The following is a 115,343-nucleotide window of genomic DNA, read 5'->3' on the forward strand; positions in this document are numbered from 1 at the left end:
CAAAGCTCGCTGCTACCCGTGTGATCGTTACTCAGAAACAGCGTCGGCAGCGCGTTATACACATTCAGCTCTTTCGAGGCGTGGACCAGTGTGCCGACCCGATAGTTGTACCAGGGATCGTTAAGCCCGACTGCCACCTCGATGGCGCAAATCCCGGCCACGGTTCCGCTGGCGCTGTCTTCCAGCACAAATACATATCCCTGCTCACTTTTGGGCAACTCACCGCGCCAGGTTTGTAGCGAACGTTCGATACGCGCCATCAGCGTCGCTTCATTCGCCGGTAGCGAGGTCAACCCACCGCCGGTCTTACCGGCAAGCTGCATCAACGCGGTGATATCAGCACGTTCAATGGGACGAATCACCATCATGATGAACCTCCTGCTTTAATGCGTTCGCAGGCCAGCGCAAAGCGATCAAGTCCGGTGGCGACTTCTTCTTCGCTGACATTGAGCGCTGGCGCAAAACGCACCACGTTAGCGCCAGCAATCAGTACCATCACCCCGGCAACAGCCGCTTCTTGCGAGATGAGTTTCGCTTTCCCGGCAAATTCCGCGTTCAGCACGCAGCCGATCAGCAGCCCGAGTCCACGAATTTCACTAAACAGTCCAAAACGTTCGTTAATGGCGTTAATACGCTCCACAAACCAGTCGTGGCGCTGTTTTACTCCGTTGAGCACTTCCGGCGTGTTAACAATTTCCAGCAGTTTACCCGCCACCGCCGTCGCCAGCGGGTTGCCGCCGTACGTTGTACCGTGCGTACCCACCGTCATCACACTGGCGCAATGCTCTGTCGCCAGCAGCGCGCCGATGGGGAAACCACCGCCCAGCGCTTTAGCTGTCGTCAGCAGGTCCGGCGTAACGCCGTAATGCATATAGGCATACAGCTCGCCAGTACGGCCAACCCCGGTCTGAACCTCATCAAAAATCAGCAGCGCATTATGGCGATCGCATAATTCACGCAACCCCTGCAAAAACGCGTTTGTTGCCGGCACCACGCCGCCTTCGCCCTGGACAGGCTCGACGATGACCGCACAGGTCGTGTCATCAATCAGTTGGCTGGCAGAATCGAGATCGTTATACACGGCATGGCGGATATCCGGCGGCAGCGGCGCGAAATCCTGTGAATAGGCGGGCTGACCGCCGGCGCTGACGGTAAACAGCGTGCGGCCATGGAAGGCATTTTTAAACGCCACAATCCCGCTCTTCTGACTGCCAAAACGATCGTGGGCATATTTACGCGCCAGTTTTAGTGCCGCTTCGTTGGCTTCTGCGCCGGAGTTACAGAAGAAAATGCGCTCGGCGAAGGTGGCGTCAATCAGCTTTTTCGCCAGACGCAATACCGGCTCGTTGGTGTAGCCATTTCCGGTATGCCAGAATTTGCTCGCCTGGTCGTTTAATGCCTCGCGCAATGCCGGATGGGCGTGACCCAGCGCGTTAACCGCAATGCCTCCCGCGAAATCGATATACTCTTTACCCTGCTGATCCCACAGACGTGAACCTTCACCCCGCACCGGAATAAAAGGGGCCGGAGCGTATACAGGCATCATCCATTCATCAAAATTTTCACGCGTAATTGACAGAGACATAGCGACCTCAACGGTAAATAAAAGGTTATTTATATGTTAATAAATATAGTGTTTGCGGTGTAAATGTAGATTGCAGGGTTCGTGCCAGCCAGCGAAAAAAGTGCATAAACGGAGGGCGAGAACGGAATATCAACAGGTTACAACGTGACGATATTCACTATACGTGCATATAAAGTGAATATGTTTGCGCATCAGGTGACTAAACAGAGGAAAAAACGCAGTTTTATTCAGTCGCCAAATATAATTCTGGAATTGTGATCGTATACGAAATTTTTCGGAAATTATTGCTCCATTCCGACGCGCTTCGCGCCAAAACGGTGCAGTTTTTGCTCCATCGTTAACACCATTAGCAATCATTGTTGGAATCAGGTGACAAGAAGCAGTCAGTCTGCAGAAATTCTGCTACCATCCTTGCACTATTCATCTTGCAAAGTGGCAGTGACTATGAAATTTGTCTCTTTTAATATCAACGGCCTGCGTGCCCGTCCCCATCAACTGGCAGCCATTGTCGAAAAACACCAACCGGATGTTATTGGCTTACAGGAGACAAAAGTCCACGACGATATGTTCCCTCTCGAAGAGGTAGCAAAGCTCGGTTACAACGTCTTTTATCACGGCCAGAAAGGCCATTACGGCGTCGCGTTGTTAACGAAAGAAACGCCAATTGCGGTACGTCGTGGCTTCCCGGGCGATGACGAAGAAGCGCAGCGTCGTATCATCATGGCAGAAATTCCGTCCCCTCTGGGCAGCATCACTGTGATCAACGGCTATTTCCCGCAGGGCGAAAGCCGCGACCATGAAACTAAATTCCCGGCCAAAGCCGCGTTTTATCAGAACCTGCAAAACTATCTTGAGACAGAGTTGAAGCGCGACAATCCGGTATTGATCATGGGCGATATGAATATTAGCCCAACCGATCTCGATATCGGCATTGGCGAAGAGAACCGTAAACGCTGGCTGCGTACCGGAAAATGTTCCTTCCTGCCGGAGGAGCGTGAGTGGATGGAACGCCTGCTGGGCTGGGGTCTGGTGGATACCTACCGTCACGCAAATCCTGAAAAGAATGACCAGTTCTCGTGGTTTGATTACCGCTCAAAAGGCTTTGACGATAACCGTGGCCTGCGTATCGATCTGCTGCTGGCGAGCAACCCATTGGCGGAACGCTGCGAAGAAACCGGCATCGACTATGAAATTCGCAGCATGGAAAAACCGTCCGACCATGCGCCGGTATGGGCTAAATTTCGCGTCTGACCTTCTATGTTTTTTTACTCTCCGGGCCCGGCCTGGAGAGTGTGTTTATTTGGTGCAAAATCAATAAAGCAACGGTAATTCATTGTTGTAGTCGGAATTTTACTATATCTTCGCGCGCACTTTTCGCTGATGAAAATGCTCCATTGCACTCGGTTTTACAGGAGAACCCCCATGAAAAAGAAGTTCGCATAAAGCAGAATACCGGCTGCTGATTGTCGCGGTCCTGTTCTGCGTTCTGGCGGGAGTTTTCCATCATTATGGTCTGACCGACCTGATAACCAATTTCCATCATTTGCAAGACGTCATCCGCCAAAGCGGTATGTTCGGCTATACGCTTTATATCCTGCTGTTTATTGTTGCTGCGCTGTGTCTGATCCCCGGCAGCATCCTGGTGATCGTCGGCGGTGTGCTGTTTGGCCCCGTGGCAGGGACGCTTATCTCGTTAGTGGCAGCAACCGTGGCCTCGTCGCTGTCGTTTTTGCTGGCTCGCTGGCTTGGACGGGATCTGCTCCTGAAATACGTTGGGCATACGACAATGTTTCAGGCTATCGAAAAAGGTATTGCCCATAGCGGAGTTGACTTTCTGATCCTCACCCGGCTCGTGCCGCTGTTCCCTTATAACATTCAAAATTACGCCTATGGGCTGACGGCTATTCCGTTCTGGTCATTTACCGTGATATCTGCGGCAACCACTTTACCAGGCATTTTTATTTATACGCTGATGTCGCACGAACTGGCCAGCGAAGGAATTAGTTGGGCATTTATCGGTAAGCTCAGCGTGGCGGGGCTGGCGTTATTCGCCCTCGTTCAGGCAGCCAAAGCCTGGGCCCGGTATAAGTATATCGATCCGTCAGCTCCTCACGAGTGCGCAGATAAATGATAAAACGACGCATCCATTACTACCGCGCAGGAGTGATAATCCTGCTGCTGCTCGCGCTGATAGCGTGGGTGTGGATACCTGGCGTGAGCGATTTTCTCCACGCCAGCCTGGCGGCATTTGCCACGCTCGATCAGCATGCAATTGAGAATTTTATTCGTTCTTACGGAACTCAGGCGGCGGTCGTTTCATTCTTCCTGATGATCTTGCAGGCCATCGTCGCCCCGCTTCCCGCTTTTGTGATCACCTTTGCCAACGCCTCGCTGTTTGGTGCATTTTGGGGCGGCATATTGTCCTGGTGCAGCGCAATGGCCGGCGCGGCGCTGTGCTTTTTTATTGCCCGCGTTTTAGGCCGTGGCGCGGTGGAGAAACTGACCGGAAAAACGGTGTTGAACAACATGGACGCTTTTTTCGAGCGTTATGGCAAGCACACCATTCTGGTCTGTCGACTGTTACCTTTTGTACCGTTCGATCCGGTAAGCTACGCAGCAGGCCTGACCTCGATTCGGTTTCGCCATTTTTTCATCGCCACCGGTATCGGTCAGTTACCCGCCACTATCGTCTATTCATGGGCGGGTAGCCTGTTAACCGGCGGTACATTTTGGTTTGTAACCGGCCTGTTCATCCTGTTCGCTCTGAGCGTAATAATTTCAGTGGCGAGAAGCCTTTATCTTGAACATCAGCGAAAAAAAACCTGAGACTTCCCCCATTTTTAGCCATGGAGATACTATGCGTTACTGCTTATTGTGCCTGAGTTTAATGCTCTGTCCGCTGGCGACGTTTGCCCAGGACGACGGCTGGCAACAAATCAAAAATGATGCCCGCGGTCAGACGGTGTGGTTCAACGCCTGGGGTGGCGACAATGCAGTTAACCAGTATCTCGATTGGGTTAGCGGCGAGATGAAAACGCACTATGCCATTAACCTGAAAATCGTACGTCTCGCAGATGCCGCCGACGCGGTAAAACGTATCCAGACAGAAGCAGCATCCGGGCGAAAAACCGGGGGTTCTGTCGATTTATTGTGGGTTAACGGCGAAAACTTCCGCACTCTGAAAGAAGCCGGGCTTCTGCAAACTCAGTGGGCGCAAACGCTACCTAACTGGCGCTATGTTGATACCCAGAAACCGGTGACCGAAGATTTCTCCGTTCCAACGGAGGGAGCTGAATCACCGTGGGGCGGTGCCCAACTCACCTTTATTGCCCGGCGCGATCTCACCGCGCAGCCGCCGCAATCTCCGCAAGCACTGCTTGAATTTGCGCAGGCGCACCCTGGCACGGTGACCTATCCGCGCCCGCCAGACTTTACCGGCACGGCGTTTCTGGAGCAGTTGTTAATATCGCTCACAACCAAACCACAAGCATTGAAAGTTGCGCCAGATGCAGCGACATTCGCCGACGTTACCGCGCCATTGTGGCATTATCTTGATACCTTGCACCCTGTACTTTGGCGTGAAGGCAAAGATTTTCCGCCCACGCCAGCACGAATGGATGTACTGCTCAATAGCGGCACCCTGCATTTGTCATTGACCTTTAACCCTGCCCACGCGCAGCAAAAAGTAGCCAGCGGCGAATTGCCTAAAAGCAGCTACAGTTTTGGTTTCTCACAGGGCATGCTCGGCAACGTGCACTTTGTTGCCATTCCGGCGAATGCCCGCGCCAGCGCCGGAGCAAAAGTCGTGGCAAACTTCCTGCTTTCGCCCGAAGCACAACTGCGTAAAGCCGACTCAACTGTCTGGGGAGATCCTTCGGTGCTTGATCCACAAAAATTACCTGTCGAACAGCGTGATGCGCTGCTGGCGCGGATCCCACAAGGACTCCCTGCCGTTCTGCCGGAACCGCATGCTGCCTGGGTAAACGCTCTGGAACAAGAATGGCTACGCCGCTACGGTACGCATTAATTTTGCTACTCTGGGCCATCATGGCGGCAGTTTATCTGCCGTTGGTGCCAGCGGCTTTCTCTCTGATAGCGCCAGCCCTTAGCCTACCCCATTGGCTGGCTCTCTTTGCCGACCCTCAACTTCCGCAGGCGTTACTGGCGACACTTGTTTCCACAGGACTGGCTGCCGGCGGCGCGCTAATCATCGCGCTGCTGGCGATCCTCGCTTTATGGCCCGGTGCAGGCTGGGCGCGACTAAGCACCCGTCTTCCGTGGCTGCTGGCGATCCCGCATGTTGCCTTCGCCACCAGCGTGCTGTTGTTTTTTGCCGAAGGCGGTAAAATCTGGCAATGGCTACCGTTCCTCAGCCCACAACCAGACCGTTACGGCATTGGGCTTGGCGTGACGCTGGCGGTGAAAGAGAGCGCTTTTTTGTTATGGATCCTCTCGGCTCTACTGAGTGAAAAACAACTTTCGCAGCAGGTTATCGTGCTGGATTCGCTGGGTTACAGCCGACTGCAATGCCTGAACTGGCTGGTACTGCCCGCTATCGGCCCGGCATTAGGCAAAGCTATGCTGGCGATTGTTGCCTGGTCACTCTCCGTTGTGGATGTGGCAATCGTCCTCGGCCCCGGAAATCCGCCAACACTGGCCGTATTGAGCTGGCAATGGCTCAGTCAGGGCGATGTCGAACAGCAGGCGAAAGGCGCACTCGCCAGCCTGTTGCTGGTGCTGTTACTCCTCATTATCGCGCTGGTGAGTTATCTGTTGTGGCGCGCCTGGCGACGTACTATCCCGGCAGTAAATGGTGAACGCCTGCATTTTTCACCTATAACAATCGCACGCCCGCTGGTACAGATCTTGCCCGTCAGCGGTGTGGTATGCACGCTTGTACTGGCGCTTATCGCCAGCTATTCCTCACTAAACCACGAGGCGCTCAGCAATAGCCTGCAGCTAGGGCTTCTTTCCAGCGTGTTAGCGCTACTGATACTTTTTGTCTGGCTGGAATGGGGCCCACAAACCGGGCACCGCTGGGTCTGGCTACCGCTCATTTTGCCTGCGCTACCATTGGTAACCGGACAATATCTGCTGGCGTTATATGCCGGACAGGATGGACTGATGACGACCATTATCTGGGGCCACCTGCTGTGGGTGATGCCCTGGATGCTATTTGTGCTTAAACCGGCCTGGCAGCGCATTGACCCGCGATTAATTTTGATTGCACAAACGCTGGGCTGGTCGCAGGGGCGGATATTCTGGCTGGTGAAATGCCCGCAGCTGGTGCGCCCGGCATTGATTGCCTTCGCGGTTGGCTTCTCGGTCAGTATCGCCCAGTATATGCCGACGCTGTGGTTAGGTGCCGGACGCTATTCCACTCTGACCACCGAAGCGGTGGCATTAAGCAGCGGCGGTAGCAGCGAGATTCTGGCAACACAAGCGTTGTGGCAGCTTCTTCTACCACTGCTCGTTTTCGCACTCGCAGCCTTTCTCGCCGCGTGGATTGGCCGCTTTCGACAAGGACTCCGCTAATGCTCATTGTGCAAAACGTTTCGTTGTACCAGGGTGCGACTGCGCTGCTGAAGAACGTTACCTTTCAGGTGGACAAAAGTGACATTGTCACGATTATGGGGTCTTCCGGCAGCGGAAAGTCTTCGTTGTTTTCGTGGATGGTCGGGGCGTTGTCGCCTCAGTTTCAGGCATCAGGCGAGCTGTGGCTCAACGAACGACGCGTTGACGCGCTGCCTACGGCGCAGCGCCAGATTGGCATTCTGTTCCAGGATGCGTTGTTGTTTGACCATTTCAGCGTTGGGCAGAATTTACTGCTGGCCCTACCTGCCAGCCTGCAGGGTTCCGCCAGACGACATGCGGTGGAAAGTGCTCTCGCACGCGCTGACCTGGCCGGTTTTTATTCGCGCGATCCGGCGTCGCTCTCCGGCGGACAACGCTCGCGTGTCGCCCTGCTCCGCGCGCTACTGGCGCAGCCCCAGGCACTGTTACTTGATGAACCCTTTAGTCGGCTGGATGCGTCGCTACGCGACACCTTTCGCCAATGGGTCTTCACCGAGGTGCGTAAGCTAGGGATCCCGGTAGTACAGGTGACCCATGACGCGCAGGACATTCCGCCTGCAGGCCGCGTACTTCAGATGGAAAACTGGGCGTGAATGTGGCGATATGCTGCGTTAACGCAAGGTTTTTACGTAACCGGCGGCACAGAATGTCGTCCTCTTTTTTTCAACGTCGGGCTATTCGATGAAACGTGTTTCTCAAATGACCGCGCTGGCACTGGCTTTAGGGCTCGCTTGCGCTTCTTCCTGGGCTACTGAAACAGCACAGACGCTCACCCTCGACCAGTTACAGCAAAAGCAAGGCGCGGCGATCGATACCCGTCAGAGCGCTTTTTACAACGGCTGGCCGCAGTCGCTTAATGGTCCTTCAGGACACGAACCTTCCGCACTGAACCTGTCTGCCGCCTGGCTCGACAAGATGAATGATGAACAACTCAGCGCCTGGGTTCAGTCACATCAGTTGAAAACTGATGCGCCAGTAGCGCTGTATGGTAGCGATAACGACATACAGGCTGTCAAAGCCCGCCTGCAAAAAGTTGGCTTTAACCATATCTCCACCCTCAGCGATGCGCTTACGGACCCAGCCCGCCTGCAACGTCTGCCGCACTTCGAACAGCTGGTGTACCCGCAGTGGCTGAACGACCTGCAGCAGGGTAAAAACGTAACCGCTAAACCGGCGGGTGACTGGAAAGTGATTGAGGCCGCCTGGGGCGCGCCGAAGTTGTATCTGCTCAGCCACATCCCTGGTGCGGGCTACATTGATACCAACGAAGTTGAAAGCGAACCGCTTTGGAATAAAGTTTCCGACGCGCAGCTCAAAGCGATGCTGGCGAAACACGGTATCCGCCACGACACCACGGTGATTTTATACGGTCGCGATGTCTATGCCGCCGCTCGCGTGGCGCAAATTATGCTGTATGCAGGCGTGAAAGATGTTCGTCTTCTCGACGGCGGTTGGCAAACCTGGTCCGACTCAGGTTTACCGGTCGAGCGCGGCACTCCGCCAACGGTGAAACCAGAACCTGATTTCGGCGTGAAAATCCCTGCCCAGCCGCAGTTGATGCTCGATATGGAACAGGCTCGCGGTCTGCTGCATCGCCAGGATGCGTCTTTGGTGAGCATTCGTTCATGGCCAGAATTTGTCGGTACCACCAGCGGCTATAGCTACATTAAGCCAAAAGGTGAGATTGCAGGTGCACGTTGGGGCCACGCAGGCAGCGACTCCACGCATATGGAAGATTTTCATAACCCGGATGGCACCATGCGCAGCGCGGATGACATCGCCGCCATGTGGAAGCAATGGAATATCCTGCCGAATCAACAGGTCTCTTTCTATTGCGGTACCGGCTGGCGCGCTTCAGAAACGTTTATGTATGCCCGCGCGATGGGCTGGAAAAACGTCTCCGTCTACGACGGCGGCTGGTATGAGTGGAGCAGCAATCCAAAAAATCCGGTTGCCAGCGGTGAACGGGGCCCGGACGCCAGTAAGTAAGATTGTCATTATTGCCGGATAAGCATATCCGGCAACGCAATACGCTACGCCTGACGCTGGACCGCTTTCAGTGTCAGGTATCCGCTCCAGATCCGGGTAAACGTCGTCATCCAGCACAGCGCGCCAAAGACCCACGCCATCACGGCAAAATATTCCGGGAACAGACAACCCAACACAAATAGCAAAATCGTCTCAGTACCTTCGGTCAGTCCCCCCAGATAATAAAACGATTTATGCGCGTAGCCCGGGTTATCAATTTGATGTTTCGCCGCCAGCGCGGCAAAGGCCAGAAAGCTGCTGCCGGTTCCCATAAAGGCGAACAGCAGCCAGCCGCCAGCCAGCGAGTTAGCCGCCGGATCGGCGAGCATAAAACCGAATGGCACTAAGGCGTAAAACAGAAAATCGAGCGTGATATCAAGAAATCCGCCTGCGTCGGTTAGCCCTCTGCGCCGCGCCAGAGCCCCATCCAGCCCATCAAAAAGCCGATTGAGCACAATGACCGCCAGCGCTGCCAGATACCAGCCTAACGCCAAAAATGGCAAGGCCAACACGCCAATGGCAAAACCGACCAGCGTAAGCCCGTCCGGGGTAATCGCCGGTTTATCAATAATGCTTACGCAGCGATGCAAAAGCGGTTTTAATCGCGGATGAATATGACGATCAAGCATGCGGGCGTCCTTTAAAGCTGTCGCACAGCCCCTGGGAAGGAATATCGAGAGCAGCATTAAAACGCGCAGAGAGATTTTGAAACGCAATCAGCGCGGTCATTTCCGTAATGGCATCATCGGTAAAATGCTGCTTCATCTGCGCTTTCAGCGCATCATCAACCTGTGGAGGCGTTGCGGTCACCGCATCGGCATAGGCCAGAGCTACTTGCTCTTCTGCGCTAAATAGCGCCGATTCTTGCCAGTTGGCAACCTGTAAGACTTTATCCAGCGCGCCACAGCGTTCAGCCAGCCGTAAACTGTTGGCATCAACGCAGAAAGCGCAGTGGCACACCTGAGAAACGCGGGTCATCAACAGCGCGCGCATCACCGGCGTTAAGCGCGCCTTTTTACGCTCCAGAAACCCGACAAACAGCGCCACCAGCCAGAACAGAAACGGCATTCGCCCCCACCAGCGCGTGGGATGCAGCACATCGCCATAATGTTTTTTCTGCGTAGCAACGAGCGGTTTTAGACTGGAAGGGATACGCGTTAACGGCTTTACCCACGACTGAGGTTCGTTCAACGGTGGCTCCTGAATACTTTAGATAAAACAAAGATAACGATAGTATGTCATTTTCTGCTGTTAGATTTTGATGAATATAATGAAAACCCTCGACGTGGTCGCCGCTATCATTGAACGTGATGGCAAAATTTTACTGGCTCAGCGTCCGCTACATGCGGATCAGTCAGGCATGTGGGAGTTTGCCGGCGGTAAGGTTGAATCGGGCGAAAGTCAGCCCGAGGCGCTGTTTCGTGAACTGCGTGAAGAGTTGGGCATTGAGGCAGTCGTGGGGCGCTACATTGCCAGCCATCAACGCGAGATTTCGGGCCGACTGATTCACTTACATGCCTGGCATGTACCGTCATATCAGGGGGAACTGAAGGCGTATGAACATCAGGATATCGTCTGGTGTTCACCCGAAGAGGCGCTGCGTTATCCGCTGGCGCCTGCCGATATTCCACTACTGGAAGCGTTTATTCTTTTACGCGACGCCAGACAAGTGGATTTGTGCTGATCGTTTTCTCATCGCGTTGGCACTGAAGCAAGACGCCGTCAGCTTTAATCACTGCCCCTTCTGAATAGTTTTGATCCTGATAAATACAGCACTGGCTACAGGGCTGCGCCCGCTGACCGCTGGAACTGAATACTTCCGGCGGTACGTTAACCTGCACATCCGGGCGATAAGGCTGATTTGCCAGCGTCGCGCTAGACACCAGGGCCAACACGCCTGCCACGATTAAACGGCGCATATTCTTTCCTTTTTAACTGACAATTATGCTCAGTATAACGGTATAAATCGGCAGAAACTTTAGCCTCTTCGATCATCGTTTTTGGTTATGACCCACGACGCAATATTAATTTACTTAGCGGGGTTAATTTTTTCTTGCGTCGCGTCACAGTGCTGATGGTATAGTCAAAAACTGCACAACACTTAACACAAAAATCAAAAATATAACCATATCAATACATAAGAGGTTCTTATATCTATGGATCAGACATGTTCTCTGGAGTCATTCCTTAACCATGTGCAAAAGCGCGACCCGAATCAAACCGAGTTCGCGCAAGCCGTTCGTGAGGTAATGACCACGCTGTGGCCTTTCCTTGAGCAAAACCCGCGTTATCGCCAGATGTCATTGCTGGAACGTCTGGTTGAACCGGAGCGCGTGATCCAGTTCCGCGTAGTCTGGCTGGACGACCGCAATCAGGTGCAGGTCAACCGCGCATGGCGCGTGCAGTTTAGCTCTGCCATTGGCCCATACAAAGGCGGTATGCGTTTCCACCCTTCCGTGAACCTGTCGATCCTGAAATTCCTTGGCTTCGAGCAGACGTTTAAGAATGCCCTCACCACGCTACCAATGGGCGGGGGTAAAGGCGGGAGCGATTTCGATCCGAAAGGGAAAAGCGAAGGCGAAATCATGCGTTTCTGCCAGGCGCTGATGACCGAACTGTTCCGCCATTTAGGTCCCGATACCGACGTTCCGGCGGGCGATATCGGTGTGGGTGGCCGTGAAGTCGGCTTTATGGCCGGGATGATGAAAAAACTCTCCAACAACAGCGCCTGCGTCTTTACCGGTAAAGGTCTCTCTTTCGGCGGCAGTCTGATCCGCCCGGAAGCCACCGGCTACGGTCTGGTGTATTTCACCGAAGCGATGCTCAAACGCCATGGTCTGGGCTTTGAAGGCATGCGCGTAGCGGTTTCTGGCTCCGGTAACGTGGCGCAATTCGCCATTGAGAAAGCCATGGAGTTTGGCGCGCGGGTGGTTACCGCCTCCGATTCCAGCGGTACCGTAGTCGACGAAAGCGGATTTACCAAAGAAAAACTGGCGCGCCTGTGCGCAATCAAAGACAGCCGCGACGGTCGTGTAGCAGATTACGCCCGTGAATTTGGCCTGACCTATCTGGAAGGCAAACAGCCGTGGTCGGTTCCGGTCGATATCGCCCTGCCGTGTGCCACGCAGAACGAGCTGGATGTCGATGCAGCACGCGTATTGATCGCCAACGGCGTGAAAGCTGTCGCCGAAGGGGCAAACATGCCGACCACTATCGAGGCCACCGATCTGTTCCTCGAGGCAGGTGTACTGTTCGCACCGGGTAAAGCCGCCAACGCCGGTGGTGTAGCGACATCCGGTCTGGAAATGGCGCAAAACGCCGCTCGTCTGGGCTGGAAAGCGGAGAAAGTGGATGCGCGCCTGCACCACATCATGCTGGATATTCACCATGCCTGCGTTGAATACGGCGGCGAAAGCAAGCAGACCAACTACGTACGTGGCGCCAACATCGCAGGCTTCGTAAAGGTTGCCGACGCGATGTTGGGTCAGGGTGTGATTTAATATTGTCTCTGCAGGCCCGTAGGCCGGATAAGGCACGGGTGCCGTATCCGGCTAAGCCTGATGCGCTATGCTTATCAGGCCTACAAACTTACAGACCCGCCTCTTCAGATGGCGGGCTTTTTTTCGCCGGACGTTTACGCGGCGCACTCTTTTTCTTATCGCCACCACTGCCGCCAGGTGCAGCAATTCCACGAAAGCGTCGTACCGGTGTGCTGCGCGCCTGATCGATAAGCTGATACAGCGTCCCCACCAGCGGCTGCATGAAATCCTGATAGCGACATTGCTTTTCGCTAATTTGGGTCAGTATAGATTCCCAGTGCGCGGTCATGTCCGGGCGCGTCGCCATTTCTGGCAACGAGTGGAACAGCGCTTTTCCCGCGTCGGTCGAATGAATATACCGCCCTTTTTTCACCAGGAACCCGCGCTTAAACAGCAGTTCGATAATACCGGCGCGCGTCGCTTCCGTACCTAAACCATCCGTTGCGCGCAGGATCTTTTTCAGATCTTTATCCTGCACGAATCGCGCAATCCCGGTCATCGCTGACAGCAGCGTGGCATCGGTAAAGTGACGTGGTGGTTGAGTCTGACGTTCAACCACTTCGCCTTTTTCGCACAGCAGTTCGTCATCTTTTGCCACCACCGGCAGCGGCGTCCCGTCATTATCTTCGTCGCGCTCTTTATTGCCGAGCAGCGTGCGCCATCCGGCTTCCGCCAGAAAACGCGCTTTAGCGACAAACTTGCCTTTGGCAATATCCAGCTCAATAACGCACTTCCTGAATACCGCGTCTGCGCAAAATTGCATCAGATACTGACGGGCAATCAGGTTGTAAATTTTCGCTTCGTTGTCATTCAGATTGATGGACGAACTGCGCGCGGTAGGAATGATGGCGTGGTGCGCATCCACTTTTTTGTCGTCCCAACAGCGATTTCGCGTATCGGGATTGACCGCCGGTTGCGGGAGCAGATCCGGTGCATGGACGCTAATCGCGTTCAGTACCGCATGACGTCCGGCAAAATGCTCTTCCGGCAGATAACGGCTATCCGAACGCGGATAGGTAATCAACTTATGGGTTTCATACAACTTCTGGCAGATATCCAGAACGTTTTGCGCACTTAAACCGAAGCGCTTCGCCGCTTCAATCTGCAACGCCGACAGCGAGAACGGTAACGGCGCGGATTCTGATTCCCGTTTATCGTTATAGCTGGTGACTATCGCCGGTTGACCGTTAATTCGGTTCACCACGTGTTCAGCCAGCGTGCGATTCAGCAAGCGCCCTTCTTCATCCTGATACGGCTCACACGCTTCGCTCGGCTGCCAGATAGCGGTAAACCGCTCATCGGCGGGCGTTACGATATGCGCTTTCACTTCGAAGAAGTCTTTGGCGACGAAGTTCTCAATCTCTTCATCACGACGCACAACCAGCCCGAGCACCGGCGTTTGTACGCGCCCGACCGAAAGTACGCCCTGATAGCCCGCGTTACGTCCGAGAATGGTGTAAGCGCGCGTCATATTGATACCGTACAACCAGTCCGCACGCGCTCGCGCCAGTGCCGACACGCACAGCGGAATAAACTCACTGTTGGCGCGCAGCCGCTCAATAGCCCGCTCAACGGCCTGCGGGTTGAGGTCGTTAATCAGGCAACGCTGCACCTTCTGGCGCTTTTCAGGCGCCAGTTGCAGGTAATCCAGCACTTCATCCACCAGCAGTTGCCCTTCACGATCGGGGTCACCGGCGTGAATAACTTCGCTGGCCTCATGCAAAAAGCGCTTAATGACGTTGAGCTGTTTGGTCACCGAGGGGCGCGGTTGCAGTTGCCACTTTTCCGGGACAATCGGCAGATCGACCAGACTCCAGCGAGCATAACGACTGTCGTAGGCATCCGGCTGCGCCTGTTCAAGCAGGTGACCAATACACCAGGTCACCACTTGTCCATTTCCGCATTCGATAAAACCATCGCCTTTGCGATGCGGCTTTGGCAGCACATCGGCGATAGCACGCGCCAGACTTGGTTTTTCGGCAATAAACAACCGCATCGAGTTAACGAATCTCAACCATGGCGCGACCGCCACGAGCTTCCACTAACTCACCAATGGCGGTGAGATCGATACCGAACTGCGCCGCTGCCGCTTTCACTTCGGCTTCAGCTTCCGGCGTTACCGCCAGCAGTAGGCCACCGGAAGTTTGCGGATCGCACAACAGATCGCGTACCGATTGCGGCATTTCACCCATCAGGTGTCCGTAGCTGGCAAAGTTACGTTGGGTACCGCCGGGTACTGCACCCTGCGCGATGTATTCTTCAACGCCAGGCAGCTTAGGAATATCCTGGTAGATAATTTGCGCCTGAACGCCTGCGCCCTGACACATTTCACTCAGATGCCCCAGCAGACCAAAACCGGTAACGTCGGTCATGGCTTTCACGCCGTCGATATCGGCGAATGCCGCACCGGCAATGTTCATCCGACACATCACTTCTGTCGCCAGTCCTTTGTGTTCTTCCTTCAGTAGTGATTTTTTCTCTGCTGTCGTCAGAACGCCAATCCCCAGAGGCTTGGTCAGGAATAACTTACACCCTGCCTCTGCGGTGCTGTTTTTCTTCACGCGTTCGGTCGGCACAACGCCGGTTACCGCAAGGCCAAAGATAGGCTCAGGGGCATCGATAGAGTGGCCGCCCGCCAGCGCAATACCCGCCTGACGGCATGCAAAACGTCCGCCTTCGGTGACTTCGCGGGCAATTTCCGGCGCCAACTTATCCAGCGGCCAGCCCAGAATAGCAATTGCCATAATCGGTTTGCCGCCCATGGCGAAAATATCGCTGATGGCGTTAGTGGCGGCGATGCGGCCAAAATCAAACGGATTATCGACAATCGGCATAAAGAAATCGGTGGTGCTGATAACGCTGGTGCCGTTTCCCAAATCGTATACGGCCGCGTCGTCGCGAGTTTCATTACCCACAAGTAAGTTCGGATCAACAAACTTCGCCTGCTCGCTGTGCAGGATGGTTTCCAGCACTTTTGGGGAAATTTTACAACCGCAACCGGCTCCGTGGCTGTATTGCGTTAAACGAATAGCTTGCTCGCTCATGGACATCTCCTGTCATTGCAATCCGGATATGGTAGCGCTCATTCCATGATGTGGTAAGAGTGACTGTCTGAATTCGAGTGTCTTTGCTCAGAATCCAGACAGTTTTGCCGTTGATATCAGAAATAACGGACGAATGCGCTCGGATCGGCAAGGTTGATCGTCGTGGATGCTTTTAGCTGCGGTGTGCCCAGATAGAGGAAACCGACGATTTTATCTTGCGGGCGACAGTCGAATGCTTCACGAACGACCGCACTTTCGGTTAATGCACCACTGCGCCAGATACCGCCAAAGCCCTGGGCAATTGCGGCCATCTGCATAGCCATCACCGCACAACCGGCAGACATTTCTTGTTCCCACAGAGGAACCTTGTCGTTTTCTTCACATTTCGCCACCACGGTAATAATCAGCGGCGCGCGAAACGGTGCGTTGCGCGCTTTTTCCTGAGCTTTCTCATCGCTACCTGCGGCAATCGCGCCTTTCTCAAGTACGGTGCTAAAGCGTTCACGCCCTTCCCCCTCAATGACATAGAATTGCCATGGTTGCAGCGTTTTGTGGTCCGGTGCGCGCATTCCCGCCCGCAGAATGTTTTGCAGTTGCTCTCCGGCCGGGGCCGGCTCGACAAGACGAGAAGCGCTACGACGGGTGATAAGTAATTCGAGTGCATCCATTTGCTTAACTCCAACAATGAGATTTGTTCACAAAATTAACACGTGAGCGGATTTTGTTACAGCACAGGCGGTGATTCCTGCTGACAAGTGCCTGTCTGGTCATTACGATAGCCTCATCTTATCGCCTTTCTCCGGGATTTCGGGATGGCGTGTTGTTAATCGGTAGGGAGAATACATGCGAACCCTGTGGCGATTTATTGCCGGATTTTTTAAATGGACGTGGCGATTACTTAATTTCGTCCGTGAATTTGTGCTTAACCTGTTCTTCATCTTCTTGGTGCTGGTGGGCGTGGGTATCTGGATGCAGGTCAGCAGCAGCAATACCAGTGAACACGCTGAGCGAGGCGCACTGCTGCTGGATATCTCGGGGGTGATTGTCGATAAGCCGTCGAGCACCAGTCGCTTAAGCGTTATTGGTCGTCAGCTGTTTGGTGCCAGTTCCGATCGCCTGCAGGAAAACTCCCTGTTCGATATCGTGAATACTATTCGCCAGGCAAAAGATGATCGTAACATCACCGGCATTGTGATGGATCTGAAAAATTTTGCCGGGGCCGACCAGCCTTCCATGCAGTATATCGGTAAAGCGCTGCGGGAATTCCGCGACAGCGGCAAACCGGTCTTTGCCGTAGGCGATAACTTCAGCCAGGGGCAGTACTACCTCGCCAGTTTCGCCAATAAAATTTATCTTTCTCCACAGGGTTCCGTTGATCTGCACGGCTTTGCCACCAACGGTTTGTACTACAAGTCCCTGCTCGACAAGCTGAAAGTTTCCACGCACGTGTTCCGTGTCGGGACTTATAAGTCTGCCGTAGAACCGTTTATCCGTGATGATATGTCTCCTGCCGCGCGTGAAGCCGACAGCCGCTGGATCGGCGAGCTGTGGCAGAACTATCTCGATACGGTTGCTGCCAATCGCCAGATCCCTGCTCAGCAGGTGTTCCCTGGCGCACAGGCCATGCTGGACGGTTTGACAAAAGTCGATGGTGATACCGCGAAATATGCGCTCGACAACAAACTGGTGGATGCACTGGCCTCCAGCGCTGAAGTCGAAAAAATGCTGACCAAACAGTTTGGCTGGAACAAAGCGGATAAAAATTATCGCGCTGTCAGCTATTACGATTACTCACTGAAAACGCCAGCGGATACTGGAGACAGCATTGGCGTTATCTTCGCCAATGGCGCGATTATGGACGGTGAAGAAACCCCTGGGAATGTGGGCGGTGACACGACTGCCGCGCAGATCCGCGAAGCGCGTCTTGATCCGAAAGTGAAAGCCATTGTTCTGCGCGTGAACAGCCCTGGCGGCAGCGTCAGTGCCTCCGAAGTCATTCGTGCTGAGCTGGCTGCGGCAAAAGCGGTGGGTAAACCGGTTGTGGTGTCCATGGGCGGCATGGCGGCATCCGGTGGGTACTGGATCTCCACCCCAGCAAGCTACATTGTGGCGAACCCCAGCACGCTGACCGGTTCAATCGGCATCTTTGGCGTGATCAACACCGTGGAGAACAGTCTGGATTCCATTGGCGTACACACCGACGGCGTGGCGACATCCCCACTGGCGGATATCTCCATCACCAAAGCGTTACCACCAGAAGTGCAGCAAATGATGCAACTGAGCATCGAGAACGGCTATAAGCGCTTTATCACACTGGTCGCAGATGCGCGTAAGACAACACCTGAGCAGATTGACAAAATCGCGCAGGGCCACGTCTGGACCGGCCAGGATGCGAAAGCCAACGGTCTGGTAGACAGTCTGGGTGATTTTGATGACGCCGTGGCGAAAGCGGCTGAGCTGGCCAAACTGAAACAATGGCACATTGCGTATTATCAGGACGAATCGACATTCGTTGATATGGTGATGGACAGCATGTCAGGCTCCGTTCGTGCCATGCTGCCTGACGCCATTCAGGCTATGCTCCCACCACCGCTGGCCTCTGCGGCCAGTGCAGTAAAAGCCGAAAGCGATAAGCTGGCCGCATTCAATGATCCGCAAAACCGCTATGCGTTTTGCCTGACCTGCGCCAACGTTCGCTAACTATTGACCCCTCTTCGGGATGAAGAGGGGTTTTCTTTGAGACAGAAGAAAAGTCATGCAGAAAAAATCAATTTACGTTGCCTATACCGGCGGTACCATTGGTATGCAGCGCTCAGAACAGGGTTATATTCCCGTTTCCGGTCATCTGCAGCGCCAGCTGGCATTGATGCCTGAATTCCACCGTCCGGAGATGCCAGACTTCACCATCCACGAATACGCCCCGCTGATGGATTCCTCCGATATGACGCCGGAAGACTGGCAGCATATTGCGGAAGACATTAAAGCGCACTACGACGATTACGATGGTTTTGTCATTCTGCACGGCACTGACACCATGGCGTTTACGGCTTCGGCGCTCTCTTTTATGCTGGAGAATCTGGGCAAGCCGGTCATTGTGACAGGGTCACAAATCCCATTGGCAGAGCTACGTTCTGACGGACAAATCAATTTGCTGAATGCGCTGTACGTTGCAGCAAATTACCCGATCAATGAAGTTACCCTGTTTTTCAACAATCGATTGTTTCGCGGCAATCGAACCACTAAAGCGCATGCTGATGGTTTTGACGCGTTTGCCTCACCCAACCTTGCACCACTGCTGGAAGCCGGGATCCACATTCGTCGGCTGGGAACTCCGCCCGCACCTCACGGTACAGGTGAGTTGATTGTGCATCCTATCACTCCGCAACCGATTGGCGTGGTCACCATTTATCCAGGGATCTCCGCTGATGTAGTACGCAACTTCCTGCGCCAACCTGTAAAAGCATTAATTTTGCGCTCCTACGGCGTGGGGAATGCGCCGCAGAATAAAGAGTTCCTGAAAGAACTTGAAGATGCGAGTTCGCGTGGCATTGTGGTGGTGAACCTTACGCAGTGTATGTCCGGCAAGGTGAACATGGGGGGCTACGCGACAGGCAATGCGCTGGCGCATGCTGGCGTGATTGGCGGCGCGGATATGACCGTCGAAGCCACACTCACCAAACTGCACTATTTGCTGAGTCAGGGACTGGATACGCAGACGATCCGTGAAGCGATGACGCAAAATCTGCGTGGTGAGCTCACGCCTGACGATTAAAGGAGTCTATGCCCATGGCCCGAGCCTTACTGTTGGTCGATTTACAAAATGACTTTTGTGCCGGTGGTGCCCTCGCGGTCCCACAAGGTGACAGCACAATCGATATTGCCAACCGTCTGATTGACTGGTGTGCCTTACGCGGCGACATGGTCGTTGCCAGTCTGGACTGGCACCCGGCTAATCACGGCAGTTTTGCCAGCCAGCATCAGGTCGAGCCCTACAGCCAGGGACAACTCGATGGACTGGCGCAGACGTTCTGGCCCGATCATTGCGTACAAAACAGCGCAGGTGCAGCCCTGCATCCACTGCTGAACCAGCGTGCGATAACTCAAACGTTCACTAAAGGTGAGAACCCGCTGGTCGACAGCTATAGTGCGTTTTTTGATAACGGTCGTCGTCAGGCTACCGCGCTCAATGCTTGGTTACTCGAGCGCCGCATTGCCGAGCTCATCATCATGGGTCTGGCAACCGACTATTGCGTTAAATTCACCGTACTGGATGCGCTCGATCTTGGCTACACCGTCAGCGTTATTACCGACGGCTGCCGTGGGGTTAATATTCAACCCCAGGACAGTGCAAACGCCTTTATAGAAATGTCGGCGGCGGGTGCAACGCTGTATACGTTGGATGACTGGCTGGAAACCCAACCGTAAGCGATGCCGACAGGGTCACTCCTGTCGGCGCGTTATCTCAGGCCAGCGCTGAAATCTCTTCCAGCGATACTTTGCGTGTTTCGATGCCAAAACAAAAAAGAATCAGCGCGCATAGAACCAACATTACTCCTAACACGATAAAGACCGTAATGGATCCATAGCGGGTCAACAAAATAGCGACGCCATAGGGCGTAAACACAGCGACAATCCTTCCCACCGCATTAACAAAACCTGATCCTCTCAATCTTAGGTGCGTGGGCCATAGTTCTGGGACATAAACTGCAGAGGCAAAGCAGACATACATATACAGAAAAAAAATCATCACCAGCCCGTAGCTCAGAATGGCCCACTCTTCAGTTTGAAGTGAATAGAAATACCCGAGCAATGCGATAATAATCAACAAGAATGAGCCAAACAATCGCCGTGGAAAGCGATCGATAATTAACGCGGCAATAAATATCCCAACTGGCGCGCCAATCATAATTATCGCGGTCATAAATATGGATTTCGTTACATCGATTCCCGAATTAACAAATATAGTCGGGATCCATACCGTAATGGTGTAGAGCGAAATATTCATTGCGATAAGCACCGTGATCGCCACCAGTGTACAGCGCAACATTGGCCCCTTAAACAATAGCCAAAATGAACCACTTGCCGTGCTTAAATCCGCCGACGGGCATTCGTTCCGGCAGGATGGTAAAGTGATGTTTTTTTCTAGCTCAATTTGCGATTCAACCTGCATAAGATGTTTTTCAGCTTCGCTTCTCTTCCCTTTACCAGCCAGCCAACGTGGGGATTCAATATAGTATTTTCCTGACAGATACCAGGCCAACAGCATTGCCATGCCACCGAGCAGAAACATCACCCGCCAGCTTAAAAGTGCAATGATCACGACGCCAATTGCCGCAGATAGCATTGGTGCCCAGTTGCCGACAAATGACAGACGGGCAGACCATTTCCCACGTACCGCGGGTGGAATGAATTCTGTAAATGAGGCATAGCCCACCATAATTAGCGCCCCCATTCCAATCCCCATCAGACAGCGGAAGAAGATAAGCCAGTACATGTTGGGCACAAACGTTGCAGCGCAGGCTGAGGCCCCGACGATTAACAAATTAATGCGGAACGCTTTGCGTCGACCGAGATAATCACCAATAAAGCCACCAGCTAGTGAACCGATAAAGTAGCCGAACATCAGCGCTGAGGTAAACGCGGCATTTAGATAATTGTTTGACCAGCCAGTGTTGACTAATTTTGCTAATACCACATTCCCGGAATAGCTGAGAAAACCGGTTATTAACAAACTAAAACTAATAATACCGAAAATACGAAAATGAAATCGAGATAAAGGTAAGCGATCTAATCTTGCGCCGATAGGGTCACATTGTTCCATCTGGATGCCTCAAATTCAGCTAAATAGAAAGTATGGCGATCGCGGCAGAAGCAATTTTGCCGCGCCATCCATCATCATTAGATTCTTATGGCATTTCCCAGGTGCAAACTAAAATAATATCTACACAACCCTCGCTATAGTTAATAAACGAGTTGAATATTATTCTCTTTGCAAAATGCAATCCACTCTGCACCCGGTGCCTTATTGGTTATTAGGTAATTAATATGGCTAAAATCCACGAGCTGAACGAAAGCTTTACGATCAAACTTTGAGTGATCAACTAACAGGGCCACCTCAGTCGCCTGGCGGATCATGGTTTTTTTGATTTCCGCTTCTGCTTCATTAGAATCAAGCGCCCCACTCTGCATATCCAAACCTTTGCAGCTCATCACCATGATATCAACATGATAGCGGCTGATAATCTCCTTGGTGATTCTTCCCTGCAGCGACAGCGTATTCTTATTCAGCTCACCGCCAGTAGAAACCACGTTAATTTCTGACTGCGCCAGCTCATGAAATGCTTCAGCCGAATTGGTAAGCAACGTCAGATCGTTTCTTTCCTTCAACAGCTTTAATAATTCCATCGCGGTACTGCTGGAGTCGGCAGCCATTGTGGTCTTATTTTTAATAAACGGTAATGCATTACGTGCAATGATCTGCTTTTCTTCGAAGAAAGATTTTGCACGCTTATAAAAATGAATATTGTCGGACAACGCGGTGGTATTGAGCACTGCACCACCATATGTTCGGGTCAAAAAACCTTCATCTTCCAGTTTTTCAAGATCGCGGCGAATCGTTTCCTCAGTCACCTGAAAGATTGAACTTAAATTAGATACCACCACTTTCTTATCGTTAGCCACCATTTGCTTAATGGCCTGAATCCTGTCTTTTGCCGCCACGATGATACCTCTGTTTCCTGCAAAGTAATAATAAGACCCTAGTATCTCACAGGCTATATTTATTTTCAAAAGAACATGTCTGAATCACAGATTTTAATACTCTTTTACACAGAAACAGAGGTCAATCCTATCTGAATTAATTTATATCCAACGCTTCCGCCATTCGCCTCATCAATAATGAATCATCATCTGTCAGGGGAATGGTTAACGCCTCGACATTCTCGCGAACCTGTTCAGGTGCGGTTGCGCCACTCAGTAAGGTGATCAAATCGCTTTGCTTTAAAATCCACGCCAGAGCTAGTGCGGGGATTGTGCAGCGGTATTTTTCACACAGCGGCTGCCACTGCCCTAGCATATCAATCACCCGCAGCATATTTTCCCGCTGAAACCAGACCTTGTTAGCCCGCGCGCCGCCAGGAACATAATCTCGGGCGATAGTACCGGTCAACAACCCCTGCTCAAGCGGTGAATAGACCTGCACGATGATGCCATTCTGCTGGCATAGCGGCAGCAGTTCAGCTTCCAGCGCCCGGTCAAGAATGCTGTACTTAGCCTGGATAATATCCAGCTCACCGTGTTTGAGATACTCCCTGATATGCCCGGCATTGACGTTCGCCGCACCAATCGAACGGATTTTCCCCTCTTTTTTCAGTGCGTTCAGCGTGTCTACGGTTTCCGCAATCGGCGTAAAACAGGGTTCGACCGACTGCCAGTGGGTCATATAGATATCAATACTGTCGATGCCCAATCTTTGCAGGCTGGCATCAACCTCTTCGCGAATAGACTCAGGCGTAAGGTTTTTATACAGCTGGCGATCGCCCACTTTGTTAAACAGGCTGCCTGTTCGCTCCCAGACGATGCCGCATTTGGTTTCAACCACTACCTCGCTGCGCGGCAGCTTTTTCAGCGCCTGACCGACAATCACTTCACTGTTGCCAAAGTTGTAGCCTGGCGCGGTATCAATCAGATTGATACCGCAGCGATACGCCTCAACAATGGTATCGATACAAATCTGCAGATCGAGATCGCCATTCCATGCCGGACCACCGCCAATAGCCCATGTGCCTAATCCCATGCGGGAAAGCGTAATATCCGTACTTCCTAAAGGAATCATTTTCATCTGCCGCTATTACCCTTCGTATTCGTCAAGAAGTTGTTCAACCAGCTTTCTGTTCTTCACACCCGTCGTGGCACCCACGCTCAGTACCGATATTGCCGCCGTTGCATTAGCAAACAGCGCGCAGTCACGAAGCGGTTTGCCTTCTAGCAGCGCGGAGATAAATCCTGAAGCAAAGTTATCCCCCGCGCCGATGGTGTCGATGGCGGTAATTCCTGACACCGCCGGGACCTCCATTTTCATGTCAACACGCTTGATAAAACAGCCTCTCTTGCCGGTCTTAATCACGACGGTTTTCACGCCACAGTTCAGAAAACTGTCGGCAATCTCATCCAGCGTCTCTTTCCCAGTGAGCAGTTTTGCCTCTTCAAAATTGGGAAACAGATAATCCACGTAGCTCAGCGCTTCACGGATATCGTCCAGCGTTTCATTCAGTCGCGGTTTAATCATATCCGCGCAGATAATGAGCTTATGCGCTTTCGCCTGCGTGAAAATTGCCGTCAGTGCATCGCCATCCAACAACGGGCTATTAAAAATACTCGCCAGCGACAGCAGCTTTGCTTGAGAGAAACGGTCAAAATCAACATCGTTTATATTCAGTTTCCATAAGCTGCCGTTACGGTTAGTCACAAAGGTGCGTTCACCATCAGCGGTGACTAAACCCACGTTAATGGAAGTATCAATATCAGCATCCTGCTTCAGGCTTATAATATCAATATTCTCCTGACGGCAGTGGTCGACAATAAAATGCCCCGCAGCATCGTCACCTACCCGGCCAATTAACGCCGTGCGATGGCCGAGGCGAGAAATAATCGTCGCCTCATTAATAGCGTCACCTCCCGTGGTCATAGCTATTCGTTCTAATGGATAAGAGTCAACATCAAAGATATTTTTACTCACTGGTTGCAAAGGAATATCAACAATTGCCGCCCCTATACAAATAACCTCGATATTATCCATATTGTCATTCCGCTTTACCGTCTGAACCAAACAATTTGATTTTCTCCAGCGCGCGCTCTTTTACGGCTTTACGTACTTCACGTTCAACGTGCAGGAACGGCTGGCCCTGGTTCTCCTGCACCGCCACCATCGCGGCCTGGCACAGTTCGGTGTGAATATTGATTTTCGAAATGCCTAATGAAATGGCTTTTTTGATATCCGCATCGCTAATGCCGGACGCGCCGTGCAGCACCAGCGGAACGGATACCGCCTGACGCACGCGTTTAACCACGTCAAAGTTCAGTTTCGGTTCGGAGGTGTAGACGCCGTGCTGGTTACCAATCGCTACCGCCAGCGAGTCACAGCCGGTACGCTCGACAAACTCAGCCGCCTGGCTTGGGTCAGTGTAGTGATAACCCGCCAGCGCCTCTTCGTAGACCGTTTCATTACCCACATGGCCCAGCTCTGCTTCGATGGGAATACCCAGCGGGTGGAAGAAATCGACCGCCTCTTTGGTCAGGCGAATATTCTCCTCGAAATCAAAAGCGGAAGCATCACGCATCAGTGAATTCATGCCGTGGGCCCATGCGTTATGGATTATCTCCATGCTGCGTCCGTGATCCCAGTGGGTAATAACCGGCACCGAGGCTTTTTTCGCCATAGAAACCATCATATGCGAAAAATCTTCAAACGAGGTATTACCCACAAAGCCGGTACCGAAGGAGATAATTACCGGCGATTTAGATTCTTCCGCCGCATCAATCACTCCCATTAACATTTCCGCATTCCACACGTTAAAGTGGGCAATTGCATAATGTTTATTTTGAGCATCATTTTCCCAATATTTAATATCTGCCAGCATGGTTATTTCTCCCATTTCAATAGATTAATAATTTACTTTAATAACGCCTTTGATAATTTCACATTTGTTATTAACGGATTCATCAAACGCGCGCTGAACATCTTCATAATCGTAAATATGCGTCACCATCGACTTCACATCAAAACGCCCTGAGGAGATGGCTTCAATCGTGACCGGGTAGCGGTTGGCATAACGGAAAACGGTCTGAATAGACACTTCACGGTTAATTTTGAGGAAATTAATCGCTGAATCACCAGGTACAGTACCCACGATCATGATTTTCCCGCCGCGCATTACCAGATATGGAGCCTGCTTAACAGTGATCGCTGAACCTGCGGTTTCAAAAACAATATCGGCCCCCATATCTCCGGAGAACTGCTGGCAGCGGACAACGGTGTCCTCTTTCGCCCCGTTGATCACGGTCGTCGCGCCAAGTTGCTCGGCCATGGTCAGACGCTTTTCCAGGACATCAACCACCGCAATGTCGGTAGCACCCAAACATTTACAGGCTTGCAGGGTCATTAAACCAATACAGCCCGCCCCCAGAATGACGATTTTCTTGCCCGGTTTAACGTCCGCCAGCATTGCGGCATGCATCCCTACCGCCGCGGGCTCTACCAGCGCGCCTTCCATGGTGTCCATATTATCGGGCAACTTGTAAGTGAAGCTCTCCGGATGGCACAGATAGTGGGTTAGCGCGCCGCGATAATTAGGCTGCGTGGCCATAAAGTCAACATCAGGGCAGATGTTGTATTTCCCTTCCAGGCAGTAGCGGCAGTGACCGCACGGCACGCCCGGTTCGATATTCACCCGGTCGCCGGGTTTAAATTTAGTCACACGGTTCCCTACTGCCACCACCGTACCGGCGCATTCATGCCCCAGACCAATTTCCTGATTGGGATCTTTCGGCGGAATAAAAGGACCCGATTCAAAACCATGAACATCTGACCCACAAATTCCAACGTATTCCACTTTAATCAGCACTTCGTGCTCTTTTGGCACCGGGATATCGGCGGCAATAATTTTCATCGTGCCCGGCGTTTTTAATATCGCTTTTGAATTTTTCATTTTATTTCCCATCAATATTATTTGCTGGTAACTGCATCAATACCGAGACTTTCGACAGAGACGCCTTTGGTTTCAATTCCGATGGTAGCAATGGCGACAGCGACAATAATGGAGACCGCACCCAGCAGTACAAATACACCCGTCACTCCATAACCGTTAAGCAATACCGCGACCGCATAAGGCGCAGCGATACCACTGATACGCCCTACTGCATTCGCCAGACCAGAACCGCGGAGTTTCGCTTCGGTTGGCCATATTTCCGGAACATAGACTGCCGAGGCATAGCAAACGTACATATAGACAAAAGTAATCAGGAAGAAACCAATTAGCGTAATCAGCAGCATGCTGGTTTGCAGTGAATAGATATATCCCAGCACGGCAATTAACACTAATAACCCTACACCCATGGTCTTTCTCGGAATTTTATCCATTACCAGCATGGCGATAAAAATCCCAAACGGTGCGCCGAACATACTCATGGTATTTAAGACAATGGAGTCTTTCAGATTAATGCCCTGCGTCATAAATATTGTCGGTAGCCAATTAATTAAGGTGTACTGGACGACGTTCATGGCAATCAGAACAAAGGAACCCAAAATAACCCGCTTCAGTAACACCCCTGTTAATAATGCGGAGTACGGAACAGAACACGGTTGTTTGCCATCATCATCTATTACGACTGGTGGCAGCGGCCTACCGGTCTGTCGAATGACACCTTCCTCAATTGCCCGCATCACCTTTTCGGCTTCCTGGTAGCGCCCGCGAGACTCCAGCCAGCGAGGCGACTCAGGGAAACTGCGCCAGGCAATAACCGTTGCTATGAGCGACAGCACCGCAGGAATCAACAACTGTACGCGCCAGTTCCATTCCGCGCTGATAAGTGGCGTCAGCCCCATCGCAATCAGCGAACAGAGTGGATAAGACCAGTTGCCGATAAACGAGACCCGACTCGACCATGTACCACGATTTCTGCCAGGCATATATTCGGTAAACCCGGCAAATAAGGTCACTAACAGCGCGCCTAATCCAACTCCCATTACAAAACGGCAGGCGATCAGAAAGGTCATATTGGGTGAAAACGCACCCACGATCATAGAAATAATATGAATCGCTTCATATAGAATAAATGCGTTTTTACGCCCGATTTTATCGCCAATAATTCCCCCACCGAGCGCGCCGAGAAACATTCCAGCCGTCGTAATGGCAGAGAACGTGGCGGTGGTGGAATTATCAGTCCAGCCAAGTTCTTTTAACTGCGCGAGAATTAATCCGCCGACGGCATTACTCCAGCAAACCAGTAATCCGAAGGCAACCATCGCAAACATTGACGTATGCCAGCGACAGTCAGGTAGCCTGTCCAGTCTGGCGCCGCAGTGCGGTTTTGCTATTTGTTCCATGCGATAACGTCCTTTTAATAAACATGTTATTCATCAAAGTCGTAAGTCATGATGACTTTAATCGCGGTTTTATTGACCATGGCGTCAAATCCTTCGCGCCATTGCGACAGGCCGATACGGTGAGTGATCATCGGTTTGACCTTGATCGCTCCGCTGGCCAGCAGGCGTATGGCGTTGCGCCAGGATGTAGAATCGTAGGCCATATGACCAATGATGCTTTTGTTCCACGCGGTGATGTCGTTGATGGAGAAATCGAGAGGTTTAAAGCCCATGCCGACGCGAACGACTTCACCATTCGGGCGCAGCATTTCGATCGATTGTTTCAGAGCGATATTGGCACCAGAGCATTCAATGACTAGCCCCAGATTGTCTTTACCGCAGATTTCCTGGCAGCGTGCAACCACATCTTCGGTCGAACCGTTAACGACAGCTGTCGCCCCCAGCTCTTTGGCGATCGGGAAGCGTACGGCAACGTCCTCTTCCAGCCCGACCATTACGATATTTACGGCCCCCATGATGCGCGCCATTTGCACGGAAAAGAGCCCTAATGGGCCGGTGCCGAAAACCACGACGTCCTGGCCGGGAAGGAATTTGGATTGCTGAGCAATAGATTTGTAGGCGTTACAGATAGGATCCAGCACCGCCGCTTCTTCATAATCAACGCCTTGTGGGATTTCCCACAGCGCATGGCGGTGAATTTTGAGGATTTCCCCCGGCACCAGGCAATATTTAGAGAACCCTCCGCCCCATGTGTTATTGTCGAGACCTAAGTTCACTTTTTCTGTACAACACAGAAAATCGCCTTGTTCGCAGGCCGGGCAAACACCGCAGACATGTCCACTATTGTCAGAAACCACCCGCTGACCGACTTTCCAGTCCTTAACTTTGTCGCCAACGCGGACAATTTTACCGGCGAACTCATGGCCGCGGATGGAGTTAAATTGATCAGAACCGCTATCAACATTGTAGTGTTTCATGTCCGCGCCGCAGATAGCCGCCGCTTTGATTTCAATCACGATGTCATCCGGGCCACAAACCGGTTCCGGTACATCAATCATCTTATAGCCGCCAAAGGCCTTGCCAAATCTTGCCAGTGCTTTCATTGAATTTTCCTTTGTGTTCAGTTTTGCATCAGTGACAATCATACTTATCCATATAATTTTTGAGGTCAACATCAAATCTTTAAAACACAGATTATTATCTGCATTTCACAACCAAGATCACAAATAAATGCAAAGATGAATTGAAAACCAAGTGAACCTGGCAGCCGCTTCGCTAAAATGGCGTGAACCCCTTCGCATTTTTCCTGTTATGAAACTGTTAACCTGCGGATGCTGTTTTTTTCGCCACGCCATTTCCGTGGCGTGTTTACTTGTTTAAATGTCAAAGAGGAACACCGATGAAACTATTGCCTTTGTTGGCAGCATTACCCCTGCTCTGCGCCAGCGTTGTTTCCGCCAATACACTGATGTCAGTTGGCTACTTTAATGGCGGTGGCGACGTCACTGCCGGTCCTGGCGGCGACATCAATAAACTGGATGTTCGCCAGATAACCCATCTCAACTATTCGTTTGGCCTTGTCTACAACAACGAAAAAGACGAGACCAATGACGCCTTAAAAGACGCCAGCAAACTGCATCAAATTTGGCTTTCACAGAAAGTGCAGGATGATTTGCTGAAAATTCCACAGCTGCGTAAACAAAATCCAAACCTGAAAGTGTTACTTTCCGTCGGCGGCTGGGGAGCGCGTGGATTCTCTGGTGCGGCGGCAACGAAGGATACGCGCGCAGTGTTTATTCAGTCTGCGCAAGAGATAATTGCGAAATATGGTCTGGATGGCATCGATCTCGACTGGGAATATCCGGTTAACGGCGCCTGGGGACTGGTCGAAAGCCAACCGGCTGACCGCGCTAACTTTACCGCGCTGCTAACAGAACTGCGGGCCGCATTGGGGCATAAAAAACTGCTGACCATCGCCGTGGGCGCAAATGCAGAAAGTCCGAAAAGCTGGGTAGATGTAAAAGCCATTGCACCATCGCTCGACTACATCAACCTGATGACCTATGACATGGCTTACGGCACCCAGTATTTTAACTCGAACCTGTATGATTCGACGCAATGGCCGACGGTCGCCGCGGCGGATAAGTACAGCGCCGATTTTGTGGTCAGTAACTATCTTGCTGCCGGTCTGAAACCGAGCCAAATGAATCTGGGCATTGGCTTTTATGGACGCGTACCAAAACGCGCCGTTGAACCAGGCATTGACTGGAGCAAACCTGACGCGCAGAAAAATCCTGTTACCCAGCCCTATTTCGAGCCTGCGCAAATTGAGTTGTTCAAATCACTGGGCGTCGACCTGAGCAAAGATACCTACGTGAAGTACAACGATATCGTGGCGAAGTTGATCAACGATCCGCAAAAACGCTTTAGCCAACATTGGGATGATGAAGCGAAAGTGCCGTGGCTGTCGGTGCAGTCTGCAGATGGAAAAGCACTTTTTGCCCTCTCCTATGAAAATCCGCGTTCGGTGGCGATCAAAGCCGACTACATCAAAAGTAAAGGATTGGGAGGCGCCATGTTCTGGGAATACGGTGCAGATGACCAAAACCAGTTGGCGAAGCAGTTAGCCGATTCGTTAGGCATCAAACACTGATCCCAACGCCTGGCACAATAGGTTATGATTAGCCCATTCTGCTGCGTCAACCTTTGGCGCAGCTCTTCATTTTCTACTGGAGGCATGCGCTTTTATGGCTTTTATCCCTAAAAATTACGCCCGTCTGGAAGTCGGATATCGGGAAAAGGCGCTAAAGCTCTTCCCTTGGGTTTGTGGACGTTGTTCCCGTGAGTTCGTGTATTCAAATTTGCGCGAGCTGACAGTACATCACATCGATCACGATCACTCCAATAACCCGGAAGACGGTAGCAACTGGGAGATGTTATGCCTGTACTGTCACGATCATGAGCATTCGAAATACACTGAGGTGGATCAGTATGGTTCTACCGTAGTGGCAGGGGAAGATGCGCAGAAAGACGTCGGCGAGGCGAAATACAATCCGTTTGCCGACCTGAAGGCGATGATGAACAAGAAATAACAGCAACTGCGGGCCCGACACCGATGTTTGTGTTTGCCGGGCCAGGTTAATCAGGATTTAAACGTCGCAATCGGTTCGGGCGTAATACCAAACTCAACCTTCAACTGCTGCTTGCTCTTCATCACCATCTCACCGTTGGTATCAATCGTCATATGCTGCGCGTCAATATTGTTTCGCGCCTGCCATAACATTACCAGCTGTAAGCTGTTCTCTTTTTGTTCTGCCGTTAGCGCTACGCCATCCGGCCATTTTCCGAGCTCAACGGCAGTCGATAAGCGCTGATAAACTTCCGGCGTCATACTGTTGATCATCTCATCAAGATTCATGTTAAATCCACTCTCCGTAGAATAATTTGCTGAATCGTTTCTTCAACCCTTGGTTTGCTCACCGTTTTCACTATCGGTGAAGTTCAAAGACGCTGAGTTAACGCAGTACCGTTCACCGGTAGGTTTCGGACCATCCGGGAAGACGTGTCCCAGGTGCGCATCACAGTTTCCGCAGCGGATTTCTAAGCGCTGCATGCCGTGTGACGTATCTTTTATGTAATGGATAGCCTCATCGCTGACAGGCTCGTAAAAGCTGGGCCAGCCGCAGCCAGAGTCATATTTTGTCTCGGAACGAAATAGCGGTTTATCGCAGATCAGACAGTGGTAGATGCCGTCACGCTTGTTATGCAGCAAACGCCCGGTAAATGGCGGTTCTGTCCCGTGATTCTGCGTCACGTAGAACTGCATTTCGGTTAAATTTTTTTTCAGTTCTTCTGGAGAAGGTTGATTAGCCATTTGCTCACATCTCGCTTTATCTAAACTCACATCGCGAGACAGATTCTAACAAAACATTAACACCGGAGTGCGAACTTTTGTTCTAAACTTGATCCTTGCGAAATGGCAGCCTGCAATTCGTGATCAGAATCACGTTTTTATCTTGATTGCCCTTTAAAATTCGGGCCGCCGACCCCATGTGGTTTCAAGCCCAAAGGAAGAGTGAGGCGAGTCAGTTGCGCAAAGCTTAGGCAGCAGATTGATTTGTCGCAATGATTGACACGATTCCGCTTGACGCTGCGTAAGGTTTTTGTAATTTTACAGGCAACCTTTTATTCACTAACAAATAGCTGGTGGAATATATGACTATCAAAGTAGGTATCAACGGTTTTGGCCGTATCGGTCGCATTGTTTTCCGTGCTGCTCAAGAACGCTCTGACATCGAGATCGTTGCAATCAACGACCTGTTAGACGCTGACTACATGGCTTACATGCTGAAATATGACTCCACTCACGGCCGTTTCAACGGTACCGTTGAAGTGAAAGACGGTCATCTGATCGTAAACGGTAAAAAAATCCGTGTTACCGCTGAACGTGATCCGGCTAACCTGAAATGGGACGAAGTTGGTGTTGACGTAGTAGCTGAAGCGACTGGCCTGTTCCTGACAGATGAAACCGCTCGTAAGCACATCACTGCTGGCGCGAAAAAAGTGGTTCTGACTGGTCCGTCCAAAGATAACACTCCGATGTTTGTTAAAGGCGCTAACTTTGACAAATACGAAGGTCAGGACATCGTTTCTAACGCATCCTGCACCACTAACTGCCTGGCTCCGCTGGCTAAAGTTATCAACGACAACTTCGGCATCATCGAAGGTCTGATGACTACTGTTCACGCGACCACCGCTACTCAGAAAACCGTTGATGGCCCGTCTCACAAAGACTGGCGCGGCGGCCGCGGCGCATCCCAGAACATCATCCCGTCCTCTACCGGTGCTGCTAAAGCTGTAGGTAAAGTACTGCCAGAACTGAACGGCAAACTGACTGGTATGGCGTTCCGCGTTCCTACCCCGAACGTATCCGTTGTTGACCTGACCGTTCGTCTGGAAAAAGCTGCTTCTTACGAAGAAATTAAGAAAGCAATCAAAGCTGCTTCCGAAGGCCCGATGAAAGGCGTTCTGGGTTACACCGAAGACGACGTAGTATCTACCGATTTCAACGGTGAAGTTTGCACTTCCGTGTTCGATGCTAAAGCTGGTATCGCACTGAACGACAACTTCGTGAAACTGGTATCCTGGTACGACAACGAAACCGGCTACTCTAACAAAGTTCTGGACCTGATTGCTCACATCTCCAAATAAGTTGAGATGAGTATCTGATCCAAAAAGGCGACTTCGGTCGCCTTTTTTTATGACCAAAATATTCACATACCAAGGATTGCATCATGATTAACAAAATTTTCGCTCTCCCGGTCATTGAACAGCTTACCCCTGTCCTCTCCCGCCGTCAGCTTGATGAGCTTGAGGTTCTTGTTGTCGATCACCCCCAGGTTAAAGCGTCTTTCGCGCTACAGGGCGCACATCTTCTTTCCTGGAAACCAAACGGCGAAGAGGAAGTCCTGTGGTTAAGCAACAATACCCCGTTTAAAACCGGCGTAGCACTGCGTGGCGGCGTACCAATTTGCTGGCCGTGGTTTGGTCCGGCTGCTAAGCAGGGCCTGCCTTCGCATGGTTTTGCCCGTAACTTGCCATGGACGCTGAAAGCGCACAACGAAGACGACAATGGCGTGGTGTTGACGTTTGAACTGCAGAGCAATGCCGAAACCCGTCAGCTTTGGCCGCACGAGTTTTGCCTGCTGGCCCGTTTCAAAGTGGGAGCCACCTGTGAGATGGAGCTGGAAGCTCACGGTGAGTTTGAAACCACCTCGGCACTGCATACCTATTTCAACGTTGGTGACATTGCGGCAGTGAAAGTTAGTGGTCTCGGCGATCGCCTGATCGATAAAGTGAATGATGCTAAAGAAGATGTGCTGGCTGATGGTATCCAGACCTTCCCGGACCGCACCGATCGTGTCTATCTGAATCCGGAAGCGTGCAGCGTGATTCATGATGATGCGTTGAATCGCAATATCGACGTTGTCCATCACCACCACCTGAATGTCGTGGGCTGGAACCCTGGCCCGGCGCTGTCCGTCAGTATGGGCGACATGCCGGATGATGGCTACAAAACGTTTGTTTGTGTAGAAACGGCTTACGCGACCGCTCCGCAGAAAACCACCGAAGAAAAACCATCTCGCCTCGCGCAGACTATTCGTGTTGCTAAACGCTAAGACAACTCTGCGCATCATGCCGGATGCGGCTAACGCCTTATCCGGCCTACAAACCACACACAGCCGTTGGCCTGATAAGCTGCGTGAGCATCGTCATTTGGCAAATCAGGCCATATCCAGCGCTGTTTTACCTTTTGGCGCCGGACATACCTTATCTAACTGCTTCAGTTCATCCACAGAGAGCGTTATCTCCAGCGCGGCGGCATTTTGTTCGACATGCGCTACGCTTGCGGCTTTCGGAATTGCTATTACACCCGACTGACGAATCACCCACGCCAGCAAAATCTGTGCAGCACTAACATTGTGCACGCGCGCAATGTCATTCACCACTGAATTAGAAAGCAAATCGCCACGCAGTCGTCCCGCCTGGGCCAGCGGACTGTATGCCATGACCGGCATCTGCTGCTGCTGGCACCACGGCAGTAAATCATATTCAATACCGCGCGAGGCTAAATGATAAAGCACCTGGTTAGTTGCACACTCCCGTCCACCGGGTACCTGCCATAACGCCTGCATATCATCATAATCGAGATTTGAGACGCCCCAACGGCGGATTTTCCCCTGCGCAATCAGTGTTTCCATGGCATCGACGGTCTCTGCAAATGAAAAATCGCCCATCCAGTGCAGCAAATAGAGATCCAGATAATCAGTTTTCAGTCGACGCAGGCTGGCTTCGCAGGCGGCAATGGCTTTCTGTCCACCGGCATTCCATGGGTAAACTTTCGAGACTAAAAAAGCGCTATCACGCCGTCCCATTAATGCTTCACCCACCACCTCTTCCGCTGCACCATCAGCGTACATTTCTGCGGTATCAATCAATCGCAGACCGAGATCCAGTCCGGCCTGCAGCGCAGACACTTCATCCCGGCGTCGGCTTGGATCCTCGCCCATGTACCATGTTCCCTGCCCAATAGCAGGAAGCGATACCTGGTCTGTAAACGTCACCTGTTTCGCTGTCATCGCACCCTCCTGTGTTAATGCACCACAGTAAAGCAAAACAACGTGCATGTGTCCTGTTAGGGTGCACAAATTGCACCATCATGATCTGGGGGTTGTCTTAATTTTAATGACGTAAAAAAGCCCGCATATCGCGCGGGCTTGAGTTTGACACCGAGTAGTATCAGAACTTGTAGGTCACACCTACCGAGAAGATGCCAGACCAGGACTTATCGACCATCGGGCTGTCTTTCACTTCATCACTCAAACGCACATAACGGCCAGTGCCGTACACGTTCCAGTTGCCAAGGAAGTTATAGCTCGCGGTCAACTCCAGGTACGGATCCCATCCATCGTCAGCGTTGTAGCTATTCAGACCACTGCGGCGAGACTCGTGATTGGACACACCATAATAGTAGTCGTTGTAGTTTTCGCTGCTGTACTGCACACCGATACCCGGCGTCAGGGTCAGACCACCATTGGTGTAACGGTAGAGCCAGGCCAGATCCCAGATAAAGCCGTTGCTGTTATCCAGGGTATCACCCGCCAGTGCGGTACGCAGGAAACCATACTGGGTGTTATGTACATATGATAGACCAGCCATCAAGCTGCTTTTACGCTTGTCGAGTTGGCGTAAAGCATGGCTATCGCTATCACCCGGCTTGAAATGCGTCGGATCATAGTACGCCATGATGGAAAGCTTATCTGCCGTATCATTCCACAAATAGTAACCGCCACCCAAGCCGCGGAACCACACATTATCGCCTTCATAGGTGACAACCGGAACAGGGTAAACATCGCGGTCATACTGTTTGTACGGGCTGTTAATCACACCAACACCCGCGCCAACAGTCCACTGACTTTCCGCCTGTGCGGTGCTAACTGCGGTTGCGGCAAGGACGCCAAGTGCCAGAAGTTTGAGTTTGGTCACAATCCATAATTCCTTATTCAAATGTGTAGCGGTCAAAGTGTAACCGCCAATACGCTTCAGCCCAACTATTTTACGTATTCACCCCAGAATGTAACCCCCTAATTTCTCAGCGAGTGATGACATTTTGCTTGCAGCACGGTGAACACCGCATGAATCCCGCTCCAATTCTTTACATAAGATGTGCTTTTTTTGCTGATGAGTTATTGATATGCCATTGAAATTCATTTGCGCACACAGGCAAGTTTTGCAAATGCCATCTACGCTTAATTTTAGAAGGTGTATCACCGAATACGTTGATCTCCTGACCACTAAAATGGCATGAGAGTTGCTTATTTCTTCAGCAGCGACGTCGTTCAGTTTACCTCTTCAGGGGCCTCTACTATTCATATGAACGGCTCTTAACATGTGCTAAAAAACGAAAGGACGGCATACCATGAATATATTCGATCACTATCGCCAGCGTTATGAAGCTGCCAAGGACGAAGAGTTCACGCTGCAGGAGTTTCTTACCACTTGTCGGCAAGATCGCAGTGCTTATGCCAACGCGGCAGAGCGGCTATTAATGGCTATTGGTGAGCCTGTCATGGTTGACACTGCCCATGAACCTCGACTTTCTCGACTCTTTTCGAATCGGGTAATTGCACGCTATCCCGCTTTTGAAGAGTTTTACGGCATGGAAGACGCCATTGAGCAGATTGTTTCTTATTTGAAGCATGCGGCTCAAGGTCTGGAAGAGAAGAAGCAGATTCTGTATCTGCTGGGGCCTGTGGGAGGGGGGAAATCATCTCTTGCTGAGCGGCTGAAGTCGCTGATGCAACGAGTACCGATTTATGTCCTGAGCGCCAATGGCGAACGTAGCCCGGTCAACGATCATCCGTTATGCCTGTTTAATCCGCAGGAAGACGCGCAGATCCTGGAAAAAGAGTATGGGATCCCGCGTCGTTATCTCGGTACGATCATGTCGCCGTGGGCTGCTAAACGTCTGCATGATTTTGGCGGGGACATTACAAAATTCCGCGTCGTCAAAGTCTGGCCGTCTATTCTGGAGCAGATCGCTATCGCTAAAACGGAGCCTGGTGATGAAAACAACCAGGATATTTCTGCGCTGGTCGGGAAAGTGGATATTCGTAAACTCGAACACCACGCCCAGAACGATCCTGATGCCTACGGTTATTCGGGCGCACTGTGCCGCTCAAACCAGGGGATTATGGAGTTCGTTGAGATGTTTAAAGCACCGATTAAAGTGCTGCATCCTCTGCTGACCGCCACCCAGGAAGGAAACTACAACGGGACAGAAGGTATCTCCGCCCTGCCGTTTAACGGGATTATTCTTGCCCACTCGAACGAGTCTGAATGGGTAACGTTCCGTAATAACAAAAACAATGAGGCGTTCCTTGACCGTGTTTACATCGTCAAAGTGCCTTATTGCCTGCGGATCTCTGAAGAGATCAAAATTTACGAAAAACTGCTTAACCACAGTGAGCTGACCCATGCGCCTTGCGCACCGGGCACGTTGGAAACGCTCTCTCGCTTTACCATTCTTTCTCGCCTGAAAGAACCTGAGAACTCGAGCATTTACTCGAAGATGCGCGTTTACGATGGCGAAAGCCTGAAAGATACCGATCCAAAAGCGAAATCCTATCAGGAGTATCGTGATTACGCCGGGGTTGATGAGGGAATGAACGGTCTGTCCACGCGTTTCGCGTTTAAGATCCTCTCTCGCGTATTTAACTTTGACCATGCTGAAGTGGCAGCTAACCCGGTTCATCTGTTCTACGTACTGGAGCAGCAAATCGAGCGTGAACAGTTCCCGCAGGAGCAAGCTGAGCGTTATCTTGAGTTCCTGAAAGGCTATCTGATCCCGAAATATGCTGAATTCATCGGCAAGGAGATCCAGACAGCTTATCTCGAATCCTATTCCGAATACGGACAGAACATTTTCGACCGTTATGTCACTTATGCGGATTTCTGGATTCAGGATCAGGAGTATCGCGATCCAGATACCGGGCAGCTGTTTGATCGCGAGTCACTGAACTCAGAACTGGAGAAAATTGAGAAGCCGGCGGGTATCAGTAACCCGAAAGATTTCCGTAACGAGATCGTCAACTTTGTTCTGCGTGCCAGAGCGAATAACAGCGGTCGCAATCCAAACTGGACCAGTTACGAAAAACTACGCACGGTTATTGAGAAGAAAATGTTCTCCAATACCGAGGAGCTGCTGCCGGTCATTTCGTTCAATGCTAAAACCTCGACTGACGAGCAGAAAAAACACGACGATTTTGTCGACCGTATGATGGAAAAAGGCTACACGCGTAAACAAGTGCGTTTACTGTGCGAATGGTATTTGCGCGTACGTAAATCGTCTTAACATAAGTGCCCGGTGGCGCATGCGCTTACCGGGCTTGCAAAACAATGTTCCGTAGGCCGGACAGCGACAGCGCCATCCGGCACTTACAGACATGGCGAACAGTTGGCAGTACGGGGGGCTTATGACCTGGTTTATTGACCGGCGTCTTAACGGCAAAAACAAGAGCACGGTAAACCGCCAGCGCTTCTTACGCCGTTATAAATCGCAAATTAAACAGTCGATCTCCGAGGCCATTAACAAGCGTTCGGTGACTGATGTGGATAGCGGCGAATCTGTCTCTATTCCGACTGATGATATTAGCGAACCAATGTTTCATCAGGGACGTGGTGGCCTGCGCCATCGCGTACATCCGGGTAACGACCATTTTGTGCAGAATGACCGCATTGAACGCCCACAGGGCGGCGGTGGCGGTTCAGGAAGTGGACAAGGCCAGGCCAGCCAGGATGGTGAGGGTCAGGATGAGTTCGTCTTTCAGATCTCTAAAGATGAATATCTTGATCTGTTGTTCGAAGATTTAGCACTTCCTAACCTGAAGCAGAATCAGCAGCGTCAGCTAACGGAGTATAAAACACACCGGGCAGGTTTTACCTCTAACGGTGTGCCTGCCAACATTAGCGTGGTGCGATCCCTGCAAAACTCACTGGCGCGCCGTACGGCGATGACAGCGGGTAAGCGTCGCGAACTGCATGCTCTCGAAGCGGATCTGGAAACCATCGCGAAAAGCGAACCAGCGCAGTTGCTGGAAGAGGAACGGTTACGCAAAGAGATTGCCGAACTGCGGGCAAAAATCGAACGCGTGCCATTTATCGACACCTTTGATTTACGCTACAAAAATTATGAAAAACGCCCCGACCCTTCCAGCCAGGCGGTGATGTTCTGCCTGATGGACGTCTCTGGTTCGATGGATCAGTCGACCAAAGATATGGCTAAACGTTTTTATATCCTGCTGTATCTGTTCTTAAGCCGGACCTATAAGAACGTGGAGGTGGTTTATATTCGCCACCATACCCAGGCGAAAGAAGTGGATGAACATGAGTTCTTCTACTCTCAGGAAACCGGGGGGACCATTGTCTCCAGTGCACTGAAGTTAATGGATGAAGTGGTGAAAGATCGCTACAACCCTGCCCAGTGGAACATCTATGCTGCACAGGCATCGGACGGTGATAACTGGGCAGATGATTCACCGCTGTGTCATGAGATTTTGGCGAAAAAGCTGCTGCCAGTGGTACGCTATTACAGCTATATCGAAATCACTCGTCGCGCCCACCAAACCTTATGGCGTGAATACGAACATCTGCAATCAACCTTTGATAACTTTGCGATGCAGCATATCCGCGACCAGGATGATATTTACCCGGTATTTCGCGAACTGTTTCATAAGCAAAGTACGACCAGTAACAATTAACCTAAACAAATCAGTCAGCGCGTAGATGTGCTGACTGATTTTATAAATAGTGCCCCATCCTGTTTTTATTTTCCCTTAACAGAGCAGCAGGCAATGTAGTTTAGCTGATGACGTTGCGAACGGAAGAAGCGAAACATTTTCAGGAACCGACGACGATTTTCGCTCGTGCGTAAGCCGTTAAACACAATTTTAACTGCCCCTGTAAGCCCTTCATCACGAATTAATCCGCGCGGTGACATCAGCGACATGTTGCCATTCTGCTGCAAAACCTGTTCGAACCCGCAGTTAAGAAACAAATCACGCCAGCCTTGTCTGGTCATTGGGCTAACGTTTGATTTCACCACATCGACAAGCAGGCCCTGATCGCCCGCGCCCAGTTTTTGGGCGGTGAACATAATATCGTGGGTGAGCAGACGCCCACCGGGCTTTAACACGCGATAATATTCGGCAATTAACTTCGCCTTCGCTTTATCGGCATACATTGTCAGCATGGCTTCGTTAATCACAACATCGAAACTGTTATCCGCAAAAGGAAGAGTGTTGGCGTTTGCCGCCATCACATGAATGTGATTTTCCAGACCATTTTCCGCCACGTTATTCCTTGCGTTTGACAGTGCGGTTTTATCCATATCAATGGCGTATACCTTACAGCCATAGCGTTGAACTAACTCTATCGCCGTCGTGGCCATGTTGCACGCCACTTCAAGCACCTGGCTGCCGGGCGTCAGCTGTGACTGGCTAAACAACCATTCTGTTGCTTCAACGCCGCCCGGACGCAGACGGGTTTTGCCCAGGCTGGCTAAAAATGTATGACCCGCTTTTTCAGTCGCGCTCATTGGCCTGTCTCCTTTTTATAAGTTGCATTATAAATACAACATTAAGAGTTAAAGGTGAAGCGCGCGAATGATTTTTATTACAAAATGTCCTTGCCCGTAGCGTTAGAGCGGATGTATGCCGTGTGATAGACTGAATTATCAGACTTACAGGGCTGTAAATCATTATGAAATTGCATCATAAAGCGCTCAGGCTCTTTATCTCCGTCAGCGTAATTGTTTTGACGTCTTCTTTTTTGGTTTATGAGCTCATTGCCAGCGATAAAGCAATGAATGCGTACATGCGCTATATCAATGAGAAAGCCGACTCATCGTTTCTCTATGATAAGTACACAAATCAAAGCATCGCAGCCCATCTGATGCGCACATTTTCGTCCCCCCAGGAGCCAGCCTCTCTCGAACAGCAAAAAGCACTTTGCACCGCTTTCGACAGCGTTAACGGCACTCATGGGCTCAACCTTACTAAGCACAACTATCTGCCATTACACGGTACGTTGCAGACCACCTCAACAAAATGTAGTGAACAGCTTGATGACATTTTTCTGCTGCCTTCTTTTGACCGGGCGGTCAATGTTAATCGTCAGCAGAAAGATTACGGTCAGGGATTAGGGACGTTAGAGTATAAATTTCGATATTACGTCGATCTCAAAAATAACTACGTCTATTTCTATGATTTGATCGACTCGCGGAAATTTGCGATACACAACTGGTCGTTTTTGCAAAAAGGTACGCTGGGAATCGACCAAAATGATATTGATGGTATTTTCACCGGCCGCACGGTGATTTCCAGTATTTATGAAGATAACCTGACCGAGAAAAAAGTGATGAGCTTTTTAACACCGGTCTACTACACCGGTAAGTTAAAAGGTGTGGTGATGGTAGATATTAATAAAGAGAATTTACAGAATATTTTCTATACCAGCGACCGCCCTCTCGTCTGGCGCTATCTTAATGTAACGGTCTCGGATACCAGCTCCGGTAAAGAGATTCTCGTTCATAAAAGTGAAACCGATCTGTTCCGCTATGTTCACTATGAGAAGGACATACCCGGTGGTATACGCATCACACTCTCACTCGATGTTATGTATTTTATTGTCTCGTCCTGGAAGATATTCGCATTCTATTTACTGGCAACGATATTACTGCTGAATATGGTCAGAACGCATTTTCGGCTGTATCACAACGTCACGCGGGAAAATGTTAGTGATGCGATGACCGGGCTCTACAACCGTAAAATTTTAACGCCGGCGCTTGAGCAGCGTTTGCAGCAGTTGGTGAACACGGGAACGCTCGTCACCTTTATCGCCATCGACTGCGATAAACTGAAAGTCATCAATGACACGTTAGGGCATAAAGAAGGCGATCGGATTATCACTCATCTGGCCAAAGCCATTCAAAGCTCTATTCGCAAAAGCGACTACGCCATCCGCCTCGGCGGCGATGAGTTTTGTATTATCCTCATCGACCACCCCAGTGATTTAACTCCCCGCCTGCTGGAGAGAATTCGCTATAACTTACAAATTATTGCGCATGATATATCCATCAGCTTCTCCGCCGGGGTTTATAATATGCAGCCGAACGACACTATTGATGATGCTTACAAAGCATCTGATGCACAGCTCTATCTGAACAAACAGAAAAAACACGCCGGTGCGTGATTATTTTTCTGCAGGATTTTCATTGTTGTACCAGGAGTAAGTCATGACGGAAGTGAACAAAGGTAACGCAACGCATCAGCGTTTAATTTCGCTGTTGTCAGAGCAAGGCGCAACGTACCGCGTGGTAAGCCATGAAGCCGTCGGCAAATGTGAGGCAGTTTCTGAAATTCGTGGTACCGCACTGGGCCAGGGAGCAAAAGCGCTGGTCTGCAAAGTAAAAGGCAACGGCGTCAATCAGCATGTTCTGGCGATCCTCTCTGCCGATCAGCAGGCCGACCTGAGCCGGTTAGCCAGCCATATTGGCGGGTTGAGAGCGTCTCTTGCCAGTCCGGCGGAGGTAGATGAACTGACTGGCTGCGTATTTGGCGCTATCCCACCGTTCAGTTTTCATCCTAATCTCAAGCTGGTCGCTGACCCGCTATTGTTTGAGCGTTTTCATGAAATTGCGTTTAATGCCGGGTTGCTGGAAAAATCCGTGATCATGGATACCGCAGATTACCTGCGTATCGCGCAACCTGAATTAATCCCTTTCCGCCGCGAACAATAATGGTCTGCGTTAGCAGTAAAAAACGTCGCATCGTGCGTTAGCCCAAAAAAAATCATAATCATTAAAAAAAGCCTGTTCCGTCACGCATTTACGCGTACAGTAAGCAGGCTTATTTTTTCTTTTGGCAAGGAAACTACGATGTTTGATGTCACTCTGCTGATCCTCCTCGGACTGGCAGCTCTGGGCTTTGTCAGCCACAACACCACTGTCGCTGTTTCAATTCTGGTGCTGATCATTGTCCGTGTTACCCCTCTGAATACTTTCTTCCCCTGGATTGAAAAACAGGGCCTGACCGTCGGGATTATCATTCTGACCATTGGCGTCATGGCACCGATCGCCAGCGGAACGCTACCGCCCTCCACGCTCATCCACTCCTTTGTAAACTGGAAATCACTGGTCGCTATTGCCGTCGGGGTATTTGTCTCATGGCTCGGCGGACGCGGCGTTACGCTCATGGGCAGTCAGCCCCAGCTTGTTGCCGGATTACTGGTGGGCACGGTACTGGGCGTGGCGCTGTTTCGCGGTGTGCCGGTGGGGCCGCTTATTGCGGCAGGCCTGGTCTCGTTGATTGTTGGGAAGCAGTAGCCAGCCCGTTCAGATAACGGCCTGGCGTCTGCCCCAGGCCTTTTTTGAACATAGTGATAAATGCCGTGGTCGAATCGTACCCGAGCATTTGCGCGACCTGTTGTACATTGCGGCCATCGATCAACGCCTGCAGCGCCAGAATCAGCTGGAGCTGGTGACGCCAGCGGCGAAAACTCAACCCCGTTTCTTTGACGACCAGACGAGCAAGGTTACGTTCACTCATCGCAAATACGCTGGCCCATTGTCCCAGCGTCTGCCATTGTGCAGGCTCTTTCGCCATCGTTGCGACCATTCTGCGAATTTTCGGGTGATCGGAAACCGGTAACTGCATCTGCTCCTGGGGTTGCTGCGGGAGTTCATCAAACAACACTTGCGTCAGCCGCTGAGTTGCCGGCTCCAGTCGCTGAGCATCCGATTTGGACGCCAGCGCCAGAATGAGTTCCCGACATAACGGGGCGATTTTCAGCGTGCAGCAACGTTCAGGCATCACGACAGCCTGCGGCTCAATAAATAGAAAACACAATTGCGCGCCCACGGTAACGTGGTTGCTGTGTGGAATTTCGCCAGGGATCCACACCGCATATTGCGGAGGCACCATCCACATAGCGTTTTCAACTTCACAGGTGATCGCGCCATGCAGCGCCAGGATCAACTGCCCCTTACGGTGCTGATGCAGCGGACTGAAAAGTTCATCTTCCCGAGCCTGAATACAAAATGCGACCGCCGCATCGTGGTGCAAATCGGGCTCATATCCATCCAGTCTCAGCCCCAACATAAGAATGTCCTATTTCAGCGATAATCTGTCATTTTAGCTTGATTCATCCATAGTGTAAAAACGCTAAAGTATCGCCTCGCCTGACGATATGAGAAAAAAATGATTACTACACCTTCCTCCCGTGGCAAAAACGCAGCGTTGCTGATCGCGGGGATCCTGATGATTGCCACCACACTGCGCGTCACCTTTACCGGCGCAGCCCCGTTGCTGGATGCCATTCGCGCCGACTACGGCTTGAGTACCGCCCAGACTGGGCTTCTGACTACCCTGCCGCTGCTGGCCTTCGCGCTGGTATCCCCCCTGGCTGCCGCCGTTGCGCGCCGCTGGGGCATCGAACGTAGCCTGTTTGCCGCGATGCTGTTGATTTGCGTAGGTATTGCGATTCGTTCGCTGCCTTCGTCAGGGTTCCTGTTTAGCGGTACCGCCATCATTGGTTGTGGAATCGCGTTGGGAAATGTGCTGTTACCCGGATTGATTAAGCGTGATTTTTCCCAGCATGTGGCGAAACTCACTGGCGCATACTCGCTGACCATGGGCGCGGCGGCGGCACTGGGCTCGGCAATTGTGGTTCCGTTGGCACTAAATGGTTTTGGCTGGCGCGGTGCGTTGATGGTGCTGATGGCCTTCCCGCTGCTGGCGCTGATTATCTGGTTGCCCCAATGCCGCCAGACCGCTCATGCCAGCCTGAGTAACTCGCGCGCCTTGCATTCCCGCGCGATCTGGCGCTCTGGCCTCGCCTGGCAAGTAACGCTGTTTCTGGGGATCAACTCTCTTGTCTATTACGTCATCATCGGCTGGCTACCCGCCATTTTAATTAGCCATGGCTACAGCGAATCTCAGGCCGGTTCGTTGCATGGTTTACTGCAGCTGGCGACTGCCGCGCCGGGAATATTGATCCCTCTCGTCCTGAACAGATTTAAGGATCAGCGCGCCATCGCCGCTCTGGTTTCGTTAATGTGCGCCGTCGGCGCGGCGGGATTCGCCATAATGCCCGACCAGGCATTGCTATGGACCATCCTGTTTGGCTTTGGCTCAGGCGCGACGATGATCCTTGGCTTAACCTTTATTGGCCTGCGCGCAAGCTCAGCGCATCAGGCTGCTGCTCTCTCCGGCATGGCACAGTCTGTCGGATATTTACTGGCCGCCTGCGGGCCACCGCTGATGGGGAAAATTCACGACCTCAACGGTAGTTGGCTGATTCCATTAACGGGTGTCACCGTGTTAGCGATGCTGATGGCGGTGTTTGGTTTGTGCGCGGGGCGCAATCGGGAGATCGCGAGCGCATAATGCAGAGGGCAGGTTCGCGGACAACCTGCCCAATATTTATCCGCGCGCGGCGCGCAGCATCGCCTGAACCAGAGGTACGGGTTTTCCCGCCAGCGCTCCGCGTTCATGCTGAAAGAGCGTGCCGACATAAAATGGATGTGTCACCAGCTCAATGGCACGAATATCACCAGCCTCATCCCAACCGGTCACACGGAGATCGCCGCGCTCCAGCTCAGCGGCAAAATCTTCCGATACGCCGTAGTTGCAGTGATATCCCTCCGAGATAACATCCCGCCCGTAGGCTTTGGCAATCAGCGTATTGGCCCGAAGCTCAATATCATCCGTTTTTTCTACCAGCGAGCAGGTCAACGGTGCTATCACCATCCGACCCGTGGTGTCCGTCTCCGCGTGGGCAGCGTCGATCCAGCCCAGCACGTTGCGGGCATACTCCAGAATGGCATGTTGAAAGCCGCCACAGGTACCCAGGAATGGGATGCTGTTTTCACGCGCATAGCGTATCGCGATCAGCGCCCCTTCCAGGTGACGATAAGGACTGCCTGGAACGACCCAAATGGCATCATAACCTACAAGGTCCTCACTGCTGCTGATATCAGATGTGGTTAGCCAGTCATAATCAGCCACTAATTCCAGGACGGCAGCGGCATCATCAATGGCAAGAGGAATAGCCTGATGCGCCACAATATCGGGGTTGTAATCGCCCACCAGCGCAATGCGAAGCGTATCTTTAATCGGGGAAATTTCCATTAAACTTTCCTTATGTCCAGACAATGAGGGACACTATAAGGAGCCTCAGCCTACCGATTTTTTGTTGGTATCACAATCCCTTAAATTGGGAGTCAGGGCTGGCGGAATGCTATAATGGTCACGTTTTACGATCTTATTTAACCGTAATAGCGATAGCTTAATGGAGCGGATGAAGAGATGAATATTCAGTGCAAACGTGTGTATGACCCGGCAGAAAAAAGCGATGGTTACCGCGTGTTGGTCGACCGGTTGTGGCCTCGCGGGGTGAAAAAGAGCGATCTTATTTTCAACGAATGGAATAAAGCACTTACCCCGTCATCTGATTTACGTAAGGCATTCCACGCAGAGTTGATTGATTTCTCGCATTTTTCTGAGCAATATCGCGCTGAACTGGCTCAACAGCAGCAAGAAGGAAAGCGCCTCGCAGAGATTGCCCGACAGCAAACCTTAACGCTACTGTATGCGGCGAAAAATACCCAGCAAAACCACGCGCTGGTGCTCGCTGAGTGGCTACGTCAATGCTGACCGCGTATCACTTGCCCGTTATCGGATGATCTCTACGCCAGAGCGCCCATTCATCAATCACTTCCCCACCGGGTAGTTTGCAGTCTGACCTTACGCCTTGCGGAGTCTGCACCGCAACCAGCGTACCGCCCTTTTGTTCGCAATACACCGATGCCGGATTCGCCATGCCGATTTTTGGTGGTTTAGGGGCATCAGGCTGCGTGGTACACCCCGCCAGCACCAGCAAGCCGGGCAAAATAATAGACGCAAGTTTCATCTCTACTCCTGTTTAAAAGCATTATTCCGGCAGGTTACCCCGACTTCCCTTCTATCTCCATGTTTTACGTTCTAATTTCAATTTTATGATTACATTTCAGCCAGAAACACGTGTTTCATCTTGCTCCCTGATGTTCTATCATGCGCCCACGCCAGCCTTGTCATCACTCAGGAGTATTTACACCTCATGTCGGACATGATCCTTGCCAGAGTCTCGCAATCCTTAGCCACGGAGCAGTCAGTTGAGAGTCTGGTACGCCAACTTCTGGAAATGCTGGAAGTAGTGACTGAGATGGAATCTACATACTTGACCAAGGTCGATCTGGATGCCCGTCTGCAGCATATTCTGTATGCGCGTAATAGCTGCCAAATGCAGATCCCCGAAGGGCTGTCCGTACCGTGGGATGAAACGCTGTGCAAACGCGCTATTGAGGAAAACTGTCTGTACAGCGACAACGTGCCCGCACGATGGCCGGAATGTACCGCCGCTCGCGCACTGGACATCACCACTTTTCTGAGTACTCCCGTTCATCTTCCGGACGGAACGTTTTACGGAACGCTCTGCGCCACCAGTCGCCGCCAGCATGCGTTAAGCGAACGTGGTGAACAGGTGTTGCATCTGTTTGCCGGACTAATCGCCCAGTCTATTCAAAAAGAGTCGCTGGTTGCTCAGTTACGTGAAGCGAACGCTGCGCTGATTGCTCACTCCTACACCGATGCCCTGACCGGATTACCGAATCGGCGCGCAATTTTTGAAAATGTAGAGACCCTTTTTTCGCTCGCCCGCCACCTCAGGCAGAAGATAGTTGTCGCCTATATCGATTTGGATGATTTCAAATTGATCAATGACCGCTTTGGTCACGAGGTTGGCGACCAGTTCCTGATACAGATTGGCCACCGCCTGCTGCGTAAATGTAGTGATAATGACATTCTCGGTCGACTGGGCGGTGACGAATTTTTAGTCGCTCGCCTGTCGCCGGAAGATGACAGGGAGCAACGTGTTCGTCTGCAGCAGGTGAAACATCAGTTGCAGCAGCAAATTTGCGGCGACTATCACCTGGGCGATATTCATCTGTTTTATCCTGGTGCCAGTCTGGGCGTGGTGGAAATTGATCCGCTGGAGACTGATGTAAACTGTGCGCTTCATCTCGCAGACAGCGCAATGTACAAGGATAAAAAGCGTCAGGATAAAACCGCTTTTGTCGTACATTAACCCCTGCTATGCTGACTCGTCTTTAAATAACTCTGGTAGATAATCGTATGCGACTCGGTATTATTTTCCCTGTCATTATTTTCATTTCCGCTGTCGTTTTCTTATCCTGGTTTTTTATTGGCGGTTACGCTGCGCCTGGAGCATAACGATGAAAAAAACAACGCTTATTATGATTGGCGTGGCTATCATCGTGGTTCTGGGCACGGAACTGGGGTGGTGGTAACCAAAGAAAAAGGCCACTTATCAGTGGCCTCTATTGTCTTCATGTTTACTTAACTTTTGACTTTTCTATAGATAAACAGCACCACAATCGCACCGATAACCGCTACGACAAAACTGCCAAAGTTGAAACCATCAACTTTACCAAAACCAAAGAAGGTACTGATCCAGCCACCTACTACCGCACCGACAACCCCTAAGATGATGGTCATAAAGAATCCGCCGCCATCTTTACCCGGCATAATCCATTTTGCCAAAATCCCAGCGATAAGACCGAAAATCACCCATGAAATAATGCCCATAATATCCCTCACTTATGTTTTTAAGTTAACGATTCGCTCGTTGTATAAAAGCATAGCATAGCGCTGAAAAATTAAAATTTGTGATCGGTATCACCTGCTATTTTCATCTTTTTCTGATCTTTCATAAGGTTAAACCATTCGATGGCGACATTTTCCCTGACGTAGCTCGTCATTAATGTCGAATCGTCAGTCATTCTGCGTTACTCATTCGCCCTCAGTCCCTGCAATTACTGGGTTTTCACTTCTGGCACGATTTATGCTTAAACAGCCGGTCACTATGACAAATCGTAGTCCGCGATGCGTATCGCGCGGCTCCGTTTACAATTCGCGCTATTTCAGCATTTAACAGGTCTGTTATTGATGAAAAAAATCACCAGTGTATGCCCATACTGTGGGGCCGGGTGCAAGCTCAAGCTTGTTGTTGAGAATAACAAAATCATCCGCGCCGAGGCCGCAGAGGGTGTAACGAACCAAAATCAGTTATGCCTGAAAGGCTACTATGGTTGGGATTTTCTTAACGACACTCGCCTTCTGACTCCCCGTCTGACTCGCCCGATGATCCGTTATGAAAAAGGTGGAAAATTCACTCCCGTTAGCTGGGATGAAGCCATTCGTTACACCGCAAAACGCTTATCTGAAATCAAAAATACCTATGGCCCCCGCGCCATTATGACCACCGGGTCTTCACGTGGAACAGGGAATGAAACCAACTACGTGATGCAAAAATTCGCACGTGGCGTTCTCCATACCAATAATGTCGATTGCTGCGCCCGTGTCTGTCACGGCCCTTCCGTTGCCGGGTTACAGGAAACATTAGGCAATGGCGCCATGAGCAATTCCATCAGCGACATTGAAAACTCAAAATGCCTGCTGATCTTTGGCTATAACTGCGCCGACTCGCACCCGATCGTGGCTCGCCGGGTAATTAAAGCTCGCCAGAACGGCGCAAAAATCATTGTCTGCGACCCACGTCGTATTGAAACTGCTCGTATAGCTGACCAACATTTGCAGTTAAAAAACGGTTGTAATATGGCACTGGTTAACGCCTTTGGCCATGTCCTCATCGAAGAGCAACTCTACGATCGCGAGTATGTACAAAAGCATGCGGAAGGACTGGAAACATACTGGGAAACCGTGAAGGACTATGCGCCTGAAGCCGTTGAACATTTAACGGGTGTTCCCGCGCAGCAGGTTCGTCAGGCGATGCGTACATTTGCCGCAGCGCCATCGGCAACCGTGATGTGGGGAATGGGCGTCACCCAGTTTGGCCAGGCCGTTGACGTGGTTCGTGGTTTGTCGAGCCTGGCGTTGCTGACCGGCAATCTGGGACGTCCTAACGTCGGCGTTGGGCCGGTGCGTGGGCAGAATAACGTGCAAGGCGCGTGCGATATGGGGGTACTGCCTAACCAGTTCCCTGGGTATCAGGACGTGACCGATTTCACCGTCAGGGAGAAATTCGCCAACGCCTGGGGCATTGACGTCAATCAGATGGATGACAAGGTTGGGACGCGCATCACCGAAGTTCCGCATCTGGCTATTGAAGGCAAAATTAAAGCCTACTACATCATGGGGGAGGATCCGTTGCAAACCGAGGCCGATTTAGGTCTGGTCCGCGAAGGGTTTAACGCGCTCGATTTTATTGTCGTGCAGGATATCTTCATGACCAAGACAGCGGAAATGGCCGACGTCCTCCTGCCGGCCACCTCCTGGGGCGAACACGGCGGCGTCTTTACCTGCGCCGATCGTGGATTCCAGCGTTTTGAAAAAGCGATTGAACCCTCAGGTGATGTCAAGCGTGACTGGGAGATCATCAGCCTGCTGGCCAGTGAAATGGGCTATCCCATGCGGTATCAAAGTAACCAGCAAATCTGGGATGAGATGCGCGAGCTGTGCCCGCTGTTCTACGGCGTAACCTATGAGAAAATGGGTGAAATGGGGCATGTTCAGTGGCCATGTCCGGAGCTCGATCACCCCGGCACACCTTACCTTTACGCGAACAGCCAGTTTGATACCGCCAATGGCAAAGGCAAACTGTTTGCCGCACAATGGCGAGCGCCCGCAGAAGTTCCTGATGAAAAGTATCCGCTGGTCCTGTGTACCGTGCGTGAAGTTGGGCACTACTCCTGTCGTTCAATGACCGGTAACTGCGCAGCGCTGCAAGCCCTGGCAGATGAGCCTGGGTATGTGCAAATCAATACTCATGATGCAGAAAAACTGGGTATTCGTCATCGTGACCTGGTATGGGTCAGCTCGCGTCGTGGTAAGGTCATCAGCCGCGCGGATGTATCCGAGCGTATCAATACCGGAACAGTGTATATGACCTATCAATGGTGGATTGGTGCGTGTAACGAGTTAACCCAGGATAACCTCGATCCTATTTCGAAAACGCCGGAAACCAAATATTGCGCCGTAAGTATTGAGCACATTAGCGATCAGGGATGGGCTGAAAAGTATGCCGCACAGACGTATAGCGACATGAAATTACGCTTGTGCGAGGCCATTGCGTAAGTCACCTCGCTAACCGCCTGAGTCTGGTCATCCAGACTCAGGTATTTTCTCGTTACTTCGCCAGCTGTGGTTCACTAAAGCGAATAGCAGCAGATTCTTCCTGCTTATCCCGCTGCATAAAACCGAGGTTCATCAGGAACAATCCTACCATAAACGGGAGTTCATACAGCTCTTCAATGAGATCGCCGTACTGCGCGTTGTGCAAAAAGACAGGGGCCAGCAGACGATGATGCTCTACCGTATCGGAGATCAAAAATGCACAGGTGGTGATCGCTAACAGCCATAGCGGCAGCGGTTCATTGCGTAAGCGACGGGCAATATCCTGGCGTAAGCGTTTTGATATCAGGACAGGCAGAATAATCATTGCAATCAATACCACTGAGATAACTCTGAACAGAAGTTTAGGGTGCTCCGGGAAATAATCACGGCCCCAACTGGTACTGCGACCCAGCAACACCAACCACCACACAGCCGCCCAAAGCCAAAATTGTTTCTCGCCTTCAGGACGTGATAAAGGCCGGATGTAGCTGAGAGTAAAAAGCGCTCCAAACAGCAGCCATAACGCCTGACCATTCTCAATCCATCTGACGACAGTACCGTTGAGCAAAGGTAGATTCCAGTTCGCAGTGAACGGGATCGTTACGATGATCAGTCCAAGAATGAAAGTGGGTAATGTTAGTCGGGTATTCAGTTTCATAAGCGAGGTTCTGTATTGTGACTGTTTCACGATCATAACCCCTGTGAATGATCCAACATTAGCAATCAATGCGGATTTCTTAAGGTATTCTTAAGAAATCTTTTTCCGGATATTTCCAGGTTTAACACGGATAAAAAAACCGCGCGGCGTCGTCAAAACGCAGTGCGGTTATTAGATTAAAATTCAGCGCATTCAATCAGTAGGAGTAATTAACGCCTACCATCCGCACACTTCATGCTCATTCTCGGTATCGTATGAACGTACGGTATTGACCAGATCTTTAACAACTTCTGCTGCCACATCCGGCACCAGTAACGTCATCGGCGCTTCAGTTTCATAATCGACTGACACGCCATTGCTGTTATTGGTCACTGTTACGGTATAGGTTGCTTTGCCCATGATTTACTCCTTGCCGGTACGCACGACTTTTCGTTGATTCGCGCTCTCCATCAGAACTTCCGGGGCAACGAAAAAATCGATATTAAAGTAAGTGTCGTCGGTCATCACTTCGATGTTATGCCATTTTTCCGGTGGAAAAACACCAAACTGACCGGCTTCAATAACCATCACCTCTACGGGCTCCGGGCTATGTTCATCTGCGTATCCGAGATATTTGACCGCCCCCTGCATAACCGAAAGTCGAGGATAAACCCCGGCACGGGTTCCTTTATCAAGGTGGCGTTCGAAAATTCCGGCAGGTGCCGTTTCTTTGTTCCAGAATGGAGTAGAGCGTGTATGGATATGGTTCTGTGGAATTTGAAGCATTTTTCTTCCCTTTTCCAGTCGACAACCAGCGAGTTCTTACTGAACCGCTGCTGTACACAGGGTACGCCTCATAATATTCATTTGAAATACCATTTATTGGTTATAACAATACAATTATAAATGAATTGCAGGGTGTAATATTGAAGGCCCGCCGTAACCAACGGGCCAATGGCGTCACGACTGAAGCGTGGCCAGACGAGCGGCAAAACCAACAAAAATCAGACCAATAAGGGAATTACCCACTTTGGCCAGCTTTTTCTTCGTACGGATATACTGCGTCACGAACGCGCCGGAGAAAATAAGAAAGCTCAGGTAGAAAAAGCTCACTATCTCAAGCGTAATAGCCAAAATAAAGAATGACAGCCCTGAGTGCGGCGCATTGACATCAATAAACTGCACGAAGAACGAAACATAAAACAAAATAGCTTTAGGATTCGTCAGGCTCAGAATTAACGCACGTTTAAAAATAGCGCCAAACGGGACTTCTTCAGGCGCGGCATCGCTTGCTTTCGATTTCAGTGTTGCATACAGGATCTTCGCACCGAGGTACAGCAGATAAAACGCGCCAAGATAGCGAACGATGTTGAACAAAACGGGCGTTGTTTTGATCAATGCGGCAACTCCGGCATAGGCCAAAAACATTAACACGGCATCACCGATAAACACACCGCTTGCGGCGAGATAACCGCCCTTCACTCCCCGACCAACGCTGTTCTTCAACACAAATATCGTATTTGGCCCCGGTACCAGCACGATAAAAATAGCCCCCACCAGATACGTCCAGTAATTCAGAACTCCATACTCTGCGAACACGTTAACCTCTTCCTGAAAAAACACATGCACTTGCTGCGAGACAATATGCTAACGAATGCATCGGGTGATGGAAAGAGAAGGTTATGAATTAAAAAACCCGCCACTGGTGACGGGTGTGTACAGATAAGGTTAGCCCGGATTAATGGTACAGCATCTCATCCACAACCTCTTCTCCCTTCAACTGGTAAGGGTAGTAGGTAGGCCAGTTTTTCATCTCGTCAAGCAAAGCTGCCTGCGAGGTATTTCCCATAAAGATATGGAAGTGGCTCGATTTACGCGGCGCGATAATATGATCGCTGAATTGCACGTATTTAGGTGCTTTGCTGTTAGCGTCTTTACACTCAAACAGATAACGTACACCTTTCTTGCCTGACTTATAGTGCAGAATTTTATAACCGGCGTAGTCGTATTTACATGATGCAACCTGATTACCGGTGTGAAATTCCATTACGTCATTTTCGATGCCGATGGTGTCTACGTTGGTTGCATAACCTTTACGGTAGTAATCTTTAATTTGTTCTGCCGTTTTGCTTTTGTCTTTCTCCGCTTTCTTTTTGAAGACCGGATCAAGCTCTCCGCTGACCAGATACGGATAGACAGATTGCCACATGCCATCCCAGTCGGTCAGCGCCCTATTTTGCACCTGGTTATCATCAAAAACCCCTTCCGACGCCTTTTGTTCTGCTTCGCTCATCGGCGCACCATGGGAATGATGACCGTGCGCCATAACTGAACCACTGACTAAAAGCATCCCCAGAGCAATTGTCAGTTTATTAATACAAATAGCCAAAATTTCACCCTCAAATCATTTGCGAGTGAAATGTTATAATATAACGTATCAATTTAATCAATAGACCAGCTACAAGCCTCTATCTCATTTCACGTTACAATGAGTTTGCTGGAACAAAGCTGATCAAGCAGGGCCTGCTGATGGCTGATAATCAGTATAGCCAACGGTCGACGCTGGCATTCTTCAAGCAGCAGCGCCCAGATATCCCGTTGAATGGAAGGATCGAGCTGGGCGGTAATTTCATCAGCAATAAGAAAACGTGTCCGCGGGTCCAGCGCACGAAGTAAAGCAATTCGCGCCAGTTCACCGCCAGAAAGTTGTCCGGGGCGGCGAGTTAACCACTCTGGGTTGATGTGAAGACGGGTAAGCATTTCAGCATCCGGTCGCCAGGCATCATGAACCGCATCACCGGTGCTGCGTCGGGGGTTAAAAGTTAATTCCGGATGCTGTGGCACCAGTTGCACCGGGCAATACTGGTGCATCGGCAACGGTTGTTCATCAACCAGAATGTCACCCGAAGTTGGTTTCTGCCAGCCCGCCAGGACGCGTCCCAGCGTCGTTTTGCCCGTCCCACTTGGCGCACAAATTCCAATACGTTCTCCAGGGTGTAGAGAGAAGGTTAGATTTTGCCACAGAACCTTTTCTCCCTGACGGATTGTTACATCACGACAGCACAACATCGCGCTCTCCAAAAAGTTGATTTCTTTCAGGCAGCGCCCGCCATTGTCGTTGCAGATGTTCGCTAATCTCTCCGCGTAACAGCTGTTCCCGGCTGACGTTATCCGACACCCTTCCCTGATGCAGCGCGACAATACGATCCGCATGGCGGGCCGCCAGCGTGAGGTCATGCGTTACCCATAAAACGCCAGCCCCTTGCTCACATTGCTCACGCAACTGTTCAAGGAGTTGATTAGCCAGAGGTGCATCAAGCCAGGCGGTAATCTCATCCGCCAGAATATAGCGAGCCTGACTCAGAGACGCATGACAGGCCAGGACACGTTTCGCCATACCGCCTGAAAGCTGGCGCGGAAAAGCATCTAATACGCGACTTTCCAGTCGGCTACGCTGGAGCAATCGTTCAATATTTCCGGCATTCCATTGCTGGCCAGAAAGCTGGCATGCCCTGCGCAGATGCTTTTCAATCGAGAGCAGCGGGTTAAGCGCCTGAACGCCTTGCGGGACATAGCTGAAGGTATTGCCACGACATTGGCGAATATCATCGCTGTTCAGCGTTTTGCCCTCCAGCGTGATAGTGCCCTGGAAGCGCAAATTCTCCGGTAAGAGATCGAGCAGGCATTGCAGCAGCAGGCTCTTACCCTCCCCGCTTCCTCCCACTAACGCCACCATTTGACCCGGTGCCACGTCGAAAGAGATATCCTGCAACAGCGAAGACCAGTTTCTCGCGCCGTACCAGCGATAACGCGCCACCTCCAGCGAGACCTGTCTTAAACTCAACATGCGTCACCTCGTAACCATAAACGATGTACCGCCCTTGCGAGCTGATCGAATAACATCACCAGACTGAACAACATCAGTCCCGGAAACAGCACCAACCACCAATCGCCATGACTGATAAATCTCAGCGCATCCGCCAGCAGCAGTCCCAGTGACGGTTCATGCGGTGCCAGCCCAAAACCGAGGAAGCTTAACGCCGCACTGTGCAACACCGCGTGGGGAAACATCAGTAGTGTTCCCGTTAGCCATTGAGGTAATAAGGCGGGTAGATAGTGATGTCGCCAGCAGTAAAAATGGCCGTGTCCCAGACGCCAGGTCAGCGTCAAGTAGTCACTGTGGGCCACGCGCTGCGCTTCAGCACGCAGGATCAGCGCCAGACGCGGCCAGTGGGTCAGCGCAACCGCCATAATCACGCCGTTTTTCCCACCGCCCAGCGTAAAACAGATCAAAATGAGCAACAGCAGATGCGGCATCGACAGCATGGCATCGGTAATCAGGCGCATAAGCACATCCAGACGCGGATGTATGCGCGAAACCGCCGCCATCACTAACGCAATGAAACCGCTGCACAACGCCGCACCAATACCAATTTGCAGACTGGTTAGTGCACCCTGAAAACAACGGATCCACAGGTCGCGACCAAGGTTGTCGGTGCCAAACCAGTACAGCGCATCAGGCGGTAAATGCCGGGCAAGCAGATTAACGCTCAACGGGTTATCCAGCATTGCGGCACCATACACTGCAATGAATAACAGGCAGCTAAATGAGAGCAAAAGACGAATCAGCGTCGGCGTCGGGTTATAGAGCATCAGGTCGTTCCAGAGCACGGTTCAACATACGGACAAGCCAGGTAGACAGCGAGTTACCAATAAACACCAATACGGTACTGAACAATACAATTCCCATCAGTAACGGCAGATCTCCACGTAATCCAGCATCAATAGTGGCCTGCCCCAGTCCCGGGTAAGCAAAGACTTTTTCGGCCAATAATGCGCCTCCCAACAGCTCCCCCAGCGAGGCAAACTGCAAACACAGCGCAGGCGTAATTGCATGACGCAGAACCTGATGGCGTAACAGTGACCAGCCTTTATCTCCCTGAGAACGCGCAAAACGGACAAAATCGCTTTTCATCACGCTGGCGATGCTTTCCCGTGTATGAAGCGTAATTTGTCCCAATCCCAGCAAACTGAGCGCGCAAACGGGAAGCACCAAATGGCGCAGACGCTCAGTCAGCGTCGCCATATCGCCGCTGTTGCCCGGCTCCCACGCGCAGCAGACCGGAAATACCGGCCAGCGCACGGCAAATAACGCCAGCAACAGCATGCCAATCCAGAAGGTCGGCAGCGAAGAAAGCAGATAACTGAGGCGACAGATTGCTTTATCCGGCCAGCGATTCAGATAGCGACCCGCGACAAACCCCATTGCCGTTCCCAATATGCCAGAGAGCAGCCACGCGCCACCAAGCAGCGCAAACGAGGTAGAAAAGCGTTCCTTGATCACGCTGGCAACCGGTGCGTTAAACAACATTGAATAGCCGAGATCGCCCTGTAATACACGGACAAACCAGTGACTAAAACGCTCCCATAGCGGTTGGTCCAATCCCCAGCGAGCCGCGATACGCGCATATTGCTCCGGCGGCACATGCAGGAGATCGTTGCCGATATAAGCCCGAATCGGATCGACCGGAGAAAAGCTGAGCAGCACAAAAGTGCCAGCCGCAACCAGCACTAATAACACTATCAGCCGTAGAAAATTGCCCACAACAGACTTCATCAACGGCAGGTCCAGGTCCATTCGTCCAGATTATTGAGTAGTGACCAGCTACCGTGAATCTCCGGTGCGCCTTTACCTAAGTCAATACACGGATTTGCCAGGTAGGTATGCTGAATATTCAGCAGCCATGCCCAGGCAGCATCGCCCTGCACGCCAGCCCCTTGCTTGCCATCCCACTCAACTTGTTGCCAGAACGGCAACGCTTTTTGCCAGTCCGGAGCGTCAATAGCCTGTTTAAGATGCTGCTCAACGACAGGATTGCTGTAATAGCCTGGATTGTAGTATTCCACGCCCGCAGCCTGATTACTGTAGTGATGGAAAAGCTCCATCGGATCCAGACTTCCCCAGCCAAACAGCGTCGGGTTGGCATGCATATGCCGCTCAACAGTTTCCCAGCTCCCGGATTGCAGAGAAATCTGAATACCCACTGGCTCCAGCATCGCACGTACGGCTTCGGCTAAATCCCGGCGTGTACTGTCACCGCTGGCGTACCACAACGTTAAGCGAGCCTCTTTACCGTCCTTCACACGTACGCCGTCTTTACCCACCTTCCAGCCGGCTTCTTCCAGAATCGTTCGCGCTTTTTCGCTATCGCCATCTTTGAACGCAACTGATTGTCCCTGCCATGGCAGACCCTGAACCGCGCTATACGCCGGAATCGCATGACCTTCCATGACCTGATCGGCAAGCTGCTTACGGTCGATGGCGTAGTTGATGGCGCGCCTGATGGCAACATCGGCAGTGATATCGTTCCCAATCGGATAGCCATTGGCGTCTTTTTTACCTGCAGGAACCATCGGGAACACAATGCCCCGGTTTTCCACGCTGTCGCGTACCCAAAGTTTCAAATTTTTCTGCTGAGGAGCGACCGCCATCGATGGCGCGATACGTACGAGTCCCAGTTGGCCGCTGCGCGCTGCGGCATAAGCGTTATCTTCATCAAGGAAGACAAACACCAGCTTACTGAAATCATTTTTCTTACCGGCATACCAAGGGTTAGCCTCAACGATCAACTGCTGCCCCGGCTGAAAACTCACCAGTCGATACGGACCCGCGCCAATCGGATTTTTAGCGAATGTTTTTTCGTCATACCGTTTTTGCGGAACAATTCCTAATGAACCCAGCACGTTCACAAAGGTACTTTGCGGGCTACGCAGCGTAATTTCTACCGTGCGGTTATCTTTCAGACTGGCATGGGTGAAGTTCCCCATATCAATTTTGCCGCCGCTTTTTGCTGCTTTGTTATAGGTGAACACCACGTCTTCAGCGGTTAGCGGCGAACCATCAGAGAATTTAAGGTCAGGTTTTAACGTCAACGTCCAGGTTTTGCCGTCTGCGCTGGTCTCTACTTTTTCCGTCAGCAGGTTTCCCCAGCTCATATCTGCATTTTGTTTTAATAATGGTGCATGCAAAAGCAGATAGCTGCCATGACTCCAGCCCAACATCGGGTCAAAACCTTCCGTTGGCTCCGGTCCAATTGCCAGTTTTAACGTCTGCCCTTCGCTCGCATTTTGCGCGGCGAGAAGTGGTGAGGTTAATGCGAGAGTCAATGCGCACGTAAGCAGTGCCAGCTTGCCTTTGATCATTATGTTATCCAGATTTACGTTATTTTTATGCTGCATAACGATTTACAGTCGTTAAGCAGTCTCCTGGGGAAGGGATTATGGCGGACAGAAATGACGAAAAAAATGATGCGGCGCAGAAAAGTATGACGATTTTCTAAAATTATCATACTTTTTTCTGATACTCCGTTATGAGTACGATGTGAATCTCAGAATATAGATTAATCCCTCGCCATTTATTCAAAGAATATTAATCCCTATCTAATAATTACCCATGCGGACTATTTACCCTCCCCGCTATTTCCTTATCTAAAACTCATGACAATTTATGTATATTTATTCAAAAAAAACACCAGAAGTGACAAGTTATGTAAATTTGTAATGATAATTATTTGTATTATCATTACGATCACTTATCTTACTGCCTTTGATTTTTAACAAAGGAAGTTTGACTATGCGTTTAAAACCTGTTGCCTCTGTCGTTCTGTCCTGTTTAGGATTTTCCAGCCCCCTGGTATTTGCTGAAGATGTCATGGTGGTAACCGCTTCCGGTTACGAAAAGAAAATCACCAATGCCGCAGCCAGCGTCTCTGTTATTTCGCAGCAAGAGTTACAAACCAATAAATATAATGACTTAGGTGAAGCCCTGCGTTCTGTTGAAGGGGTAGATGTTGAAAGCAGCACCGGTAAAACTGGCGGTCTGGAGATCAGCATCCGTGGCATGCCCGCCAGCTATACCTTGATCCTGATTGACGGTATTCGTCAAAACGGCAGCAGCGACGTGACGCCAAACGGCTTCTCTGCCATGAATACCAGCTTTATGCCCCCGCTGGCGGCAATCGATCATATTGAGGTTATCCGCGGCCCGATGTCGACGCTTTATGGCTCCGACGCAATCGGTGGCGTGGTGAATATCATCACCAAAAAAAGCACCGATAAATGGAGCACTTCCATCAATACCGGCGTTAACCTGCAAGAGAGTAATAAATGGGGTAACAGTACGGTCGCCAACTTCTGGTCAAGCGGCCCGTTAATCGCGGGCGTACTGGATATGCAGGTTCGGGGGAGCACAACCCAGCGTCAGGGTTCCAGCGTCACTTCGCTGAGCGATACCTCTTCCACCCGCGTACCTTATCCAACCGAGTCGGAAAACTACAATATTGGCACGCGATTCGACTGGAAAGCCAACGAAAGCAATACGCTGTGGCTGGATCTCGACTCCGCCAGACAGCGTTATGACAACGATGACGGTCAGTTGGGTAACCTGACGGGAGGTTATGATAAAACGCTGCGCTATGAGCGTAACAAAGTGACCCTCGGCCACGATACAGCCTTAACGTTTGGCACCTGGAAATCCTCCCTCGGCTGGAATGAGACCGAGAACAAAGGCCGACAACTGGTCTCCTCCGCACTCACACCAGAGAACGCAGGTCGGGCCGGTGACGCGCGTGAACTGAAGAACACCAACGTCATACTAGACTCAGTGCTACTGACACCATTAGGTGATTCGCACCTCTTAACCCTTGGCGGGGAATACTGGGATGCACGAATGAAAGATGGTGTGGTGCTGGCCAATACCGGCGAGACGTTCCACCAAAAAACGTGGGCAGCCTATGCGGAAGATGAATGGCATATTCTCGATTCGCTGGCCTTAACCGCAGGAACACGCTATGAGCATAACGATGTCTTTGGCGGTCATCTCAGCCCACGAGCCTATATGGTCTGGGATGTTTCCGACGAATGGACGCTCAAAGGCGGCGTAACGACAGGTTATAAAGCACCATCACTGAGCCAGTTGCATAACGGGATCAGCGGCGTAACCGCACAAGGAACGGTGAATACGGTCGGGAACCCGGACCTCAAACCTGAGGAAAGCATCAGCTACGAAACCGGGCTGTATTACGAGAACAACGCCGGGCTTAACGCCAACATTACCGGCTTCTATACTGAATACAAAAATAAAATTGTCTCGTATTCTATCGATGATAATACCAACAGTTATACCAACAGCGGCAAGGCGAGGACCGATGGCGTTGAATTTGCCAGCACCTTCCCTCTATGGTCGGATGTGCTGACCTTATCTCTCAACTACACCTACACTCAGAGCAAGCAAAAAGATGGTGACAATAAAGGCGCGCCGTTAAGCTATACACCAAAGCATATGGCTAACGCCCGTCTGAACTGGCAGGCAACGGAAGATATGAACGCCTGGCTGAGCGCACGTTATCGCGGTAAGGCCCCACGCTTCACGGAAAATTACGACAATCTCAGCGCAGTACAAAAAGCCGTCTATGACGATAAAGGCGCTAATTTAAAAGCCTGGACCGTCCTGGACATGGGAATGTCTTACAAACTGACCAAAGATCTGACACTTAATACGGCAGTTAATAACGTGCTGGATAAAGACTTTAGCGAGGTTAAACTTTACCAGGTGGGCCGTAATAGCACCTACGCAGGTGATTATTATCAGACTGCACAATCCACCACCGGATACGTAAACCCGGGTCGTAACTACTGGGTATCGTTAAACTATCAGTTCTAATGTTGTTTTCCCTTCCTGACGGACTGGAATTGATAGCCCGTCAGGAATTATGTTACATCAAATAACAGGCGGATGATGTTATAAAATCGCACTCTTTATAAGGATATGATTAAAACACTCTCAGCCACCTGTAACTAAAAGTAACTAATTTTCATGTTAAATTCTTACCAGGCAAGAACACCAGAATCAGATTTATTCACACAACAAATGCCTGGATTTTAAAAATCGAAAAACAAAAGCCAATATCATCATATTTTTCTGAGTTACCAGACCTTACTCTCAAAAAAAATTTATCAAAATAATAATAAAAATACATTCACATAATCAATTCTTCAAGTTTGAAAAACAAAAAGAAACATCTTCTTTGATTTGGAACGGATACTCAATGTTATTATTTCAAAAATAACATCCACGGTAACCGCCATGCTCATCACACACGAAATACTTAATGGAATAATGGGTGAAAGAGTTTCCGATGATTGTATTATTTACTTGTCTGGACCTTCATCATTAGATACGCCCCTTGAGATAATGCGTAGTAAAAACTGCATTTGCGTAAATGGTAGCGCAGGCTATTTAATTAACAACAATGTCCCTGTATTTATCTATGTTGTTTGTGACGGTTCTTTTTATGAAAACAACAAAGAATTATTTTATAAATATAGCACCTATGCCCAGCATACCTTTATTAGTGAAGATGTTATTAAAAGAGCTGATTCAACAGAGGCAGGGAACTTGCTCAACACATGTTTTCTGTTAAAGGACATTTGCAAATCCAGAGGTGGTATCGGTAGAAAGATTCGCTATAAAATAAAAACAATGACTAACAGGAATCTTCGAATTAAATGCTCTGCATTCAGAAAAGTGAAAACAATTGCATTTTCAACTGATGTAACACATGGTCATTTTGGTAGTGCTACGGTCGCATTTAGCGCGTTACAAATAGCCATTAGTCTAAAATTTGAAAGAATAATTTTTTCAGGTTTAGATTTGAAAGGTGGCTGTAAACGGTTTTACAATGAAGTTAACGCTCAACCCACGACTCTACCCACTGATCTTAGCTTTATATTAAGGTCATTTTCTTATGTAAGTAGCCACTATGACGGTAAGATCTACAATCTTTCTCCACAAACAGCTATTCCCTACGATGTTATTCCATTCATCAATACAGAAGAAGTAGCTTGTTCCACCTCCTACTAGCAATACACCAACGGTAAGAATATTTAAACAATTAATACAGAAACACCCCTTCTTGCGCCATGAGATACAATGCCAAAACAATAACCCCGACGACACCACCTAAAAACAGTACTGCGGCAATCGCAAGCTGGTTGCGGTTTGTGTACTTCGTATTGTTTCGCACATCCAACTCTTTTTTCGCTGCACTGTGACTTGAATCACGCTCCATCGCGAATGTTATATCTGCCATGCCATTATCCAGTTGCTGTATATGAAAACACAAATAACCACCACATCGATAAGGGTATAGATTTTAAATAACAGAATCTGAGATTTGTCTCACGATAAAGATAATCATCGGATTTTTACTCCCGAAGCAGATTTCATCCCCCCTTTTCATCAATAAGGTTATCCTGTACTTATTCGACAAAAACCTTCACTTTAGGCTTTGCCAGCAGAATCATGACGAACTCAGTGAAGGTTACTGGTTTATAGAAATAGTACCCTTGCAGGAAAACAATGTTGTTTTTGTTGAGATAATCGAGCTGAGCCTTCGTTTCAACTCCTTCTGCAACGATGCTTAAAGACAGCTTGCGCGCCAGGTCGAGAACACAATCCAAAATTCGGGTTGAATCGGGAAGCTCATTAACCCTTCCCACCAAGCTCTGATCGATTTTAATGTAATCAATGTGCAGGTCATGCAAATAAGAAAGCCCAGAATAGCCCGTACCAAAATCATCAAGCGCAATCACAAAGCCATTTTCATGCAGGATATTGAGCCTCTGCACAAGTTCTTCATCTACATGTAATGGCTCACGCTCAGTAACTTCAATCACCAGGTTGAGATCATGGCGGCTGAAGCTATCTTTGAATTTCAGACACTCTTCAACAAATGTAGGGGAAGTGATATGGGATGCGCTGAAGTTAATACCAACATGGAATCCAGATGGCAGTTTGCTGGCAATGGCGTTCATATTCGCCGCAACCTGCCTCATCAGACTTTGAGTTAGTGGCACTATCAGGCCTGATTTTTCGGCGACGGGAATGAAGGAGGCAGGAGAGATATATCCGGCTTTTGGATGTTTCCATCGGGCCAGTACTTCAACACCGCGTAACGTCCCTTCACGACCATTTACGATAGGTTGATAAAAAGGCACGATCTCTCCTTTTACTATCGCTCTGCGCAACGTTTCTTCTGGGATATCGTTCTTATTTAGATATTTATCAATGGCATAAGCGGCTGCGAAAGATATTAACAGGATAAAAACCAGAATCCCTGAACCTTGTGTAACCAGCCTTTTTGCACTAAACAATGGCGGTTCATTATAAATAATGCTGAACGGATACTTTGCGGAATTCACCTGACCAGACATCTGTGAGCTTGCTGTAACGGTTTCCACATCGCCCAATAAACCAAGCACTTCGTCACCTACGAGTAGTGAATATGTCACCCCCTTTAACGGAACATTCAATGCTCCACGGATATGCACCCCGCTAATGGTGACAATGATGTGGTTGGTTTGAAAACGAGTTTGATACAGCAGAACGGGTATCTCATTTTCCGTATTTCTTGCGGGAGTAAGCAGCAAATTTGTATCAGCAATCACCGGAATTTGCTTAAGCAAGATCCGATTACCTGGCAGTGACGTACACCATAGCTTCCCCTGTCGGATAATGATCAGCGTTCGCAAATGAGGGCGAAGTGCAGCTTCAGTTCCAAGTTGGTATTGACCCTCCAGATCGCATTTTTTTTCGGCGATGTGCATAGCGGTTCGAGTTGCCTGGAAAGCTTCATCCAGTATGTTATCCATATTTTTGGCGGCATATCTGGCTCCTCCAAGGGTTTCTGTCGAAGAGGAATACCAAAGCTGCATATTAAGAATAAAAACACCTATCAAAAAAAGACACACCGCAGCGGTTACCGGTAAAAGTACTTTGCGCATTCTCATGTCCCGTGGCGAAAACTGATCAGTCGTTGCGATGAGCATTGACGTGTTCTAATTTATCTCTACAGAGCATGGTAGATAGAATCAAAAGTCGCCATGCGCCCAGTCACACTTCCAAAGCCACAACATAAGGAATTGATTTTTATATAAAATTAGCCCAAGAAAGATCATAACAATAATGACATCCCTCCTTCCGATTTTGCTATCATATAAATGTACTAATAAGAGGTAAGCAAATGAAAATCTTTATCACTGACAATGAAGGGAATCTCATTCCTGTTGACGGAAAAAGCGTCGTGATCGAATTGAATAGCGGCGGAACTATTGAGATCGCCGAGGAGTACAGTCGGGACGATGTTCCTGAAGGTATTAATCTGTGGGGAGGACGAGAACCTTCCCCTTCACTCTCATTCGAGGAAATTAAAGCTCGAACAGAAGGCCTTGGTGTTTACCCCATTGCAGCCAATGCCCTGCACGTATTCCCGTACAAATTTTCATCAAAAGAATGATTGCATACAGCAGGCGAAGCGTTTTTCTCAAACCAAATTAAGGCCATTGTTATCATAAATACCTCTGGCCTTGGGGGGAGTCAACTCGCCAATATCTGTTACTTCTGATTGCAGTCCATGCTGGCGCTGCATTATTTCATCACTATATACAGAAAAAAATACGCTTTTGAGAGTGATTCCTGAACATAAGCATTTGAATAATTAATAAATGATTATAATGTTAAGAACATAAACACTCAAGACAGTATGTACGTGGTCTAAAATATTAATCGTCATCATAATGCTTATGTTTCTTGCGATCACTCATAGACTCTTTAAAAGCATCTGCTTGTGTATTAGCAGCCTGCAGTCGACTCATGTTAGCACTGTAATTATTCCAATATTCTTTTTCTTCGTTATAACAAACATCACGGCTAATTCCCTTCGCTTCGCACTTTGCTAAGCGTTGTTCTTCTGATACGCAACCAGACATCAAAGAAACAGTAGAAAACGCAACCAGTATTATCATTAATTTATTCATATAGTAAGTTACATACATAACAAGGAGTCATGCTTTGAATTTTATTTCTCAAACATGTCGCCAAGATAAAAACAGAAAGGTAATAAAAAATCAATCGGGAAAAATGTTCTTTTTTGGACATTATTAGCATTCAGAATAATAATTTATCATAACATGTTGATAAAAACGGATTTAACATTAGAGTAAAATAACATTAAAACGCCACCACCTTTAATATACCCCCAATATTTTCTTGTTTTTAAAACGACTGTTTTACATATAATAATTAATAATATACAAACTCCGCTCAATTATATTTAGTTCTCATACCCGGATCGGTTTAAATAAATATTGAAAGATATGGATATTTTTTATCAATAAATAGAATTGTAATGACAAAGATAAAAATTAAATCTTTAGTGCTATTAAAATGAGTTTAATAGTCTGAGTGCCAGGAAAGCACTTTGCAGGTAAAAAAACGGGAACCAATCGGCTCCCATTCTTATACAACTCAGAATCTGGATTACATGTTTTCGATGATCGCGTCACCAAACTCTGAACATTTCAGCAAATTAGCGCCGTCCATCAGACGTTCGAAATCATAGGTTACGGTCCTGGCGTTGATCGCGCCTTCCATACCTTTAACAATTAAGTCAGCCGCTTCGGTCCAACCCATGTGGCGCAGCATTACATTGCTAAATGTCATAGCAACCATTTGATAAAGTTGAAATTATAATCCTCTCTACTTTCAAATCAGCCAGTAGCTACCATTATAAACTCATTGATTGTCTAAACTTTGGTTTTAGTTTTGGGGAAGAGTTTTCACCAAGAATCCAAGTTTTTCACGCCAGCACATTCATCACACTACCGCTAATGGCAAGCCTCGATGGTAAAGCTGTTACTGCCGCAGAGGTCCGATTTGAGCGAGGAGCGGAAGTTTGCAATCGCTCTCATTGCTGATGGCGGCCGCACCCGTAGCAGTGTAGTCTCGGCCACGTTTTTGTCTGCCATGCATTCTCTCGCGCTTTGCCAGTAGCTAGATTGGCTGAAGATCCGCATTGAGCGAAAACCGGACGCCCGCATAGCGTGAACAGACATCCGATATTTTGAAGTGGGCAGATTACTTAATCTGCTTACCCGTTTCGTCAATGACCTTCTCGCCATCCTCTTTGGTAAACGCTCCTTTCTGACCTTCCGGTAGAATATCCAACACTATTTCTGAAGGACGGCAAAGACGAGTGCCAAGCGGCGTAACGACTACCGGCCGATTAATCAGGATCGGATGTTGAAGCATGAAATCAATTAACTGCTCATCACTAAATTTCTCTTCATCAAGACCCAGGTGTTCATAAGGCTCAACATTCTTACGCAGTAATGCACGCACCGTAATTCCCATATCTGAAATAAGTTGAATCAGCTCATCACGGGTCGGTGGCGTATCGAGATAATAAATTATCGTTGGTTCGTTGCCACTGTTACGGATCATCTCCAGCGTGTTGCGAGAAGTGCCGCAGGCAGGGTTATGATAGATGGTAATGTTGCTCATATCTGTATCTCATTACAAAGTGATGGAGAGCCGCAACGCCAGCGCGGCCAGAGTGACAAACAGCACGGGCAGAATCATGATAATACCCGTGCGGAAGTAATATCCCCAGGTAATCGTTATATTTTTCTGGGCAAGCACATGCAGCCAAAGCAGGGTTGCCAGACTGCCAATCGGGGTGATTTTCGGGCCTAAATCGCAGCCAATCACATTGGCATAAATCATTGCCTCTTTGACGATGCCAGTCGCCGTGCTCCCGTCAATCGCCAGTGCGCCAATCAGCACCGTCGGCATATTGTTCATCACCGACGACAGGAACGCGGTCAGGAAGCCGGTGCCGAACGTTGCTGCCCATAACCCCTTTTCTGCCAGTAGGTTCAGCACGTCAGACAGATACTCCGTAAGCCCTGCATTGCGCAGGCCATAGACCACCAGGTACATACCCAACGAAAAAATAACGATCTGCCATGGTGCACCGCGGAGGACTTTTCCGGTGTTGATGGCATGACCTCTTTTCGCCACTATAAACAGTATTGCTGCGCCACTAGCCGCTATCGCACTGACCGGGATCCCCAGTGGCTCCAGAACAAAGAAACCGACAAGCAGCAATAACAGGACAATCCAGCCCGCCCTGAACGTTGCCGGATCCTTTATCACACTGGCAGGCGTCTTCAGCAGCGAAACGTCATACGTCGCCGGAATGTCCCTGCGGAAGAAGAGATGCAGCATGACCAGAGTGGCCGCAATCGCTGCCACATCTACGGGGATCATAACGGAGGCATACTGCGTAAAGCCCAGACCGAAAAAGTCCGCCGAGACGATATTCACCAGGTTAGAAACAATTAGCGGCAGGCTGGCCGTATCTGCAATAAATCCTGCGGCCATGACAAACGCCAATGTCGTGCCCTGGCTGAATCCCAGTGCGAGCAGCATCGCAATTACAATCGGCGTCAGGATCAGCGCAGCGCCGTCATTGGCAAACAACGCAGCAACAGCGGCACCAAGCAAGACTATCCAGGTAAACAAAAGGCGGCCACGTCCGTTACCCCAGCTGGAGACGTGCAGTGCGGCCCATTCAAAGAAGCCGGACTCATCAAGCAACAGGCTGATGATAATGACCGCAATAAATGCCGCTGTCGCGTTCCAGACGATATTCCAGACAACGGGAATATCAGCGATATGGATGACTCCGGTTCCCAGCGCCAGCGCAGCTCCGATACTCGCGCTCCAGCCAATACTCAGGCCTCTGGGTTGCCAGATAACCAGTACCAGCGTCAGTAAAAATATACTCCCTGCCAAAAACACTTCAGACTCCGTTATATATGATTATGTAAATATGTTTTCCTGCCTCAGCAGGAGGTACAGGCCGACTTTGCCAACCATTCCCGCACATCCTCCCGAAGGCACAGCCAGGATGTCGTGATTGTCTCAGCGGCCCACGCCGGAATATGAGGTGACAGACGATAGTGGATCCATTTCCCTTCCCGACGATCAAGAACAAGCTTTGCCTCGCGCAGGACGGCCATATGGCGTGATATTTTGGGCTGTGATTCGGCGGTAGCTGCACAGATATCGCACACGCACAGTTCTCCGGACTCCCGCAGAAGCATGACAATGGCGAGACGTGTTTCATCTGACAGGATTTTGAAAAGCTGAACAGGTTGTAGCATTTTTCTCTCCGCTCCCTTTAGAATACACATATGGTAAATCATATGTATCAACTTTGAAATCATCTGCTCTCTCTGGAGGAGAAAAATGGAACAATTTCCTGCCCTGAATACTGCATGCTTTGATCAACACATCGCTGAACGCCTGAACGTGCAGGAGCCACCACGGATTCTGATCCTGTATGGTTCAGTGAGAGAGCGCTCCTACAGCCGCTTTGCCGCGGAGGAAGCCGGTCGCCTGCTGACGGCGATGGGCGCGGAGGTGAAACTGTTTAACCCCTCCGGTTTACCCCTGCCGGATGATGCGCCGGACACGCATCCCAAAGTCACCGAGCTGCGCGGTCTGGTCAGATGGTGTGATGGGATGGTGTGGAGTTCTCCAGAACGGCACGGTGCTATGAGCGCAGTCATGAAGGCGCAGATTGACTGGATCCCCTTAAGTGAAGGAGCGATTCGTCCTTCGCAGGGCAAAACACTTGCGGTAATGCAGGTCTGCGGTGGTTCACAGTCCTTCAATGCCGTGAACCAGATGCGTATACTTGGTCGCTGGATGCGGATGTTTACGATCCCCAACCAGTCCTCTGTAGCCAAGGCATGGCAAGAGTTCGACGAAAACGGACGAATGAAACCTTCTTCATGGTATGACCGCATCGTCGATGTAGCCGAGGAGCTGTTTAAAATCACGCTGCTGCTTAAGGGACAAACCAGTTATCTTGCAGATCGTTACAGCGAGCGAAAAGAGAGTCATCAGGAGCTTTCATCCAGTGTCAATCAGGACAAAATATAACGTATGTTCTTCGTGAATCCATACTGCATGAGCTTACCAATGTCCGCTTTGGCAGATTGATTATGCCGGATGATCTCTAAATGTGAACGGCACGATTATGCGGGCTACTTACAATTGCACATATCAGCAATGAGCCATCGCAGGCAGTAAGTGACGCATCCACAACAAACAGCGCCCCCTGAAGTATTCCTTCCCTGAAATGTGAACGCGATGCCCGCATAAAATAAGTCGCTGCGGGCTGGCTGATTAGTTGCTGATCGAGGGAGATTCGTGTTTCAACATAATCTGCCGCAGGTGAAGGAAAGCCCATGTTTATGCCCTCTCTTGAATACCGGATAAAAAATACAGCACAAATACTGTATATCCATCCAGCAATGAAGCGATAAGCAATGTTCGTGGAACTCGTTTATGACAAAAGGAATTTTGATGGTCTGCCCGGTGCAAAAGATATCATTCTGGGCGAATTGACCAAGAGGGTTCACCGGATTTTCCCCGACGCTGATGTTCGGGTTAAACCGATGATGACATTGCCGGCGATCAACACTGACGCCAGCAAGCACGAGAAGGAACAGATAAGCCGTACTGTCCAGGAAATGTTTGAAGAGGCTGATATGTGGCTGGTTTCAGATTAAGTGCGTTCGATTCATCTTCCTTTACCCTATCCCGCCCAACTGTATTCTGCTGCTATACGCAGATAGCTGTCACAGCCGGGATTAAGTGCAGCAGTCAGTAATTCATCTGTGTTGAGGCCTGATTAAGCCGTATCGCGGTTAAATAGCCAAGGAACCTTAAATGGAGAAGCATTGATGGAGTGGGTAAACGCGTTGATGAGCCATTTCGCGCTTCATCCTTTCAGCCTGTGGGGCCTGCTTTTTGGAATAGCATTCGCAAAATCTACGTTCCTCATTTCAGCTGTATTACCGCCAGCATCTGTTATGTTGGTTGCTGTAATTTCCGTCGGCAAGGCGACTATTGCGCCATGGGAAGCGGGAATTGCTGTAATGATTGGCGCATGGTGCGGGACAATTGTTAATTATCACCTTGGAATGATGATGGGACATCTACCCTGGCTGGCACGCATCATGTCGCGTCATGCCGATACAGTAGTACGGGTTCGACGCCGGTTGCAAAACAGTTCTGTACCGATACTTTTTACTTCGCGCTTTATTGCCGTGCTGCGTTACATTGTGCCATTAGTTGCTGGAATGTTGCATCTTCATCCAGTGAAAGTGTATGCAGTCAGTCTGATCTCTGCGGCGACCTGGTCAGCGCTTTATGTCGGAGGCTTTAGTCTCGTTTTGCCTTTTTTTAGCTAAACCAAACATAAATAGACCACAACAAGCCCTGATACCCCCTGGTATTGGGCGGATAAAAAGACAGGGAAAGAATTTATCAGACACAAAAAAACGGGAACCACCTGGCTCCCGTTCACTTACAACCCAGAATCTGGATTACATGTTTTCGATGATCGCGTCACCAAACTCTGAACATTTCAGCAGCTTAGCGCCGTCCATCAGACGTTCGAAGTCATAGGTTACGGTCTTGGCGTTGATCGCGCCTTCCATACCTTTAACGATCAGGTCAGCCGCTTCGACCCAACCCATGTGGCGCAGCATCATTTCTGCAGACAGAATGATAGAACCTGGGTTCACTTTATCCTGACCTGCATACTTCGGTGCAGTACCGTGGGTTGCTTCGAACAGTGCGCATTCGTCACCGATGTTTGCACCCGGCGCGATACCAATACCACCAACCTGTGCGGCCAGCGCATCGGAGATGTAGTCACCGTTCAGGTTCATACAGGCAATCACGTCATACTCAGCCGGGCGCAACAGGATCTGTTGCAGGAATGCATCGGCAATGACGTCCTTAACCACGATCTCTTTACCGGTTTTCGGGTTCTTGATTTTCACCCATGGACCGCCATCGATCAGTTCGCCACCAAATTCTTCACGCGCTAACTGGTAACCCCAGTCTTTGAACGCGCCTTCGGTGAACTTCATGATGTTGCCTTTGTGTACCAGGGTAACTGAATCACGATCGTTGGCGATGGCGTATTCAATCGCTGCACGTACCAGACGTTTAGTCCCTTCTTCAGAACACGGTTTGATACCAATACCGCAATGTTCCGGGAAGCGTATTTTCTTCACACCCATCTCTTCGCGCAGGAATTTAATCACTTTCTCAGCATCGGCAGAGTCAGCTTTCCACTCGATACCCGCGTAGATATCTTCGGAGTTTTCACGGAAGATGACCATATCGGTCAGTTCAGGGTGTTTAACCGGGCTTGGTGTACCCTGATAATAACGCACCGGACGCAGGCAGACATACAGGTCAAGTTCCTGACGCAGAGCTACGTTCAGAGAGCGAATACCGCCGCCAACAGGGGTGGTCAGAGGGCCTTTAATGGCAACACGATATTCACGAATCAGATCTAAGGTTTCAGCAGGCAGCCAGACGTCCTGGCCATAAACCTGAGTGGATTTCTCGCCGGTGTAGATTTCCATCCAGGAGATTTTACGCTCGCCTTTATAGGCTTTCTCGACAGCAGCATCGACAACTTTGATCATCGGTGGGGTTACATCAACGCCGATACCGTCGCCTTCAATGAACGGGATAATCGGATTTTCAGGAACGTTGAGTTTGCCGTTTTGCAGGGTGATCTTCTTACCTTCCGCCGGAACAACTACTTTGCTTTCCATTCACCTCTCCTTCGAGCGCTTCTGGTTCTGCTCGTCTGTCATCGCGCTGCATGTGCGTTTGCGTCCTGCTGCACGAATGCGTTAGAGCAATTTTTTGTTAATGTTTTGTAATGAGCATGTCAATACTACCCTAATGTTCGCCGCCATGAAAGACACTCGTTCTTAGGCTATAATGCGGCAATTGATATAATCTGAAAATACCATGCAAAAAACTTCTTTTAGAAATCACCGGGTTGAGCGATTCAGCTCACGACAAGTCACTAAGCAGCGTAAAGAAAACCAGCCAAAACGCGTGGTTTTGTTCAATAAACCCTACGATGTTTTGCCACAATTTACTGACGAGGCTGGCAGAAGCACGTTAAAAGATTTTATTCCCTTGCCGGGAATTTATGCGGCGGGCCGACTCGACCGGGACAGCGAAGGGCTTTTGGTGCTGACCAATGACGGCGCACTGCAAGCGCGGTTAACGCAACCCGGGAAGCGTACCGGGAAAATTTATTACGTCCAGGTTGAAGGCGAGCCGACGGCAGAAGCGCTGGACGCCCTGCGTACCGGAGTAACGCTCAATGATGGCCCCACGCTACCCGCAGGCATTGAGGTAGTAGAGGAACCCGTATGGCTGTGGCCGAGAAATCCGCCGATTCGGGAGCGGAAAAATATCCCCACCACCTGGCTGAAAGTCACCTTATATGAAGGCCGCAACCGCCAGGTTCGCCGTATGACAGCACATGTTGGATATCCTACGCTGCGTCTCATTCGCTATGCTATGGGGGATTACACGCTGGATAATCTCGCTAACGGCGAGTGGCGGGAACTGAAATCATAACCGTACGGTTTAACGTGAGTGTTAACAGGGAAGAATGAAAAATATGGATAAACAGCTTTTTGCAGCATTCATCCTGCTCGGCGTGTCACCGTTTTGTTCAGCAAAACTGGACTGTGAGGCGATTGCCGGAATTGCAGCAGGAGAGGCAAACTACCTTTATGAGTCTGCCAAAGTAAAAACCGACTCACGTCTGCATTTCTATTCTGCACCAGCAACAGAGTGTCAACTCCCCGCGTTCATGGTCAATGGCGACACTGTTGAGGTGCTCAGGAGTTCACAGCGCTACAAAAGCACGGGCATGCTTTCCAAAGATGAGCCTTATCGTTACGTACGTTATCGGGACGCTAAAGGAACCTTTGCCACCGGGTGGGTCTCGGCTGATGGATTAACACTGTTATCCAGCCCGCTTGCAGCAAGCGCGTCTTGCCAGTCATGGGCAAATAAAGAGATGTCACAGCGTGGGTACTTGCCCTCCTCCTTCGCAAACCACTATCAGGTAATGGGAGACGCCCGCGCATGGTTCTATGCGATGCCAACCGAACAGTGTCGCAGCCCATCCGTATTTTTAGTGCCCGGCGACCTCGTCTCTGTACAAGAACAATCCAACGATGATTTTATGGAAGCGGTCTACTACACCACCGATCGCCATATCGTACGCGGCTGGTTAAAAAAGTCGCAGTTACAGGCTTTAAACAGCGGTGACCGCTATCGCGACGACATCAACCCGCTGTCGACAGACAAGGCAACGAGAGTCGCCACCCTTGGGCTACGTCACGACTATCAATGTATTTTTTATGAAAGCTGGAATGCTAAAAAGGCCATTGAGATTATCGTACGCGAGGATCATCAAACTGCATTGTGTCGCGGAGGGGCCGACCCACAAACGTCGCCTCCTGTGGCTTATATCAGTATCGACAAGACCAGCGGTGAAATTAGCTGGCCAGATGTTGCCGAAGGTTTTGCTGAGGAATAAGGGGGAAACATGTTCAAACCGCACGTCACGGTCGCCTGCATTGTACATGCAGAAGATAAATTCTTAGTCGTTGAAGAAACGATCAATGGCAAGGCCTTGTGGAATCAACCCGCAGGACACCTGGAAGCCGACGAAACGCTGGTGCAAGCCGCAGCACGCGAACTATGGGAAGAAACGGGCATTAAAGCACAGCCACAGCATTTTGTTCGTATGCATCAATGGATTGCACCGGACAGAACGCCCTTTTTGCGTTTTCTTTTCGCTATCGAGCTTGCCAATATGTGCGCTACTGAACCCCATGACAGCGATATTGATTGCTGTCGTTGGGTCAGCGCAGAAGAGATTTTCTCTGCGCCAAACCTGCGTTCGCCGTTGGTTGCAGAGAGTATTCGCTGTTATCAGAGCGGCCAGCACTACCCGCTGTCCATGATCGGTGAATTTAACTGGCCATTTACAGAGGGTGTCAAGTAAAGGGCTGCGTGCTAGAATATGCCGCCTTGAAGTTCAATGTTGTGAGTATTCCTATGTCTGAAAGCCCAAAAAAAGTGATCGTCGGCATGTCCGGCGGTGTCGATTCCTCCGTTTCTGCCTGGCTGTTACAACAACAGGGCTATCAGGTAGAAGGCCTGTTCATGAAGAACTGGGAAGAGGACGATGGCGAGGAATACTGCACAGCGGCCGCCGACCTTGCGGATGCACAGGCTGTTTGTGACAAACTCGGCATTGAACTGCATACCGTCAACTTTGCCGCAGAATACTGGGACAACGTCTTTGAACTGTTCCTTGAAGAGTACAAAGCGGGTCGTACGCCGAACCCGGATATTCTGTGCAATAAAGAAATTAAGTTTAAAGCCTTCCTTGAGTTTGCCGCCGAAGATTTAGGTGCCGATTACATCGCCACCGGTCACTACGTCCGTCGCGCAGATGTCGACGGCAAAAGTCGCCTGCTGCGTGGGCTCGATGGTAATAAAGACCAAAGTTATTTCCTCTATACGCTCGGCCATGAGCAAATCGCGCAAAGCCTGTTTCCGGTCGGTGAACTGGAAAAACCGCAGGTGCGTAAAATTGCCGAAGACCTTGGTCTGATTACGGCCAAGAAAAAAGACTCCACCGGCATCTGCTTCATTGGCGAACGTAAGTTCCGCGAGTTTCTTGGTCGCTACCTGCCGGCTCAGCCAGGCAAAATCATCACCGTTGATGGTGAAGAGATTGGCCAGCATCAGGGGCTGATGTACCACACTCTGGGTCAGCGTAAAGGTCTGGGTATTGGCGGAACGAAAGAAGGGACAGAAGATCCATGGTATGTGGTGGATAAAGACGTTGAGAACAACATTCTGGTTGTCGCTCAGGGTCATGAACATCCACGTCTGATGTCTGTTGGCCTGGTGGCGCAACAGCTGCATTGGGTCGATCGCGAACCGTTCACCGGTACCATGCGCTGTACGGTGAAAACCCGCTATCGTCAGACCGACATTCCGTGCACCGTTAAGGCACTGGATGCTGAGCGTATTGAAGTCATTTTCGACGAGCCAGTCGCGGCGGTTACGCCGGGTCAGTCGGCTGTCTTTTACAATGGCGAAGTGTGCCTCGGCGGCGGCATTATCGAACAACGATTGCCTCTGCCGGTATAATTACTTACACATTTGATACAAGGAAGCAGTGAACGTGGCAAAGAATTATTATGACATCACCCTCGCCCTGGCAGGCATTTGCCAGTCGGCACGCCTGGTGCAGGAACTGGCGCACCAGGGGCATTGTGATGCCGATGCATTACACGTTTCACTGAACAGTGTCATCGACATGAATCCCAGCTCTACGCTGGGCGTGTTTGGCGGCAGCGAGGCCAACCTGCGTTTGGGGCTGGAAACAATGCTCGGCGTACTGAACGCCAGCAGTCGCCAGGGACTGAACGCTGAACTCACTCGTTACACGCTAAGCCTGATGGTGCTGGAGCGTAAGCTGTCAGCGGCCAAGGGCGCTATGGACACGCTGGGAGACCGTATCAGCGGCTTGCAGCGCCAGCTGGACCATTTTGATTTGCAGTCAGAAACGTTGATGAGTGCGATGGCTGGCATTTATGTTGACGTCATCAGCCCACTCGGCCCGCGTATTCAGGTCACGGGTTCCCCGGCCATCCTTCAGAGCCCACAGGTACAGGCTAAAGTACGCGCTTCGCTGCTGGCTGGCATCCGTGCTGCCGTGCTCTGGCATCAGGTTGGTGGAGGCCGTCTGCAACTCATGTTTTCTCGTAATCGCCTGACGACTCAGGCAAAACAAATTCTTGCTCATTTAACCCCGGAGTTGTGATCTATGGAATTATCCTCACTGACCGCCGTTTCCCCTGTCGATGGACGCTACGGCGATAAAGTCAGCGCGCTGCGCGGGATTTTCAGCGAATACGGTTTGCTGAAATTCCGCGTACAGGTTGAAGTACGCTGGCTGCAAAAACTGGCCGCGCACGCAGCGATCAAGGAAGTTCCTGCTTTTGCTGCCGACGCAATCGGTTTCCTTGATGCGATCGTCGCTAACTTCAATGAAGAAGATGCTGCGCGTATCAAAACCATTGAACGTACGACCAACCATGATGTGAAGGCAGTTGAGTATTTCCTGAAAGAGAAAGTAGCGGATATCCCGGAACTGCACGCCGTTTCCGAATTTATCCACTTTGCGTGTACCTCAGAAGACATCAACAACCTGTCTCACGCGCTGATGCTGAAAACCGCACGCGACGAAGTGGTTCTGCCGTACTGGCGCCAGCTTATCGACGCGGTGAAAGATCTGTCTGTACAGTACCGCGATATTCCTCTGCTCTCCCGTACCCATGGTCAGCCAGCCACCCCGTCTACGCTGGGCAAAGAAATGGCTAACGTGGCCTACCGTATGGAGCGTCAGTATCGCCAACTCAATCAGGTTGAAATTCTTGGTAAGATCAACGGTGCAGTCGGTAACTATAACGCCCATATCGCCGCTTACCCGGAAGTTGACTGGCATCAGTTCAGCGAAGAATTTGTCACCTCGCTGGGCATCCAGTGGAACCCGTACACCACGCAGATTGAGCCGCACGACTACATTGCCGAGCTGTTCGACTGCATCGCCCGTTTCAACACCATCCTGATCGACTTTGACCGTGATGTCTGGGGCTACGTGGCACTGAACCATTTCAAACAGAAAACTATCGCGGGTGAAATCGGTTCTTCGACCATGCCACACAAAGTGAACCCTATCGATTTCGAAAACTCTGAGGGTAACCTGGGCCTGTCTAACGCGGTTCTGCAGCACCTGGCGAGTAAACTGCCGGTTTCCCGCTGGCAGCGTGATCTGACTGATTCTACCGTTCTGCGTAACCTGGGTGTGGGTATCGGCTATGCGTTGATCGCCTATCAGTCTACGTTGAAGGGGGTTAGCAAACTGGAAGTGAACCGCGATCATCTGCTGGATGAACTGGATCATAACTGGGAAGTTCTGGCAGAGCCGATTCAGACCGTGATGCGTCGCTACGGTATTGAGAAGCCGTACGAGAAGTTGAAAGAACTGACCCGTGGCAAGCGCGTTGACGCCGAAGGTATGAAGCAGTTTATCGATGGTCTGGCACTGCCGGAAGAAGAGAAAACTCGCCTGAAAGCAATGACGCCTGCCAATTATATTGGTCGCGCCATCGCCATGGTTGATGAACTGAAGTAATCAGCAACTCCCCAGATGCTGAACAGAAGCCGGATAAGCGTAAGCGATTCCGGCTTTTTATCACCCGCTACATTATCCCTTCCCCCGGTTTATTAAATGTTTATCCCCACAGCCACATAATCAGCGTTAAACTATTCATACCATTATTTTAGGGAGAAACGATGATGCGCGTACTGGTTGTCGAGGATAATGCTTTATTACGCCACCACCTCAAGGTTCAGTTACAGGATTTAGGGCATCAGGTGGATGATGCAGAAGATGCGAAGGAAGCGGACTATTATCTGAATGAGCATCTGCCGGATATCGCGATCGTTGATTTAGGGCTCCCCGATGAAGATGGTTTGTCGCTAATCCGCCGCTGGCGCAGTAATGAGGTTTCGCTGCCAATTCTGGTATTAACCGCGCGCGAAGGCTGGCAGGACAAAGTGGAAGTCCTCAGTGCAGGCGCTGACGATTATGTCACCAAACCGTTTCACATCGAAGAAGTGGCTGCGCGCATGCAGGCACTGATGCGTCGAAACAGCGGTCTGGCATCGCAAATTATCTCCCTTCCGCCTTTTCAGGTGGACCTCTCCCGACGCGAGTTATCCGTCAATGATGAAGTTATCAAGCTCACGGCGTTTGAATATACCATTATGGAAACACTCATCCGTAATAATGGCAAAGTGGTCAGTAAAGATTCGCTCATGCTGCAGCTTTATCCGGATGCCGAGCTGCGCGAAAGTCACACCATTGATGTTTTGATGGGGCGTCTACGTAAAAAAATTCAGGCGCAATATCCGCATGAGGTGATCACTACCGTGCGTGGCCAGGGATATCTTTTTGAACTGCGCTAATGAATAAACTATTGCGTCATTTTTTCCCGTTATCGCTGCGGTTACGCTTTTTACTGGCAACTGCAGGCGTGGTGTTGGTTCTGTCGCTGGCCTACGGCATGGTTGCCCTTGTGGGTTACAGTGTCAGCTTTGATAAGACCACGTTCCGCCTACTGCGGGGTGAAAGTAATCTATTCTATACCCTGGCAAAGTGGGAAAACGGCAAGATAAACGTCGAGTTGCCTGAAAATCTCGATATGCAAAGCCCAACAATGTCGCTGATCTATAACGAAAGCGGTGAGTTGTTGTGGGCGCAGCGCAATGTTCCCTGGTTGACGCAAAGTATCCAACCGGACTGGCTAAAAACGAACGGTTTTCATGAAATTGAAGCCAATGTAGACGCCACCAGTACCTTACTGGGCGAAGATCACTCCGCTCAGCAGCAGTTAAAAGAAGTCAGAGAAGATGACGACGACGCCGAAATGACCCACTCCGTGGCGGTAAACGTCTACCCTGCTACTGCCAGAATGCCGCAACTGACCATTGTGGTTGTCGATACCATTCCAATAGAGCTAAAGCGCTCGTATATGGTCTGGAGCTGGTTTATTTATGTGCTGGTCGCCAATCTGTTGCTGGTCATTCCGCTGTTATGGGTGGCCGCGTGGTGGAGCCTGCGGCCGATTGAATCGCTGGCGCGTGAAGTCCGTGAGCTTGAGGAACATCATCGTGAGATGCTAAACCCCGCCACCACACGCGAATTGACCAGCCTGGTTCGTAATCTCAATCGGCTGTTAAAAAGCGAACGTGAGCGTTATGACAAATACCGCACCACGTTAACAGACCTCACCCATAGTCTGAAAACACCACTGGCGGTATTGCAGAGTACTCTGCGCTCAATGCGTAATGAAAAGATGAGCGTCAGCGACGCAGAGCCTATCATGCTGGAACAAATCAGCCGTATTTCCCAACAGATAGGCTATTACCTGCATCGCGCCAGCATGCGTGGCAGCAGTGCCCTGCTCAGCCGCGAACTGCACCCGATCGCGCCGTTGCTGGATAAACTGACCTCGGCACTGAATAAGGTGTATCAGCGTAAAGGCGTCAACATTAATCTCGATATCTCACCTGAAATCAGCTTTGTGGGCGAACAGAATGATTTTGTCGAGGTGTTGGGCAACGTACTGGATAACGCCTGTAAATATTGTCTGGAGTTTGTCGAGATTTCAGCGCAACTGTCTGAGGATCAGCTGCATATTCTGGTTGAAGATGATGGTCCTGGTATTCCGCAAAGCAAACGGGAAGTGGTGTTTGACCGTGGACAGCGCGTAGATACGCTACGTCCAGGACAAGGCGTCGGTCTGGCGGTGGCGCGAGAAATCACCGAACAGTATGACGGGCAGATTATTGCCGGTGATAGCCTGCTGGGTGGCGCGCGCATGGAAGTTATTTTTGGCCGCCAGCAGCCGGGCCAGAAAGACGAGTAATCGTCGCATGTAATAAATATGTACTGACTTCACGCTTGAGGTTAAGTATCCGTTATAATCGGTTGCAGATACCAGCCTGCGGATGCTCATTATGGAATACCAACTCACACTTAACTGGCCCGATTTTCTTGAACGCCACTGGCAGAAACGCCCGGTGGTCTTAAAACGCGGGTTTAACAATTTTATTGATCCTCTCTCTCCTGACGAACTGGCTGGACTGGCAATGGAAAGCGAAGTCGACAGCCGACTCGTCAGCCACCAGGACGGAAAATGGCAGGTTAGCCACGGTCCCTTCGAAAGCTACGACCATCTTGGCGAGAACAACTGGTCTTTGCTGGTGCAGGCGGTCAACCACTGGCACGAGCCAACTGCCGCGCTGATGCGCCCGTTCCGTGAATTACCGGACTGGCGCATCGACGATCTGATGATTTCTTTCTCTGTCCCCGGCGGCGGCGTTGGCCCGCACCTGGATCAGTACGATGTATTTATCATTCAGGGAACCGGTCGTCGTCGCTGGCGCGTAGGTGAAAAACTGCAGCTGAAACAGCACTGCCCTCACCCGGATCTCCTTCAGGTCGACCCGTTTGAAGCTATCATCGATGAAGAGCTGGAGCCCGGCGATATCCTGTACATTCCACCGGGATTCCCGCACGAAGGTTATGCGCTGGAAAACGCGATGAACTATTCGGTCGGTTTCCGTGCGCCAAACACTCGCGAGCTGATCAGCGGGTTCGCCGATTACGTTTTACAACGCGAACTGGGTAGCACCTATTACAGCGATCCGGACCTGCCGCCGCGCGATCATCCGGCCGACGTTCTGCCGCAGGAGATGGATAAGCTGCGCGAAATGATGCTCGGGCTGATTAATCAACCAGAACATTTCCAGCAGTGGTTTGGCGAGTTTATTTCTCAGTCTCGTCATGAACTGGATATTGCCCCGCCGGAGCCACCGTATCAGCCAGACGAAATTTACGATGCCCTGAAGCAAGGTGATGTGTTAGTGCGTCTGGGCGGATTGCGTGTATTGCGTATTGGCGACGACGTCTACGCTAACGGTGAGAAAATTGATTCGCCGCATCGTCCTGCCCTGGAAGCGCTGGCCAGTCATATTGTGCTGACGGCTGAGAACTTTGAGGATGCGCTGGAAGATCCTTCTTTCCTTGCCATGCTTGCCGCGCTGGTCAACAGCGGGTACTGGTTCTTCGAAGGGTAATGCGAAGTGTGCCTGATGCGACGCTACGCGTCTTATCAGGCCGACTGGAGTGTAATAATGTAGGCCGGATAAGCGAAGCGCCATCCGGCAACTACACATACTTTATTTTTGTTTCGCGGCCAGTTCAGCAATACGCACAATCACCTGTACCGCTTTTTCCATTCCTTCCAGGGTTACAAACTCATGTTTACCATGATAGTTGTAGCCACCGGTGAACAGATTCGGACACGGTAATCCCATAAACGACAGCTGCGCGCCGTCAGTGCCGCCACGGATCGGTTTCAGCACCGGCTCAATATCGCAATCGCGCATCGCCTGCTGGGCGATATCCAGTACGTGCGGATGCTCAATCACTTTTTCGCACATATTGTAGTAACTGTCTTCAATCACCAGTTCGATATAGCAGTCGGGGTGTAACCCTTTACCGACCTTCTTGGCGATATCCATGATCTTGCGTTTACGCGCTTCAAACTGCTTACGGTCAAAATCACGAATAATGTAGTGCATATCCGCCCGATCGACCGTCCCTTTCATGCTCGCCAGATGATAAAAGCCTTCGTAACCTTCCGTCTTTTCCGGGCTTTCATCTGCCGGAACCTCTGCATGAATACGCGCCGCCAGCGACAGCGCATTCACCATCACTCCTTTTGCGGTGCCGGGATGTACATTGTTGCCAACAATTTTAATATTAACCGACGCGGCGTTGAAGTTTTCAAACTCCAACTCACCTACGCCACCACCGTCAACGGTATAGGCCCACTGCGCATTGAATGCCGCAACGTCAAAATGCTTCGCCCCTTTACCCACCTCTTCGTCCGGCGTAAAGGCCACGCGGATATCACCGTGCGGAATATCTTTTTGGATAAGCACAGCCAGTGCGGTCATGATTTCCGCCACGCCTGCTTTATCATCCGCGCCCAGCAACGTTTTACCGTCTGTGGTGATCAGCGTCTGACCCAGAAGTTGATGCAGCACCGGGAACATCACTGGCGATAAAACTTCATCACCAATGCCTAACGCAATATCGCCACCGCGATAGTTTTCAACAATTTGCGGATTGACATTTTTACCGCTGAAATCCGGTGAGGTATCCACATGGGAAATAAAGCCGATCGCAGGAATATTGCCAGCAACGTTAGCGGGTAACGTTGCCATCAGCGTGCCTTTTTCGCTCAGTGAAATATTAACCAGTCCCATCTCTTCGAGCTGTTGTTTGAGCAGTTGTAATAATTTCCACTGTCCTTCGGTGCTGGGTACCTGCCGCACGCCCGATTTTGATTGGGTGTCCAGCGACACGTAGTGTAAAAAACGCTCAAGTAGTTTATCCATGCAGTCACCCTCACTTTTTGTGACAACATTATCAATAAGCAACAAAAGACAAATATTGCGTCAGGTCACTTTTATCCCCGCAAGTGAGAATATTTCGCCCTGACATCCCCTCTGACTATAGGGCTAAGTCAGTAATTCGCAACAAGGATTGGCGATTACAATGGTTTGCCGTAGAATAACGGCCCTCATTAAGAGTCATCAAGGTGGTTAACCACAAACCCCGCATCGGTCAGCCATCCGTTGCGTTTACATGGGACAGAGTAAAAAATTGAATAAACAACCGCGTTCGCTTTCTCCACTGGTGCAATTAGCGGGAATTCGCAAAAGTTTCGATGGCAAAGAGGTGATTTCCAGCCTGGATTTGACCATCAATAATGGCGAGTTTCTTACGCTGCTTGGCCCCTCTGGCTGCGGTAAAACAACCGTTCTTCGCCTGATTGCCGGTCTGGAAACGGTTGATTCCGGTCATATTATGTTGGACAACGAGGACATTACTCACGTTCCAGCGGAAAACCGCTATGTGAATACCGTCTTCCAAAGCTATGCGTTATTCCCCCACATGACCGTATTTGAGAATGTGGCCTTTGGTTTACGCATGCAAAAAACGCCCGCAGCCGACATTTCTCCCCGCGTTACCGAAGCCCTGCGCATGGTGCAACTGGAAGAGTTCGCCCAGCGAAAACCGCATCAACTTTCCGGCGGCCAGCAGCAGCGCGTAGCGATTGCCCGAGCTGTGGTCAACAAACCCCGCTTACTCTTGTTAGATGAATCCCTCTCTGCGCTGGACTACAAACTGCGTAAGCAGATGCAGAATGAACTGAAAGCGCTGCAGCGTAAGCTTGGTATCACTTTTGTCTTTGTCACACACGATCAGGAAGAAGCGCTGACAATGTCTGACCGCATCGTGGTGATGCGCGATGGTAAGATTGAGCAGGACGGTACTCCGCGCGAAATCTACGAAGAGCCCAAGAATCTGTTCGTCGCCGGGTTTATCGGCGAAATCAATATGTTTAACGCCACGGTGATTGAACGTCTGGATGAACAGCGAGTTCGTGCTAACGTTGAAGGCCGCGAGTGCAATATTTATGTCAACTTCGCGGTGGTTCCCGGACAAAAGCTGCACGTCCTGTTACGCCCTGAAGATTTGCGCGTAGATGAAATCAACGATGATAATCATATCGAAGGCCTGATCGGCTACGTGCGCGAACGCAACTACAAAGGCATGACGCTGGAGTCGGTTGTGGAACTGGAAAATGGCAAGATGGTGATGGTCAGCGAATTCTTCAATGAAGACGATCCTGACTTTGACCACTCTCTCGACCAGAAAATGGCGATTAACTGGGTAGAAAGCTGGGAGGTCGTACTGGCTGATGAAGAACACAAGTAAATTCCAGAGTGTGGTGATCGTCACCATTGTCGGTTGGCTTGTGTTATTTGTCTTTCTGCCCAACCTGATGATCATCGGTACCAGCTTTTTGACCCGCGACGACGCCAACTTCGTCAAAATGGTCTTTACGCTGGAGAACTATACGCGCCTGCTCGATCCGCTCTATTTTGAGGTGCTGGTTCACTCCCTCAATATGGCGCTGATTGCCACGCTCGCCTGTCTGGTACTCGGCTACCCGTTTGCCTGGTTTTTGGTGAAACTGCCGGAAAAAGTGCGCCCGCTGCTGCTTTTCCTGCTGATTGTTCCGTTCTGGACCAACTCACTTATTCGCATCTACGGACTCAAAATTTTCCTCAGTACCAAAGGCTATCTCAACGAGTTTCTGTTATGGCTCGGGGTTATCGATACACCCATTCGCATCATGTTTACCCCCAGCGCGGTGATTATCGGGCTGGTATACATCCTGCTACCGTTTATGGTGATGCCGCTCTATTCCAGCATTGAAAAGCTCGATAAACCGCTGCTGGAAGCCGCACGCGATTTAGGTGCCAGTAAACTTCAGACCTTCACCCGCATCATTATTCCGTTAACGATGCCGGGGATTATCGCCGGATGCCTGCTGGTCATGCTGCCCGCAATGGGGCTGTTTTACGTTTCCGACTTAATGGGCGGCGCGAAAAACCTGCTGATTGGCAACGTGATTAAAGTTCAGTTCCTGAACATCCGTGACTGGCCGTTTGGTGCAGCCACCAGCATTACGCTGACCATCGTGATGGGTCTGATGCTGCTGATCTACTGGCGTGCCTCGCGCTTGCTGAACAAGAAGGTGGAACTCGAATGATCGGTCGACTGCTCCGCGGCGGTTTTATGACCGCTATCTACGCGTATCTGTATATTCCAATCATCATTCTGATTGTGAACTCCTTTAACAGCTCGCGCTTCGGCATCAACTGGCAGGGTTTTACTACCAAATGGTACGGCCTGCTGATGAATAACGACAGCCTGTTGCAGGCGGCGCAGCACTCGCTGACGATGGCGGTGCTATCCGCCACGTTTGCCACCTTGATCGGCTCACTCACTGCGGTTGCGCTGTACCGCTACCGTTTTCGCGGTAAACCGTTCGTCAGTGGCATGCTGTTCGTGGTGATGATGTCGCCAGATATTGTGATGGCAATATCTCTGCTGGTGCTGTTTATGCTGATCGGCATTCAACTGGGTTTCTGGTCGCTGTTGTTCTCACATATCACTTTTTGTCTGCCTTTTGTGGTGGTGACAGTTTACTCACGCCTGAAAGGTTTTGATGTACGCATGCTTGAGGCTGCTAAAGATTTGGGTGCCAGCGAAGTAACTATTCTGCGCAAGATTATACTGCCACTGGCTATGCCTGCGGTGGCTGCGGGTTGGTTGCTGAGCTTTACGCTGTCGATGGATGATGTCGTCGTTTCGTCCTTCGTTACCGGACCGGGTTATGAAATTTTGCCATTAAAAATCTACTCAATGGTCAAAGTCGGCGTATCACCAGAGGTGAACGCGCTGGCGACCATTTTGTTGGTTCTGTCGCTGGTTATGGTGATCGCCAGCCAGCTTATTGCACGTGATAAAACCAAGGGCCGCTGAGGCCCTTAATTCAGGGGACGTTAAATGATGAAAAAATGGTCACGCCACCTGCTCGCGGCGGGTGCTCTGGCACTGGGCATGAGCGCCGCTCACGCGAATGACAACAACACGCTCTATTTCTATAACTGGACCGAGTATGTCCCGCCTGGACTGCTGGAACAGTTCACCAAAGAGACCGGCATTAAGGTTATCTATTCGACCTACGAGTCGAACGAAACCATGTACGCCAAGCTCAAAACCTATAAAGACGGCGCATATGATCTGGTGGTTCCGTCCACCTATTACGTCGATAAAATGCGTAAAGAAGGCATGATCCAGAAGATCGACAAGTCGACGTTGACCAACTTCCACAACCTCGATCCGGAAATGCTCAACAAGCCGTTTGACCCGAACAATGACTACTCCATCCCGTATATCTGGGGTGCGACGGCCATTGGCGTAAACAGCGATGCTATCGATCCGAAAACCGTCACCAGTTGGGCCGATCTATGGAAACCGGAGTACAAAGGCAGTCTGCTGTTAACGGATGATGCGCGTGAAGTGTTCCAGATGGCGCTGCGCAAGCTGGGATACTCCGGCAATACCACCGACCCGAAAGAGATTGAAGCCGCCTATAACGAGCTGAAGAAACTGATGCCTAACGTCGCGGCGTTTAACTCTGACAACCCGGCCAACCCGTATATGGAAGGTGAAGTCAATCTGGGGATGGTATGGAACGGCTCCGCGTATGTTGCGCGTCAGGCAGGTACACCACTGGAAGTGGTATGGCCTAAAGAAGGTGGCATTTTCTGGATGGATAGCCTGTCTATTCCGGCTAACGCGAAAAACAAAGAAGGTGCGCTGAAGCTGATTAACTTCCTGCTGCGCCCGGACGTGGCGAAAGAAGTTGCGGAAACTATTGGTTATCCGACGCCAAACCTGGCAGCACGTAAGCTGTTAAGCCCTGAAGTCGCAAATGATAAAACCCTGTACCCTGACGCAGAAACCATCAACAAAGGGGAATGGCAGAACGATGTCGGTTCCGCCAGCGCTATCTATGAAGAGTATTATCAGAAGCTAAAAGCAGGACGTTAATTGCCCTCCTCATAGGCCGGATAAGACGCGCCAGCGTCGCATCCGGCGCATCATCACTGCCCGATGGCGCTACGCTTATCGGGCCTACGCCATCCGTTCTCACAGACCTTTCAATAACTTCTCAACAAACTCTGGCACCACCTGGCTTGCCGGACCGTAATACTTCTCTTCAAACTCGCTACCAACCTGGCTCGGTTCGAGATTTAGTTCTACCGTATGTGCCCCATGCAGCCGCGCCTCATGCACAAAACCCGCAGCCGGATAAACATGTCCCGATGTGCCAATCGCAATGAATACATCCGCCATTGCCAGCGCCATGTAAATTTCATCCATGCCCAGCGGCATTTCACCAAACCACACCACGTGTGGTCGCAGCGGTGCCGGAAATTGACAGCAGTGACATTTATCTTCCGGGGTCACATCGTCCTTCCATTCCAGAATCTGCCCGCTTTGCGAGCAGCGAACCTTGAGCAGTTCGCCGTGCATATGGATAACGTTCTGGCTGCCCGCACGCTCATGCAGGTTATCAATGTTCTGCGTCACCAGTAAAAAACGGTCGCCCAGTTCGGCTTCGAGTTTTGCCAGTGCGATATGCGCCGCGTTGGGCTGGATTTCTGGCTGTTGCAATTGATGGCGACGGGCGTTATAAAACGACTGAACCAGTTCCGGGTTTCGACTAAATCCTTCCGGAGTCGCAACGTCCTCAACCCGATGTTCTTCCCAGAGACCATCCGCCGCGCGGAAGGTTCGAATTCCTGACTCAGCGGAGATTCCCGCTCCCGTCAGTACCAGCACTCTTGGTTTTTCCATCAATTCAGGCACCACTCTGTCTCTGAAAAAGATTCGTTGACGCAGGCGATCGCGCAAATGGCGTTTATTTTTACGAAAGCGGCTTAACCGATGACCCCGACGCGACAGCATAACAACCTCTTTGTATTAATCGGTAAGATGTAGGAAAGCAGCCCCGCGCATCCCGCCGGCATCACCGTGCCGTGCCTGCTCAATACGCGGTACCCGGGCAACTGGCAACAGATGACGTGGCAGTCGGTCCGTCAGTTGCGTCGTAATAGCGGTAAAATTCGACAAGCCTCCGCCAATCACCACCAAATCAGGATCGACGATAGTCAGGATATTCCCAAGACACACCGCCAGCAAATCCAGATAGCGTTCAACGTGTGCACGCGCATGTTCATCGCCCTGCTCCCACAACGCGATAATTTCACGGGCATCCAGCGGTTGATGGTAGTAATGCTGATACAACCACGCAAATCCACCGCCGGAAAGATAGCTTTCGATGCATCCCAGTTGGCCGCATCCGCAGCGGCGCAGCGGGAAATCAAAGCCCATCAGCGTCAGCGCATCAACCGGCAAACGAATATGACCAAACTCGCCGGTGATATAGCTGCGTCCGGTGATGGATTTCCCGTTAAGCACCAGGCCGCCGCCAACGCCCGTACCGAGGATCAACCCCATCACCAGCGGATATTGGGTAAACTCGTCATCCCAGGCTTCGGAGAGAGCAAAACAGTTCGCATCGTTATCCAGACGCACATCGCGGTCAAGGCGAGCGCTAAGATCGGCGCGGAGCGGTTTGCCACTGGCGGCAGGAACGTTGGCCGCGTACAACGTGCCGTCTTCCGTTTCCGGCATGCCAGGAATCCCGATACCGACCGAACCTTTGATACCAAAACGCTGGTCAGCTTCCGTCACCAGATTGCAGACCGCATCAAGGAAAGCGTCGTAGCTGTCGCGAGGTGTAGGGACGCGAGTTTCCCATTGCAGACGACGTTGCTTATCAAACACGCCCAGCGCAATTTTGGTCCCGCCGATGTCAAATCCGTAATACATCACCGCTCCTTGATACACGTCATCCTTCAAGATGCCTCTGCGTTGGCTACGCCTTGATGCAGCATGAATGCTGTCGTGTATTATTGTTGTTATTGGCCGCTAAGTACTCTCGCAGGATCAATATTGCTGGCGCGACGCGCCGGATACCAACTTGCCAAAAGACTCAGCACGAGTGCTGTCACCAGCACGTAAATCACATCCAGCCAGTGTAATTCCGATGGCAGGAAGTCAATGAAATAGATATCGCCGGACAGGAACTGATGACCGATAAGCGCCTCGATTCCGTTGATGATCGGCGTCAGTTGCAACGAGACAACCACCCCAATGACGACGCCTATCAGGCTACCGAACAGACCCGCCAGCAGGCCGTACCAGACAAAAATGGCACGGATCAACCCATCTTTTGCCCCAAGGGTTCTTAATACCGCAATATCGCCGCTTTTGTCTTTTACCGCCATCACTAACGTGGAAACGATATTAAAGCAGGCCACACCAATCACCAGCACCATCGCCAGATACATAATGGCGCGAATCATCTGGATATCGCGATACATATAGCCGTAAGTACCGATCCAGCTCTTAATATAAACATAGTTATTGGTGACTTCACCCGCGTCGCGCACCAGCTTATTGGCGTTAAACACGTCGTTAACCTTCAGCGCAATCCCGGAAACGCTGGTTCCCATATCCAGATATTGCTGCGCATCTTCCATTGGGATCATGGCAAAGCTGTGATCGAGCTGACCGCTCAGCTGCAGAATTCCCGTTACGTGCAAACGCACGCGTTTAGGCTGCTGTAATTTATGATCCGCGCTGGCGTTAGGGATCATAATCGACACCCAGTCGCCCTGCTTCACCTTCAGCGCATCGGCAATACCCTTACCAATGATGATTTGTTGTTCACCGGCTTTAAAATTATCCCAGGCATGGTTTTGCACGAAGGATGGCAGTGCGCTTAAACGCTGTTCCTGTTTCGGGTCAACGCCCTTCACCTGCACCGCGCGTAAGTTCGCCCCGCTCTCTACCAGTCCGGTAAAGTTGATATAAGGCGCCGCGGCGACAATACCCGGCACTTTTTGTACTTTGTCGAGCGCTTCCTGCCAGTTATTCCACGGCTGATTTACGGCTTCAATCTCTCCGTGTGGGACTACGGCCAGAATACGGTTGTTCAGCTCACGCTCAAATCCGTTCATGGCACTTAAACCAACGATCAACACCGCCACACCCAACGCGATGCCAACGGTGGAAATCACAGATATCAGCGAAACCATACCGCCGCGCCGCCGACCACGGCTAAAGCGCAGACCAATCAATAACGATAAAGGCGAAGCCATTACTCAGCTCCCATCAGGCTCAGTTCAGCCGTCAGGCGACCATCGCGCATTTCAAGCTGGCGGCTCATCCGCTTCGCCAGTTGCAGATCGTGCGTCACCACCAGAAATGCCGTGCCCTGAGAGCGGTTCAGCTCGCCCAGAAGCTCGAAAATGCTGTCCGCGTTACGCGCATCAAGGTTACCCGTTGGCTCATCCGCCAGGACCAGACGCGGGTTATTCACCAGCGCACGAGCGATGGCCACACGCTGGCGTTCGCCGCCAGACAGTTCAGACGGGCGATGACTGGCACGATGATCCAGTCCTACGGCTTTCAGCATATCCCGTGCGCGCTCGGTTATTTCAGCCGGTTTTTTCTTGCCTATCAGCAGCGGCATCGCTACGTTTTCCAGCGCGGTAAAGTCCGGTAGTAAATGGTGGAACTGGTAAATAAAGCCCAGCTTCTGATTGCGCAGTTCCGCTTTCGCCGCCGACGAGAGCTTGCTCATTGGCTGACCGCTAAAAATGACGTCGCCGGAAGTCGGGGTATCCAATCCGCCCAGCAGATGCAGCAGCGTACTCTTGCCGGAGCCAGAGCTGCCGACAATCGCCATCATCTCACCTTCGCCGACGCTAAAACTGACATCGTGCAGGACATCGGTCTGCACAGTGCCTTCCTGATAGCGTTTGCACAGGTTGTCGCATTGCAACAGGATCTTATTCATAACGTAAAGCCTCAGCGGGTTGAGTGGCGGCAGCGCGCCAGGAAGGATAAAGCGTAGACAGCAGCGCGATGGCCATCGCCACCAGCGCAATGACGATAACCTGCAGCGGCTCGATAGCGACCGGCAGCGCCGCGCCATCCAGCAGCACACCAATAATTGGCATTAAATTGTTCAGTTGACTGGCGAGCAATGCACCCAGCACCGCGCCAAGCAGCGCGCCGATAATCCCGGCACTGGCCCCCTGAACCATAAACACCATCATTATCTGACGCGGCGTTAGCCCCTGCGTTTGTAGAATCGCCACTTCCCCTTGCTTCTCCATTACCATCAGACCCAGCGAGGTAATAATATTAAAAGCCGCCACAGCCACGATCAGGCTAAGCAGTAGCCCCATCATGTTCTTCTCCATGCGCACGGCCTGGAACAGTTCCCCTTTGCGCTCGCGCCAGTCCTGCCATTTGGTGCCCTGCGGCAGCGTTTGCTGGCTCAGCGTATCAACTTTTAACGGTTCGTTCAGCCACAGACGCCAGCCGGTAATATTGCCCACCGGATAGCGCATCAGGCGGGAAGCATCCTGAATGTTGGTTAGCATCTGGTAGCCGTCTACTTCGCTGTTGGCGGCGAAGGTGCCAATCACCGTAAACAGACGCTGGCTCGGCAAACGTCCCATCGGCGTAAACTGGCTGGCCGAAGGCACCATCACGCGAATTTGATCGCCACGGTTCACGCCCAACTGCCCGGCAAGCTGCTCGCCGAGGATGACATTATACTTACCCGGCTGCAGATCTGTTTGCTTCACATTGACCAGATACGGCGTTAACGGATCTTTTTGCGCCGGATCGATACCGAGCATCACGCCGACCGCCACGCTACGCGCGCTTTGCAGCACCACATCTCCCGTAGTTATGGGTGCAACTCGGTTGACGCCGTTCAACACCACCGCTTTTTCCGGCAGTTGTTGCGGGTTGAGGGAACCCTGTTCAGACGAGAGAACGGCCTGAGGCATCAGGCCAAGAATATTGTTTTGCAGCTCGCGCTCAAAACCGTTCATCACCGACAACACCGTGACCAGCGCCATTACCCCGAGGGTAATGCCAATGGTGGAGAGCCAGGAAACGAAGCGACCGAAGCGATCTGCTGCACGCCCACGCATATAACGCAGGCCGATGAATAGAGCGACAGGTTGGTACATGAAATCCGTCTGGTTGCTGTTAGCAAAGTCACGAGTATATAAGCGAAAGCGGAATGGGTAAATGACTGAACCGTAAGTGTTCGTCAGCACTATTCCTAAAAGTATAAATAAATCAATTCGCTAAAGCTGTCCCTCTTCCCTTCCATCCTGGTCCCTGATCTTTATCTTAAAAAATCAAAATGCAGACAGTTACGCATTACAGCGCACAGCGGGTTGCGCAGGATGGCAGGCTATAACCAACAATATGGATACGCCGTCTCGATGAATAAAAAAGAACCATGGATTAATCAAATCAAAGGGTTATGTATCTGCCTGGTGGTGATTTACCACTCGGTAATCACATTTTACCCGCACCTCACTACTTTTCAGCATCCGCTTTCAGAGCTGCTGAGCAAATGCTGGATTTACCTCAATTTGTACCTGGCGCCGTTTCGCATGCCGGTCTTTTTCTTTATTTCGGGATATCTGATCCGTCGCTACATTGATAGCGTCCCGTGGACCACCTGCGTGGAAAAACGGATCTGGAGTATTGCCTGGGTGCTGATTCTCTGGGGTGTAGTGCAATGGCTGGCGTTAGTGACGCTCAATAACTGGCTGGCCCCACAGCGCGATCTGAGCCATGCTGCCAACGCCGCTTATGCTGGTTCGATCGCAGGTTTTACCCACGGGATGCTGACCGCCAGTACCAGCTTGTGGTATCTGTACGCGCTGATTGTCTATTTTGTTCTGTGTAAAATTTTCAGCCGTTGGGCGGTGCCGCTGTTGGCGTTATTTGTGGCGCTGAGCGTGGCGATCAACTTTGTCCCGACGCCGTGGTGGGGAATGAACAGCGTGATTCGCAATCTGCCCTGGTACAGCCTCGGTGCATGGTTTGGCGCAACGCTGATGGTATGGATTAAGGAGGTGCCCCTGCGCCGCCATGCGCTCATTGTTCTGGTTAGCGCAATCGCCGCCATCGTCGCGTGGCTGGCAAATGTCTCACTATTACTTTCTCTTCTTTCCATTGTGCTGATCATGAAGCTGTTTTATCAATTTGAGCTGCGCTTTGGTATGCGTGAGTCCGGCCCGTTAAGCGTGATTGGTGCCAATACCATCGCCATCTACACCACCCACCGAATTCTGGTTGAGCTATTCAGCTTAACGCTAATCCCCAACATTAATCATGCCGCCTGGCCTGCATATGCAGAGCTGGCCCTGCTACTGGTGTATCCATTCGCCTGCCTGCTGCTGTGCACCTCGTTTGGCCTGTTGGTGCGTAAAATTTCACAAAAAACAGTGGCCGACCTGCTATTTTCCCCGCCTTCTTTATCGGTCGTTTCGCGCTAACCCCAACGCGCTTTTTGCCCCCATCAGGGGGCGAATCAATTTGCTTATGAGAAACGATCACGGATAATAAAGAACATTGCTTATCAGATGTATATCTAAACGAGAACCTGACAACCGAATGCCTGAACAACATCGTTACACGCTCCCAGCGAAAGCTGGCGATCAGCGCCAGTTGGGTGAGCTTACCGGTGCCGCCTGCGCAACGCTGGTCGCCGAAATCGCCGAACATCACGCCGGTCCAGTGGTGCTGATCGCGCCGGACATGCAAAATGCTTTGCGCCTGCATGATGAAATTCGTCAGTTTACCGACCAGATGGTGATGAACCTGGCCGACTGGGAAACGCTGCCCTATGACAGCTTTTCTCCCCATCAGGAGATTATCTCTTCGCGTCTCTCTACGCTGTATCAACTGCCTGCCATGCAGCGAGGCGTACTGATCGTTCCGGTAAATACCCTGATGCAGCGTGTCTGTCCGCACAGCTATCTGCACGGGCATGCGCTGGTCATGAAAAAAGGTCAGCGGCTTTCGCGCGACGCCCTGCGCGAACAGCTGGATAGCGCTGGCTATCGCCATGTTGATCAGGTCATGGAACACGGCGAATACGCCACGCGCGGCGCGTTGTTGGATCTGTTCCCGATGGGCAGCGAGCTGCCTTATCGTCTGGATTTCTTTGATGACGAAATCGACAGCCTGCGTCTGTTTGATACCGACACCCAGCGCACGCTGGAAGAAGTCGATGCCATTAATTTGCTTCCCGCGCACGAATTCCCGACTGACAAAACGGCCATCGAGCTATTCCGTAGTCAGTGGCGCGATACCTTTGAGGTTAAACGCGACGCCGAACATATTTATCAGCAGGTCAGCAAAGGCACGTTACCTGCGGGTATTGAATACTGGCAACCGCTGTTTTTCAGCGAGCCGCTGCCGCCGCTGTTCAGCTACTTCCCCGCCAATACGTTATTGGTCAATACCGGTGATATCGAGACCAGCGCAGAACGCTTCCAGGCCGATACCCTGTCACGCTTTGAAAATCGCGGTGTTGATCCGATGCGCCCGCTTCTGCCACCGGAATCGCTGTGGCTGCGGGTTGATGAGCTGTTTTCTGAACTTAAACGCTGGCCGCGCGTTCAACTGAAAACCGAGAGTCTGGCGAACAAAGCTGCGAATACCAACCTCGGGTTCCAGAAGCTGCCGGACATCGCCGTGCAGGCACAGCAAAAATCACCGTTAGATGCGTTACGTAAATTCCTTGAGGGCTTTACCGGACCGGTGATTTTCTCGGTCGAAAGTGAAGGCCGACGTGAAGCGCTTGGCGAGTTGCTCGCTCGTATCAAAGTGGCACCGAAGCGGATATTGCGACTCGATGAAGCCGTAGATAACGGTCGTTATCTGATGATTGGCGCAGCTGAGCACGGCTTCATCGATAGCAAACGCAATCTGGCACTGATTTGTGAAAGCGATCTGCTTGGGGAACGCGTGGCGCGTCGCCGCCAGGATTCGCGTCGCACCATCAACCCGGATACCTTAATTCGTAACCTTGCAGAGCTGCATCCCGGTCAGCCGGTAGTGCATCTGGAACACGGCGTGGGTCGCTATGCCGGGATGACCACGCTGGAAGCGGGCGGTATCACCGGTGAGTATCTGATGCTCACCTATGCCAACGACGCCAAACTGTACGTGCCGGTATCGTCACTGCATCTGATCAGCCGCTATGCGGGCGGTGCAGAAGAGAATGCGCCGCTGCATAAACTGGGCGGCGATGCCTGGTCACGCGCCCGACAGAAAGCCGCTGAGAAGGTGCGCGATGTCGCGGCAGAGCTGCTGGATATTTATGCCCAGCGCGCGGCGAAAGAAGGCTTTGCCTTTAAGCATGACCGTGAACAGTATCAGCTGTTTTGCGACAGCTTCCCGTTTGAAACCACGCCTGACCAGGCGCAGGCGATCAACGCTGTACTCAGCGATATGTGTCAACCGCTGGCCATGGACCGCCTGGTGTGCGGCGACGTCGGTTTTGGTAAAACCGAAGTCGCGATGCGCGCCGCCTTCCTTGCCGTAGAGAACCACAAACAGGTTGCCGTGCTGGTTCCGACTACCCTGCTCGCACAGCAGCACTTCGACAACTTCCGCGATCGTTTTGCCAACTGGCCGGTACGCATTGAGATGTTGTCCCGTTTCCGTAGCGCCAAAGAGCAAGCGCATATTCTGGAGCAGGTTGCCGAGGGGAAAATTGATATTCTCATCGGTACGCACAAACTGCTGCAAGCAGATGTGAAGTTAAAAGATCTGGGTCTGCTGATTGTCGATGAAGAGCACCGTTTCGGCGTTCGCCACAAAGAACGCATCAAGGCGATGCGTGCGGATGTCGATATTCTGACCCTGACGGCAACGCCTATTCCGCGTACGCTCAATATGGCGATGAGCGGCATGCGCGATCTGTCGATCATCGCCACGCCGCCTGCTCGTCGTCTGGCGGTCAAAACCTTCGTGCGCGAATACGACAGCCTGGTAGTACGCGAGGCGATCCTGCGTGAAGTTCTGCGCGGGGGACAAGTTTATTATCTGTTTAACGACGTCGAAAATATCCAGAAAACCGCTGACAGATTAGCAGAACTGGTGCCGGAAGCGCGTATTGGTATCGGCCACGGGCAAATGCGCGAGCGCGAGCTGGAACGCGTGATGAACGATTTCCACCATCAGCGTTTTAACGTGCTGGTGTGTACCACCATTATCGAAACCGGGATCGACATTCCGACCGCCAACACCATTATCATCGAACGTGCCGATCACTTTGGTTTAGCGCAATTGCACCAGCTACGCGGTCGTGTGGGACGCTCACACCATCAGGCGTACGCCTGGCTGCTGACGCCGCATCCAAAAGCAATGACCACCGACGCGCAAAAGCGTCTGGAAGCCATCGCCTCGCTGGAAGATTTGGGTGCAGGATTTGCGCTGGCGACCCACGACCTTGAAATTCGCGGCGCCGGGGAACTGCTGGGTGAAGATCAAAGTGGTTCCATGGAAAGCATCGGCTTCTCGCTGTATATGGAGCTGCTGGAAAACGCGGTCGATGCGCTCAAAGAAGGGCGTGAGCCGTCACTGGAAGATCTCACCAGCCAGCAAACCGAAGTTGAACTGCGTATGCCGTCTCTGCTGCCGGATGACTATATACCGGATGTTAACACCCGACTATCGTTCTACAAGCGCATTGCCAGCGCGAAAGGCGAAAACGAACTGGAAGAGATTAAGGTCGAGCTGATAGATCGTTTTGGCCTGCTGCCCGACCCGGCTCGTACGTTGCTGGATATCGCTCGTTTACGCCAGCAGGCGCAGAAACTGGGGATCAGAAAGCTCGAAGGTCATGACAAAGGCGGTACCATTGAATTTGCCGAGAAAAACCACGTCAACCCGGTCTGGCTGATTGGTTTACTGCAAAAACAACCGCAACACTTCCGTCTGGACGGCCCAACCCGACTGAAATTTATGCAGGATCTGGGCGAGCGTAAAACGCGGATCGACTGGGTCCGCCAGTTTATGCGTCAGCTTGAAGAAAACGCCGTAGCATAGTGAACAGGCCGGGTGAGCACACCACTCACCCGGCCTGATGAATTTACAAACTCTTTGCACTTCCCTGCACTTCCAGACACAGCAAACCGCCATAATTCTCGTTTACTTTTACATAATAAAAACCACGTAAAAACAATGGATTTATGGTGATGTTAAACAATAAACGACTCTCTCGCTGGCTCGCGTTTTTTACGCTGGCAGCGACCTTCGCGTTAGCACTTCCGGCTCAGGCAAACACCTGGCCGCTGCCACCGCCGGGAAGCCGTCTGGTGGGCCAGAATACCGTTCACGTTGTTGAAGACAATGGCGGTTCTCTGGAGGCGATTGCGAAAAAATATAATGTCGGCTTTTTAGCGCTGCTGCAGGCCAACCCCGGCGTTGACCCTTACGTACCACGTCCGGGCAGCGTGCTGACTATACCGTTACAAACTCTGCTACCTGACGCCCCGCGCGAAGGTATTGTTATCAACCTCGCCGAACTGCGTCTTTATTATTACCAGCCGGGGACCAATTCGGTGACCGTTTATCCTATTGGTATTGGCCAGTTAGGTGGTGACACGCTGACGCCTACGATGGTAACCACCATTTCTGATAAACGCGCCAACCCCACCTGGACGCCGACGGCAAATATCCGCGCGCGATACAAAGCAAACGGAATTGACCTGCCTGCCGTTGTACCTGCCGGTCCGGATAACCCGATGGGCCATCATGCAATTCGCTTAGCGGCATACGGCGGCGTTTATCTGCTGCACGGCACCAATGCTGACTTTGGCATCGGCATGCGCGTCAGTTCCGGCTGTATTCGTCTGCGCGACGGTGATATCGAAACCCTGTTCCGTCAGGTAACGCCCGGAACTAAGGTCAATATTATCAATACGCCGATCAAAGCATCCGTTGAGCCTAACGGCGTGCGGCTAGTAGAAGTGCATCAGCCGCTGTCCGAAAAAATCAATGACGACCCGCAACTGCTGCCAATCGTGCTGAATTCGTCCATGCAGACATTTAAAAATGCGGCGCAAACAGATAGCGCCGTCATGGATCATGCGATGGAGATTCGCTCAGGCATGCCGGTCGATGTGACCCGTCATCACGACGTTGCTCAACAACCGCTGTAAACGTAGCGTATTAAAAAACCCCCGCTGGATTTTATTCCGCGGGGGTTTTTTATTTAACTCGCAGTGGCATTGCGATGGGTTAAATCTTATTTGTAGATAACAGCAGTCCCATGAAGGGTGTTAGGACCGGTAACGGAAGTAATACGGAAAGACTTCGCACCCATCTCATCGGCTTTCTGCGCCAGTTGATCTTCCAGTGAACCTAAGTTAGTCCCCGCATTCGCAGAAATAGTACCAACTTTCTCTTGACCCGCAGGTGTGGACTGAACTTCAACAGCGGCAAAGCTTGCAAATGACAGTGAGCTAAGAACAGCAGCAACAAACAGTGTTTTTACGTTTTTCATGATAGTGACCTTTAGCAGATGAATGGGTGTCGAAAAGATTAACTTAACGATCGATAGGTAAATCATAGATGTGATCCAGGTCACACGTCAATGTTTTTTATAATGATCGTTATATAAAATATAAAGGTCTTATTTTTCATACCAATAGCTATAATTTATTTTTATCGTGAATCCGCTGGAGTGTGCAGTCGAATATTTTTATAATGGTTATTCAATAAACCCAACAAAGGTACATCGGCGCCATGACAACTGAAACGACAGGTTGTGCAAAAAAAAGCCGTGGCCGACCAAAAGTGTTCGACAGGGAAGCCGCGCTTGATAAGGCCATGACACTCTTCTGGCAGCACGGATATGAAGCGACCTCGCTCGCCGATCTCGTAGAAGCTACCGGCGCAAAAGCGCCCACGCTGTATGCGGAGTTCACCAATAAAGAAGGGTTGTTCCGTGCCGTACTGGACCGCTACATCACCCGCTTTGCGGCGAAACACGAAGCCCAGCTGTTTTGTGAAGAAAAAAGCCTTGAGTCCGCACTGGAAGACTATTTCACCGCCATAGCGACCTGCTTTACCAGCAAGGACACCCCGGCGGGATGTTTCATGATTAACACTTCTGCGACGCTGGCAGCCTCTTCCCGTGATATTGCGCACACGGTGAAATCCCGCCATGCAATGCAGGAACAGACGCTTACTCAGTTTCTTCATCAGCGTCAGCAACGTGGTGAAATCCCCGCCTACTGTGACGTGCAAAAACTGGCTGAATACCTGAACTGTATTTTACAAGGTATGTCGATCAGCGCCCGTGAAGGTGCAACGTTTGAAAAACTGATGCAGATCGCACGTACCACCCTGCGGCTGTGGCCCGAACTCGTCAAAGCTTAACCCTTTCCCGCAATTCCCCCGCTGTACTAACACCCCCGGGAGCTAATAAAGCCCCCGGTTAGATTCCCGTTCCATTGTCCCTACATTTCTCATTGTTTTCATCGTGTTATCCGATCATTTTTTGTAAAGGGTATTGATAACGACAATTGTTATCAGCAATATTCGCATTTGTTTTAATGCCTGTTTCACAATGTAACCATCGGTTTCTCTACCGCCATAACAAAAACAGATCGACTCTTTTTAAAAGGAATACAAATGAATAAGCGTCTCTGGGTGCTCAATCCTCTCCTGTTGTCTTTAACCCTCCCGGCCATTGCGGCTGAGGAAGAGAACCTCATCGTCAGCGCCAACCGTAGCCAACGCACCGTGGCAGAAATGGCGCAAACGACCTGGGTTATTGAAGGAAGCGAGATTGAACAACAGGTTCAGGGGGGGAAAGAGTTCAAGGATGTTCTTGCTCAGTTAATCCCAGGAATCGATGTCAGTAGCCAGGGGCGTACAAACTACGGCATGAACATGCGTGGTCGCGCCATTGTCGTGCTCATTGACGGTGTCCGTCTGAACTCCTCGCGAACCGACAGCCGTCAGCTTGACTCCATTGACCCGTTTAACATTGCGCACATTGAAGTCATTTCAGGCGCAACCTCACTTTATGGCGGTGGCAGTACCGGCGGATTAATCAACATCGTCACCAAAAAAGGCCAGCCGGAGCGTGAAGTAGAACTCGAACTGGGGAGCAAAAGCGGCTTCAACAACAGTAACGATCATGATGAACGCGTTGCCGCGGCGGTGAGTGGAGGAACAGATCGCGCTTCCGGGCGTATGTCCGTCGCGTATCAACGATTTGGCGGCTGGTATGACGGTAATCACGATGCCCTGCTGCTGGATAACACCCAAACCGGGCTACAGCACTCCGATCGTCTGGACGTGATGGGCACCGGGACGATTGAACTTGACGACAACCGTCAGTTGCAACTGGTTACACAGTATTACAAGAGCCAGGGGGATGATGATTACGGGCTGGATCTCGGCGAGAACATGTCCGCCGTAACCGGAAACGGTAAAGCTTATACCAGCAGCGGACTGAATTCCGATCGTATTCCCGGAACCGAACGTCATCTGATCAGCCTGCAATATTCAGATGCGGATTTTTTCGGCCAGAACCTGGTCAGCCAAATCTATTACCGCGACGAATCGCTGAAATTCTATCCTTTCCCGACGCTCAGCAAAGGTAAGGTCACCAGTTTCTCCGCATCTCAGCAGGACACAGACCAGTTTGGCGCCAAAATTACCCTCAACAGCCAGTTGATGGATAACTGGGAGCTGACGTGGGGTATCGATGCCGATCACGAGACCTTCGATTCCAATCAGAAATTCTTCGATCTGGCCTGGTCCCTGCCCTCCGGCGGCATGGATAACCGCACCGCTTATACCACCGGGCGTTACCCCGGTTACAGCATCACCAACTTTGCGCCTTTCCTGCAAAACAGCTATGACATTAACGACATCTTTACCCTCAGCGGCGGCGTGCGCTATCAATGGACCGAAAACAGGGTTGATGATTTCGTTGGCTATGCTCAACAGCAGGGAATCGCGACCGGGCTTGCGAACTCTGCCGATACCATTCCGGGCGGCAAAACCGATTACGATAATTTCCTGTTCAACGCCGGTATCCTCGCCCATCTGACTGACCGTCAGCAAACGTGGTTTAATTTCTCTCAGGGCGTGGAGCTTCCGGATCCAGGGAAATATTACGGTAACGGCACCTATTCGCTGGTTGGCGATCATTACCAGCTCCAGCGCAGCGTCAACGTGGCGGATTCACGTCTGGAAGGGATTAAAGTTAACTCGTACGAACTGGGATGGCGCTACACCGGCGATAGTCTGCGCACGCAACTGGCCGCTTACTACTCGACTTCGGATAAATCGATCGTTATCAACCGCAGCGATATGACCATTAACGTTCAACCCGACGATCGCCGCATTTATGGCCTTGAAGGCGCGGTGGATTATTTCATTGCGGATACGGACTGGAGCCTGGGCGGCAACTTCAATGTCATTAAATCGGAAGTGAAACAGAACGGTAAATGGCAAAAATGGGATGTGACTCTGGCCTCACCGTCGAAAGCAACCGCGTGGGTCGGCTGGGCACCAGAACCGTGGACCTTACGCGTACAGAGCCAGCAAACATTTGATCTGACCGACGCCAGCGGCAATAAGCTGGATGGCTATAACACCATGGACTTTATCGGCAGCTATCAGCTCCCGTTGGGTAAGCTGACCTTTAGCGTGGAAAACCTGCTGAATGAAGAGTACACCACGCTGTGGGGACAACGTGCGCCACTGCTGTACAGCCCAACCTACGGCAGTCCGTCACTGTATGAGTACAAGGGCCGGGGCCGCACCTTTGGTCTGAACTATGCCTTAACCTTCTGATAAAAAAAGCCCCCCAGCCTGAGCGAATGGGGGGCTAATGTTCAGGATAATGCTATTTTACGCTTTGTTATTCAGTATCAACTGTCCGTTGTTATCCAACGGAATTTGCGCGCCGGGGTCCTTATCCATACGGATTTTCCCCTGCTGATCGCCAATTTTGTACGTCACGTCGTAGCCCAGCATCTTTTCAGATTTGTCATACACCGTTTTACAACGCTGCTGCGTGGTGGTGTAAGTATCGTTTTCCTGCATCGAACCCTGAATCTGATTACCTGCATAGCCGCCGCCTAAAGCCCCGGCCACGGTAGCAATATCTTTACCACGTCCGCCGCCAAACTGATGGCCAATAACGCCACCCGCAACCGCACCCAATACGGAACCCGCAATACGGTTTTCATCTTGTACCGGCTTACGGTGCGTGACAGTTACGTTCCGGCACTCCTGACGCGGTGTTTTTACCGACTCTTTAATCGGTGTTGCAGAGACAACTTGCGCATACTGTGGGCCACGCTCGAAAACGTTCAGACTGGCCACTGCTGCAACACCCAGCGCAGCAGCTACGCCAATCCCTATACCCGCCAACATTGATTTATTCACGGGACTTCCTCCTTTTTTGCTATTAGCAACAACTTTGCAACAGAAGGTAAGGAATGCCAATCAGATTACGGATGAAAATAGCAGGATGAGGCACGAACGCAGGATGATTCGGAGAACTCTGAAGGAAGGCGCCGGATGCGTAAAATCATCCGGCGCCACAAGTCGATATTAATGCAGTTTCAGACGCGGGCGAATCACCCGGTTGATACTGCCGACCAGCATCATCAGGCCGGTTTTGAAGTAGCCGTGTAAAGCAATCTGGTGCATGCGGTACAGTGAGATGTATACAAAGCGCGCAATACGCCCTTCCACCATCATCGAACCACGGGTCAGGTTGCCCATCAGGCTACCCACGGTAGAAAAGTTAGAGAGCGAGACCAGAGAGCCGTGATCTTTGTACTGATACGCTTTCAGTGGCTTGCCGTTCATCTGTGCCAGAATATTGTTCATCGCACAGGTCGCCATCTGGTGTGCTGCCTGAGCGCGCGGAGGCACAAAACCCCCTTCCGGGCGCGCGCAGGAAGCGCAGTCGCCAATCGCGTACACGTCAGGATCGCGCGTGCTCTGCAAAGTTGGCTCAACCACCAGTTGGTTAATACGGTTCGTTTCGAGACCGCCAATGTCTTTCATAAAGTCTGGCGCTTTGATACCCGCCGCCCACACCATCAGGTCGGCTTTAATGTATTCGCCATCTTTGGTGTGCAGTCCGCCTTCGTCAGCGCTGGTAACCATCGTCTGGGTCAGTACGCGTACGCCCAGTTTGGTTAACTCATTATGCGCAGCACCGGAAATACGCGGCGGCAACGCAGGCAGAATGCGCTCGCCAGCTTCCACCAGCGTAACGTTCAGCGCGTCGTTGGTCAGTCCTTTGTAACCATAGCTGTGCAGCTGTTTTACCGCATTGTGCAGCTCAGCGGAGAGCTCAACCCCCGTCGCACCACCGCCCACAATGGCGATATTCACTTTTCCGTTAGCGCCCAGATTCGCGGAATACTTCAGGAACAGATTCAGCATCTCCTGGTGGAAACGACGCGCCTGATGCGGGTTATCGAGGAAAATGCAGTTTTCTTTCACGCCAGGAGTGTTGAAATCGTTGGAGGTACTGCCCAACGCCATCACCAGCGTGTCATACGGCACTTTACGCTCAGGAACCAGCAGATCCCCCTTCTCATCGCGCAGCTCAGCGAGAGTAATGGTCTTCGCTTCACGATCGATATCTATCACCGAACCTAACTGAAACTGGAAGCCATGGTTACGGGCATGTGCCAGATAGCTCAGCGCATCCACGCCTTCATCCAGTGAACCCGTAGCCACTTCATGCAGTAACGGTTTCCACAAATGACTGTGGTTTCTGTCTACCAGTGTGATTTTGGCCTTTTTCTTACGCCCGAGTTTTTTACCCAACTGCGTCGCCATTTCCAGTCCGCCAGCACCGCCGCCGACAATCACGATCCTTTTCAATGGTGTAGTCAACGTGACCCCCTCAAATTTATTAACCAATTGTTAATTAAAAGTTATTAATATAGCTCTTAATTAACAACAAGTTACAGTAATGAAAATGTTCTTCGAGAGTGAGAATAACACGAACGGTGCATTGGTCATACCAAAATTGATGTGTATCAAGTTTTGATGCTGAAAAGATAGACAACCGGAACTTTAAGAACAAAAAAACCAGCCCGATGGCTGGTTTTTTACGCATTCAATAAGGATTAACCTAACGTCTTGAACGCTTTGATGCGCTGCAAATGCGGAGAGATATTCTTAAACTTATGCGTCTGCTCTTCGTCCCAGACTATCTCGTAAAAGTGATGCAGCTCTTCCGACGAACGCTGGCTATTGAGCGCTTCATCATGACGCGACAGGATAACCAGACAGCGATCGCGATTCTTTTCGCGGAAATTAGTCACGCATTTTGTTGCGATGTCTGCATACTCCTCAGGCCGGTCAATTTTGCCTTCCATGTTCTCATACGGGAACAGGTTAGGATTAAACACGACCTGACGAATATCACACAGAAAACCAATCCGTTCAGCCCAATATCCCCCGAGCCCCACACCACAAATCAGCGGACGGTCATCCACATTCAGCTGCAGCATTTTGTCCACTTCTTTCAGCAGATGCTGCATATCATGTTTAGGATGCCGCGTACTGTAGCTAATCAGCCTGACATCCGGGTCGATGAATTGCAGCTGCAACACCTTCTCATGGTTGCCCGGGCTGTTAGAGTCAAAACCGTGTAAATAGATAATCATCGCATCCTCGCCAAACTTGCGTTAATGACCTGCTTTCTCTTCCTGCCAGCGCTCATGAAGCTGGTTTAGCTGAGCGCTTACCGTCTTCCAGCGTGCCGAATCCATCAGTTCCTGACGTGAAAATGAACCTTTATGATACAAACGTGTAACACGTTCTGCATTGATCGGCGACAGATTATCTAACACACTGACCGCTCCCTTACGATTATTGCAGACCAGGATCATATCGCAACCTGCATCCAGCGATGCCTGTCCACGCTGGGCATAGCTTCCCATAATCGCCGCCCCTTCCATCGACAAATCGTCGGAGAAAATGACACCATCGAAGCCAAGCTCCTGGCGCAGCACCGTTTTCAGCCAGTGAGGTGAGCCACTCGCCGGACGCGGATCTACATCACTGTAGATGACATGCGCAGGCATAATGGCATCCAGTTTGTTCTCAGTAATCAACGTCTGGAACACGGACATATCTTTCGCACGAATCTCGGCTTCTGAGCGAGGATCGGTTGGGGTTTCTTTGTGTGAATCCGCCGTCACGGCCCCATGACCAGGGAAATGTTTACCGGTCGTTTTCATGCCTGCGGCATGCATACCGTCAATGAAGCGGGTCGCCATCGCCAATGCTTTTAGCGGATCGGCGTGGTAAGAACGCTCGCCGATTGCGGCGCTGATATGGCCCACATCCAGTACCGGTGCAAAGCTGATATCAATGTCCATCGCGATCATTTCGCTGGCCATCAACCATCCGGCGTCCTGAGCCAGTTTGCCGCCCTCTTCCAGACCGTGCAGCGCGGCAAACGATTGAGCCGCAGGCAGGCGAGTAAAGCCTTCTCGAAAGCGCTGTACGCGTCCGCCTTCCTGATCTACCGCCACCACCAGATGGTTACGTGACGCAGTCCGGATTTGTCGCACTAATTCACGCAGCTGTTCCGGGTCATGATAATTTCGGGTAAAGAGGATCAACCCACCTACCAGCGGATGCGCCAGAATCTCACGCTCTTCTGCGTCCAGCTCATACCCTTCGACATCCAACATTACTGGGCCCACACTGCTCTCCTTATCCTTTCATTGTTAGCTGCCGCCAGGTTTCATCGGCCAGCCTGATAAATTGTCTATCACCGGTTTGCCGCCAGCGATACTCAAACCACCCCGCCTTCAACATCATTATCCAGGGTTGCCATTGTCTGACTTGTCGCCACAAAACGTCTGGCTCAATGTGCGCTCGTTGAGCGTAGGTGCTAACCAGCTGTTGGTGCTGGGATTCATCGCTGACCCATACCGCCGCCAGCTCCAGGGCAATATCACCGTCTCCGGCGTATTCCCAGTCAATCAGCCGCAGCCCTGAGGCTGTGCGTACGATGTTGTCACCGTGAACATCCATATGCAGCGGCCCCAGACGCAAAGGTCGAGGCTCACCTCGTTTCCTCAGCCGCTTCAGCGCGCGCAGCCAGCATGGTGTACGACGCGCCGGATCGCCACACTGCCAGTACTGTTCAAGTAGCGGCAGCAGGCTGATTCGCCAGCCCAATCGGGGTTGCTGGTGCAGATGATACAGTAAGCCTGCGAGTTCGTCGGCGTCCGGTAATCTGGATTCTGCCTTACCGTGAAAAAACTCGACGGCCATCCACCCACGCGTATAAAAATAAGGACGTGGCGCAAGGTTTTCTGGCAGGTGTTTTAACGCATGATATTGGCGTAAGAAATGCGATTCCGGCGCATCAGGGTCGTGATGACAACGCAGTACCAGCCGGTGAGAATGATGCTCAATGATGCAGCTCCCGCCGCTCAGGCCAGTTTGGCTGGCTGCGACGGGATGATACTGCGGGAAATAGCGCGACAACACTTCGCCGCGCGTGAGTCTGTTATTGTTGCTGAACGGCACCTTTACCTGACCAGATTATCTCGCCAGTTTGTACCAGCATTAATTGCATTTGCAGCGCAGGCGAATTGACGTTGCCGGATGCGCTGGAATAAAGCACATACTGCGCGCCAACGTTACGGGCGATACCAATCGCTTTACTGCGCGTTCCCAGGCTATCGTTCGGCGACAGACCTAACTGCTGCTTGGCGACTGCCAGTTGCTGAGCGGAAACCAGAGTAAACTTACCGTTATTCGCCAGAGCATTACGTAAGGTTTCGGTGGCTTCACCCGCGTTCAGCGAGCCGTTGGTGCGGTTATTCACGCTATCAACCAGCAGAACGCCGCCCGCTTTTACGCCGTCAGCCTGCAGCATTTTTCCGACCATCGGCTGCATAGCCCCGTTCCAGTCATAATGACGTTGACGTGGCGTCGGCTGCGCCGTTTGGTCCTCGTGCTCAATCGGACCCGGCTGCTGCGGTATGGTTGGCACCGTTGGCACTACCGGCACCGGCTGTTGCGGCTGCACAGGCTGTTCCGGCACTGGCTTGACTTCCTCTACCGGTGCGGGCTCTCGTTGCACCACACAGCCAGAGAGAAACATCGCCAGCGCGGCAACCAGTGCGTAGCGATTCATTTTGATCATCAAGATTCACCCCTTACAAATAAAGATAAAGTCTAACCTTGTGCGCCCCCAGAAAATTGGCGCTGCCGTACAGCGTCACCGACGAATGCGCCGGAATAGTCACGCTGCGCGGCGCTTCCAGAGGATGCATTTCCAGTCCTCTGGCGTCATACCAGTAAAACCGATAATGAACGGTGACGGATTCTTGTCTTTCGTTATAGAGTCGCGAGGATGCCGAGGCCTGAATATCAGACGTGGTTAACGTGGGCTGTTCTGCTGTTATACCTGCCGCCAGAATCGTTGACTCCATCACCAGCGACTGTTCATCACTTACCGGAATTTCTGGGTGTGTTCGACAACCCGCCAGTAGCAGCAAGCCCAGTGAAAGTGCAATGCATCCTCTGATCATGCCTACAGACCTTTATGCGCGAGCATTGGGCCAAGCGCACGGCCACCCAGCAGATGCATATGAATGTGATACACCTCCTGACCCCCGTGGCGGTTGGTGTTCATGATTAAGCGGTACCCATCTGCAGCAATGCCTTCCTGCTCAGCAATTTTCGCTGCAACGGTGATCATGCGGCCCAATGCCTGTTCATGTTCAGCCGTCACATCGTTGACGGTTGGGATCAGGATGTTAGGAATGATCAGAATATGCGTAGGTGCCTGAGGGGAAATATCACGAAACGCAGTGACCAGTTCATCCTGGTATACGATATCCGACGGAATTTCACGACGGATAATTTTGCTGAATATAGTTTCTTCTGCCACGACGTTTTCCTTTTTCATTAACAGCCCAAGCGTTTTGCCATGCTACGCCGGGTAACTCTGCGAGTATAGAGTATGAGCGAGTTACTCACGCTCTTTCAACTTTAACCCTCGATTTTTTAAGCGAAAACCCCAGTCAATGCTGCTCTTATAACCATTTCCCAGCGCTATTGCTCAAGCATAGTACTGAAACAATATTTCATTTATGTCGTAGCATCCGTTTACACATTAAGTGCTAATGCGTATATTTCGCATTTGTATTTACATGCGCATTTAATAATTTACAACCAAAGGGCTCATCACAACTACCGGTGATTCGAACTTAATATTAATAATTATCAAGGACTTTTCGATGTCTTTCACAACACTCAACGGGAATATTCAACGCCAACCGGGGCTTGCCCCTTCTGCGCTGGCAGCCTGCATTACGCTAGCGCTTTTACCTTCCACCAGCCTCGCAGCCCCTGCTGAAGAGACAGTGATCGTGGAGGGTTCTGCTCCAGCCGCATCCAGCGACGAACAGGATTACAGCGTTAAATCGACGACCGCGGGCACAAAAATGCAGATGACACAGCGCGATATTCCGCAATCGGTCAGCATTGTCAGCCAGCAGCGCATGGAAGATCAGCAGTTGCAAACGCTGGGCGATGTGATGGACAACACGTTGGGGATAAGCAAAAGCCAGGCGGATTCCGATCGCAGCAGCTATTACTCGCGCGGATTTCAGATTGATAACTATATGGTCGATGGGATCCCGACCTATTTTGAATCCCGCTGGAATCTCGGTGACGCCCTTTCCGACACCGCCCTTTTTGAGCGTGTCGAAGTGGTCCGTGGTGCAAACGGACTGATGACCGGGACGGGTAACCCTTCAGCCTCCATTAACATGATCCGTAAGCATGCCACCAGCCGCGAGTTCACCGGTAATGTTTCTGCAGAATATGGCAGTTGGAACAAACAACGCTATGTGACCGATCTGCAAAGCCCGCTTACGGCAGACGGCAATGTGCGCGGTCGCATCGTGGCGGGTTACCAGAATAACGACTCCTGGCTTGATCGCTACAATAGCGAAAAAATGTTCTTCTCCGGGATTGTCGATGCCGATTTTGGTGACACCACCAGCCTGTCTGCGGGTTATGAATACCAGCGCATTGATATCAACAGCCCAACCTGGGGTGGATTACCGCGCTGGAATACCGATGGCAGTAAAAACAGCTATGACCGTTCGCGCAGCACTGCGCCGGACTGGGCTTACAACGATAAAGACTTCAACAAAGTGTTTGTCACCATCAAACAACGTTTTGCCGATACCTGGCAGGCGACCATGAACGCCACCCACTCCGAGGTCAAGTTCGACAGTAAAATGATGTACGTCGATGCCTATGTTAATAAGGCCGACGGCACGCTGATTGGCCCATATGGCAACTATGGTCCGGGATATGACTACGTCGGGGGAACCGGCTGGAACAGCGGCAAACGTAAAGTGGATGCTGTCGATCTATTTGCCGACGGCGGTTACGATCTGTTTGGTCGTCAGCATAATCTGATGCTGGGCGGCAGCTACAATAAACAGAATAACCGTTATGAAAGCTCGTGGGCGAACGTTTTCCCCAACGAAATCGGCAGCTTCTATACCTACGATGGTAACTTCCCGGAAACTAACTGGAAACCGCAGTCATTGGCTCAGGACGATACCACGCACATGAAATCGCTGTACGCCGCAACGCGTATTTCGCTGGCCGACCCACTGCATTTGATTGTCGGCGCGCGTTATACCAATTGGCGTATCGACACCCTGACCTACAGCATGGAGCAAAACCACACCACCCCGTACGCGGGCCTGGTGTATGACATTGACGACAACTGGTCTACCTACGCCAGCTATACCTCAATCTTCCAGCCGCAGAACAAGCGCGACAGTTCCGGTAAATATCTCTCTCCGATTACCGGCAACAACTATGAGCTTGGCCTGAAGTCCGACTGGATGAACAGCCGTTTAACCACCACGCTCGCGGTGTTCCGCATTGAACAGGATAACGTAGCGCAATCAACCGGCGTGCCAATCGCCGGTAGCAATGGCGATACGGCCTTTAAAGCGATGGATGGTACAGTCAGCAAAGGGGTCGAATTCGAAATTAACGGTGCGATCACCGATAACTGGCAGATGACGTTTGGCGCGACACGCTATGTTGCTGAAGACAACGAAGGCAATGCTGTAAACCCTAACCTGCCACGGACCACGGTAAAACTGTTCACCCGTTATCGCCTGCCAGCCATGCCGGAACTGACCGTAGGCGGCGGAGTCAATTGGCAGAATCGTGTTTACAGCGATACGGTCACGCCTTATGGCACATTCCGCGCGGAACAGGGAAGCTACGCCCTGGTAGATTTGTTCACCCGTTACCAGGTAACAAAAAACTTCTCAGTGCAGGGTAACCTCAATAACCTGTTCGATAAAACCTACGACACGAATATCGACGGTTCTATCGTTTATGGTGAGCCGCGCAACGTCAGCATCACCGCCAGCTATCAGTTCTGACACCAGGTATTGCGTAGAATCGCTAACCCGCTGACTTAGGTTGCAAATTCTCATCAAACTCCAGCCGCTTTCTGTCGGGTTCTACCGCAGTCAGCGGCTTCACTTCTGCAAGCGTCTGCTGACAGCGCTCCACCAGCACCTGATATTCGCGAGTGCCCTGTTTTTTCCACACCAGCTCCTGCTCAGTTAACATGCGAATCGCTTTCGCCGGGCTGCCGACAATCAGATGGTTGGCAGGCATCTCGGCGCGCGCTTTCACAAACGCCGAAGCACCAACGATACTATTCTCACCGATTGTCGCGCCATCGATAATCACCGCGCTCATGCCGACCAGCGCGTTACGCCCTATCACACAGCCGTGCAGAATCGCTCCGTGGCCGATATGTCCGTCCTCTTCCACCACCGTATCCTGGCCGGGAAATCCGTGCATCACGCAGTTATCCTGGATATTCGCCCCATCTTTAACCACGATACGCCCAAAATCTCCGCGCAGGCTGGCATTGGGGCCAACATAAACACCTTTGCCGAGAATGACATCGCCAATCAGCACTGCGGTTGGGTGAACATAGCTTTCCGCAGGAACTACCGGGATCATCCCGTCAATCTGGTAAATCGGCATGGCTTCTCCTGTTACGCCTCGGCTAATCCGCCGAAGCGTTGATAATAGAGCGGCCCTGGCGCGGGTAGTTCCCCCACCGAGCTCTCGCCTTTTTCGCTGACGAAAACCTGGGCGCCGGGCGCAACACGTTGATAAATATTAATACACAGCTGACGCGCCGTCTGCCCTAGCCAGTGAGCAGGCAACAATTCTTCCGGCAGCAGCGGATCTTTGAGCACAACCCGACGATAAAGGTGAATGAGCAACAGGCGGATCTGGAAGCAGCGCTCTGGCGTAAGTTCGTCCGGCCCGACGTCACGCAGCAACGGTAACAACGGACGGAACAGAGTGATAAACGCCTCGTACATGGCATTTTGTTCGGTTAAGTGCCAGCACCCTTCTACCCGCTCACGCAGCGCGGCACGGGAGAGTGCCAACGGCGAATGCGCCTCAAAAACGATGACGTTTTCCGCCACCCCAGCTTCATGGAGCAGCGACTGGACGTCCGCCAGCTTTTGCGATGGTGACGCCAGCAGACTCGGCGCCAGTACGCCAAAACCTTGCCATAACAGCTGCTTTTTAACTTCGGCGAGGGTGTTTTTTTCCAGCCCTTCGGAGAGCAGCAGCAGCCAGGTACCGTCCCACTCAGGGGCGCTGGCACGGTAGATTTTGCTCTCGGCGCGACGCGTCAAGCGTAGCCCTTTATCGCTCAGGCGGTAGAAACTGCGTCGGCCGATACGTACCACGTCCAGCCATTCTTCTTTATTAAGGCGAAACAGTGCGGTACGTACAAAACGCTCACCGAAGCCAAGCCCTTCCAGCAGCGCGGCAACACTACCCAACCAGACTTCTCCACCGCGTTGCGATAAACAGTCCCCGTAAAGCGAGGCGATAAGCGAGGTGCCGCTGACCGGCATTGCGGTTACCGCCTGCTGAATAAAACTATCGAGCTTTTCCATATGATTCATACTGTTGTCTTTTTTGTGCTTTTTGAATCATAGCACAGGAATAGATCAGCGATACGCCAGGAGTTTGTAGGCCGGATAAGGCAACGCCGCCATCCGGCAGCGTTGCGCCATTGTGCCTGATGGCGCTACGCTTATCAGGCCTACGAGACTTAGCCGTTGGCGGCAGCTTTACGCAGGTCAAACACGCGGCAGGCCTTGCCTTCGGAGCGTGGAATGCTGCCGCAATTGACGATGCTGACATCCGTTGAAATGCCGACCATCGACTTAATGCGATGACGCAGATGGTGGCAAATCTGGCAGCGCTGCTCGTGGCTTAGCACCAGGCTACTCTCTTTAAGCTCCACGCGTACCGAAAGTGAATCAAGATGGCCACGGCGATCCACTTCAAGCTGATAATGCGGGGCCAGATGATCAATCTTGAGGATCTCTTCTTCCACCTGAGACGGGAATACGTTGACGCCGCGAATAATCAGCATGTCATCGCTGCGCCCGCTAATGCGATCCATACGACGCATCGTGCGCGCGGTTCCCGGCAGCAGGCGCGTCAGGTCGCGGGTACGATAACGAATGACCGGCAGCGCTTCTTTCGTCAGCGTGGTGAACAGCAGTTCGCCGTGCTCACCGTCAGCCAGTGGCGTACCGTCATCCGGATTGACCACTTCCGGGAAGAAATGATCCTCCCAGATTGTCGGACCATCACCCGTTTCGATGCACTCCATCGCCACGCCCGGTCCCATCACTTCCGACAGGCCATAAATATCGAGCGCCGTAATACCGAGGCGACGTTCGATCTCCGCGCGCATCCCCGTTGTCCACGGCTCTGCGCCAAAGACACCGGTACGCAGCGAACAGCCGCGCGCGTCACCGCCCATCTGGCGCTCCAGCTCTTCAATCAGGTTCAGGCAGTAGGATGGCGTAACCATGATCATGTCGGGCTTAAAATCACGGATCAGCTGCGCCTGTTTCTCGGTCTGGCCGCCGGACATCGGGATCACCGTCGCCCCTAAACGCTCGGCACCGTAGTGCGCGCCCAGTCCACCTGTGAAAAGGCCATAGCCATAAGCGACGTGGATTTTATCTTTCGCGGTACCGCCTGCGGCACGTAGCGAACGGGCGACGATGTTAGCCCAGGTATCGATATCATTTTGCGTATAGCCCACCACCGTCGGTTTACCCGTGGTACCGGATGACGCATGGATACGCACTACCTGCTCCATCGGTACCGCGAAGGTATCGAACGGATAGTTATCGCGCAGGTCCTGCTTGGTGGTGCACGGGAATTTGCTCAGGTCGCTCAGCTCACGGAAATCAGCCGGGTGAACCCCCGCCGCATCAAATTTGCGGCGGTACATCGGCACGTTTTCATAGGCGTGTTTTAACGTCCATTTCAGGCGCTCGGTCTGCAGAGCGACTAATTCGTCACGCGATGCGGTTTCAATTGGATCTAATTTTGTTGTAGTTGTCATGTTGTAGGGTACTCGCAGGTCAATTAGCTCACACTCGCTCAAGGATCATGGCAATGCCCTGACCCACGCCAATACACATCGTACACAGCGCATAGCGTCCATTGCGTCGTTCCAGCTCCAGCGTCGCGGCCAGCGCTAACCGCACACCGCTCATCCCCAGCGGGTGACCTAAAGCGATAGCCCCCCCATTGGGATTTACGTGTTCTGCATCATCTGCCAGTCCAAGCTGTCTCATCACTCCCAACGCCTGGGCGGCAAAGGCTTCATTCAGCTCAATTACATCCATATCGTTAATATTCAGCCCGGCGCGCTCCAGCACTTTACGCACCGCCGGAACCGGCCCAAGCCCCATGTACTTCGGCTCAACGCCCGCGGTCGCCATGGCGACGATGCGCGCACGTGGCGTTAAGCCCTGCGCGGCGGCCTGCTGCTGGCTTGCGATAATCAGCGCCGCAGCACCGTCATTGACACCGGAAGCATTGCCCGCCGTCACCACGCCGCCCTTGCGGAACGGGGTTTTCAGCGAGGCCAGTTGCTCCAAAGTGGTTTCTGCACGCGGATGTTCATCTTCACGCACCGCGCTGACCGCACCTTTCTTACCAATAATCTGCACCGGCACAATTTCCTGCGCCAGAATGCCGTCGCGCTGCGCTTTCGCCGTACGCTGTTGGCTGCGGTACGCAAAGGCGTCCTGGTCCCTTCGGCTTACATTTAACAATTCGGCTACATTCTCTGCCGTTTCCGGCATGCTGTCAGTACCAAATTGTTGCTGCATGAGCGGGTTCACAAAACGCCAGCCGATGGTGGTATCAAACATTTCCGCCTGACGCTGGTACGGCGCGGTGGCCTTGCCCATGACGAACGGCGCGCGGGACATGGACTCCACGCCACCGGCAATCATCAGGTCCGCATCACCCGCTTTAATGGCCCGCGCGGCAAAGCCAATTGCGTCCAGACCAGAGCCGCACAGGCGGTTAATGGTGGTACCGGACACGCCGTACGGATAACCCGCCAGCAGGGTCGCCATATGCGCCACGTTGCGGTTATCCTCGCCCGCCTGGTTGGCGCAACCGAAGATCACATCGTCAATAACGCTGGCATCCAGGTGTGGGTTGCGGTTGAGTAATTCACGCAATGGAATGGCCGCCAGATCGTCGGCACGCACGCCTGCCAGCGCCCCGCCGTAGCGACCAATCGGGGTACGAATACCGTCACAAATAAATGCGTCACGCATTAGACTTCTCCTGTAATCGTGCCGCCGATGCGGTGCGATTTTCCGCGAAACAGGGCAACGGTTTTTTGCTGTTGATTAACAATCTCAATGTCGTAAACGCCGGTCAGCTTGCCCTGCTGTTTCACCCGCGCGGTGGCGGTCAGCAGATCGCCAGTGAAGGCCGGGCGCAGGAAATCGATGCTCGCCGCCGACGCCACCGCCGCCAGCCCCTGGCTGTTACAGGCGTAGGCAAAGGCGGTGTCCGCGAGCGAAAACAGCTGCCCGCCGTGACAGGTCTGGAGGCCGTTGAGCATCGATGGCAGCACCGCCATCGTCATCTGCGCATAGCCTTCATCCATTTCGATAATCTCGATGCCCAGCGCGCGGGCGCAGGTATCTTTCTCGTACATGGCGCGGGCGTTGCGCCAGGCCTGGTTACTCATGACGCATCTCCAGCAGCGCCATCTGGCGCAGTCGCGCACTCGGGCGGTAGCGTTCTTCGCCGTAGTGCTGTTGTAGGTTTTCCAGCAGGCGCAGCACGCGCCCCCAGCCAAGCGATTCACCCCAGGCAATCGGGCCGCGTGGGTAGTTCACCCCCAGACACATAGCGGTATCGATATCATCCGCGCTGGCGACGCCTTTTTGCACCGCATCCAGCGCTTCGTTCGCCAGCATCGCTACCGTACGCCATACCAACAGGCCGGGATAATCAGCAATGTGCAGAACCTTTTTGCCCTGCTGCTGGAAGTAGTACACCGCTTTGTCGGTTGCCGACTGTGGGTTGGTTTGCGCGCTCGCCAGTACGACCGTGTCGCCCGCCGCATGGTCATAAACCACCACCGGGCGCTGATGCTGCACGCTTAAGGCCAACGCGGTTTCACCGGAAGTTTCCAGCAGCAGCACATCATCCAGCTCAGTGACAACGTCACGTTTAATGTTTTTTGCTGCA

General features: G+C 51.3%; 114 protein-coding genes and 4 pseudogenes (2 of these 118 only partly in view). 53 read left to right on the forward strand and 65 right to left on the reverse strand.

The features are described 5' to 3' along the window. Both astA and astC read right to left on the reverse strand, forming a co-directional pair. Positions 1–368 carry the 5' portion of an arginine N-succinyltransferase gene (gene astA / locus OGV85_RS09040; protein WP_032936105.1) on the reverse strand. 667 nt of this gene lie to the left of the window's left edge, so the window shows 368 of its 1,035 coding nt (coding positions 1–368); the start codon lies at positions 366–368; the stop codon falls past the left edge of the window. Beyond that, the gene (gene astC / locus OGV85_RS09045) at positions 365–1,585 is read right to left on the reverse strand and encodes a succinylornithine/acetylornithine transaminase (RefSeq protein WP_003840894.1); all 1,221 of its coding nucleotides are present in this window, start codon (positions 1,583–1,585) and stop codon (positions 365–367) included. The genes astA and astC overlap by 4 nt, the downstream gene beginning before the upstream one ends. Before the next feature lie 444 nt (positions 1,586–2,029). Here astC and xthA point away from each other — a divergent pair, with 444 nt between their 5' ends. The 7 genes from xthA (at position 2,030) to OGV85_RS09080 (ending at position 9,148) form a co-directional block, all read left to right on the forward strand. After that, positions 2,030–2,836 carry an exodeoxyribonuclease III gene (gene xthA, locus OGV85_RS09050; RefSeq protein ID WP_003030642.1) on the forward strand — a complete coding sequence of 269 codons (807 nt, stop codon included), beginning with the start codon at positions 2,030–2,032 and terminating at the stop codon, positions 2,834–2,836. Between the two features lie 223 nt (positions 2,837–3,059). Further along, entirely contained in the window at positions 3,060–3,716 is a 657-nt protein-coding gene (locus tag OGV85_RS09055; RefSeq protein WP_181522823.1) for a TVP38/TMEM64 family protein, read from the forward strand. After that, a complete protein-coding gene (locus tag OGV85_RS09060) occupies positions 3,713–4,411 on the forward strand; it encodes a TVP38/TMEM64 family protein (protein WP_061548483.1) in 699 nt (232 codons plus the stop codon). Before OGV85_RS09055 ends, OGV85_RS09060 begins: the two co-directional genes overlap by 4 nt. 31 nt (positions 4,412–4,442) lie before the next feature. Further along, on the forward strand, positions 4,443–5,612 hold the full coding sequence (locus OGV85_RS09065; RefSeq protein WP_044712186.1) for an ABC transporter substrate-binding protein: 1,170 nt from the start codon (positions 4,443–4,445) through the stop codon (positions 5,610–5,612). Beyond that, positions 5,585–7,120: an ABC transporter permease family protein gene (locus tag OGV85_RS09070; protein ID WP_061548484.1), complete on the forward strand. Its 1,536-nt coding sequence runs from the start codon at positions 5,585–5,587 to the stop codon at positions 7,118–7,120. Before OGV85_RS09065 ends, OGV85_RS09070 begins: the two co-directional genes overlap by 28 nt. Continuing rightward, positions 7,120–7,752, forward strand: a complete 633-nt coding sequence (locus OGV85_RS09075; protein ID WP_003030654.1) for an ATP-binding cassette domain-containing protein — start codon at positions 7,120–7,122, stop codon at positions 7,750–7,752. Before OGV85_RS09070 ends, OGV85_RS09075 begins: the two co-directional genes overlap by 1 nt. Positions 7,753–7,840: 88 nt before the next feature. After that, on the forward strand, positions 7,841–9,148 hold the full coding sequence (locus tag OGV85_RS09080) for a sulfurtransferase (protein ID WP_061548485.1): 1,308 nt from the start codon (positions 7,841–7,843) through the stop codon (positions 9,146–9,148). A 44-nt stretch (positions 9,149–9,192) separates the two neighbouring features. Here the strand turns inward: OGV85_RS09080 and OGV85_RS09085 are convergent, their stop codons facing one another. Then, on the reverse strand, positions 9,193–9,816 hold the full coding sequence (locus OGV85_RS09085) for a CDP-alcohol phosphatidyltransferase family protein (RefSeq protein WP_003846635.1): 624 nt from the start codon (positions 9,814–9,816) through the stop codon (positions 9,193–9,195). Continuing rightward, complete coding sequence (locus OGV85_RS09090; protein ID WP_003030660.1) at positions 9,809–10,378, reverse strand: carboxymuconolactone decarboxylase family protein; 570 nt, start codon at positions 10,376–10,378, stop codon at positions 9,809–9,811. Before OGV85_RS09090 ends, OGV85_RS09085 begins: the two co-directional genes overlap by 8 nt. Positions 10,379–10,457: 79 nt before the next feature. Here OGV85_RS09090 and OGV85_RS09095 point away from each other — a divergent pair, with 79 nt between their 5' ends. After that, positions 10,458–10,871: a pyrimidine (deoxy)nucleoside triphosphate diphosphatase gene (locus OGV85_RS09095; RefSeq protein ID WP_061548486.1), complete on the forward strand. Its 414-nt coding sequence runs from the start codon at positions 10,458–10,460 to the stop codon at positions 10,869–10,871. Here the strand turns inward: OGV85_RS09095 and OGV85_RS09100 are convergent. Then, entirely contained in the window at positions 10,831–11,106 is a 276-nt protein-coding gene (locus OGV85_RS09100; protein ID WP_003840883.1) for a YnjH family protein, read from the reverse strand. The two genes, OGV85_RS09095 and OGV85_RS09100, sit on opposite strands and share 41 nt — an antisense overlap. Positions 11,107–11,343: 237 nt before the next feature. Between OGV85_RS09100 and gdhA the strand changes: the two genes are divergently transcribed. After that, positions 11,344–12,687 carry an NADP-specific glutamate dehydrogenase gene (gene gdhA / locus OGV85_RS09105; RefSeq protein ID WP_003832501.1) on the forward strand — a complete coding sequence of 448 codons (1,344 nt, stop codon included), beginning with the start codon at positions 11,344–11,346 and terminating at the stop codon, positions 12,685–12,687. A gap of 88 nt (positions 12,688–12,775) precedes the next feature. Here the strand turns inward: gdhA and OGV85_RS09110 are convergent, their stop codons facing one another. The 3 genes from OGV85_RS09110 to OGV85_RS09120 all read right to left on the reverse strand — a co-directional run bounded on the left by OGV85_RS09110 (position 12,776) and on the right by OGV85_RS09120 (position 16,438). Next, on the reverse strand, positions 12,776–14,722 hold the full coding sequence (locus tag OGV85_RS09110) for a DNA topoisomerase III (RefSeq protein WP_003030667.1): 1,947 nt from the start codon (positions 14,720–14,722) through the stop codon (positions 12,776–12,778). A gap of 4 nt (positions 14,723–14,726) precedes the next feature. After that, positions 14,727–15,770: a selenide, water dikinase SelD gene (selD, locus tag OGV85_RS09115; RefSeq protein ID WP_003840882.1), complete on the reverse strand. Its 1,044-nt coding sequence runs from the start codon at positions 15,768–15,770 to the stop codon at positions 14,727–14,729. Between the two features lie 116 nt (positions 15,771–15,886). After that, entirely contained in the window at positions 15,887–16,438 is a 552-nt protein-coding gene (locus OGV85_RS09120) for an NAD(P)H nitroreductase (RefSeq protein ID WP_003030670.1), read from the reverse strand. A 175-nt stretch (positions 16,439–16,613) separates the two neighbouring features. Here OGV85_RS09120 and sppA point away from each other — a divergent pair, with 175 nt between their 5' ends. The 3 genes from sppA to pncA are packed head-to-tail and all read left to right on the forward strand — an operon-like array spanning position 16,614 to position 20,195. After that, a complete protein-coding gene (sppA, locus tag OGV85_RS09125; protein ID WP_061548487.1) occupies positions 16,614–18,470 on the forward strand; it encodes a signal peptide peptidase SppA in 1,857 nt (618 codons plus the stop codon). 55 nt (positions 18,471–18,525) lie between these two features. Further along, positions 18,526–19,542: an asparaginase gene (gene ansA / locus OGV85_RS09130; RefSeq protein ID WP_003030673.1), complete on the forward strand. Its 1,017-nt coding sequence runs from the start codon at positions 18,526–18,528 to the stop codon at positions 19,540–19,542. A gap of 14 nt (positions 19,543–19,556) precedes the next feature. Then, positions 19,557–20,195, forward strand: a complete 639-nt coding sequence (gene pncA, locus OGV85_RS09135) for a bifunctional nicotinamidase/pyrazinamidase (protein WP_032949101.1) — start codon at positions 19,557–19,559, stop codon at positions 20,193–20,195. Between the two features lie 37 nt (positions 20,196–20,232). On the opposite strand, the gene OGV85_RS09140 is transcribed toward pncA, so the two are convergent. The 8 genes from OGV85_RS09140 to OGV85_RS09175 form a co-directional block, all read right to left on the reverse strand. Next, positions 20,233–21,591, reverse strand: a complete 1,359-nt coding sequence (locus tag OGV85_RS09140) for an MFS transporter (protein ID WP_032949100.1) — start codon at positions 21,589–21,591, stop codon at positions 20,233–20,235. Positions 21,592–21,731: 140 nt separating this feature from the next. After that, the gene (locus tag OGV85_RS09145; protein ID WP_003030679.1) at positions 21,732–22,490 is read right to left on the reverse strand and encodes a DeoR/GlpR family DNA-binding transcription regulator; all 759 of its coding nucleotides are present in this window, start codon (positions 22,488–22,490) and stop codon (positions 21,732–21,734) included. A gap of 136 nt (positions 22,491–22,626) precedes the next feature. After that, positions 22,627–23,610, reverse strand: coding sequence for an NADH-dependent methylglyoxal reductase (ydjG, locus tag OGV85_RS09150; RefSeq protein WP_008320453.1), 984 nt, complete (start codon positions 23,608–23,610; stop codon positions 22,627–22,629). A gap of 9 nt (positions 23,611–23,619) precedes the next feature. Next, on the reverse strand, positions 23,620–24,567 hold the full coding sequence (locus OGV85_RS09155; RefSeq protein ID WP_061548488.1) for a carbohydrate kinase family protein: 948 nt from the start codon (positions 24,565–24,567) through the stop codon (positions 23,620–23,622). A gap of 4 nt (positions 24,568–24,571) precedes the next feature. Next, complete coding sequence (locus tag OGV85_RS09160; protein WP_061548489.1) at positions 24,572–25,408, reverse strand: ketose-bisphosphate aldolase; 837 nt, start codon at positions 25,406–25,408, stop codon at positions 24,572–24,574. Between the two features lie 24 nt (positions 25,409–25,432). Further along, positions 25,433–26,476 carry an NAD(P)-dependent alcohol dehydrogenase gene (locus OGV85_RS09165; protein WP_003030683.1) on the reverse strand — a complete coding sequence of 348 codons (1,044 nt, stop codon included), beginning with the start codon at positions 26,474–26,476 and terminating at the stop codon, positions 25,433–25,435. A gap of 17 nt (positions 26,477–26,493) precedes the next feature. Beyond that, positions 26,494–27,873 carry an MFS transporter gene (locus tag OGV85_RS09170; protein WP_032949099.1) on the reverse strand — a complete coding sequence of 460 codons (1,380 nt, stop codon included), beginning with the start codon at positions 27,871–27,873 and terminating at the stop codon, positions 26,494–26,496. A 26-nt stretch (positions 27,874–27,899) separates the two neighbouring features. Further along, positions 27,900–28,976 (reverse strand): zinc-binding dehydrogenase, encoded by a 1,077-nt coding sequence (locus OGV85_RS09175; protein WP_003030686.1) that lies wholly within the window; start codon positions 28,974–28,976, stop codon positions 27,900–27,902. Between the two features lie 296 nt (positions 28,977–29,272). On the opposite strand from OGV85_RS09175, the gene chiD reads away from it, so the two are divergent. Together chiD and yajD are read left to right on the forward strand one after the other, a co-directional pair. Beyond that, the gene (gene chiD, locus OGV85_RS09180; RefSeq protein WP_032949097.1) at positions 29,273–30,526 is read left to right on the forward strand and encodes a chitinase ChiD; all 1,254 of its coding nucleotides are present in this window, start codon (positions 29,273–29,275) and stop codon (positions 30,524–30,526) included. Between the two features lie 94 nt (positions 30,527–30,620). Next, positions 30,621–30,965 (forward strand): HNH nuclease YajD, encoded by a 345-nt coding sequence (gene yajD / locus OGV85_RS09185; protein WP_003030690.1) that lies wholly within the window; start codon positions 30,621–30,623, stop codon positions 30,963–30,965. 50 nt (positions 30,966–31,015) lie between these two features. On the opposite strand, the gene OGV85_RS09190 is transcribed toward yajD, so the two are convergent. Then, a complete protein-coding gene (locus OGV85_RS09190) occupies positions 31,016–31,291 on the reverse strand; it encodes a YeaC family protein (protein WP_003030693.1) in 276 nt (91 codons plus the stop codon). A 42-nt stretch (positions 31,292–31,333) separates the two neighbouring features. Continuing rightward, a complete protein-coding gene (gene msrB / locus OGV85_RS09195) occupies positions 31,334–31,747 on the reverse strand; it encodes a peptide-methionine (R)-S-oxide reductase MsrB (protein WP_286553440.1) in 414 nt (137 codons plus the stop codon). Between the two features lie 341 nt (positions 31,748–32,088). Here msrB and gapA point away from each other — a divergent pair, with 341 nt between their 5' ends. Together gapA and OGV85_RS09205 are read left to right on the forward strand one after the other, a co-directional pair. After that, on the forward strand, positions 32,089–33,084 hold the full coding sequence (gapA, locus tag OGV85_RS09200; RefSeq protein ID WP_003030697.1) for a glyceraldehyde-3-phosphate dehydrogenase: 996 nt from the start codon (positions 32,089–32,091) through the stop codon (positions 33,082–33,084). Between the two features lie 83 nt (positions 33,085–33,167). Further along, positions 33,168–34,052, forward strand: coding sequence for a D-hexose-6-phosphate mutarotase (locus OGV85_RS09205; protein WP_061548490.1), 885 nt, complete (start codon positions 33,168–33,170; stop codon positions 34,050–34,052). 105 nt (positions 34,053–34,157) lie between these two features. Here the strand turns inward: OGV85_RS09205 and OGV85_RS09210 are convergent, their stop codons facing one another. Beyond that, positions 34,158–35,012: an aldo/keto reductase gene (locus OGV85_RS09210; RefSeq protein WP_061548491.1), complete on the reverse strand. Its 855-nt coding sequence runs from the start codon at positions 35,010–35,012 to the stop codon at positions 34,158–34,160. A 160-nt stretch (positions 35,013–35,172) separates the two neighbouring features. Further along, on the reverse strand, positions 35,173–35,919 hold the full coding sequence (locus OGV85_RS09215) for a MipA/OmpV family protein (RefSeq protein ID WP_003030706.1): 747 nt from the start codon (positions 35,917–35,919) through the stop codon (positions 35,173–35,175). A gap of 433 nt (positions 35,920–36,352) precedes the next feature. On the opposite strand from OGV85_RS09215, the gene yeaG reads away from it, so the two are divergent. Together yeaG and OGV85_RS09225 are read left to right on the forward strand one after the other, a co-directional pair. Then, positions 36,353–38,287 carry a protein kinase YeaG gene (yeaG, locus tag OGV85_RS09220; RefSeq protein WP_003030707.1) on the forward strand — a complete coding sequence of 645 codons (1,935 nt, stop codon included), beginning with the start codon at positions 36,353–36,355 and terminating at the stop codon, positions 38,285–38,287. Positions 38,288–38,408: 121 nt separating this feature from the next. Beyond that, positions 38,409–39,692 (forward strand): YeaH/YhbH family protein, encoded by a 1,284-nt coding sequence (locus OGV85_RS09225; RefSeq protein ID WP_003030708.1) that lies wholly within the window; start codon positions 38,409–38,411, stop codon positions 39,690–39,692. A gap of 65 nt (positions 39,693–39,757) precedes the next feature. On the opposite strand, the gene OGV85_RS09230 is transcribed toward OGV85_RS09225, so the two are convergent. Further along, positions 39,758–40,528 (reverse strand): class I SAM-dependent methyltransferase, encoded by a 771-nt coding sequence (locus OGV85_RS09230; RefSeq protein ID WP_061548492.1) that lies wholly within the window; start codon positions 40,526–40,528, stop codon positions 39,758–39,760. 164 nt (positions 40,529–40,692) lie between these two features. On the opposite strand from OGV85_RS09230, the gene dgcJ reads away from it, so the two are divergent. The 3 genes from dgcJ to OGV85_RS09245 all read left to right on the forward strand — a co-directional run bounded on the left by dgcJ (position 40,693) and on the right by OGV85_RS09245 (position 43,315). Continuing rightward, positions 40,693–42,183, forward strand: coding sequence for a diguanylate cyclase DgcJ (dgcJ, locus tag OGV85_RS09235; RefSeq protein ID WP_003030710.1), 1,491 nt, complete (start codon positions 40,693–40,695; stop codon positions 42,181–42,183). Positions 42,184–42,226: 43 nt separating this feature from the next. Then, positions 42,227–42,730: a YbaK/prolyl-tRNA synthetase associated domain-containing protein gene (locus OGV85_RS09240; protein ID WP_003030712.1), complete on the forward strand. Its 504-nt coding sequence runs from the start codon at positions 42,227–42,229 to the stop codon at positions 42,728–42,730. Positions 42,731–42,868: 138 nt separating this feature from the next. Continuing rightward, positions 42,869–43,315, forward strand: coding sequence for a DUF441 domain-containing protein (locus OGV85_RS09245; RefSeq protein ID WP_003832453.1), 447 nt, complete (start codon positions 42,869–42,871; stop codon positions 43,313–43,315). On the opposite strand, the pseudogene OGV85_RS09250 reads toward OGV85_RS09245, so the two are convergent. Further along, positions 43,298–44,090 (reverse strand): annotated as a pseudogene (locus OGV85_RS09250) (AraC family transcriptional regulator); the annotation flags it as partial. The gene OGV85_RS09245 and the pseudogene OGV85_RS09250 sit on opposite strands and share 18 nt — an antisense overlap. Before the next feature lie 99 nt (positions 44,091–44,189). Between OGV85_RS09250 and OGV85_RS09255 the strand changes: the two are divergent. Continuing rightward, the gene (locus tag OGV85_RS09255; RefSeq protein ID WP_061548493.1) at positions 44,190–45,377 is read left to right on the forward strand and encodes a CynX/NimT family MFS transporter; all 1,188 of its coding nucleotides are present in this window, start codon (positions 44,190–44,192) and stop codon (positions 45,375–45,377) included. A gap of 36 nt (positions 45,378–45,413) precedes the next feature. Here the strand turns inward: OGV85_RS09255 and OGV85_RS09260 are convergent, their stop codons facing one another. After that, positions 45,414–46,121 carry a CTP synthase C-terminal region-related (seleno)protein gene (locus OGV85_RS09260; protein WP_003846671.1) on the reverse strand — a complete coding sequence of 236 codons (708 nt, stop codon included), beginning with the start codon at positions 46,119–46,121 and terminating at the stop codon, positions 45,414–45,416. A 177-nt stretch (positions 46,122–46,298) separates the two neighbouring features. On the opposite strand from OGV85_RS09260, the gene OGV85_RS09265 reads away from it, so the two are divergent. Continuing rightward, complete coding sequence (locus OGV85_RS09265) at positions 46,299–46,646, forward strand: DUF488 domain-containing protein (protein ID WP_003030722.1); 348 nt, start codon at positions 46,299–46,301, stop codon at positions 46,644–46,646. A 7-nt stretch (positions 46,647–46,653) separates the two neighbouring features. Here the strand turns inward: OGV85_RS09265 and OGV85_RS09270 are convergent, their stop codons facing one another. Then, on the reverse strand, positions 46,654–46,902 hold the full coding sequence (locus OGV85_RS09270) for a putative hemolysin (RefSeq protein WP_061548494.1): 249 nt from the start codon (positions 46,900–46,902) through the stop codon (positions 46,654–46,656). Between the two features lie 186 nt (positions 46,903–47,088). On the opposite strand from OGV85_RS09270, the gene OGV85_RS09275 reads away from it, so the two are divergent. From OGV85_RS09275 to yoaJ, 3 genes are read left to right on the forward strand one after another with little or no spacing between them, the layout of a single operon-like run. Then, on the forward strand, positions 47,089–48,114 hold the full coding sequence (locus tag OGV85_RS09275; protein ID WP_003030727.1) for a sensor domain-containing diguanylate cyclase: 1,026 nt from the start codon (positions 47,089–47,091) through the stop codon (positions 48,112–48,114). Between the two features lie 47 nt (positions 48,115–48,161). Continuing rightward, positions 48,162–48,260: a YoaK family small membrane protein gene (locus tag OGV85_RS09280; protein ID WP_032941789.1), complete on the forward strand. Its 99-nt coding sequence runs from the start codon at positions 48,162–48,164 to the stop codon at positions 48,258–48,260. A 2-nt stretch (positions 48,261–48,262) separates the two neighbouring features. Beyond that, a complete protein-coding gene (yoaJ, locus tag OGV85_RS09285; RefSeq protein ID WP_099530266.1) occupies positions 48,263–48,337 on the forward strand; it encodes a protein YoaJ in 75 nt (24 codons plus the stop codon). Positions 48,338–48,386: 49 nt separating this feature from the next. On the opposite strand, the gene OGV85_RS09290 is transcribed toward yoaJ, so the two are convergent. Continuing rightward, a complete protein-coding gene (locus tag OGV85_RS09290) occupies positions 48,387–48,635 on the reverse strand; it encodes a GlsB/YeaQ/YmgE family stress response membrane protein (RefSeq protein ID WP_003030729.1) in 249 nt (82 codons plus the stop codon). A 360-nt stretch (positions 48,636–48,995) separates the two neighbouring features. On the opposite strand from OGV85_RS09290, the gene fdhF reads away from it, so the two are divergent. Then, a complete protein-coding gene (fdhF, locus tag OGV85_RS09295; protein ID WP_061548499.1) occupies positions 48,996–51,143 on the forward strand; it encodes a formate dehydrogenase subunit alpha in 2,148 nt (715 codons plus the stop codon). Positions 51,144–51,195: 52 nt separating this feature from the next. Here fdhF and OGV85_RS09300 read toward each other — a convergent pair whose 3' ends face one another. The 10 genes from OGV85_RS09300 to OGV85_RS09345 all read right to left on the reverse strand — a co-directional run bounded on the left by OGV85_RS09300 (position 51,196) and on the right by OGV85_RS09345 (position 59,058). Then, positions 51,196–51,840: a hypothetical protein gene (locus OGV85_RS09300; protein ID WP_048219935.1), complete on the reverse strand. Its 645-nt coding sequence runs from the start codon at positions 51,838–51,840 to the stop codon at positions 51,196–51,198. 216 nt (positions 51,841–52,056) lie between these two features. After that, on the reverse strand, positions 52,057–52,239 hold the full coding sequence (locus tag OGV85_RS09305) for a DUF1869 domain-containing protein (RefSeq protein ID WP_003832433.1): 183 nt from the start codon (positions 52,237–52,239) through the stop codon (positions 52,057–52,059). 3 nt (positions 52,240–52,242) lie between these two features. After that, entirely contained in the window at positions 52,243–52,605 is a 363-nt protein-coding gene (yeaR, locus tag OGV85_RS09310) for a DUF1971 domain-containing protein YeaR (RefSeq protein ID WP_003030735.1), read from the reverse strand. A 174-nt stretch (positions 52,606–52,779) separates the two neighbouring features. Continuing rightward, complete coding sequence (gene leuE, locus OGV85_RS09315) at positions 52,780–53,418, reverse strand: leucine efflux protein LeuE (protein ID WP_016152793.1); 639 nt, start codon at positions 53,416–53,418, stop codon at positions 52,780–52,782. Positions 53,419–53,557: 139 nt separating this feature from the next. Continuing rightward, entirely contained in the window at positions 53,558–54,208 is a 651-nt protein-coding gene (gene zinT, locus OGV85_RS09320; protein WP_061548495.1) for a metal-binding protein ZinT, read from the reverse strand. Between the two features lie 89 nt (positions 54,209–54,297). Continuing rightward, positions 54,298–54,888, reverse strand: a complete 591-nt coding sequence (locus OGV85_RS09325; protein ID WP_061548496.1) for an ATP-binding cassette domain-containing protein — start codon at positions 54,886–54,888, stop codon at positions 54,298–54,300. Next, complete coding sequence (locus OGV85_RS09330; protein ID WP_044712067.1) at positions 54,872–55,666, reverse strand: ATP-binding cassette domain-containing protein; 795 nt, start codon at positions 55,664–55,666, stop codon at positions 54,872–54,874. The genes OGV85_RS09325 and OGV85_RS09330 overlap by 17 nt, the downstream gene beginning before the upstream one ends. Then, positions 55,660–56,472, reverse strand: coding sequence for an ABC transporter permease (locus OGV85_RS09335; RefSeq protein ID WP_003030742.1), 813 nt, complete (start codon positions 56,470–56,472; stop codon positions 55,660–55,662). The genes OGV85_RS09330 and OGV85_RS09335 overlap by 7 nt, the downstream gene beginning before the upstream one ends. Next, entirely contained in the window at positions 56,462–57,436 is a 975-nt protein-coding gene (locus tag OGV85_RS09340; RefSeq protein ID WP_044712421.1) for an ABC transporter permease, read from the reverse strand. The genes OGV85_RS09335 and OGV85_RS09340 overlap by 11 nt, the downstream gene beginning before the upstream one ends. Next, a complete protein-coding gene (locus tag OGV85_RS09345) occupies positions 57,436–59,058 on the reverse strand; it encodes an ABC transporter substrate-binding protein (RefSeq protein ID WP_003030747.1) in 1,623 nt (540 codons plus the stop codon). The genes OGV85_RS09340 and OGV85_RS09345 overlap by 1 nt, the downstream gene beginning before the upstream one ends. A gap of 394 nt (positions 59,059–59,452) precedes the next feature. Between OGV85_RS09345 and OGV85_RS09350 the strand changes: the two genes are divergently transcribed. Both OGV85_RS09350 and waaZ read left to right on the forward strand, forming a co-directional pair. Continuing rightward, positions 59,453–61,540 carry a TonB-dependent receptor gene (locus OGV85_RS09350; RefSeq protein ID WP_032936136.1) on the forward strand — a complete coding sequence of 696 codons (2,088 nt, stop codon included), beginning with the start codon at positions 59,453–59,455 and terminating at the stop codon, positions 61,538–61,540. 423 nt (positions 61,541–61,963) lie between these two features. After that, positions 61,964–62,740, forward strand: a complete 777-nt coding sequence (gene waaZ / locus OGV85_RS09355) for a 3-deoxy-D-manno-oct-2-ulosonate III transferase WaaZ (RefSeq protein WP_061548497.1) — start codon at positions 61,964–61,966, stop codon at positions 62,738–62,740. A 31-nt stretch (positions 62,741–62,771) separates the two neighbouring features. Here waaZ and OGV85_RS09360 read toward each other — a convergent pair whose 3' ends face one another. Together OGV85_RS09360 and pdeG are read right to left on the reverse strand one after the other, a co-directional pair. Next, positions 62,772–62,969 carry a hypothetical protein gene (locus OGV85_RS09360; protein WP_003846684.1) on the reverse strand — a complete coding sequence of 66 codons (198 nt, stop codon included), beginning with the start codon at positions 62,967–62,969 and terminating at the stop codon, positions 62,772–62,774. A gap of 169 nt (positions 62,970–63,138) precedes the next feature. Next, the gene (pdeG, locus tag OGV85_RS09365; RefSeq protein ID WP_286553455.1) at positions 63,139–64,662 is read right to left on the reverse strand and encodes a cyclic di-3',5'-guanosine monophosphate phosphodiesterase PdeG; all 1,524 of its coding nucleotides are present in this window, start codon (positions 64,660–64,662) and stop codon (positions 63,139–63,141) included. 239 nt (positions 64,663–64,901) lie between these two features. Between pdeG and OGV85_RS09370 the strand changes: the two genes are divergently transcribed. Both OGV85_RS09370 and OGV85_RS24540 read left to right on the forward strand, forming a co-directional pair. Next, the gene (locus OGV85_RS09370) at positions 64,902–65,174 is read left to right on the forward strand and encodes a hypothetical protein (protein ID WP_032949082.1); all 273 of its coding nucleotides are present in this window, start codon (positions 64,902–64,904) and stop codon (positions 65,172–65,174) included. Positions 65,175–65,278: 104 nt separating this feature from the next. Then, a pseudogene (locus OGV85_RS24540) lies at positions 65,279–65,379 on the forward strand (cytochrome b); the annotation flags it as partial. Between the two features lie 60 nt (positions 65,380–65,439). On the opposite strand, the gene OGV85_RS09375 reads toward OGV85_RS24540, so the two are convergent. The 5 genes and pseudogenes from OGV85_RS09375 to OGV85_RS09395 all read right to left on the reverse strand — a co-directional run bounded on the left by OGV85_RS09375 (position 65,440) and on the right by OGV85_RS09395 (position 68,886). Then, positions 65,440–65,694 carry a hypothetical protein gene (locus OGV85_RS09375; RefSeq protein WP_181553882.1) on the reverse strand — a complete coding sequence of 85 codons (255 nt, stop codon included), beginning with the start codon at positions 65,692–65,694 and terminating at the stop codon, positions 65,440–65,442. 502 nt (positions 65,695–66,196) lie between these two features. Next, positions 66,197–66,370: pseudogene (locus OGV85_RS09380) on the reverse strand (isocitrate/isopropylmalate family dehydrogenase); the annotation flags it as partial. Between the two features lie 423 nt (positions 66,371–66,793). Next, complete coding sequence (gene arsC, locus OGV85_RS09385; RefSeq protein WP_003030760.1) at positions 66,794–67,219, reverse strand: glutaredoxin-dependent arsenate reductase; 426 nt, start codon at positions 67,217–67,219, stop codon at positions 66,794–66,796. A gap of 12 nt (positions 67,220–67,231) precedes the next feature. Then, positions 67,232–68,521: an arsenic transporter gene (locus OGV85_RS09390; RefSeq protein ID WP_106107289.1), complete on the reverse strand. Its 1,290-nt coding sequence runs from the start codon at positions 68,519–68,521 to the stop codon at positions 67,232–67,234. A 44-nt stretch (positions 68,522–68,565) separates the two neighbouring features. After that, on the reverse strand, positions 68,566–68,886 hold the full coding sequence (locus tag OGV85_RS09395) for a transcriptional regulator (protein ID WP_003030762.1): 321 nt from the start codon (positions 68,884–68,886) through the stop codon (positions 68,566–68,568). 85 nt (positions 68,887–68,971) lie between these two features. Between OGV85_RS09395 and arsH the strand changes: the two genes are divergently transcribed. After that, complete coding sequence (gene arsH / locus OGV85_RS09400; RefSeq protein ID WP_061547882.1) at positions 68,972–69,670, forward strand: arsenical resistance protein ArsH; 699 nt, start codon at positions 68,972–68,974, stop codon at positions 69,668–69,670. A 112-nt stretch (positions 69,671–69,782) separates the two neighbouring features. Here the strand turns inward: arsH and OGV85_RS09405 are convergent. Next, positions 69,783–69,980: pseudogene (locus tag OGV85_RS09405) on the reverse strand (S24/S26 family peptidase); the annotation flags it as partial. 79 nt (positions 69,981–70,059) lie between these two features. Between OGV85_RS09405 and OGV85_RS09410 the strand changes: the two are divergent. Both OGV85_RS09410 and OGV85_RS09415 read left to right on the forward strand, forming a co-directional pair. Continuing rightward, positions 70,060–70,302, forward strand: coding sequence for a DinI family protein (locus OGV85_RS09410; protein WP_003840850.1), 243 nt, complete (start codon positions 70,060–70,062; stop codon positions 70,300–70,302). Positions 70,303–70,476: 174 nt separating this feature from the next. Continuing rightward, positions 70,477–70,986: a DedA family protein gene (locus OGV85_RS09415; protein WP_003030767.1), complete on the forward strand. Its 510-nt coding sequence runs from the start codon at positions 70,477–70,479 to the stop codon at positions 70,984–70,986. A gap of 135 nt (positions 70,987–71,121) precedes the next feature. Here OGV85_RS09415 and icd read toward each other — a convergent pair whose 3' ends face one another. Continuing rightward, positions 71,122–72,372 (reverse strand): NADP-dependent isocitrate dehydrogenase, encoded by a 1,251-nt coding sequence (icd, locus tag OGV85_RS09420; protein ID WP_003030769.1) that lies wholly within the window; start codon positions 72,370–72,372, stop codon positions 71,122–71,124. Positions 72,373–72,574: 202 nt separating this feature from the next. On the opposite strand from icd, the gene rluE reads away from it, so the two are divergent. The 9 genes from rluE (at position 72,575) to roxA (ending at position 81,364) form a co-directional block, all read left to right on the forward strand. After that, on the forward strand, positions 72,575–73,198 hold the full coding sequence (gene rluE / locus OGV85_RS09425) for a 23S rRNA pseudouridine(2457) synthase RluE (RefSeq protein WP_061547881.1): 624 nt from the start codon (positions 72,575–72,577) through the stop codon (positions 73,196–73,198). 34 nt (positions 73,199–73,232) lie between these two features. Then, complete coding sequence (locus tag OGV85_RS09430) at positions 73,233–74,171, forward strand: hypothetical protein (protein ID WP_061547880.1); 939 nt, start codon at positions 73,233–73,235, stop codon at positions 74,169–74,171. Between the two features lie 9 nt (positions 74,172–74,180). Continuing rightward, positions 74,181–74,642, forward strand: a complete 462-nt coding sequence (locus OGV85_RS09435; RefSeq protein ID WP_061547879.1) for an NUDIX hydrolase — start codon at positions 74,181–74,183, stop codon at positions 74,640–74,642. Positions 74,643–74,695: 53 nt separating this feature from the next. Continuing rightward, on the forward strand, positions 74,696–75,802 hold the full coding sequence (mnmA, locus tag OGV85_RS09440) for a tRNA 2-thiouridine(34) synthase MnmA (RefSeq protein WP_003832402.1): 1,107 nt from the start codon (positions 74,696–74,698) through the stop codon (positions 75,800–75,802). 34 nt (positions 75,803–75,836) lie between these two features. After that, positions 75,837–76,478 (forward strand): high frequency lysogenization protein HflD, encoded by a 642-nt coding sequence (gene hflD, locus OGV85_RS09445; RefSeq protein ID WP_003841885.1) that lies wholly within the window; start codon positions 75,837–75,839, stop codon positions 76,476–76,478. A 3-nt stretch (positions 76,479–76,481) separates the two neighbouring features. Next, positions 76,482–77,852 (forward strand): adenylosuccinate lyase, encoded by a 1,371-nt coding sequence (gene purB, locus OGV85_RS09450; protein ID WP_032949068.1) that lies wholly within the window; start codon positions 76,482–76,484, stop codon positions 77,850–77,852. Positions 77,853–78,016: 164 nt separating this feature from the next. Further along, positions 78,017–78,688: a two-component system response regulator PhoP gene (gene phoP, locus OGV85_RS09455; protein ID WP_003030783.1), complete on the forward strand. Its 672-nt coding sequence runs from the start codon at positions 78,017–78,019 to the stop codon at positions 78,686–78,688. After that, complete coding sequence (phoQ, locus tag OGV85_RS09460) at positions 78,688–80,151, forward strand: two-component system sensor histidine kinase PhoQ (RefSeq protein WP_003030784.1); 1,464 nt, start codon at positions 78,688–78,690, stop codon at positions 80,149–80,151. Before phoP ends, phoQ begins: the two co-directional genes overlap by 1 nt. A 91-nt stretch (positions 80,152–80,242) precedes the next feature. Then, a complete protein-coding gene (roxA, locus tag OGV85_RS09465) occupies positions 80,243–81,364 on the forward strand; it encodes a [50S ribosomal protein L16]-arginine 3-hydroxylase (protein ID WP_003030786.1) in 1,122 nt (373 codons plus the stop codon). Between the two features lie 102 nt (positions 81,365–81,466). On the opposite strand, the gene pepT is transcribed toward roxA, so the two are convergent. Next, positions 81,467–82,693 (reverse strand): peptidase T, encoded by a 1,227-nt coding sequence (gene pepT / locus OGV85_RS09470; protein WP_061547878.1) that lies wholly within the window; start codon positions 82,691–82,693, stop codon positions 81,467–81,469. Positions 82,694–82,943: 250 nt separating this feature from the next. Here pepT and potA point away from each other — a divergent pair, with 250 nt between their 5' ends. From potA to potD, 4 genes are read left to right on the forward strand one after another with little or no spacing between them, the layout of a single operon-like run. Beyond that, a complete protein-coding gene (gene potA, locus OGV85_RS09475; RefSeq protein WP_003030791.1) occupies positions 82,944–84,080 on the forward strand; it encodes a spermidine/putrescine ABC transporter ATP-binding protein PotA in 1,137 nt (378 codons plus the stop codon). Then, a complete protein-coding gene (potB, locus tag OGV85_RS09480; protein ID WP_003030793.1) occupies positions 84,064–84,921 on the forward strand; it encodes a spermidine/putrescine ABC transporter permease PotB in 858 nt (285 codons plus the stop codon). Before potA ends, potB begins: the two co-directional genes overlap by 17 nt. Next, positions 84,918–85,697 (forward strand): spermidine/putrescine ABC transporter permease PotC, encoded by a 780-nt coding sequence (potC, locus tag OGV85_RS09485; RefSeq protein ID WP_003030794.1) that lies wholly within the window; start codon positions 84,918–84,920, stop codon positions 85,695–85,697. Before potB ends, potC begins: the two co-directional genes overlap by 4 nt. 27 nt (positions 85,698–85,724) lie before the next feature. Then, on the forward strand, positions 85,725–86,771 hold the full coding sequence (potD, locus tag OGV85_RS09490; RefSeq protein WP_003030797.1) for a spermidine/putrescine ABC transporter substrate-binding protein PotD: 1,047 nt from the start codon (positions 85,725–85,727) through the stop codon (positions 86,769–86,771). 99 nt (positions 86,772–86,870) lie between these two features. Here the strand turns inward: potD and cobB are convergent, their stop codons facing one another. The 5 genes from cobB to lolC all read right to left on the reverse strand — a co-directional run bounded on the left by cobB (position 86,871) and on the right by lolC (position 91,846). Continuing rightward, positions 86,871–87,692: a Sir2 family NAD+-dependent deacetylase gene (cobB, locus tag OGV85_RS09495; protein ID WP_003030799.1), complete on the reverse strand. Its 822-nt coding sequence runs from the start codon at positions 87,690–87,692 to the stop codon at positions 86,871–86,873. Between the two features lie 15 nt (positions 87,693–87,707). Next, a complete protein-coding gene (gene nagK, locus OGV85_RS09500; RefSeq protein WP_003030802.1) occupies positions 87,708–88,619 on the reverse strand; it encodes an N-acetylglucosamine kinase in 912 nt (303 codons plus the stop codon). 89 nt (positions 88,620–88,708) lie between these two features. Beyond that, the gene (gene lolE / locus OGV85_RS09505) at positions 88,709–89,953 is read right to left on the reverse strand and encodes a lipoprotein-releasing ABC transporter permease subunit LolE (RefSeq protein WP_003030804.1); all 1,245 of its coding nucleotides are present in this window, start codon (positions 89,951–89,953) and stop codon (positions 88,709–88,711) included. Then, complete coding sequence (gene lolD / locus OGV85_RS09510; protein ID WP_003030805.1) at positions 89,953–90,654, reverse strand: lipoprotein-releasing ABC transporter ATP-binding protein LolD; 702 nt, start codon at positions 90,652–90,654, stop codon at positions 89,953–89,955. The genes lolE and lolD overlap by 1 nt, the downstream gene beginning before the upstream one ends. Further along, the gene (lolC, locus tag OGV85_RS09515; RefSeq protein WP_003030806.1) at positions 90,647–91,846 is read right to left on the reverse strand and encodes a lipoprotein-releasing ABC transporter permease subunit LolC; all 1,200 of its coding nucleotides are present in this window, start codon (positions 91,844–91,846) and stop codon (positions 90,647–90,649) included. The genes lolD and lolC overlap by 8 nt, the downstream gene beginning before the upstream one ends. Before the next feature lie 261 nt (positions 91,847–92,107). Here lolC and OGV85_RS09520 point away from each other — a divergent pair, with 261 nt between their 5' ends. The 3 genes from OGV85_RS09520 to ldtC all read left to right on the forward strand — a co-directional run bounded on the left by OGV85_RS09520 (position 92,108) and on the right by ldtC (position 97,852). Then, complete coding sequence (locus OGV85_RS09520) at positions 92,108–93,172, forward strand: acyltransferase family protein (protein ID WP_061547877.1); 1,065 nt, start codon at positions 92,108–92,110, stop codon at positions 93,170–93,172. A gap of 118 nt (positions 93,173–93,290) precedes the next feature. Then, entirely contained in the window at positions 93,291–96,737 is a 3,447-nt protein-coding gene (gene mfd, locus OGV85_RS09525) for a transcription-repair coupling factor (protein ID WP_061547876.1), read from the forward strand. A 149-nt stretch (positions 96,738–96,886) separates the two neighbouring features. Further along, positions 96,887–97,852, forward strand: a complete 966-nt coding sequence (gene ldtC / locus OGV85_RS09530) for a L,D-transpeptidase LdtC (RefSeq protein WP_061547875.1) — start codon at positions 96,887–96,889, stop codon at positions 97,850–97,852. An 86-nt stretch (positions 97,853–97,938) separates the two neighbouring features. Here ldtC and bhsA read toward each other — a convergent pair whose 3' ends face one another. Then, a complete protein-coding gene (gene bhsA / locus OGV85_RS09535) occupies positions 97,939–98,196 on the reverse strand; it encodes a multiple stress resistance protein BhsA (RefSeq protein WP_003030810.1) in 258 nt (85 codons plus the stop codon). A gap of 242 nt (positions 98,197–98,438) precedes the next feature. Between bhsA and comR the strand changes: the two genes are divergently transcribed. Further along, on the forward strand, positions 98,439–99,074 hold the full coding sequence (comR, locus tag OGV85_RS09540) for a TetR family copper-responsive transcriptional repressor ComR (RefSeq protein WP_003030812.1): 636 nt from the start codon (positions 98,439–98,441) through the stop codon (positions 99,072–99,074). 255 nt (positions 99,075–99,329) lie between these two features. Further along, the gene (locus tag OGV85_RS09545) at positions 99,330–101,510 is read left to right on the forward strand and encodes a TonB-dependent siderophore receptor (RefSeq protein ID WP_046670504.1); all 2,181 of its coding nucleotides are present in this window, start codon (positions 99,330–99,332) and stop codon (positions 101,508–101,510) included. A gap of 57 nt (positions 101,511–101,567) precedes the next feature. Here OGV85_RS09545 and OGV85_RS09550 read toward each other — a convergent pair whose 3' ends face one another. From OGV85_RS09550 to hinT, 8 genes are all read right to left on the reverse strand, one after another. Beyond that, positions 101,568–102,107, reverse strand: coding sequence for a glycine zipper 2TM domain-containing protein (locus OGV85_RS09550; RefSeq protein WP_032936150.1), 540 nt, complete (start codon positions 102,105–102,107; stop codon positions 101,568–101,570). 168 nt (positions 102,108–102,275) lie between these two features. Beyond that, positions 102,276–103,580: an NADH-quinone dehydrogenase gene (gene ndh / locus OGV85_RS09555; RefSeq protein WP_003030815.1), complete on the reverse strand. Its 1,305-nt coding sequence runs from the start codon at positions 103,578–103,580 to the stop codon at positions 102,276–102,278. A gap of 236 nt (positions 103,581–103,816) precedes the next feature. After that, positions 103,817–104,359 carry an alpha/beta hydrolase YcfP gene (gene ycfP / locus OGV85_RS09560; protein WP_003030817.1) on the reverse strand — a complete coding sequence of 181 codons (543 nt, stop codon included), beginning with the start codon at positions 104,357–104,359 and terminating at the stop codon, positions 103,817–103,819. A 21-nt stretch (positions 104,360–104,380) separates the two neighbouring features. Continuing rightward, the gene (nagZ, locus tag OGV85_RS09565; protein WP_003841848.1) at positions 104,381–105,406 is read right to left on the reverse strand and encodes a beta-N-acetylhexosaminidase; all 1,026 of its coding nucleotides are present in this window, start codon (positions 105,404–105,406) and stop codon (positions 104,381–104,383) included. 10 nt (positions 105,407–105,416) lie between these two features. Next, complete coding sequence (thiK, locus tag OGV85_RS09570) at positions 105,417–106,241, reverse strand: thiamine kinase (RefSeq protein ID WP_003030819.1); 825 nt, start codon at positions 106,239–106,241, stop codon at positions 105,417–105,419. Next, positions 106,222–106,863 (reverse strand): penicillin-binding protein activator LpoB, encoded by a 642-nt coding sequence (gene lpoB / locus OGV85_RS09575; RefSeq protein WP_003030820.1) that lies wholly within the window; start codon positions 106,861–106,863, stop codon positions 106,222–106,224. The genes thiK and lpoB overlap by 20 nt, the downstream gene beginning before the upstream one ends. A 13-nt stretch (positions 106,864–106,876) precedes the next feature. Continuing rightward, positions 106,877–107,251, reverse strand: coding sequence for a YcfL family putative periplasmic lipoprotein (locus OGV85_RS09580; protein ID WP_003841845.1), 375 nt, complete (start codon positions 107,249–107,251; stop codon positions 106,877–106,879). A 2-nt stretch (positions 107,252–107,253) separates the two neighbouring features. Further along, positions 107,254–107,613, reverse strand: a complete 360-nt coding sequence (hinT, locus tag OGV85_RS09585) for a purine nucleoside phosphoramidase (protein WP_003030826.1) — start codon at positions 107,611–107,613, stop codon at positions 107,254–107,256. A gap of 349 nt (positions 107,614–107,962) precedes the next feature. On the opposite strand from hinT, the gene fhuE reads away from it, so the two are divergent. Then, positions 107,963–110,149: a ferric-rhodotorulic acid/ferric-coprogen receptor FhuE gene (fhuE, locus tag OGV85_RS09590; protein WP_061547874.1), complete on the forward strand. Its 2,187-nt coding sequence runs from the start codon at positions 107,963–107,965 to the stop codon at positions 110,147–110,149. A 22-nt stretch (positions 110,150–110,171) separates the two neighbouring features. Here fhuE and paaY read toward each other — a convergent pair whose 3' ends face one another. The 6 genes from paaY to OGV85_RS09620 form a co-directional block, all read right to left on the reverse strand. Continuing rightward, positions 110,172–110,768 (reverse strand): phenylacetic acid degradation protein PaaY, encoded by a 597-nt coding sequence (gene paaY / locus OGV85_RS09595; protein ID WP_003030829.1) that lies wholly within the window; start codon positions 110,766–110,768, stop codon positions 110,172–110,174. Positions 110,769–110,779: 11 nt separating this feature from the next. Continuing rightward, the gene (gene paaX / locus OGV85_RS09600; RefSeq protein ID WP_161799265.1) at positions 110,780–111,706 is read right to left on the reverse strand and encodes a phenylacetic acid degradation operon negative regulatory protein PaaX; all 927 of its coding nucleotides are present in this window, start codon (positions 111,704–111,706) and stop codon (positions 110,780–110,782) included. A gap of 158 nt (positions 111,707–111,864) precedes the next feature. Further along, positions 111,865–113,181, reverse strand: coding sequence for a phenylacetate--CoA ligase PaaK (paaK, locus tag OGV85_RS09605; protein WP_048219086.1), 1,317 nt, complete (start codon positions 113,179–113,181; stop codon positions 111,865–111,867). A 28-nt stretch (positions 113,182–113,209) separates the two neighbouring features. Continuing rightward, positions 113,210–114,415: a 3-oxoadipyl-CoA thiolase gene (pcaF, locus tag OGV85_RS09610; protein WP_048219087.1), complete on the reverse strand. Its 1,206-nt coding sequence runs from the start codon at positions 114,413–114,415 to the stop codon at positions 113,210–113,212. Continuing rightward, on the reverse strand, positions 114,415–114,837 hold the full coding sequence (gene paaI / locus OGV85_RS09615; RefSeq protein ID WP_061547873.1) for a hydroxyphenylacetyl-CoA thioesterase PaaI: 423 nt from the start codon (positions 114,835–114,837) through the stop codon (positions 114,415–114,417). The genes pcaF and paaI overlap by 1 nt, the downstream gene beginning before the upstream one ends. Beyond that, on the reverse strand, positions 114,830–115,343 hold the 3' end of the coding sequence (locus tag OGV85_RS09620) for a 3-hydroxyacyl-CoA dehydrogenase (protein ID WP_061547872.1). It continues 905 nt past the right edge of the window; only the last 514 of its 1,419 coding nucleotides appear in the window; the start codon falls outside the window, past its right edge; it ends in the stop codon at positions 114,830–114,832. Before OGV85_RS09620 ends, paaI begins: the two co-directional genes overlap by 8 nt.

Source organism: Citrobacter sp. Cf132 (assembly GCF_030333885.1).
Taxonomy (GTDB): Bacteria; Pseudomonadota; Gammaproteobacteria; order Enterobacterales; family Enterobacteriaceae; genus Citrobacter; species Citrobacter freundii.

Coding starts and splice junctions, on each gene's coding strand:
- astC (WP_003840894.1), bottom strand. CDS start 1,585: ATGTCTCTGTCAATTACGCGTGAAAATTTTGATGAATGGATGATGCCT.
- xthA (WP_003030642.1), top strand. CDS start 2,030: ATGAAATTTGTCTCTTTTAATATCAACGGCCTGCGTGCCCGTCCCCAT.
- OGV85_RS09060 (WP_061548483.1), top strand. CDS start 3,713: ATGATAAAACGACGCATCCATTACTACCGCGCAGGAGTGATAATCCTG.
- OGV85_RS09065 (WP_044712186.1), top strand. CDS start 4,443: ATGCGTTACTGCTTATTGTGCCTGAGTTTAATGCTCTGTCCGCTGGCG.
- OGV85_RS09070 (WP_061548484.1), top strand. CDS start 5,585: ATGGCTACGCCGCTACGGTACGCATTAATTTTGCTACTCTGGGCCATC.
- OGV85_RS09075 (WP_003030654.1), top strand. CDS start 7,120: ATGCTCATTGTGCAAAACGTTTCGTTGTACCAGGGTGCGACTGCGCTG.
- OGV85_RS09080 (WP_061548485.1), top strand. CDS start 7,841: ATGAAACGTGTTTCTCAAATGACCGCGCTGGCACTGGCTTTAGGGCTC.
- OGV85_RS09085 (WP_003846635.1), bottom strand. CDS start 9,816: ATGCTTGATCGTCATATTCATCCGCGATTAAAACCGCTTTTGCATCGC.
- OGV85_RS09095 (WP_061548486.1), top strand. CDS start 10,458: ATGAAAACCCTCGACGTGGTCGCCGCTATCATTGAACGTGATGGCAAA.
- OGV85_RS09100 (WP_003840883.1), bottom strand. CDS start 11,106: ATGCGCCGTTTAATCGTGGCAGGCGTGTTGGCCCTGGTGTCTAGCGCG.
- gdhA (WP_003832501.1), top strand. CDS start 11,344: ATGGATCAGACATGTTCTCTGGAGTCATTCCTTAACCATGTGCAAAAG.
- OGV85_RS09110 (WP_003030667.1), bottom strand. CDS start 14,722: ATGCGGTTGTTTATTGCCGAAAAACCAAGTCTGGCGCGTGCTATCGCC.
- selD (WP_003840882.1), bottom strand. CDS start 15,770: ATGAGCGAGCAAGCTATTCGTTTAACGCAATACAGCCACGGAGCCGGT.
- OGV85_RS09120 (WP_003030670.1), bottom strand. CDS start 16,438: ATGGATGCACTCGAATTACTTATCACCCGTCGTAGCGCTTCTCGTCTT.
- sppA (WP_061548487.1), top strand. CDS start 16,614: ATGCGAACCCTGTGGCGATTTATTGCCGGATTTTTTAAATGGACGTGG.
- ansA (WP_003030673.1), top strand. CDS start 18,526: ATGCAGAAAAAATCAATTTACGTTGCCTATACCGGCGGTACCATTGGT.
- pncA (WP_032949101.1), top strand. CDS start 19,557: ATGGCCCGAGCCTTACTGTTGGTCGATTTACAAAATGACTTTTGTGCC.
- OGV85_RS09140 (WP_032949100.1), bottom strand. CDS start 21,591: ATGGAACAATGTGACCCTATCGGCGCAAGATTAGATCGCTTACCTTTA.
- ydjG (WP_008320453.1), bottom strand. CDS start 23,610: ATGAAAATGATTCCTTTAGGAAGTACGGATATTACGCTTTCCCGCATG.
- OGV85_RS09155 (WP_061548488.1), bottom strand. CDS start 24,567: ATGGATAATATCGAGGTTATTTGTATAGGGGCGGCAATTGTTGATATT.
- OGV85_RS09160 (WP_061548489.1), bottom strand. CDS start 25,408: ATGCTGGCAGATATTAAATATTGGGAAAATGATGCTCAAAATAAACAT.
- OGV85_RS09165 (WP_003030683.1), bottom strand. CDS start 26,476: ATGAAAAATTCAAAAGCGATATTAAAAACGCCGGGCACGATGAAAATT.
- OGV85_RS09170 (WP_032949099.1), bottom strand. CDS start 27,873: ATGGAACAAATAGCAAAACCGCACTGCGGCGCCAGACTGGACAGGCTA.
- OGV85_RS09175 (WP_003030686.1), bottom strand. CDS start 28,976: ATGAAAGCACTGGCAAGATTTGGCAAGGCCTTTGGCGGCTATAAGATG.
- chiD (WP_032949097.1), top strand. CDS start 29,273: ATGAAACTATTGCCTTTGTTGGCAGCATTACCCCTGCTCTGCGCCAGC.
- yajD (WP_003030690.1), top strand. CDS start 30,621: ATGGCTTTTATCCCTAAAAATTACGCCCGTCTGGAAGTCGGATATCGG.
- OGV85_RS09190 (WP_003030693.1), bottom strand. CDS start 31,291: ATGAATCTTGATGAGATGATCAACAGTATGACGCCGGAAGTTTATCAG.
- msrB (WP_286553440.1), bottom strand. CDS start 31,747: ATGGCTAATCAACCTTCTCCAGAAGAACTGAAAAAAAATTTAACCGAA.
- gapA (WP_003030697.1), top strand. CDS start 32,089: ATGACTATCAAAGTAGGTATCAACGGTTTTGGCCGTATCGGTCGCATT.
- OGV85_RS09205 (WP_061548490.1), top strand. CDS start 33,168: ATGATTAACAAAATTTTCGCTCTCCCGGTCATTGAACAGCTTACCCCT.
- OGV85_RS09210 (WP_061548491.1), bottom strand. CDS start 35,012: ATGACAGCGAAACAGGTGACGTTTACAGACCAGGTATCGCTTCCTGCT.
- yeaG (WP_003030707.1), top strand. CDS start 36,353: ATGAATATATTCGATCACTATCGCCAGCGTTATGAAGCTGCCAAGGAC.
- OGV85_RS09225 (WP_003030708.1), top strand. CDS start 38,409: ATGACCTGGTTTATTGACCGGCGTCTTAACGGCAAAAACAAGAGCACG.
- OGV85_RS09230 (WP_061548492.1), bottom strand. CDS start 40,528: ATGAGCGCGACTGAAAAAGCGGGTCATACATTTTTAGCCAGCCTGGGC.
- dgcJ (WP_003030710.1), top strand. CDS start 40,693: ATGAAATTGCATCATAAAGCGCTCAGGCTCTTTATCTCCGTCAGCGTA.
- OGV85_RS09240 (WP_003030712.1), top strand. CDS start 42,227: ATGACGGAAGTGAACAAAGGTAACGCAACGCATCAGCGTTTAATTTCG.
- OGV85_RS09245 (WP_003832453.1), top strand. CDS start 42,869: ATGTTTGATGTCACTCTGCTGATCCTCCTCGGACTGGCAGCTCTGGGC.
- OGV85_RS09255 (WP_061548493.1), top strand. CDS start 44,190: ATGATTACTACACCTTCCTCCCGTGGCAAAAACGCAGCGTTGCTGATC.
- OGV85_RS09260 (WP_003846671.1), bottom strand. CDS start 46,121: ATGGAAATTTCCCCGATTAAAGATACGCTTCGCATTGCGCTGGTGGGC.
- OGV85_RS09265 (WP_003030722.1), top strand. CDS start 46,299: ATGAATATTCAGTGCAAACGTGTGTATGACCCGGCAGAAAAAAGCGAT.
- OGV85_RS09270 (WP_061548494.1), bottom strand. CDS start 46,902: ATGAAACTTGCGTCTATTATTTTGCCCGGCTTGCTGGTGCTGGCGGGG.
- OGV85_RS09275 (WP_003030727.1), top strand. CDS start 47,089: ATGTCGGACATGATCCTTGCCAGAGTCTCGCAATCCTTAGCCACGGAG.
- OGV85_RS09280 (WP_032941789.1), top strand. CDS start 48,162: ATGCGACTCGGTATTATTTTCCCTGTCATTATTTTCATTTCCGCTGTC.
- OGV85_RS09290 (WP_003030729.1), bottom strand. CDS start 48,635: ATGGGCATTATTTCATGGGTGATTTTCGGTCTTATCGCTGGGATTTTG.
- fdhF (WP_061548499.1), top strand. CDS start 48,996: ATGAAAAAAATCACCAGTGTATGCCCATACTGTGGGGCCGGGTGCAAG.
- OGV85_RS09300 (WP_048219935.1), bottom strand. CDS start 51,840: ATGAAACTGAATACCCGACTAACATTACCCACTTTCATTCTTGGACTG.
- OGV85_RS09305 (WP_003832433.1), bottom strand. CDS start 52,239: ATGGGCAAAGCAACCTATACCGTAACAGTGACCAATAACAGCAATGGC.
- yeaR (WP_003030735.1), bottom strand. CDS start 52,605: ATGCTTCAAATTCCACAGAACCATATCCATACACGCTCTACTCCATTC.
- OGV85_RS09325 (WP_061548496.1), bottom strand. CDS start 54,888: ATGTTGTGCTGTCGTGATGTAACAATCCGTCAGGGAGAAAAGGTTCTG.
- OGV85_RS09330 (WP_044712067.1), bottom strand. CDS start 55,666: ATGTTGAGTTTAAGACAGGTCTCGCTGGAGGTGGCGCGTTATCGCTGG.
- OGV85_RS09335 (WP_003030742.1), bottom strand. CDS start 56,472: ATGCTCTATAACCCGACGCCGACGCTGATTCGTCTTTTGCTCTCATTT.
- OGV85_RS09340 (WP_044712421.1), bottom strand. CDS start 57,436: ATGAAGTCTGTTGTGGGCAATTTTCTACGGCTGATAGTGTTATTAGTG.
- OGV85_RS09345 (WP_003030747.1), bottom strand. CDS start 59,058: ATGCAGCATAAAAATAACGTAAATCTGGATAACATAATGATCAAAGGC.
- OGV85_RS09350 (WP_032936136.1), top strand. CDS start 59,453: ATGCGTTTAAAACCTGTTGCCTCTGTCGTTCTGTCCTGTTTAGGATTT.
- waaZ (WP_061548497.1), top strand. CDS start 61,964: ATGCTCATCACACACGAAATACTTAATGGAATAATGGGTGAAAGAGTT.
- OGV85_RS09360 (WP_003846684.1), bottom strand. CDS start 62,969: ATGGCAGATATAACATTCGCGATGGAGCGTGATTCAAGTCACAGTGCA.
- pdeG (WP_286553455.1), bottom strand. CDS start 64,662: ATGCGCAAAGTACTTTTACCGGTAACCGCTGCGGTGTGTCTTTTTTTG.
- OGV85_RS09370 (WP_032949082.1), top strand. CDS start 64,902: ATGAAAATCTTTATCACTGACAATGAAGGGAATCTCATTCCTGTTGAC.
- OGV85_RS09375 (WP_181553882.1), bottom strand. CDS start 65,694: ATGAATAAATTAATGATAATACTGGTTGCGTTTTCTACTGTTTCTTTG.
- arsC (WP_003030760.1), bottom strand. CDS start 67,219: ATGAGCAACATTACCATCTATCATAACCCTGCCTGCGGCACTTCTCGC.
- OGV85_RS09395 (WP_003030762.1), bottom strand. CDS start 68,886: ATGCTACAACCTGTTCAGCTTTTCAAAATCCTGTCAGATGAAACACGT.
- arsH (WP_061547882.1), top strand. CDS start 68,972: ATGGAACAATTTCCTGCCCTGAATACTGCATGCTTTGATCAACACATC.
- OGV85_RS09410 (WP_003840850.1), top strand. CDS start 70,060: ATGTTCGTGGAACTCGTTTATGACAAAAGGAATTTTGATGGTCTGCCC.
- OGV85_RS09415 (WP_003030767.1), top strand. CDS start 70,477: ATGGAGTGGGTAAACGCGTTGATGAGCCATTTCGCGCTTCATCCTTTC.
- icd (WP_003030769.1), bottom strand. CDS start 72,372: ATGGAAAGCAAAGTAGTTGTTCCGGCGGAAGGTAAGAAGATCACCCTG.
- rluE (WP_061547881.1), top strand. CDS start 72,575: ATGCAAAAAACTTCTTTTAGAAATCACCGGGTTGAGCGATTCAGCTCA.
- OGV85_RS09430 (WP_061547880.1), top strand. CDS start 73,233: ATGAAAAATATGGATAAACAGCTTTTTGCAGCATTCATCCTGCTCGGC.
- OGV85_RS09435 (WP_061547879.1), top strand. CDS start 74,181: ATGTTCAAACCGCACGTCACGGTCGCCTGCATTGTACATGCAGAAGAT.
- mnmA (WP_003832402.1), top strand. CDS start 74,696: ATGTCTGAAAGCCCAAAAAAAGTGATCGTCGGCATGTCCGGCGGTGTC.
- purB (WP_032949068.1), top strand. CDS start 76,482: ATGGAATTATCCTCACTGACCGCCGTTTCCCCTGTCGATGGACGCTAC.
- phoP (WP_003030783.1), top strand. CDS start 78,017: ATGCGCGTACTGGTTGTCGAGGATAATGCTTTATTACGCCACCACCTC.
- phoQ (WP_003030784.1), top strand. CDS start 78,688: ATGAATAAACTATTGCGTCATTTTTTCCCGTTATCGCTGCGGTTACGC.
- roxA (WP_003030786.1), top strand. CDS start 80,243: ATGGAATACCAACTCACACTTAACTGGCCCGATTTTCTTGAACGCCAC.
- pepT (WP_061547878.1), bottom strand. CDS start 82,693: ATGGATAAACTACTTGAGCGTTTTTTACACTACGTGTCGCTGGACACC.
- potA (WP_003030791.1), top strand. CDS start 82,944: ATGGGACAGAGTAAAAAATTGAATAAACAACCGCGTTCGCTTTCTCCA.
- potB (WP_003030793.1), top strand. CDS start 84,064: ATGAAGAACACAAGTAAATTCCAGAGTGTGGTGATCGTCACCATTGTC.
- potC (WP_003030794.1), top strand. CDS start 84,918: ATGATCGGTCGACTGCTCCGCGGCGGTTTTATGACCGCTATCTACGCG.
- potD (WP_003030797.1), top strand. CDS start 85,725: ATGAAAAAATGGTCACGCCACCTGCTCGCGGCGGGTGCTCTGGCACTG.
- cobB (WP_003030799.1), bottom strand. CDS start 87,692: ATGCTGTCGCGTCGGGGTCATCGGTTAAGCCGCTTTCGTAAAAATAAA.
- nagK (WP_003030802.1), bottom strand. CDS start 88,619: ATGTATTACGGATTTGACATCGGCGGGACCAAAATTGCGCTGGGCGTG.
- lolE (WP_003030804.1), bottom strand. CDS start 89,953: ATGGCTTCGCCTTTATCGTTATTGATTGGTCTGCGCTTTAGCCGTGGT.
- lolD (WP_003030805.1), bottom strand. CDS start 90,654: ATGAATAAGATCCTGTTGCAATGCGACAACCTGTGCAAACGCTATCAG.
- lolC (WP_003030806.1), bottom strand. CDS start 91,846: ATGTACCAACCTGTCGCTCTATTCATCGGCCTGCGTTATATGCGTGGG.
- OGV85_RS09520 (WP_061547877.1), top strand. CDS start 92,108: ATGAATAAAAAAGAACCATGGATTAATCAAATCAAAGGGTTATGTATC.
- mfd (WP_061547876.1), top strand. CDS start 93,291: ATGCCTGAACAACATCGTTACACGCTCCCAGCGAAAGCTGGCGATCAG.
- ldtC (WP_061547875.1), top strand. CDS start 96,887: ATGTTAAACAATAAACGACTCTCTCGCTGGCTCGCGTTTTTTACGCTG.
- bhsA (WP_003030810.1), bottom strand. CDS start 98,196: ATGAAAAACGTAAAAACACTGTTTGTTGCTGCTGTTCTTAGCTCACTG.
- comR (WP_003030812.1), top strand. CDS start 98,439: ATGACAACTGAAACGACAGGTTGTGCAAAAAAAAGCCGTGGCCGACCA.
- OGV85_RS09545 (WP_046670504.1), top strand. CDS start 99,330: ATGAATAAGCGTCTCTGGGTGCTCAATCCTCTCCTGTTGTCTTTAACC.
- ycfP (WP_003030817.1), bottom strand. CDS start 104,359: ATGATTATCTATTTACACGGTTTTGACTCTAACAGCCCGGGCAACCAT.
- lpoB (WP_003030820.1), bottom strand. CDS start 106,863: ATGATCAAAATGAATCGCTACGCACTGGTTGCCGCGCTGGCGATGTTT.
- OGV85_RS09580 (WP_003841845.1), bottom strand. CDS start 107,251: ATGATCAGAGGATGCATTGCACTTTCACTGGGCTTGCTGCTACTGGCG.
- fhuE (WP_061547874.1), top strand. CDS start 107,963: ATGTCTTTCACAACACTCAACGGGAATATTCAACGCCAACCGGGGCTT.
- paaY (WP_003030829.1), bottom strand. CDS start 110,768: ATGCCGATTTACCAGATTGACGGGATGATCCCGGTAGTTCCTGCGGAA.
- paaX (WP_161799265.1), bottom strand. CDS start 111,706: ATGGAAAAGCTCGATAGTTTTATTCAGCAGGCGGTAACCGCAATGCCG.
- paaK (WP_048219086.1), bottom strand. CDS start 113,181: ATGACAACTACAACAAAATTAGATCCAATTGAAACCGCATCGCGTGAC.
- pcaF (WP_048219087.1), bottom strand. CDS start 114,415: ATGCGTGACGCATTTATTTGTGACGGTATTCGTACCCCGATTGGTCGC.
- paaI (WP_061547873.1), bottom strand. CDS start 114,837: ATGAGTAACCAGGCCTGGCGCAACGCCCGCGCCATGTACGAGAAAGAT.